Origin of the sequence: Thalassotalea marina, from assembly GCF_014656435.1 — a bacterium.
GTDB classification, from domain to species: domain Bacteria; phylum Pseudomonadota; class Gammaproteobacteria; order Enterobacterales; family Alteromonadaceae; genus Thalassotalea_C; species Thalassotalea_C marina.
In genome coordinates, this window is the sequence record NZ_BNCK01000006.1 from 57,672 (window position 1) to 173,014 (window position 115,343).

Genomic DNA, 115,343 nt, shown 5'->3' on the forward strand with positions numbered 1-115,343 from the left:
GTTAGAACTTAAAGTTCATGCCAACACCATAACGGGGGCCATAATCGGAATATGAACTGAAGTGAGTTTCAAATCGTCCATAGCTATGATTGGTTTCGCCATTTAAATTCACCGCTTCAGCAAATACGCTTAAGTTATCGTTTATCTCATAACTTGCGCGTGCATCAATTTGAGCATACTTTTTAACAAAGCTAGGCTCTGTACCTAAACCACTTAGGTATTTGTCACGCCAGTTATAGGCAATACGCGCTTGCAATGGCCCTTGATCGTAAAAGGCTACCAAGTTAAAGGTATCGCTAAGCCCTGTTAAAGCAAACGATTTTTTCCTAGTAGTTAAATCAGGTTTTGCATCAGAATCAACCCAAGTGTAATTAACCGTAAAGCCAAAACCACTTTCAAAACTGTGGGTTAAATTAGCTTCTATACCTTCAATGCTGGCATCTTCGCCATTACGAGGTCGAGTCACCTCAAATGACTTCCAGCTTTCGTTGGCATCAACACCTGTTACTTTGATATCAAAGATTTCTGTCGCTGTAGTGGTGATAATGAAATCTTCCACATCTTTGCGATATGCCGCTAGAGAAAACATACTAGACGGCGCGTAATACCAAGCTAAAGAGATATCAAAGTTTTCTGAACTATAAGGTGTCAACCTTGGGTTTTTACCTGAGGCAAATCGGTGAGTTTTTGTGGTGTAACCAAAGCTCATTGATGGTGCCAGTGAAGTCAACCCTGGGCGCGTTAGTGTTTTTGAATATGCCGTTCGAAGAATCAAGTCATCTGTTATCTTAAGGGTAAAATTCGCCGATGGTAACCAGTTATCATAGCTATTGTCAGCACCATCAGCACTAGCGCTATCACCATAAATTTTAGTTAAATTATCTTTATCATCTTGCTGTATCAACTCAGCTAGGTCGGTAATTAACCCTTTAGATGTTTGATCTGTATCGGAATACCTAATACCAGTGGTTAAATTCCACTGCATGCCAGAAACCTCTCCCGAGAAAAATAGATCGGCGTATAAAGACAACACCTTTTCTTCTATAGTAAAGGCGTCCAAACGCTTTTGCGCAGTCCAACCGCCATTTTCAGCGACGGCCTTTTTAATGGCTTCACGCATTAAGGTGTTTTCTTCATCACTCTTTTTTGGATCGGTTAATAAGTCAATGGTCGCAGGGTTTTCTAACAATGCCCATAAGGCATTACTGTTAACCACGTAATGGTCGGCACTTAACTGTGTAGTATTAGGGAACAAATTACCTGGCGTTACAATGGAAATCACATCAGAGGTTAACGGCACGTTTTGTCCATAGTGCTGATACACTTTATTTAAATCATAGCCGTTAAGGTTTGACGGTGTGCGATATTGCTCATTGATTTTGTCTTTTTTAACGTAATGTGCGCCAAAATTTGCTCGCACTAAATAATCAGTGTCGAACTCATAGGTAAAGTCCAGCTTCAGTTGTTCATTATTACCTTCATAATAAGAGCCAGACCGTGTTTGACCACGTGGTTGCAACTTTGCAATATTGGCTTCATTAATAGCAACTGCTGCTGGATCACGAGGAATTAATGACGGGTAATCACCAACGGTAAAGTCAACGTCGTAGCCTGACTGATTCACCATCTCTATGATCTGCACACTGTTGAGACCTCGGTTATCGTTTTTTGCTTTGGAAAAAGCGACATCAGCATTTAAACGCAATGCGTCTGAAATTTGCCACTGAGCATTTATCCCCAACATAGCTGTGGTTGATGGCCTAAAACTGTTAGAACTGCGAAAACCGTATCCTGAAAAATCATCAGCATGTGTAAACTTGCCCACCGTTCTAAGATCGTTACCATGATCTATTACTTCAGCACTTTCTAACGCCCAAAACCAATTATCAGAACGTTGCCCTAACGAGTTAACATCAAGCTTTGAGTAAATGCCGTCTAGGGTTAACACTAAATCATCATTAACTTGATATTGCGCAGCAAAATTAGCTCCTAAACGTTCGCGGGAGGTTTGAGTGTAGTTTCGATACAGTTGCTGAGGTCGGTAAACATTGCTTAGTGTTTCATCTTTTTCTACTTTGGGCGCACCATGTTCACGAAGTGGGATACTACTGAAGTAACGCATTAACGCACTGACGCCATAATTTTCTGATTCACGCTTTTGGTAGGTAACCGATCCGAGTAGCCCCAACTTGCCGTCTAAGAAGTTGTCGGTAACAAAAATAGAGCCATTAGGTGTGTATTTTCCGCTATTATCTTCCAATACAGCCTTTACATTTCCAGCGATTGTTGGTTTATCAAAATCAAACGGTTTTGCTGTTTTGATGTCAACTAAACCGCCTATGCCGCCTTCCATCAAGTTAGCATTAGATGTTTTGTACACATTGACCTTGCGCACCAATTCAGACGCTACAGTGTCAAAGCTAAACGAGCGACTGCTATTATCTGTCGCAATTTCCCTGCCGTTAACAATCGTTGTACTAAAAGAAGGGCCTAAACCGCGAATACTCACGTAACGACCTTCACCACCACTACGACTAATCGAAACACCTGTCACCCGCTGCAATGATTCAGCTAAGTTGGTGTCTGGGAACTTACCTATATCTTCAGCTGAAATGCCATCAAGTATTGCATCGGCAAATCGCTTTTCATTCATAGATTTAACTAAGCTTGCTCTAATGCCTTGTACTTCGATTCGTTCCACTTGATCAGCGTCAGCTCCTTTCTGATCGAGTTGCTGCGCTTGCGCAAAACTGGATAATAGCGCCAAATTAATTGCTATAGTCAGTTTTCCGATATTTGTTTTTAACTGTTGCATTCTAGTTCCTCCTGCGAATAAATTGAGAGGCACTTAACTACGTCAAACAACCACACGTAATACATATGCTTATATGATAAGTAGTTTCAAAATTCCTCTTAAGCGTTCAATGACCACTGATAAGTAGCGTCATTTCATTTGATGATTTTTGTTTTTATCAGATACAACCATCAATTAAAGTCATCTAAAGCTATGTTAAACATCAAGTAAACCAACGCAAAACCACCCAACAAACCCTCATTAAAACAGCAAGTTAAACACATAAATCCCAAAAGGCATCATCTGTTTTTAATGCTGACATCTGTAATAAAGTGTTAAATGTGCACGAATCGGCAAATCGGTATTTGTTCACATATCACCCAGACAACTTGTCTGACATCCTACAACCCAAAAACCAGAATTGCTACTTTTTTAAGCACAAAACCCACTCCGAACCAGAAAAAACTGTAATATGTCACCTTATATGATATTAATAAGTTTGCTTTTGCGAAGATTAAGCCGCGTTGAGTATTTATCAGTACTCGTTTCAGAATAAAAGAGGAATACATGAAACCTTTATCAGCACGTCAATTAACCCTGCCCTTTATCATCACTAGCCTTTGTGCTGGTATTACCGGTTGCAATCAAGCTCAACAGGCTAGCTCAAACATTATCGAACTTAATGCAGTTAACCCCCTGAGTACTGACGTTGCAAACGCACCAATTAAAATTTCGTTGCAACAATTAACTGCTAGCAATAGTCAAGTTAACGAACAATGGGTACTCACCCAAGGTAACAACACCATATCGCAACAATGGATTGATACCGATGCTGACGGCAAAGTTGACCATTTACTGGCAATAACTGACTTTAACGCCAATGAAAGTAAAGCGCTGATCCTTAGCAGCAATAAAGTAAAGGCCGCAAAAGATACGGCTCAACGCGTTAATGTAGAGTTGGCGATAAAACAAAATGCCGAGCTTGTTGACGGTATATATCAAGGTGGAGAATTTAATAGTATTGATAAAGTCATTGTACCTAGTGAACATAAGGTGGGTGATCAACTTTATCGCTTTGAAGGGCTAGGTTGGGAATCTGAATTGGTAGGTTACCGCCTATATTTAGATCACCGAAATACTGCTGATATATTTGGTAAAAAGCAAACCGACATGGTATTGGCACACGTGGGTGAACCTGGCAGCAACTACCACAAACCTGCAAATTGGGGCATGGATATATTAAAAGTAGGCCCGTCGTTGGGTATGGGCAGTATTGGTTATATTGAAGAAGGAAAAGCACAAAGAATTAGCAGTGCTCGGGTTATCGACGCCACTATTATTCAAGACGGTCCTATACACGCTATAGCCCAAGTTAGGCATTTAGGCGCAAATTACCAGCAAACACCATATCACTTGACCAGCCAATACAGTATACATGCTGGTAGTCGTTTAACTTGGCATCAAGCAAGCATTGAAGGCGCATCATTACCACTAGTTGCTGGTATTGTTAAACACCAAAACACTGAATTGCTTAGCTCTAACACCAACAAATCTTGGGCTTATATCGCAAGCTTTGGACCACAAAGTGAAGCGAAAGATGCTCTAGGTATGGTGATGTTTTACCAAACGAGTGAAGTACAAAAGGCCGCAGAAGATGATTTTAACTACCTTATTGTATTTAAAAATAAGCTGCAAAAAGTTAACTACGCCTTCGCCGCCGTATGGCAACAAGATAGCAGTGGTTTAACATCAAAAAGCCAGTTTGAACAATGGCTAAACCATGAACTAGACAAATTAAACAACCCTATTGAGATTCGCGTGCGCTAATTAATTTACTTAACCTTAAGCGGCACCAGGACTTATGGCTACTCAAACAATTGTGGTAGCCATACCAGCCTCGCTAAAAAGAGCACAACTCAACGATTAATTTGCAACTGCAAACCAAATTTGACATATCGAATCCTTTCTTTTCTCAACATTTTTAGGCAAACTCCCACGCTAAACCAACGTTGAAGCTACCAATAATTAAAAGCACATTGCATACAGATTTAAAACAGCGAAATAAGCAATTGTTTTTATTCACACCCTATATTCAAAAATAATCAGCTTTTTATTTCCTAGCAATTAGTTAGCGACTTTGTTACAAAAGTAACACTAAATAAATTAACCGTATACGAATTTGAAAACTCGATTCAATACAACAAACAGATGAAAAATACACCTCATTGTTAACTTAAGGAAAGCCGATGAAAAAGTTTGAATATAAAATTGTTGATACTCGAGATGTTGATGCACCAGGATTATTTAAAGGCAAAAAGCGCGAAGACGTCGAAGCCTACTTAAATTCATTTGGCGATGAAGGTTGGGAGTTAGTAAATGTTGATTTTCGTGAACTTGAGGGTGGATTAGAGTTTGCAGGAATAATGAAAAGAGAGAGCTAGATACATTACTTTCTGTTGATTAATTTACCATTAGCTGCCTAGCGGCAGCTAAAAAACTGCTATTGCTTATTGATGGGGATAGGATTCAGTTGTGTTATGTAAGTGGAATATCACCATAACCCCAAATAATTGTTCCTATAATTGCTAGTATAGGGCTCAACATTTTCGCAACACTGTGTGACATTTTCCATGCTACGTTTAAATTTTTCAAATTATCGACACCTTGCAACAATATAGATTCTGCAATAATAGCGAATATAACTAATAAAGAGCCACTGCGTTGAAACCATATGTGTGGCGCTTCTCCTTTAGGCGGTTCAACTATAGAGAACAAAACTAACATAGGGGTTAAAATGCCAAGAAAAACCAGAAAATAACTCATAAAAATTAAATTTTTGCCATTTAAATTAAAAGCTTTGCCCACAATCAGACTCCTTTCTCGACTCACATAACGAATGATTTAAACTCTCCATTCGGCATTAATAATCTTGGGTGTCCAGATAAATTCCCTCACCCTTTGTTAGCTTTTGAATGTATCAAAGTGTTTAGCTTTTTTGTATGCACAAAAATATTCCACCTTAACATCTAGCCGATTTAACCGCTCTTTCATTTCTTTCAAAACGTTAGGAGAATCACACGGGAAATCTATGATTATTAAATCCTTAATCTCCCCTGCTCGCATTGCATAATCATCTCCTAGAGTTGATCGAAACCATTTACATTTGGTTCCTTTTGTCACATGCTTAATAGCGGCATCATAATCACAAGGCTTATTATCCAAATAAACTTGAAAAGACTTTATAAACGCGGGACCTAGCCCATTATTCATTAGCTGCAAATGGAGCTTTCCCACATTTCCATCCACGTGCTCATGCGCGAAGCTTGTCAAATGAGGCTGGACTGACAATACATTATGTCGCCTCTGAACTATTGCTTGGTAAATAGTAAAAAACAATGCACAAAGAGCGATAATCTCTGCACCATGATCACTGAGAAATTGCATCAAATCTCCGACTTCCTTTATAGCTAACGCTGCGTTAAGGGATGAATGCCACATAAACCAGCTTTTCGCAGACCACTCTCACCACTAAAACTCACCGCATACCAAAACTGCCACGCGGCACGAATCCCACTTGAACGCCCTTGTTAGGCATTGCCTTTCAGATAATCTACAAACCTTTCTTTAAATCGATACATGGGGCAATTAGCTGGAGTTATATCTTCAATCAAACCCAAATCTTCGAGATATAACATTGCTGCACTCAAGTCTGAATGAACATCGGTATGGTATTCAAAACTTGGTTCTGAACGATTAACCACTGTGTGCTTAGTTTTAACAAAGAACTTTCTGACTCCATGGTTTTCTGCGCTAGCAAAGTCATCTTTCATTTCTTGAATTAGTAGTGGAAATTTCAACTCAAGCTCTTTCCATAGCTTCATTTCTGCTTTTCTGGCTTCCTTATTACGCCTGATGTCAGTGTACTTATTCCCAAAATACGTACCCGCTGCGCCTGTGAAAATACCGCCTAAAAAGCCAATACCGACTGATACTAAATCCATTATGCCCCTCAAAATGCCTAACAGTTTATTATGTAGACGTCTCAGTAATGCACATCTAAAAACTTATTTTTAAAAGTACCAGAAAAACTCAATAAATCAATCTGTTAAATAACTATCAGACGAAAATAATATCTTTATTGTCAATTTACTGAGAATTCATAGTAACGCTTAAGTGAGGAGTTACGGAAATCTATTCAACATCCGTTCTTCGCTTTTTACTATCTTTTACTCACTTAAATTAAAGCCTATTTAAGTCGCCGATAAAAAGGTGTCGCGGCACTAGTTTTTTCACTCACGACACCTGATAATCTAGTTAAGCAGTTGTGTTACTGTGCTGCCCAACAAGGCTTTTCCACTGGGTGTTTCAACGGTAAATTGACGCTGTTTATCCGCTTGACTAAGGGTAACTTCCACTTGTGTTGCAGTTCCTGGTGTGGCGATATAAAACGTATTTAGTGCTTGCTCTAACAGCAAAACACAAGGTTTATTAACGCTAACTATAGTGCCATCAGACAAGGTTATTTGGCCTGGCTGATAAAATACCGCCTGCAATTGCTGCTTGTTAATGTGCCATGCTGCTTGCACGTTAGTATTGTTTGCCAAAATGGTGATTGGCTTTTCATCGAACCAAGCCTGAGTTTGATTTACCGTTTTACCTGGGTAGATAAAGTATGCGTAGTTATCTTTTTGTTGATGGTTTACGGTAACTTCAAACACCTCTAAGCTAATAAGGTCTCTGCTTTTATTGTTATTAATATCAAACCAGTTTCCTTGTTTTTGCTGTGCTTGCACCTTAATGTCGGCATTGTTTAAAATGATATACCCCGTGTTTCTATGATGTAGCCAGCTTGTGCCATTTAGCTGTTGGCTGCTCGACTCCATAGGTTTACCGTTGATAGTCACATCGCCTTGGCGTAGGTTTTGTTCAACAGTGGTAAGTACTTGAGAATCACCAGCAAAGCTAATGCCCGCTCCCAGTGCCAATACACCTTCATCAAACATAAACCACGATTTATGAGCATTTAAGCCTAGTTGGTCAATGTGCATAACGGCAATACCATTGTTATTACTGCTTAGGCCACCAACAAAGTCAGTTGCCGGGTATTTTTTGCCCCACTGTAAGCCTCTACCTTCTTCATCTGGCGCGGTTACCCCCGGTAATCTAGCCCAATCCCACACAGGAAAAATTCCATGGTACTCATCACCAGTTAAACGCAAGAAAGTATTGCCAAAACCAAGCCATTTACCTTTTAAGTTCTCGCCATTGCCAGTTTCTGTTGGGCGAACACGTGTTGAATGCATATGAACAGTAAACTGATATTCAGGGCGTTGCACTACGCTGTAATCTGAGCGCCAATAGTGTTTAACACCATTTAAGCCTACATCACCACCTTCCAAATAATGAGCAAAGGCTAGTGCTTCTTCTCGGCGCTGCGAATCTAATTCAGCCAAATACCTTGCTGCTTGGCTGATGGCACCAAAACTGGCGTTGGGTCTTGAAATCGCTCGCCCCATGGTGGAGTAATCTATGGTGTTACCACGTGTCATCCAGCGGTCACCATCTAAAATATAAGCGCTTAATATATCAACTTTGTCCTTTTTAAAGGCCCATTTTAAATCTCTTACTAAATAGCCCCAATACAAAGCCGTGTGCATAAACACTTTGCCATACGACCCGTTATGCAATAACGGCCCATGTTGGTGAAAAGAGAAGTCTTGTTGAATGCCTTCACCTTCGGTAATGGCGATGGTTTCTTCGATTGCACCTAAGGCTAATTTAATGTCACTTTCTTGGTTTTTGATTAACCCCGCGTGCAAAATCGCTTTGGCTATATCGGTGCGGTTAGCGCCTGCATGTTTTGGCGTGTTAGCTGGTACTTCTAAAATACTGCGCGGTGGCAAACTTGCCAAAATTCGATCTTTTAAATCTTGTGAAATGTCGTCACCAAGCAATAAACCTACAGGACCAAGTTGCAACGGAATACCAATACTTGCCCACCACCAATTGGTACTGCTTGGTTTACTTTCAAACCAATAGTTCAGTGCCTTTTTACTGGCATCTAAATATTGCTCATTGTTAGTCATGGCATAGGCTTTCACCAGCAAGGTTAACCTGTTTAAGTGTTTGATTGGCGGCCAACCTGCACGTCGGGTATCACCATAGTCTATATCTTGCCAACTGCCGTTATTATCTTGTTTAGCTTGCCAACTCTTGGCTTGTTTAACGATATGGTGGTCAATGTTTTGTTCACTAACCTTAGGTAAAAAATCAGTTAATACTCGTGCCTTTAGCTGGCTCATATCGTCGCTAGCCAGAGTAAAATGTGCCACTGATATAAACATCACTATGGCAGCTGCTGCACACCTTGTGCATTTTAGGAATAAACGCATCATCACATTCCTGTTGTAAATTAAAATAGTTTTTTTTGTGTTTCATACGTCAGTACAAAACATCAACTTATATGACATCATACATATTTGCAACCAAGTTATCCCTTACAAAGGCAACAAAGCTTTTAATAAGCACTGATTTTACCACCTAAAATTATTAAAGTGCTGGCATTAGTAGCCGTTCATTATTTTGCTCGCCAGCCATTTTTAAAGCATAAATAACTGGCTCAATACCTGTTAAAAACAATTTATCATCGATAATGGCACCCAAATGTTGAATAACAATCGCAGCGGTTTCAGCCCCTAAGCGTATGCAATCGGCAACTGGAGCATCACTTAACCAACCAAATAAAAAGCCACTATTAAATGAATCACCTGCTGCTGTAGTGTCAATCACCTTAGGAGCAGGTTTTAATGACACACTCAATTCGCCGTGCCTACCTCGATACAATACGGGCTTATCACCATTTTTAATCACAAGGTTTGGGCAATTAAATTGACTGGCAATAGAAATTAATCCTTGAGCGCTTCCATAGTTAAAATCAAATAACGGCTGACAATCTTCAACACCAACAAAAGCAAGTTCAACTAAATTAAATGCCTTTTCAAATTCGGCCTTGGCCTGCTTGGCATCAGACCACAATGCCGCTCGGTAATTAGTATCAAATACAAGCTTCACGCCTTTGCTTTTAAGCGAATGAAAAAATTGCCACATTTGATCTCTTAAGTGATTTTCAACTACAGCAAGGCTAATGCCTGAGAAATAAAAGTACTCGTACGATTGTGCAATTTCTTCTGCGACAGATTCACTAACTCGACTAAATAAAGTGCGTGCTGCGCTGTCATTGCGCCAGTAACGAAAACTGCGCTCACCTTTATCATCGAGCGATACCGCATAACGGCCAATTGTGCGAGATTTTTCTTGGTACACCCAGCGTTTATCAATGTTATGTTGAGCACAAGCTGTTAATAGTTTCTGACTTAAAGGATCGTCACCAACACAGGTAAAAAGCCCTGCTCGCCCCGTATTTTTACTAAATAACTGTAACCTTTTTAAGTAAACCGCAGTGTTAAATACATCTCCCGCAACCTTTGCACTTAGCATATCAAAAGTATCACAACCTAACTCTAGTAAAGGCTCACCAAAAAAGCAGATTGAGCGTTGTTTATCGTTTACCTGCCCTGCCTCAGAACTCTTTTCTTGCATTTATTTATTCACCTTCGCCCGATAAAAGGGGCTTTTTTTTGTCCAAATCGCTAGTTGTATGATAACTTACAAGATGATATCTTAATATCAATTTTGAAAATAATTATGTTATTTAAGGAAAGTAATGCAAACCCATTTACTTTTTTCACTTGAAGGAAAAACCGCGTTAGTAACTGGCGCTAGCAGAGGACTTGGTCAAGCGATGGCCAAAGGTCTTGCTGCTGCTGGTGCTAAAGTTATATGTCATAGCTCATCGGCTGATGGAGCAAATGAAACTCGCGATCAAATCATCGCAAATGGTGGCCAAGCTGTCTCTGTTTCAGCAGATCTAAGCCATGAACATGGTGTTAACTCTTTGGTTGAACAAGTGCAGCAACATTGTGAAGTACTCGATATTTTATTAAACAATGCCGGAACGATTGAACGTGCGCCTGCGGTCAGTTTTCCAAAAGAATCTTGGGATAAAGTGATTGATGTTAATTTAAATGCCCTATTTGCGCTTTGCCAGCAGCTTGGCCGTACTATGGTACAACGCAAACAAGGCAAAATTATTAATATCGCGTCGATGTTATCTTATACCGGTGGCATTACTGTACCGGCTTATACCGCTAGTAAACACGCAGTAGTTGGTGTAACTAAAGCCTTAGCCAACGAATGGGCCGGCAGCAATGTACAAGTGAACGCCATAGCCCCTGGTTATTTTCGTACTGACAATACTCAGGCATTGCAAGACGATCCAAGCCGAAATTCAGAAATAGAAAAGCGCATTCCAGCCGGCTGCTGGGGACAACCAGAACAATTGGTTGGTGCTGCAGTATTTTTGGCTTCACAAGCAAGTGACTATGTTAACGGCCATGTGCTTGCCGTTGATGGTGGATGGTTAGCTCGCTAATTTATATTTTCTAATCTATTTAACTCAGGTAATGCAGTTATGAGTACCCTTTATACAAGCCGCTACGCTATTGGTCCAAACGAAGCGAAGCAATTTGATACCGAAACACTGAGACAACATTTTCTTATTGATGATTTGTTTCAGGAAAACCGAATCAGTATGGTATACACCCACTACGACCGTATGATTGTCGGTGGCGCCTTGCCAACGGCTGACCACTTAACATTAGAAACCATTGACCCGCTCAAATCGAGCTACTTTTTAGAACGCAGAGAGCTAGGCATTATCAATATTGGTGGATTAGGTGAAGTTGATGTTGACGGCCACACTTATACGCTTGATAACAAAGAGGCATTATACGTAGGTGCTGGAGTTCAATCGGTGGTTTTTAAAGATCACCCTGATGGTGAACAAGCCTGCTTTTATTTCAACAGTGCACCAGCACATAAAAGCTTTCCTACCAAAAAGGTTGGTCGAAGTGAAGCAACTGTATTGGAAATGGGCTCACTTGAAACATCTAACGAGCGCAGCATTTATCAGCTGATCATTAACGGTGTTGTTGAAACTTGCCAGTTACAAATGGGGGTTACTTGCTTAAAGCCCGGCAGTGTTTGGAATACTATGCCGGCACATCAGCATGATAGACGAATGGAAGCTTACTTGTATTTTGATGTACCACAGAGTAATGCAGTAAGCCATTTTATGGGTAAACCAGAGCAAACACGTCATATTTGGATGCACAACCGTCAAGCCGTTATTTCTCCACCTTGGTCAATTCACTCAGGCGCAGGCACTTCAAATTACTCCTTTATTTGGGGGATGGCGGGTGAGAACCTAGACTACGGCGACATGGATAAATATGATCCTACAGAATTAAAATAACTTACTAAAGACAAGAGCTTACAAAAATGTTACCTCAATCTGTCCGTTTATTTTGTTTATTGCCGCTATGTTTGATCATTGCGGCATGCACTGAAACATCTGATACACAAGTGTTACGAGTTGGACATAACTTAGACACTCGCCACTCAGTGCATCAGGCATTACAATTTATGGGCGAACGCCTTGAGCAATATTCCAACGGCACAATGCAGTTAAAAATATATGCAAGTGGACAGTTGGGTAACGAGCGCGAAATGTTAGAGTTGCTGCAAATTGGCTCTTTAGCCATGACCAAAGTATCAGCGGCAACTCTAGAGTCATTTGTTCCTGAAATGCAACTATTTGGTTTACCTTACGTATTTCAAAGCTATCAACACCGGTGGGCAGTGTTAGACAGTGACATTGGCTCTCATGTGTTAAGTACGATGAATAAAGCACATTTACAAGGTTTAGCCTTTATGGATGCAGGCAGTCGCAGCTTTTATAGCTGTCATGGTGCAATTAACAGCCCTGACGATCTTAAAGGGAAAAAAATCCGCGTGATGAACAGCCCCTCAGCCGTTAAACTGGTTAATGCCTTAGGCGGCGCAGCAACGCCGCTTTCCTGGGCAGAGCTTTATGGCGCCTTGCAGCAAGGTGTTGTCGATGGCGCAGAAAACAACCCGCCTAGTTTTTATTCTTCCGGTCACTACGAGCTTTGTAAAGACTTTAATCTTAATGAACACACGGCAATACCCGATGTAATTATTGCTAGCGCTCATATCATCAAGCAATTGAGTAGTGATCAACAAACTTGGCTAGCACAAGCGGCAACTGATGCAGCAAAAGAGCAAAGAAGGCTTTGGCGAGAAGCAGAACTACAGGCGTTAAATAATGTTAAATCACATGGGGTGAGAGTGACACATGTTGACAAAGCGCCATTTATAGACAAAGTTGCCCATTTACATCAGGCCTTTGACGGGTCTGATATTGGTGACTTATTAAAGCAAATAAAAGCCTTGGCTGTCGCTGAATCAGAGGTTCAATAATGCACCAATATCTTTTACTAAAAATTAAACACTACCTCGCGCTCTTTTTAGCGGGTTTGTTATCTGCCATTGTTGTTACCGTTTTGTGGCAGGTGGTGTGCCGTTACTTGTTTAATAGTCCTAGTACAGTATCTGAAGAAATTGCACGCTTTTTATTGATTTGGATTGGGCTATTGGGCGCGACTTACGCTTATATGGATAATGCTCATATCGGTATGGATTTTGTTATTAATAAACTCTCGTTAAAGCAGCAAACGTTGAGCAAAATTTTAGCTCACTGCAGTGCTTTACTGTTTTCGATTGCGGTATTAATTGTAGGTGGTGTTAATTTAGTAGAACTAACTTTGGTTCCGGTGCAACGTTCAGCCGCACTCGGTATAAAAATGGCCTATGTTTATGCCGTTTTGCCAATTTCAGGCCTATTGATGGCTTTTGCCGCGCTGGCTCACCTTCAGCACTGTAACAATACCTCTACCGATAACAAGGAACATTAACATGGATTATACCGCGCTAATTCTCGCCGTCCTCTTTTTTGCCTTGTTATTACTCAATGTGCCTATTGCCATTGCCATTGGGGTTGCCACTATGGCAACCATGGTTTGCACCATTGATTTTATCCCAGCTGTAACTACATTAGCACAGCGTATGGTTGGCGGGCTTGATAGCTTTGCCTTGTTAGCAATTCCTTTTTTTGTTTTATCTGGGCTGATCATGGGCCAAGGTGGTATTGCCAAACGTTTAATTGACTGTGCACTTGCATTAGTTGGCGCCCTACCCGGGGGTCTCGCTATGGTTAACGTGTTATCCAGCACCTTATTTGGAAGTATTTCAGGCTCGGCAGTAGCAGCAACCAGTGCTATTGGCAGTTTTATGGTGCCACAAATGGAACAAAAAGGTTATGACCGCGCTTTTGCAAGCGCAGTCACCGTCACTGGTGCAACAACAGGTATGTTGATCCCACCAAGCAACATTTTAATTTTGTACGCCATTGCCAGTGGCGGTGTTTCTGTCTCCGCTTTATTTCTTGCCGGATATATTCCAGGTTTATTACTGGCTGGTGGATTAATGTTAACAGCAGGTTTTTATGCCATGCGACGCGGTTACCTACGTGGCCAACGCCTACCGATATCACAAACGGTAAAAGCAGTTTGGGCAGCCGTACCAAGTTTGCTGTTAATTGTTATCGTCATTGGTGGCATTATTGCTGGCGTTTTTACTGCTACAGAAGCAGGTGCCATTGCGGTGTTATATTCGCTATTTTTAGCTATGGGGATTTACAAAGAAATAAGCGTTAAACAAATCACTCCCTTGTTAATAAAATCGGTTCAAATTACCGCGATAGTTCTTTTTTTAATTGCTGTGTCTTCGGCCATGTCTTGGTTGTTATCATACGAGCAAATTCCACAAACTATCACTGAAAGTTTATTGACGTTATCCAGCAACCCTCTAGTGTTATTGTTGCTGATTAATTTACTACTGCTAGTGGTTGGCGCATTTATGGACATGACACCAGCAGTGCTAATTTTTACACCAATATTTTTACCCGTAGCTCAATCACTGGGTATATCTGATATTCATTTTGGCATTATTATGGTAATGAACTTATCTATTGGTTTGTGTACACCACCTGTAGGCTCTGTGCTTTTTGTCGGCGCAAGTGTTGCCAAGTGCCGATTAGAGTCCATGATCAAACCTATGTTACCGCTTTATGCCATGATGTTGTTGGTGTTAACACTCGTGACTTTATTTCCAGCATTAAGTGAAACCTTGCCCGCTTGGTTTGCTTCTTAACACATTATACTCAGTAATTAAGGCACCTGATTAATAGCCGCAACCAGCGGCTATACGCACATTAGTCAAACATAGAAACACTAACCGACCGATACATATGTAACAAGGGTTTACAAATTATTGAGTTTATCGTTTTTTTTTTGAATCCTTATCGCTTATGATGTGAGCAAATAATAAAAAACACATTTTAAATAGGGTAAAAATGTCGTTATCAATAACAATAAAAAAATCACTTATTGCGCTAAGTGTTATGGGATTAGTAGCTTGTTCAGGCGAACAAGGACCTAAACAACCGTCAGATCAAGCAAATCAAAAAGAGCAGAAAAAAGACAAGAAAAAAGAGTTTGCCATTCCTGTTGAAGTTACCTTTTCAAAAGTAGGTAACGTTGCCAAGTTTTATCAAACTACCGCTATCTTAGAAGCCGAACAAGAAAGTAAAGTGGTCAACAAAGTGACCGGTATGCTTGAATCTGTTCATGCGCAAGAAGGACAGCGTGTAAAAGCTGGCGATATGCTAGCGCAAATTGACCCACGTAATTATCAACTTGATTATGAACGTGCAAAAATCGATTTTGAATCGGCAAAATCTGAATATCAACGAAGCCAACCTGTAGATGGTAAACAACTAATTTCAGAAAAAGATCTCGATAAATTAAGGTTCAGAGTTCAAACCACAGAAAACCAATTGGAAGTGGCTAGAATTAAACTGCGTGACAGTAAAGTAACATCACCCATTGATGGTGTTATTGCCAAGCGTTCAGTAAAAGCACACAACATGTTAAGTGGCGTGGGCGATGAAATGTTTCATGTTGTATCGTTAGACTCATTAATTGGTATTGTTTATTTACCTGAATCAGAACTTAGCCAAGTAAAACTTGGACAAGTTGCCCAGTTAACCTTTCCAGCAGAGCCAAACTTAACACTCGACGCTAAAGTATTGCGCATAGCACCTATGGTTGATAGTAAATTAGGCACGTTTAAAGTGACTTTAACTATTGATAACCAAGATGGCGTATTAAAACCAGGCATGTTTGCGCGCGTAGCTCTGTTACTTGATAGCAAAGAATCAGTGACATTAATACCTGAAAATGCCGTGATCAAAAAAGACGGTAAAGCTAGCATATTTATCGCTAAAGATAACCGCGCGAAAAAACTAGATGTTGAAACCGGATACGCACAAGACGGTTGGGTAGAAGTAATGACTCCGCTTTCACCTGAAGACGGTGTGATTACCATCGGCCAACACGGTTTAAAAGACGACGCCTTGTTAAATGTGTTGAATCAGGATAAAAGCGCCAACGTTGAGCACGCTAGCGAAGCATCACAGCCGCTGTAATCTCTGCAACAAGTAAGGACTATTTATGAATATAGCTAGGCTTGCTGTAAAGCGCCCAGTGACCATTACTATGTTGGTACTGGCGGTGATGTTGTTTGGTATGGTGGGATTTTCTCGTCTGGTGGTTTCATTACTGCCAGATTTAAGTTACCCCACCCTAACCGTTCGCACCGAAAACCTTGGCGCTGCGCCAGCAGAAATAGAACAATTAATCTCTAAACCCATTGAAGAAGCGGTCGGTGTTGTTAAAGGCATTCGTAAACTGCACTCAATTTCTAAACCGGGGCAATCTGACCTTGTTATTGAATTTCAATGGGGCACTAACATGGATCTGGCCATTATGGAGCTTAGAGAAAAGCTCGATATGGTGCGGTTACCAGTTGAACTGCGAAAACCTGTCATTTTAAGATTTAACCCATCGCTTGACCCAATTATTCGATTAAGCGTTTCTGGTGATATTAGCTCTTATGCCCAACTACGTTCTTTACGAACTTATGCAGAACAGGAGCTAAAACGTGCGTTAGAGCCAATCGATGGCGTTGCGGCTGTTCAGTTAAGTGGTGGTTTAGAACAAGAAGTTCAGGTACTTATTGACCAACAACAGGCGATGCTGCGTGGCGTAACTGCCGAAACAATCACTAACCGTATTAAAAGCGAAAATATCAATGTGTCGGCTGGTCGTGTTTTTGATGGTCAGCAAGAGTTTTTAGTACGCACTTTAAACCAGTTTACTCGCATTGATGAAATTGGTGATGTCATCATCAAACAAGAAGAAGGCCAAACGGTTTATTTAAGGGATATTGCCACTGTGGTAGACGGCGTAAAAGAGCGCCAAGATATTACGCGTGTTAATGGCAATGAAGCCATAGAGCTTGCCCTTTACAAAGAAGGTGATGCTAATACCGTTGCCGTGGCTAAAAAAGTTCAAGCTAAAATGCAGCAAATTCAGCAAGATTTACCAGAAAATGCTGAATTGAAAATCTTATCAAACCAAGCTGAATTTATTGAAAAAGCCATCGATGAAGTTAAACAAACCGCCATTATCGGTGGTATTTTAGCTATCGTGGTTTTATACCTATTTTTAGGCAAATTTAAACCAACGATCATTATCGCACTTGCCATCCCAACGTCTATCATCGCCACGTTTAATTTAATGTTTGCCAACAATATCAGCTTAAACATTATGTCTTTAGGTGGTATTGCTTTAGCTGTTGGTTTATTGGTGGATAACGCCATCGTGGTGTTAGAAAACATTTATCGCAAAAAGGAACAAGGACAAAACGCTGAACAAGCGGCCATTGAAGGAACCAACGAGGTTTCAGGTGCGGTAACGGCATCAACCTTAACCACATTAGCGGTATTTGCACCACTTGCCTTTGTCACAGGTTTTGCTGGCGAAATATTTAGCGATCAAGCATTAACGGTAACCTTTGCCCTACTTGCTTCATTGATTGTGGCACTAAGTTTTATCCCTATGTTGGCATCACGTGACTTTTCAATTCCTGATAACGCCAACAGCGTTGTTCAAATTGACGACAAGCCTGCAAAGTCAGGAGTTAAAAAGTGGCTTGGTTATGCCACATTGCCGTTTAAATTTATTTTGGTCAGCATTCCATGTTTTATTGGCCGTTGGTTTATCCGCATCATTATGATGGTGTCAAAGGTGTTAAGTTGGTGTGCTAGCAAAATTACGTACCCAGCATACCTCGCCTTTAACCGTATATTTAACATCTTCGCCAGTGGCTATGAAAAGCTGTTAAAAATGGCGATGCAACAACGTATGGTTGTAGTCTCTCTGTGTTTGTTGTTTGCTTTAGCTGTCGCTAGTTTACTGCCTAGAATTGGCATGGAATTAATGCCAGAAGTTGCGCAAACTGAATTAACCTTAGAAATTACACTTCGACAAGGTACGCCTATTGAACAAACCGATCAGCAGCTTAACCTGTTGGCACAATCAGTAGTTGATATGCCTGGTGTGGTTCACACATATAGCATGTCGGGTACTGGTAGTTTGATGATGAGCAGCGCAACTCGCGGTGGCTCTCACTGGGGTCAATTAGTCGTAAAAACCCAAACGCCAGAGCAATTAAAAGCCGTGCAAGAAACGCTACGAGCTCAAATTGCTAACATGGCGCAAGTTAATGCGGAATTTACCCAAAGCCGATTGTTTGAACAAGAGCGTCCGTTAGTGGTGGTATTAAGTGGCTATCAATTAGATGAGCTTAAATACTATGCCGATAACCTAGTTGCTAAATTACAACAGCAAGGTCAATTTTCTGATGTCACGACATCACTTCGCTCAGGTCAACCCGAGCTAAAAATTGAATTCGACCATCAACGTTTAAGTAGTTTAGGTATTACTGCATCAAGTGTTACCGATATTCTTGCCACTAAAATTGGTGGTGACGTCGCTAGTAAATATAACTTTGATGATCGCCAAGTAGATATTTTGGTGCAAGTAGATCGCAATGCCAGAAACTCTGTAGCCGCTATTCGTGACATGTTAATTCACGGACAAGACGGTCAAAGTGTTCCACTTTCTGTGGTCGCAAAGGTCACTGAATCCATTGGTCCAAATGAAATAAACCGCTTAGATCAAGCTCGAGTTGCTATTATCACGGCATCGGTAGTTGAAGGCGATTTAGCCACTGCTGCACAAACCGTACGTAATAACGTTGACTCATTAGGTTTGCCAGAACAAATTTATAGCCAAGTGATAGGGCAAAATCAGCAAATGGAAGAAGCCTATTCTTCGCTTATTATGGCCTTATTGTTAGCGGTATTTTTGGTCTATTTAGTAATGGCGTCACAGTTTGAGTCTTTATTAAACCCATTTATTATTTTATTCAGTGTGCCGTTGGCGGTGCTTGGGTCAATATTTGGTTTGTTTATGACAGGCACCAATTTAAGTGTTATCACCTTTATTGGTCTTATCATGTTAAGTGGTATTGTGGTTAATAACGCCATTGTATTAATTGATAGAATTAACCAATTACGTGAACAAGGTATGACAATCGCCGACGCGATTATAGACGCTGCCAATTCGCGTTTACGCCCTATCATCATGACCACCATGACGACTATCTTAGGTTTATTGCCAATGGCAATGGCGACAGGAGAAGGTTCTGAGCTACGTGCACCACTTGCCATTACCGTAATGAGTGGTTTATTGATTGCCACATTCTTAACGCTAGTTCTTATCCCTGTGATGTATAGCTTGTTTAACCGTGACAAAGTGACTGACTCAGCCACATTGCAAAAGGCCGAATATGAAGCTGGTTGATCAAACAAAAAATATCACTGCACTGGCCCTAAAACGGCCAGTGACCTGCTTTATGTTGATGTTATCAATGTTTGCCGCAGGTTTAATCAGCAGTAAGCTGATCCCTCTTGATAGTTGGCCTGCGGTAAATGCGCCGCAGGTTAATATTCGCGCCTCATATCCTGGTTCAACCCCAGAAGAAATTGAACGCTTAATTACTAAGCCGCTCGAAGAAGCATTATCAACCATGAGTGGTATCAATGTTATTCGGTCACAAACCTCTTCTGGTTGGGCAATGCTGACCTTGCAGATGAAGTTTACCGCTGACTTAAATAGCGCCATATTAGAAGCGCGTGAAAAAGTTGACATGGTAAGGCACCTGCTACCTGAAGATTTAGAACGTGTTGATGTTATGAAGTTTTCTACGCAGGATATTCCTGTTGTTGAACTCACTTTGCTCAGTGATAAATCGTTATCTCGCGATTATGAATTTTTAGAAAAGCACCTAAAAATGCCGTTAGAGCGTATTTCAGGTGTTGGTCGTGTTGAACTGTATTTGCAACAACCGCGTGTTTGGATCCAGCTCGACCCAGATAAAATTGCGATGAACCGTATTGATATTCAAACAGTCACCCAAGCACTTAGACAAGCTAACTTTTTAAAGTCTGTGGGTGAAGTTCAAACCAATGACTATCGCTATACGGTAACGCCACAAGGTCAATACCGAAATATTGAAGATATTCGAGCACAGCGCATTAACGAGCGCATTCGTTTATCTGATATTGCTAGCGTCGAGTATGCCCTGACCGAACGCCAGTTCCAGCGCCGTATCAATGGTCAACCTGCCGTAGGATTGGACATTTTTAGAGAATCAGATGCGAACGTTGTTGACGTTTCGACAGCAATTAAAGCGGTCATTGAAGAGGCGAAAAATAAACCTCAACTGCAACATATCAATATTGATTATGACCGCGACGATGGCCACAGTGTTGAAGTGTCAATTGCTTCATTGCTAAAAGCCGGAGCAATTGGTGCGGTTTTATCATTTTTTGTCTTGTGGTTCTTTTTACGCAACTTAAAACTAACCAGCGTTGTGGTATTAGCCGTTCCTGTCTCTTTAAGCATTTCATTGGCCATCATTTATTTTATGGGCTTTAGCTTAAACATGTTAACCCTGCTCGGCCTTATCATTGCCATCGGTTTGCTTATTGATAACTCGGTTGTGGTGTGTGAAAGCATATTGCAGCAACGGGCTAAAGGCCACACAGGTAAACTAGCTGTGGTTGAAGGTGTAGATAATGTCAGTGTTGCTATTTTAAGCGCAACCCTTACCACAGTCGTGATTTTTTTACCGTTACAAATGGGTGAAGGTAACTTTTTTACTGTGATGTTACAGCAAGTGGCGGTGTCTATTTGTGTACCTTTATTGGTTTCCTTGTTAGTTGCCAAAACATTAATTCCGCTATGTATGTACCGCGTTTTACCCGAAAGCGCGACAGACAACGAAGCGGGTTCAGATCGCGCTCAGCAAAAATATCGTAATGTGCTTAATTGGGGTTTATCAAACCCAAAACGTGTTGGTGCCTTTTTCCTTATCATGTTTGTTAGTGTGATGATGGCTAAAAGCATGGTAGATAAAAGCTCAAGTGATGCTCAATCTCAAAAACGATTACGTATATTTTATGAGTTTAACGGTGAACCAGAGTTAGAAAAGAAACTCGATTTTCTTAAGCAAGTTGAGTCTTATTTATTGACCAATAAATCGTCTTTGGGCATTAAAAAGCTTTATTCTGGCGTGTTTTCTCGCGGCGCTTGGTCAAATATTGAATTTGTTGAAGATTTGCCAAGACCAATCGAAGACATTAAAAAAGACATCAAAGAAAACTTCCCGATTTCTGCCTATGCCAAAGCATCTCTTCGTCGTGAAGAAGGCTCTCGCACATCAGTAAGTGTGTTTTTATTTGGTCGTTCTACTTCTAAATTAAATGATTTGGCTGAACAGTTGATTCCTGTGCTGGAAGCCCATCCGCACTTTTCTGAAGTGCGTAATGGCAGTGAAGGCGACATGTACGAAATGCAGCTGATTGTTGACCGTCAGCGTGCCATGCAGCTTGGTGTTTCTACTCAGGAAATTGCCGGAAAAATTGGTAATGCCGTTCGAGGTATCAACCTAAAAACCATGCGCACCATCGACAAAGGTGAAGTACAAATTGTGGCAGGTTACTTCGAAAAAGACGCCATACCAATGAATGAATTTAAGCGTTTGCCTGTGATGGAATCAAACGGCGCAGTACTTACTTTACAACAGTTGGTTACTATCGAAACACGCCCTGCACCAAGTCGAATTTCGCGCATGGATCGTCAAACTCAACTGGCACTTGAAATGAACCTTGTTGATGTTAGTCATAAGGAAGCAGCCAAGTCGATTGAAGAGTTGATGAGCGCCATTACCCTACCTAAGGGTTACTCTTGGGGGCTTGGTCCTAAATTTGCCGAACAAGATGAGTCAATGAAACAAATGGGCTTTAACATGTTAATCGCCTTGTGTTTGATTTTCATGATCATGGCTGCATTGTTTGAATCGTTATTGCTTCCAATCGCTATTTTAAGCTCAATTGGCTTAGGGTTTGTTGGTGTTTATTGGACCTTTGCTGCTTTGGGTATGGGCTTAGGTGAAACTGGCATGATCGGCATGTTAGTTTTAATGGGGATCGTGGTGAATAACGGTATTGTACTGATTGACCAAATCAACCGCTTTAAAGGCTCAGCAGAACATTTAAAACAAGCCATCATTGAAGCCTGTTCAACACGCTTACGGCCAATCTTGATGACAGTTGCCACCACAGTGATTGGTATGATGCCGGTGTTGTTTGACAGTAGCTCTGCCGATTCAGGTGTTTTGGATTACAAACCTATGGCGATTGCCATTATTGGTGGGTTGATCTTCTCTACCATTACCAGTTTAGCGTTTGTGCCATATTGTTATTATATTTTGTATAAATTAGGCCACGGCACCAGCGGAAAAATAGCTAAAGCTAGGGCTTATGCTAATCAAAAGTTGGCAAGGCTTGGTTAAAATCTAAGGTTTAACCTTTATAAATAGAAACGCCTGAGTAGCATCATAACTGCTCAGGCGTTTTTTTATCGTATCAAGCTTAAATAATCATGCTATGCAGCGTCATCTCGGGTTTGTTTTAATCTTGTTAGTACATCAATAGATTTTAAATAAAACTCACTAGACGCTTTATTATGGCCGCCCATCGAAGAGGTCAAATCAAAGGTGTAACGCATATCTCCCAATAAATCATAGGTCTGATAGGGGTTTTCATTCATCGACATAGGAGCACCAATCGCCATCATTTCACCTCGGCCGATAAAGCCCCCTTCAAATAAGTCTTTAGATAATTGACGAGCGTCTGCCCCAGTAATGTTATTCACATTGTAGTTAGCGGCAATATTTTGCCAATTAGATTGTGCATTTTTGCCCTGTTCACTGATGGTAACCGAGTCCGTCGTTAGCTTATTGGGTTGTGATTGCGTTTGCTGAACATTTGAATATTCACGTGAACCTTGCGCAGCGTATATAGGGTTTAACGAATTGACCGTGCTAACATTCATGACAGAGTTCCTTTCATTAGACTGATGTATTTGGTTTGAAATGCCTTATGAATATTGAAACAGCAAGTTAAATGCCATAAAAAAGGTCATGACCAGCATGACCTTGTTAACGATAGCTTTATGATTTTAACAATCGTTATTTCTTTTTCTTTTCACGGTAGGCTTCACCTTCAACCATCCATTTTGCCGCTGGTATACCTTTTAAATAATGGTCAAAGTATTGTTTCATTTTGATGGTGTAATCCACTTTATTTGGGTATTTTTTCAAATGGTGTGGTTCACCCTCATATTGCAACATAATGACGTTTTTATCTAAACGACGCATTGCTAGATACATTTCAATACCCTGCTGCCACGGCACTGCATCATCAATGTCACCAAATTGAATCAATAACGGGGTATTAATACGATCAGCAAAAAATACTGGTGAATTTTCAATGTATAAATCACGACGCTCAAATAGGCTTGGCCCAATACGGCTTTGCCCTGTTTCGTATTGGAATTGACGTGCTAATCCGGTACCTAAGCGAATACCTGAATAAGCACTGGTCATATTAGATACTGGTGCCCCCGAAACAGCTGCCGCAAAAACATCAGTTTGCGTAATCGCGTGAAGTGTTTGGTAACCACTCCAGCTATGGCCATGTAAACCAATAGCGTTTTCATCAGCGATGCCCATATCAATTAACTTTTGTACACCAGGTACAATTGATTTATTGGTTGAGTGTCCAGGCGTACCTATTTCAAAATGAACGTCAGGTAAAAATATCGCGTAGCCATTTGACGTGTAATAAGGGAAGTTTGGTCTATGGTTTACCTTCATGGTATTAAATTCATAAAGACGCTGTGAAAAACGGCGATAGTAATAAACCACCACCGGATATTTCTGCCCTGGTACATAGTTAGCAGGTTTGATCAACACACCTTGGTGTTTAACACCCATGGCTGAACGCCAGTCAACCAACTCTGCATTACCCCATAAAAATTCGTCTTTTTGTGGGTTAACGTTAGTCAATTTTTTACCGTTCGCGGTATTAAGATCAGACACCCATAAGTCAGGAAACTCATTAAAATCTTCACGGGTAAACAGCAGTTTATTGGCCTCTTTTGCTTTAGCAATAAAGTTAAACTTTTTGTTTTCTTCACGCTGTTTTACCAGTTCACCTGTTTTTAAATTCAGTTGATAAAAACCGTAGTTTTTATGTTGATCGTTGTAACTAGTAAGTAATAGCGTTTCGTCGTCTTTAAAGTAAGTTTGCTCTCTGTCTAATCTATTAATACGAAATTGCAGCGTATTAGGGCGGCCAACGGTGCAAGTTAAACACTTAGCGTCTTTTTGTTTTAACGTTAACAGCCAAATGTCGTATTTGTCATAAACTAATACACCTTCATCATCTTCTAACCAACCTGCAATACCATAACCAGGCACTTCACTTGGACGGTCATGATCTTCGTCAGCAAATTTGTTACCTAAAGTATCCGTTAAGTTAATGGTTTTGTTCGACTTACGATCAAATGCCCAAATATTTTCATCTTGGTAAAATGCCGCATAACGACCAGATTCACTTAAGCTAACCGGTGAATAGCTAGATAATTTCTCAGCAATTAGTGACCTTTTACCTGTTTTTAAATCAACCACATAAAAGTCACTGTAAAAGCCCTGCCACGTGCGCAGTTTGCGATACTTCTTATCTGAACTGCCAATGGTTGCTTTGCTATTGTCTGTGGTTCTTACATTATTTAGCTCTTGGTCAGCAAGTTGCACAAACTTTTTGCTTTTTAGATGATAAACCGCGCGATATGTGTGTCGCTTATCTTGTTTATATTGGTGTTTTTCATTGGTTTTGATTAGTGGGTCATCACCATGCCAAATTTGTAAGTTGCGATCTGCTACTAGCTTATCGGTATCATACAAATCTGCTGCCACTTCCGGTTTTGTTGAAAACTCTTCTTCTTTGGCTTGAACAGGTTTTAATCCAACAAACAAACGGTTATTGTCTTGGCTCCAATTAAGCTTGTATTTGTCGCTAACAAACCAATCAGAAGCGTCATGTTTCACTGTTGTTAGCTTGTTATTTTTGCTCGACCAAATTTTAACTTGCTGTGCTCTTTCATCGTTTTCTTCAGTAAAGCTGCCTTGTAAAAAGGCGAGTTGTTCACCTTTTTGACCCCAACTTAATTTACTAAATGCTTGTACATCTTGGTCAACTACTAAGTTCGATTTATTGTTTGTTAAGTTGATAACTTGCAGTTGATTATCAAGGCCATCTTTGGTTGATGTACTGTAGGCGAACAAAGGCTTTTCAGGAGAAAAAGCAAAACTGTCTACATCAACAAGGGTTTGTTCACTTAGATCGGCTAAGTTGATTAAGGTGATATTTTTTTCAATGCGCTTTTCATTGTGTAGCTTAGCAACAGTTTCTTTATTGCTTGCTTCTGTTGCTGCAGTTGCTTCTTCCGTATTGTTTTCTTCTTCAGCGGCAACTTCAGACGTTGATTGTGCTTTATCTATGCTTTGATTATCTGATTTTTTCTTTTTCTCTTGTTTTTTAACCAGCGCAACAAAACCCGCGTTATCGCTTAGTTCAAAACTTTCAAAGCCTTCAAATTCATGGCGTTTACCGCTAGCTAGTTCGATCACCACAAGTTTGTCTTTAAGTTTCTTTTTGGCTTTTTTATCCGCTTGTTCAAGTTTTAGAAACTCAGGTTTAACGGTGACGGCAACAAAGCGCCCATCACTGCTAAATTTCGCTCTAGAGCCAAATTCAACCTCGTAACGCACACCTGATTCTGTTGAAACTATATGATAACTACTATCGCCACGATCTGGCATTGCAGCATAACCAATCCACGTGCCCTGCTCGGTAATTTGCGGAGCGACAATTGATTTAAATTTCATGATATCCGCCAATTCAAGCGGACGCTGTTGGCTAACTTGGCTTGCCAAAGCTTGATTACTCAATAATAAAGTAACTGCGGGTATAGCCAGATATGACAATTTAGATAAATTCATCTTGTTATACTTTTTTATGGGTGAAGTTAATCTGATTATCTTTAATTTATTAAAGGGAGATCAACTCACCTAAGTTAGACAGTCCAAAAAATACGTTTGATGTGGTTTAAGAAATGGTGAAGCATAGAGAATACTCACCACCGTGCTGTCTAAAATAAGAAAGGGCTCAAAAGGCCCTTTCTCTATAACACGAATAACGACTAATTTTTTTAATTAAAAGCTGTAGCTCATACCAAGATTAATAGTACGCCCCTTGCCTTTTACATTGTAGCCATTGCCGGTATACGACTGTGAGCGCGCTGGGAAGTAATCATTGTTGAGTAAATTTTCAATGCCTAAGTAGAAATCTAGCTGTTCCGATACCTGGTACGAAGTATTGTAATTTACCACGTAATACGCACTTACCGGCCCTTCTGTGCCTGTGTATGCGCCGTCAACAGGCTTAAAGCGTTTTCTGTCACCTACATGCATTAAAGAAAGTGACATGTCCCACTGCTCATTCACACGGTAGTCTGCATAAGCCGCTAATTTTGGAGGATTAATGGTGCTACCGTTTAGGTACTCATCATTGTCGGTATCTTTGCCTTCAACCCAACTGTAGTTAATACCTAAAGTTAAATTGTCAGTTGCCTGTGCACCAAGTGCCACTTCCCAACCATAAATTTCTTGAGGTGAGCGAATGCTTTCATATTTCCCTGTCACCGGGTTTTCTTTTAAGCTTGTACCAACGTCTGACTTACTAATAAATGCCGCAAATTGGTAGTTATAAATGCCTTGAGTACCTTCAAAACCTAGTTCGTAGTTTTTGATAATTGACGCTTCGGTATCTATTTCAGATAGGTTTGGCGCATCTGACGTACGTAACGTTCTTCCTAAATCTAATACGTTGAAACCTTCAGAGTAACTAACAAATGGTGTGAATGCGTCAATTGCGTTGTATCGTAAGCCTAAGTTATAGGTTGTTGCGCTATAGCTTAAGTCACCACCTTTAACATCTAATGATTCGCTGCATACTTTACGGCACACCATTAACGTTTTGAAATCAGCAACGGTAACGTCAATTTCTTCATGGCGAACCCCGGCTTTTAACACCCAGTTTTCGTTCATGACAAATTTCGATTGTAAATAAACCGCCATGTTGTCCATGTCCATTTTTGGCGTCCACGCTCTGCCATCTACCATGCTTTGCGCGGTAACATCATTAAGTACATCAATACCGTAAATTAAATTAACTTGTGTGTTTTCCAAATCAAACTCGGTGTTAAAGTTACCTCTAACACCTTTTTTCTCAGACTCAATCATTGACTGACCACCGTCTAAGTTCAGTTCTGGATCTCTAAATTTTGTGCTGTAGAAAAATACGTTTTCTAACTGTTGCCAATAAAAGTCACCGGTAAAATGGGTATTATCAAAAATTGCGGCATGTTCATATTGAACACGTACATTGTGGTTACCACGAGGTCCTTGCGGATCGCCTGGCTCAGTAATGCCCTCTTTATTTTTCTTAGCATAACTTTTCACACCAGTATTGCGGTTACTATCAACACTAATGTAATCGGTTTTTTGTTGCCCTTCAAAATAGTTGTAGCTAAACAATAGGCCGCTGTCTTGGTCTAGATCATAAGCAACTTTGGTAAATAGGTTTTTTGATTCAAAACCTGACAAGCCATAAATTAGACCAAGAGGATCGCCGTCGGCATCTTTGATTATGCCATTATCTTCAAACGCGGCATTCACCACATAACTCAGGTTATTACTTCGACCATCTAAAGTCAGATCAGCACGTTTTCCAACACTGTCGTCAGTATCAACCGCTGAGAAGTTTGTTGATAAATTCACTTTACCGTTAAAGCCGTCTTGGTCAGCCGTTCTTTTGGTAATGTAGTTAATGATACCGCCTGCAGCACCATTACCATAAATGGACGTAGCACCTTTAATCACTTCAACACGAGCAATGGCACTTGGATCAATTGAACGAATCGCTAATCGGCCACTTCTAAGCGGTGTTGATTGCGGTAAACCATCAATCAACACTAAGGCATTACGCCCTCTTAAGTTTTGACCTGAGCTACTATTGGTGCCGGTATTTGGCCCCATACCTGGTACGTGTAAGGCAAGAATTGATTGTAACTCAGCGGTTACTTGTAAGGTTTTTTCCAATTCAGCAAAACTGATCACTTCCACAGACGCTGTAACTTCGTCAATATTTTCAGCAACACGGCTACCAGTGACAATAATATGCTCCATATCTTTATCTTGTTGTGGTGGTAGCTCATTGGCATATATGCCTGCTGATACAAGTATGGAGAGTAAGCTGAGTGCGGGTTTGTGCATGTTTCATCCTTAGTGGAAAAATTTCGGCAGGATATTAACGATAACTATTCGTATTTTCAACCGCTTTTTTTAAATTAGTTGAAATAATTTTAGAGAAAAGGTTTTAAAAGCATTAGGTTGGAAACATTACTTAAGGTTTTTAATCAATATTCAGCACTATTTTTAAGGCGCTGCATAAGCAAAATCACACTCAAAATATAATAACTAAACCATTTACTAACTTAATACTGGCCTATGCTGATATACTTGCGCTTTTGAAGCTTAGTTGTTTTTCGACTAGGCATTTAGTGAATTTAAGAGCTTTTTCATGTCTATACCATTTTCGTCAACCGAACTTTCAAATGATTTACTCACCAACCTAGCCAGCTTAGGCTATAACGAAATGACGGAAATCCAAGCACAGTCATTACCTTTAATGCTGCAAGGTAAAGACGTTATCGCTCAAGCAAAAACCGGCTCAGGAAAAACCGCCGCCTTTGGTTTGGCGTTATTACATAACTTAAAAGTTGAACGCTTTAGAGTGCAAGCATTAGTGTTATGCCCAACGCGTGAACTGGCCGACCAAGTTGCCGTTGAAATAAGAAAGCTTGCCCGTGCTATTCATAACATCAAAGTACTGACTTTATGTGGTGGCGCACCTATGGGCCCACAAATTGGTTCATTAGAACACGGTGCCCATATTATTGTTGGTACACCAGGTCGAGTAGAAGAGCACGTGCGCAAAAACCGTTTATCGCTTGCTGAACTGAATACTTTAGTACTTGATGAAGCCGACCGAATGCTGGAAATGGGTTTTGAAGAGCCACTTGAACGCATTGTTGCCGACTGCCCTAGCGAAAGACAAAACTTACTTTTTAGTGCCACTTACCCGAAAAAAATTGAGCAGTTGGTTAGCCATATCATGACTGAGCCAGTGAAAGTGGAAGTTAAAAGTACACATGATCACAGCTCAATTAATCAATACTTTTATGAAGTAGACAATAATGACCAACGCATTAACGCCGTTGAGCGCTTGCTATATCAATTTGAACCTACCTCTGCCATCGTCTTTTGTAACACCAAAGTAGAGTGTCAGGCACTTGCCGATAACTTAAGCCAACAAGGTTTTGACTGTAGTGCGTTACATGGCGATTTAGAACAACGAGATCGCGACCGCACACTGATACGTTTTGCCAACAAAAGTATCACCATACTGATCGCCACAGACGTTGCAGCACGTGGTATTGACGTTAGCGACGTTGATATGGTGATTAACTATCATATTGCCCATGATCCAGAAGTACATGTACACCGCATTGGCAGAACAGGCCGTGCAGGTAACACGGGAGTTGCATGTTCACTAATTAGCCACAAAGAAGCGCATAAAGTGATCCGCCTTGAGGAATATTTAAATCAAAGCATCGCACCAGAGCCTTTACCAAACGATAGCGTGTTTAGTAATACAAAAGTACAAGCCGCTATGGTGACACTACAAATTGACGGTGGCAAAAAGAACAAACTAAGACCGGGCGATATACTGGGTGGCTTAACCGCAAACCCTGCAATAAAGGGCGATCAAATTGGCAAAATTAAAGTACAAGCTACTTCATCATTTGTAGCGGTAGATAAAACCATTGCTAAGGTGGCACTAAAAACCATTAGCGAAGGCAAAATGAAAGGCCGTAGTTACCGCGTGCGTAAGCTCACCAACTAAAGACCTCTGAAAAAGTAAAAGCTCATATTATTTTATTGGCTATGAGCTTTTACTTTGTACCGTACGGTTATTTTGCAAGTACTAATGAAGCTCCAAATGCAATAAGCCCTACGCCACATACTTGATTCACTCTATGACCCGCACGATGAAAAACACCGAGCACCTTCTTCGACGTAACTAACCAAGCAACTAAACAGAACCAAATCATATGCATCGCAGACATATAGACGCCATAAAAGAATGCAAATTGGTGACTACTGCTATCGTCAACTGGCACTAATTGACTAAATATACTAAGAAAAAACAGCATGGTTTTTGGATTTAGCACATTAAATAAAGGATGATTCAAAAAATGGCAGACTCGTTGCGCCTTTTGGCTTTGTTTTGTCGAGCCATAATTACGTTTCACTGCTTCCTTCTGGCACTGTAGGTATAAAAGAACGACAATTTCAACAATGGCTTAAACAACAGCTCTGTAGCTATGTTCCAAGTTAACGTTTAACTTGATTCGCCCTGCCATATTTTTGCCACAATTGATCTCAAGATTGCCCTTTTATGGTTCGAGGTAAGTGTTATATTTGCCTTGAACATTCTCAGGTTGCCAACAATTTATGAATCACTGAAATGACTGTCGACCTACATCTATATTTTAAATTTCATTACGTTGGAGTTACCTATTCATGTTAGAGGCAAAAAGTCACTGCTCTCGTTATTTGATGTTGTTTTCACTGCTTTTTGTTGGAGGTTGCGGAAATGCTGCTAATCCACAAAAGCAACAAACAATTCCTGTCATTGTTGAACAACTTATCCCTGAATTAATGAAGAAAAATGACATCCCAGGCATGGCTGTAGCTGTGTCATACAATGAAAAAGATTATTTTTTTGAATTTGGTGTGCAGGATAAACAAAGCGGCGCTCCCGTTACACAAAGTACACTATTTGAAGTTGGTTCAATCTCGAAACTCTTTACTGCAACCTTGGCGAGCAAGTCACAATTACAGGGAAAGCTTTCTTTTGAACGCCCTATTGAGCACTACATGAGTAACTTAGAAGGTACTTCGCTTGGCAAAGTACCGGTACTTCATTTGGCAACCCATACTGCTGGCGGTTTTCCACTGCAGCTACCAAATAATGTTAACACTACCAATGAGCTAGAAAATTACTATCAAACTTGGCAACCAAAAGATGCAATCGGTACGCAAAGAGCCTATGCAAACCCAAGTATTGGTTTACTCGGAATGCTTACCGCCCAGGTAAATAACACTGACTTTTCAACGCTGTTAACAAAGGAGCTACTTGCACCTGTTGAGTTAACTAATACTTACTTAGAGGTTCCCCAAAAAGCATTAGCTAATTACGCTTGGGGCAACAATAAAAATGGTCAACGAGTAAGACTCAACTCTTCATTACTTGCCGATGAAGCCTACGGGATTAAAACCTCCAATAAAGACCTGTTACAGTTTCTTAAAGCTAATTTTGCAGACTCGAATAGCACCGCTTTAATCGACAAGGCAATGCTAGATACACATGCTAGTTTGTTTGATACGGGCATGTTTCATCAGGCTTTAATTTGGGATAAATTTCAATACCCAATTAACCCTTGTACATTAAAACAAGGAAACTCACTTGAGGTGATTTTTAACAATGTGCCTGTCAAACAATTAAACCCGACTACACAAGGTTTTAAACACTATGCACTAAGCAAAACCGGTTCGACCAATGGCTTTGGAGCTTATGTCATAGTGATCCCACATAAAAAATTAGCCATTGCTATGTTAGCAAATAAATACTATCCGATTGGCGAACGTGTTAAAACCGCATACAAAATGGTGAACCGAGTATTGGGTCAAAATGACGACTATTGCGAATAACCGTATTTCCAATTGACAGCCAATTAATAACGTCACCATATTTTCTTTTTTAATTCTCTTAAACGCAAAAAGCCTGCTTAATGCAGGCTCTTTAAATTTATGATGGTGGTATGTTAGCGCTAAAGCCAACCGCAACTAACAATGGTTGGCATCAACCAAGTCACCCATTTTAACATTCGACACCAACTGATGTTTGGTCAGCCAATCGTGCGTATTTTGGATGTTTTCCTGCGTTGCCGAGCCATAACGTTCATCTGAGCAAACAAATGCTGAAAACGACTTTTCGTCGCCACCGCCACCTAAACAAAGGTGTTGCGCTTCAATAAAATCGATTAGTTCATCCATAAAGTTGTCAAGCGACTCTTCGTTTTCACATCCAAGATCACAAGAAAATTCAAAGCCATAAACGGCAAATTCATCTAAATATAATTTCTTTCTTAAACGTCGAGAACGTGTGGTTCTAGGTTTAGTTGATGACATGTGTGTTCCTAAATCATTAAATATAATGGTGGTATTTGAACATGATTGATAACTGTTAGCTAGTTTGAGGGCGTTCAGAATTCTGTGTCAGCCTAAATTACTAATTCACATGCATGGCGCTAGATGCTTACATATCTTTTAGTAAGTCTTTTTAACCAATTAAAATTTAAGGATAAGTCAATCAAAACAGTTTTTAATACTTTAGCTTTATCGTTCACAGCAAAACACATTGATTCAATGTTGAACCTGGTGGCAGCTTTAATCTTCTTAAATCTTTACACTCAGATGAAACATCGAAAGGGACAACCCATAATTTTAACAGCCCTGCATCATCAAAATTGAAACTTTGCTTTATTGGCTCTTGGAAATCTTCGTGGCTGGGATAAATCAGTATCAGCTCACCGCTACCATTTAAGTATTTATGACCATAAGCAAACATTTGGTAAAAATCAGCTTGTGATAACCCATATTTGTTACCTTCATCTTTTTGATTAATCAACTTCCATTTAGTGTCAAGTACACAAACGTTTTTGTTTTTATGATTTCCTGCAGTGTGGCGAAGTAACAGATCTGGTTTGAGTTGAAAGAGATTTTTATCCTGCCCTTTTTGCTGATGTTTAACTAAGTACTCAGAGCTGGCTTGTGTTTTCAAGCTATAACTTTCTGGTAGTTCTTTGTGTAAAATACTAGCAACGTAGCTTTCAAATACGGCTTCCATTGGGAACAATAAGGAAAATGCACTGCTTTTTCCCTGCATTGTTAATGGTGAAAACCCTTCCAAAATTAATTTTGCCCATGCTAACGGCGTTTCATAATAACTCATGCCTCTATCGAGTTTTATGCTAGCAAAATCATTTTTGATATTGGCGCTCATAGGTATGTCAGCAAAAGCAAATGACAGCTCTTGAATAAACTTTTGGTTGTTAGCACTACGGCTATAGTTAGCTACTTTTTTTAATGCAGAGTGAATCAAGCGATTAACAGGTCTATCTTGCAAGTATTCTTCATATTCAACATAGAATTTGTGCTTATTCACAAAATTATGCTGAACTTGCTTACCCACTAATAATTTACCTTTTAAAAAAGATACATTGTCTTCACACCTAACATAATCACTACGCAAGCCTCGCTTAATTAGTGTATTTACCGAGGTTAAAAACTGACTGATAAACACCTCTAATAAGGGAATTTTATTTTTAGCTAAATTAGCATTATGGGTTTGTAAATGTCGAAACTGTTTTAATGCTTTTAACATCATCAATAAAGAACCGCGAGACGCATCTTCAGCTTTTTCGCTCGCTAGCTTTTTAGCAATCTTGGGCAATACCTCTATTTGTGTACCATCAGGGGTAAAAATTACGCCTGCATAGTTTTGAACTTGCAGTACCTCACAGCTATCAATTTGTTTTAGTCGCAAAAAACGGCTTTCTGACTCATCACATAAACATAAGCTTTTTAAATATTCATATGCTTTTTCAGATATAGCTTTTATCCTAGGTGAAGCCTGCACTTTGCCACTTTTGTCATAGCCGTTACCTAAATAGCCAAACTCAAAAACCGTAGTTTGTTTTTTTACTGCCAGCATTATAGAACGCTCGTTTCAGGCTCTTTCTCTGTAACTATCTGCTCTGTCAAATCTTGCTCATTATCTGAGTTAGCCGATTTGTTTTGTTTTTTTAATACCAACGAATCATAAATGGCTTGATAAGCCAGTGCTTGGTGCCATGCTCCACTTTCGTCATCAAAGTCTGTGAGTTTGTAGGTTGCTTTTTTATCGTCGTAGGTATCTAAGCCATGGCCTTCACCGAAGATTTCATTGTATGAAACTGTAATTTCTTGGACAAATATCAAACTAGCGTGTGTATCTTTCTTTTTGCGATTATCTCCCAACACTAAACGTATTTTATTCCAATCTTCAAAAAAGTATTCTTCCAATAATGGGATAATTTTGTTTTTAAACACTTGGTGTAATTCAATAAATGCTTCATCTTCACCTTTGGAATCTAATACCTTTGTCACCGACATAAAAAAAGCATGACCTAATGTGTGCTCGCGATCATAAAGAACCTCAATGCGTTTATTCATTGTTTCAAGTAATTGTTCAAGATCAATCCCGTTGATGATTTTTCCACTAAGCAATATTGGCTTTGGCATCATTTCCACAAAATCAAAACGGCGGCGAAGGGCTGTATCCATCATTGCCAGCGACCTGTCAGCGGTATTCATGGTGCCAATCAGATACAAATTATCTGGTACATAAAATGGTTCCTCAGAGTGAGGTAAAGTTACGGTTAATGCTTCTGCGTTATTTTTTCCAAACCGTTTAGAGGGTTCAATAAGCGTTATTAATTCACCAAAAATTTTAGAAATATTGCCTCGATTAATTTCATCAATAATAAGGACAAAGTTCTTTTCTTGTTCGTGATTTGGCTCACTGTAATCGGGAACTTTATAAACTTCTTTTATGTGATTTAATATCGCTTTTGCGTAGGATGAATTGTAAATACCATCAGCGTTTGCATCGCGATAAAGTTTTCTGATGTTTTCTATTGAAACAGGGTAACCACGACCAAGATCTTCATGGATAGTCGCGTTTGGAAAAACTCGGAAAGTTTTATTCCCGTGATACTGAACAGTGAACGCCTTACCTCGCTCTGTTTTAAGGCTTACACCATCTTCCTCAATCTCAATCTTAAATTGTGAAAAAGCCCATTCAAGTTGATCATGCTCTTGATTTTCGCCTTGTTGCGCTTGTTTACATATTTTTTTAAATACGCCATCTTCAACATTATATGAAATGTTTCCATCGTCAGAAGATGCTTTAAGCCCCTCTACAAATTCCTCATAGCCATAACTTTGATGGAAAGTAACAAACCTTATACGACCTGCTTCATAAAGTTCCTTGTAAAGGCGAGTTAGTTCAGCTCTCTGTTCAAGTGTTGTACCTGAGCTTTCATCAATACCAAGAGCACTAAACATTTCAGGTTCTGCCGCTTTAACCGCCGCTTGAATCGTGTGATAGGTTTTTCCTGTGCCCGGAGGACCATACAGAATTTGATTACGCGGCGATTTATCCATAGTTTCCATCAGCATAGTAGTTTTTTTGGGGTTGCTTATTTGGCTTGTATCAAAGCCTAAATCTTTAAGAGTAAGTTTGAAATACGGCTTAAGAATTTCCTGTTCGAACATCCAATATTCTTTTTTCGGCACTTCCCAGCTTGTACCGTTAAAGCTAGGCGACCATCTTTTAGGATTACCTTTATATTGCTCAGGGCTTTCTAATTGCTTTATCACATCATAGGTGCGCATCATCCAAGCATTATCGAGATATGGCCCGTCAAAATATTGGATATCTGAAGTTACTCTAACTACCTGATATACCTTGCCACCGTAACTCAGCGATACAACATCTCCCTCACTAATTTCCTTAAATGCACTAGCGCTGCCATTCCCCGTATTTTCATGTACAGTAATAATCTGATTTTGCTCTAGCCAATCCAGTTCTTCTGTTTTGAATGTTGACGGGCTATGAGAAACTTTCCAAATTCTAGGGTTCTCAACAGAAGATGTGTCAACATAATCACTAGGCCAATACGCACCTCTAGTAATAGGAAGACGTTGGGCAAAGTTTTGTACAACACTACTACCACTTATGTCTGCGAGCGACTCAGAATTTAACGAAACTTTATAGTCTCCACTTTGATAAACTATTGTTTCGGCTTTTGGCTCTAAGGTAGCTAATACTTCTTGAGCGGTGCTGTGATCATGCCCTTTACGACCAATTCTAATCGCACCACCCGTTTTCATTTTTGTTGTGAAAATATCTAAGCTCATTTCATTGGCAAAAAGCATTAAGGTACAAAATGAATTTAGCGTATCGTCAGACCAATTTTGATAGTGCTGCTTAAAAGCATTGTTATGAATAAATTGTTGAATAACATCATCATGGGTCAATTTAATTGAGACGACTTCAATATCAATATCTAAAGATTTCACATGCTCAATGAACTTAGAAATATTGCCATCACCCCATTGGGTAGAAACCAATAGTTTATGCCCATCAACAGTTAACTTTTCATCTTCTTTATTAAAAAAGCGTTTCATAACATCATCAGAAAGCTTTAACTTATCTTTGTAGTCAGCTTCCGTGCAAAAAGCACCTTTTCTTCCTTGAATTTCAGCAGGAAATGCAACTTGTAATTGACTTAATGTTGGCTGTTTACGTTCTACATAGTCCTTAACTACGGCTAAAACCAATCGCCCTTTACCATAAACCTGTCCGTTGAATTGGTATTTTGTAAAATCTCTAGGCACCTACTTCACTCCTTTGATTTAAAATTTTAGAACACGCAGCGTAACGCTGTTCTATAGGAATATTTTTATAGTAATCACTTTCAACACCTGCGGTTAAAATGCGTTTTCTATTTCCTGTGTTGGGGTCTACAACATAAGTACTTATGTATTTAGGGGCGGCTTCATCTTCGTACCACGTAATATTAAACGCGCATAAATTCGGGAAAAAATATAAGCTTTTACAAGCTGGAATATGGGCATGAATCCACCATGCTAATGATGTCCAATCGCCTGTTTTCTCAAAATAATCTAAGTAGGATGGAATAACGATACACGCGGTTGCGCCCATATTGCCATTTTCATCTCGCCTATCCCAAATATGACCTGCATAGTTTTTTTCATTACTCGCGCAATTAGCACCTAGCTCATTCCCCAATTGGTTTACTTCGCAGCTTCGAAAAGCAGAGCGAATATGAAGTCGTCCCCATGCGTCTTGAATAGGCTCAAGCACTTTTTCACAAAGCTGCGTACCTGCTGCAACTGCCAATTCGATATCATCAGGGATATTATTAATACCATGCACGGCAGCCGTTTCTGAAAAAAGAAAATCACGTAGAAAGAAGTGCTTAGACAGCCTAATTCTAGCTAGGTTATCAAGTTTGGTGATTGTTGATTTTGACATGATGAATTCCTTTACTGCTTTGGTGATAGGCGGTTAATTAAGTCAACGAGTTGAGTGGGGCCTTGATCATTTTTAACCATGTCGGTAGTGCTTGGTCTGAATAGGGTTTGGAGTATTAGTTGGCGATCTTCCTCTTTGGGTCCTTGGCCTTTTCGTGTTAGTGCAAGGTAAGTGTGGATCATGGTTCTGCGCTCTTGAGCATCAGTGGCTAAGTGCAGATGTGACATAAATATGTTCGCTGCTACCTTTATTAGCCATATACCAAAAGTGGTAATCGCAGCTACAGTGATAAGCTTATTTAGTGCTACGTCTTTGATGGTTGTATTTAAGTGACTATCAACAAATATCATTAAAGTTGTAACGACTGCAATTATCATCACAATCATAACGACACCAAAACCAATGGCCTTATTACGATTATTATCCTTTTGAATACCCCAGTATTTAACAGCTGCGTGCAATGCTAATTTGTCGTCATAGGTTTTAGTCAGATTTTCTAAGTCCTTTTTTGAACTTAATAATTCATCATCGAATGCTGACTTGAATTGCTCTTTATGCGTTTCTAGATCGACTGATTGCGCTTCAGTTTGATCATCCCATTTCTTAATAAGTTTATCTGCATTAACTTTATGTTCTATCAACTCCACCAGCTCGATATTAAAATCAGAAGTCAGTTTGTTTCTTTGCTCTTCAAACTCTATATCCCAGCGTTCTTTTAGCATTTGCAAGGAATCAGCTTCATCTCTTACACGATCTTCATTACCAGATATATAAGCATCGGCTTCTTGCAAGCCTTGATACATTTTGCGATCAATCTGAGCTACATTTACATCAAACACTACCGCTATTGCGGCTAAGCCAAATTCATTGCTTTTGCTCGCTTGCCTTTGAATAAAGTCATAAAAAGGGGCTTCATCAGTAAACAGTTGTTTGTGTTTGAGTAAGTTAGCAAACTCCTGACTGAATTGTTCAACACGTGTGTTGTAAATATCGGGGTCATTTTTAAAACGCTGTAAGCCTTGCGTTATCTGTTTTTGTAAATTGTTCCAACTACCATCGAAAGTCGAAAATAACTGCTGCATTTGATAACGCTGGCTGACATTACTATGAAAACCGTATGATTGACGTTGTTGTTGAACCCAAGCCAACAACTTTTCAGGATCATCAAACCATTTGCTGCCCGTTTCGGTTTTGATGGTGATGCGCTTTAATTTTGCTTCTTCTTGTTCAATTTCTTCTGACATATCAACGTCCTTGTTATTCTTGTTTTAAAGTAAGAGCTATAATTCGCCAGCACAACTGAGTAGGGAACTCAGTTGAACAGCCTTTGGCTGGCCCGAAGGGTGAGCGCCAAGGATGGTGCGAATAAAGGCTTTTGGGCTCATAACCCACCTGCAAAAGCTTTTTGGCTTAGAGAGCTAAAAGCAATGTTTGATTCAAATAGCGAAGTGGTCTTTAGTGCTTTTGTAGATTCCAATTTTTTAACTACAGTATCAAACTTATTGATCAAAGCTAAATCAGGTACTGGGATTTGAATCTCTAGTAAATCAGCTTTAGTTAGACTTGGAATAGTCACAGTTTTATTTAGCTTTTCGAAATTGAAAAAGACACAAAACCAATATAAGTAATTGTGGGATATTAACTCTTTGTGTGGGACCAAACCAAAAGCCGTATCTACATTCCAAAACTTTTCCTTTACCAATATTGGTTTATTGATATTTCCTTTCCGTCCGATAATAACACTGTTCTCAGGTGTCAAATATTCGGTAGCTCTTCCCATCTCACCACCTGACCCCATAATGGGATATTTGCCGTCATCAGCTATAACAGCTTTTTGGCTTTTTCCATTTACGATTTTTAAAACATTATTCCACTTCTTAACTTCCCACCCTTTCGGGTTAGAAATAGGATCGCCGAACATATCTAGGAAGATGCTGCGGAGGAAGTCGTCGGCGAGTTTGATGGCTTGTTGGCGTTTGCGGCGCACGCTGTCGGCTTTATCTAAAATCGCGGCGATACGTTTTTGTTTTTCAAGTGGTGGAACTTCGACATCTAACTTTGCTAAGTTCCCCCTTGAAATTCGTTGCCTAGTTGTTCCAGTCACAAATTTTAAAATCTGATTATTAAAACGTTCAGAGTTGATCAAATGCATTAACCAACGGCTGTCAATTTCATCCGAAGCTGGTCTAACAATACAAATGTCAACAACTGTTACACACTTGGTATTTAACTCTGGAAAAATACATGCTCTGCCTATAGGGTCAGGCATTCTAGCAATCAATATATCTCCTTCTTCAAGATACGTGCATTTTAATTCTTCAGCTTTCTTACTAGTCATAAATCTGTTAGATTTATCAATAAAAGTGCCCACACCAATATCAGCTAACTGTATTAGCCTAACATCACCATTTGGATCTTGATCTTTACTTTCTACCCAGTCACCATCAGAAAAAACTCCGTTAGCGGTAACTAAATCTTTGAATTTTTTCATCATGATCAAAGCATACCCTCAAGTTCTTTTAAGTCTGCCAAGATTTCATTTTCCAATGACACTAACTTACCCAAGATTTCTTTTGGCGGATCGTATTGCTCTTCTTCATAAACCACTTCCTTATAGCGGTTAATAGAAAGATCATATTTGTTTGCAGCGATGTCTTCTTTACTTACCCAAAACGCTTTTTGGGTTTTATCGTTTTCTTCGCTGGTTGCGATGGCTTTGTCACGGGCTTTAAACTGGGCAACCAAATCTGGCAAATCGTTATCTTTAATCGGTGTGCGTTTATCATCTAGCGAGAAGCCATCGGCTTGCACGTCATAAAACCATACATGGTCGGTAGTACCACCTTTGGTGAAAATTAAAATCGCGGTTGATACACCTGCATACGGTTTAAATACACCGCTAGGTAGTGAAATTACCGCTTCAAGCTGGTTATTATCGACGAGTAATTTACGCAATTGTTGGTGCGCTTTAGATGAGCCAAATAATACGCCGTCAGGTACGATAGTCGCTGAGCGACCGCCTATACGTAACATACGTTCAATTAAGGCAACAAAAAGTAGCTCAGTTTTTTTAGTTTTTACTTTACGTAAAATTTCTGGGCAAACGTCTTCTTCATCCAATGAGCCTTTGAACGGTGGGTTGGCGAGAATAATTTCCATGCCTTCTTTTGCTTCAGCAGGAAATTTTTCCAAGAAAGACTGGCTTAAGGTATCTTGGTAATGGATATCAGGCTGCTTAATACCGTGCATTACCAAGTTCATCGCCGCAACACGTAACATGGTGGCATCAAAATCAAAGCCGTGGAACATATCGGTATCGATGTGTTTACGTGCGTCTTCGTCAATTAAATCACCTGAATACAAGACGTTTTCAACTTGTTTACCGTCACTGCCAAGCAGCGGTTTGCCTTCATCATCACCTTCTTCCACAAACAGGGGCTCGCGTTCAACACCTTCTGGCGAAGTGTATTTTTCAAGTAAATACTCGTAAGACACTGATAAGAAGCCACCTGTGCCCGTTGATGGGTCGCAAATACGGCTGTTTTTATCTGGGTCCATGATTTCCACCATTGCACGAATAATATGGCGTGGCGTTCTAAACTGTCCGTTAATCCCTGCGGTGGTTAACTTACTTAATAAATATTCGTATAAGTCACCTTTGGTATCAGAGTTTTCTAGAGGTAAGTCGTTAACCATCTCTACTGCTTTCACTAATAGCGATTGCTTTTGGATCATCAACTGGGCGTCTTTCATAAACTCGTTGAAAATAGCGCCCTCGGTTGATTCATCATCATTGGTTTTAGAGAAATAAGGGAATAGTTCGTCCTTAACCACTTTATAAAGTTCTTCCGCGCCTAAATGACGCAAGTTTTGCCAACGCAAGTGCTGCTCTTTGTCATTAAAACGGCGGGTAAACGGCTTTTTCGTTCTGGCGAAACGCTTTTCATCCGCTTGCTCATTCATATCAAGCATGCGGGCATACATTAAAAAGGTAATTTGCTCGATTACTGTGAGCGGATTAGTAATACCGCCCGTCCAAAATTCTTCCCAAAGTTTGTCTATTTTGCTTTTAAGCTGACCTGTGATCATTTTGCTTTTTTCCTCTTGTCGAACTGTTTAATTAAAGGCTCGACCTACAACTGAATTTCTTTATCTACTGATGTGGATTTTTGTCCTAGCTCCACATCAAACTGTTTAATAAACTGCTCTATTATATCGGCTTGCGCTTCACTAAACACGCCATCTAAGCCCATGTCATGCACTTGGGTAAATGGTGCGTCGTAGAGCTGATCAATTTTGATAACGCCATAACGCACTAGGTGATTTTTTAATAATCCAATAAAACGCTGTTGTTTAGCATTCATATGGGTATGGGTTTGCTGTACGAATTTAGTAAAGCTTTGCTCGATTGCCTCTTTATCCATGCCCACAATAGTGCGAAGAATTTTATCTAAGCTTGCCGTTGAATCTGGATAAAACTCTTTTAAGGTATTTAAATCAACATTCGGGTTTTGAATGTGAACCAATGAGTTCAATCGAGCAATATCATCTTCTGTAACAGGGCTACCAGCACGAATTTTTTGTAACACGCTATCGGTTTCAAATAGTGGCGCTAAGGTTTTTTCCACCTCTTGGCGGAAGATTTGATAGTCAATCGACACTATTTTGGTAGGGCGTTCAGCAATTTGATAGCCTGCCTCGTCTTCTCTAATGTCTAAGATGACTTCTTGTGAAGGCGGTTGAATGCCTTTTTCTCTTAAGTGAATAACGCTACGCAATGCTTTACGACTAGTTTCCAGTGTTTCGAAACCGTCTATTGATGCTGTTAAGTTTTGCCAGTATTGCTCTTTTTGAATATCTGCAATAAAGCTAGCTTTTGCACGCACTTCATTTAAATGCATTTGCAGCTTTTCAATCTTCACCATTAACGCTTGCCTAGCTAAGTCGATTTGGCTTGGGTCGGTGTATAGCAAGGTTTGGATAATGGCGATTTCATTATCAAATTTATATGCTTCTGACTGACCCATAATGTTGCGCCATTGCATCAGTGGTGCAATATGCTCATAGAGACTTGCTTTGGTTTCTGGGGCAAACTGGTTAAGGTATTTTTCGTCTTTGCACGCTTCCACTACTTGCCAATTGTCACGCACTGCTATGGTATTCAAATCTAGCGAACACACATCTTGATGAATAAGTTTTATCACTTCATCAAACGTTGCAACATCGGCTTTTTTAAGCGAGGTTTCAGCCAATAACAAGCGAGACTCAAATAGCTTTTGAGTTAGCGACTTAGACTGTTTAACGTCCTCTTCTTCTGGATCCATATCGAAATATTCGAAGTTTTCCCAGTGATCGAAAATCAAGAAGTGGGTTTTATCATTACCTTGGCCGTAAAGATCTTTACACAAGCGTGTACCACGACCAATCATTTGCCAAAACTTCACTTTCGATTTAATTGGTTTAGCAAATACAAGGTTTACACACTCAGGCACATCAATACCTGTGTCGAGCATATCAACCGATACGGCTATGCGAATGCTGTTTTCTTCTGTCGATTTAAAATCGTCAATAAGCTCTTCAGCACGTTCATATTTCGAGTGAATAACGCGGCAGAAGTTACTACCGTATTGTGGATACTCTTCGGCAAATATTTTTGCCATTAGCTCAGCATGTTTAATGTTACGGGCAAAAACAATCGTTTTACCCGGTAATTGACCATCTACATCACGTAAACCTTTTTCCATCAGGTTTCGCAATATCACACGGTTGGTATCTTTATTTTTTACCGCTTCGTCGATTTGCTTGGCGTCGAAATCTAACGTATTAGGATCAATACCTTGTTCTTCTAGTTCGGCAATTTGCTCGTCGGTGAGATTATCTTTACTGATCCCTTCGCGCAGGAATTTAGTGGTAAAGCTTACGATTTTGTAGGGTACTAAGTTACCGTCTTCTATCGCTTGCTCTAACGGGTAATTGGCCGTCGGCATTTTAAAATCGCAACCAAATAACTGACAAGTAGAACGAGATACCATTTCCACTGGGGTTGCTGTCAAACCAACCTCCAACGCATCAAAGTATTTAAATATATCGCCGTAAACATTGTAAATAGAACGGTGGGATTCATCGGCAACAATCAGATCAAAATAACCGACATCATATTTTTGGAATATGCGCATCATGCCTGGATAGGTTGCGATAAAAACACGAGCGCTGCTTGCAGCTTCTTTTTTACTTTTGCCAACCACATATAATGGCTCTTTGGTAAATTCGTTAAAGGCATTACCCGCTTGTTTACGTAACTCTTTACGGTCACAAAGGAATAACACTCGTTTTGCCCAACCAGCATCCAAAAGGCGTTTCGCCAGTGCGATTGATACTCGCGTTTTTCCCGTCCCCGTTGCTTGTACGATAAGAGACTTACGGTGTTTGTTGGTGAAACGCTCACAGACACGCGATATGGTTTCCATTTGATACAAACGGCCAGCCACATCGGTATCGATAGGCGTTTGGTTGAGATCTTTTTTCAACGTTCGTTGCTTAATAAGGTATTGCAGCGAGTCTTTTGAGTAATACCCGTAAAGCTTGCGGCTGTTATAGCCCTGTGCATCGTCTAAAATACGAATGTCGTAGCCATTTGAATAAAATATTACTGGGCGCTGACCATATTCCTTTTCTAGCGCATCAGCATAGATTTTTGCTTGCTCGCGGCCTTTTTCTGATGAATGCCTTGTGGCTTTCGCTTCGATTACAGCCAAAGGCTTGCCATCATCATTCCACAGCACATAATCAGCTCTTCCGTTTCCACTATTCGTTGGCTGATGTGGCAAATCTACTTCTTTGCCCACTTCATCGGTGCTAGATTCTTCCAGTGAAACATTCCAGCCCGCTGCACGTAAATCCATATCAATAATACGGGCGCGAGTTTCAGCCTCATCAAACTTAAAGCTTGATGTGATTTTCTTATTCAGTGATTGCACTTGGCTGACTTTTTCAGCGTCAATTGCTTGTTTAAGCTTTGATGCTTCAATTTGTGCCAGTTTTTGCGCTTTTTCAGAAGCTTCCAGCTCTTCTAGTGCTTTCTTTAATCGTGCTTCATTTTCAGCTAGCTGTTTTTCAAGTTGTTTGTTCTTTTTAACAAACTCTGTTCCTGACTGACCGTTTGGCTGGGTTTGCTCAGGGATTGAAAAATTAGGACAATCCTCTTGCTTGCCTCCCGCATAAGCCATAAAGAGGTAACTCGCGACAAAGTAACTTTCTTTTAAAATCCAGATAGCTTGCTGCTGATCGACTTTTCCTTCATGCGCAGCTTGGTTACCGCTTTTACGGATCGCATGAAGTTTGTCAGTTATTAAACCAGGTACGACACTGGTGAAGTCGTCTGAGGTTAATTTGTCATAAATGTTAGAATTGGGGAATACGGGTAGACGAAGCTCCTTGTACAAATAGCCAACCACTTTCTCAGCAAAGCAACGTAACTTTACTAAAGCACTTTGTGGGTCACTGATCACATAGTCTTCTGCAAATGCAGCAAGCTGATGTAATTCAGGCCATTTGGTTTGGATATGTTCAAAATTCATTGACTGCTTCATTCCTGCTTATTCCTTGTGTCGCTTCCTATATGGCAAGCGCAATGCCAAATTCGAAATTATTGTTGATTATCTGCTTTATCATTTTCAATTCCCAACCGCTTCATCCAGTTTGTTAGCGTTTGATGGTCTTTTAAGCCCAACATTTGGGTAGTGTGTTTCTTACCAAATACCCATTACTTAATACTTATTATCCAAACTAACTTTGCTATTTTGACTTTCATAGCCAGGCGCTATTGCAAGGTTTTCTGCGCCGTATAATGTTTTTGTATTGCGCAAATATAACTGGTATTCACCACCTTGCAGCGTGGCGTTTTCAGAGCAATCAACGTTCCAACGGCGCAATAGATAACCAGCAAGTGCAGCTCGAACGCTAAGATTTAGGACGCCATTTTGCATGCCATAATCGAGTTCGATTGCTTTGGGGTGTTTTATATTTTCGGGATGTGGCACCAATTGCAGTGGCATCATTCTGTTCCACTGGTGATCTTCCTGGCGGCTTTCAAACAACTCAATGTTATTTACTAACCCTGTGACTTTGCTGATACGTGTTAGTACAAAGTCGAGAAATCTTTCACTTTTTCGATCGAAAGCCCGAACGTGCCAGCGTAAACCATTATCAACAATAGCATGTGGCACAATTTCTCGGGCGCCCGAGCCACTTGACAGTGAGGTATAAATAATACTGACAGGCTTTTTATTTAAAATAGCTTGAACTAACCGCGCAACAATAAAAATATCGGGCACATTTAGTTGGCTTGGTGCTTCTACAGGGAATTGAATATCGCCGATGGCGTCATATCCATTACTAATATCATTTGCCAATTTCACCAAGGTTTTTCGAGCGTCGTGCTGAAAAAGTGGTTTAAATTTTTTAGTTTGATAGTAGGTTTTGTTTGCGTTATCAAAGCGTAAGTTGTCAATGGCAAACTCTTTATATAATGCGATATCACGGGTGGCATTAGCCATACCCATTTCAAACTTGTCAGTTAAGTCGCTACGAGTGAAATGCCCACGAAACAGCAATACAAAATCTATAAATGCTAACCGCTGTTTTTGCGCAAAAGACAATTGCTCTTTTTGTTTATTATTCTTTGGCATTTAAAATGTTAACTTTTCATTGTCATCATTTTGATGAGCACCATAATGCTTAAACATTAGAGTTTTGGCAAGAGTTATTTGTACTTCATGGCTACTTTGTTTTATTAAACACGGTAGCATTTTAAGTAACAAACAATAGATTAGAAAAAGCGTTTTAAGGACTATCGATTGGTGGTATCTTTTGCTGTGTTCAGCTCTATCGAGGCTACCCCTCTCATCAGTTTATTGATCAATAAATATGATTAAAAAATCATAAGCAGCCAAACTTAAAAAACCTGCACACTATGAGAGCAAGCAGAGCAGTTTAACGTGTACGTGTTTTTTCGTTTATTCACCTTGGTTGTACTACTACTGCACTTAGGACAAGCCATTTTCATTGAGGTATTAGTGTCACATTTACTGCAATGAATAAAATAGCCATAGCGGCCATATTGAGGTGTGATATGTTCAGAGCTTTCGCAGTTTTTACATTTTAGGATACTGCTAGTTTTAAAGCTTTCTGGCTGAGCTTGTTCTACTGTTACCTCTGGTTTTGGTTTATCTTCAGGATAATTGGTTGATGCATAGTTTTGTAATAAAAAGTCAGTGATTGATTGTAACTCTACAGGGCTAAAATCTGGTCTAGTATCTAAAGTCAGTGCACTAACAAGCTTGTGTTTTATGTTCATTATCTCAATTAGCTTGTCTGCGATAAATTCTGATTTCACTATTTGCTCAGAAACTTCTTTAGGCATAGCTTTTCGTTCAATAATGGCATTGCTTGATATTGCGCAAATTGCAGACCAACGTCGCAATCCAAATGACTGTTGCCTGATACCAAAAAGTTTAGGTAAAATTGCCGCCCGATGCTCATGCAAATACTCTTTTAATAACTTTTGCTGTAATTCAACTTGTTTGATAGGTGACGGTATTCCAGACCACTTTTGATTAAAACTGCGCGACCACTCACCATGCTGATTCACTTTAACTTCACCAGTAATGCTTTTAGATTCGATCAATACAAAGCCATAGGGATAAACAATTAGATGATCTATTTGCGCAGTTTCATCGTTATGGGAAAACTGAAAATCATTGATAACAAATACTTGCTCGTGATTTTTAAACGCTCTTCTGAGATAAAAAGCGACATCTTGCTCTTGTTTTTGACCAGCAATTGCCATTGGCGCTTTAGCGTTTATTAGTTTCTTTTCCTTAAGAATCATCTACTAATTCCATTTTCTTAATACTTGAGAAATTTTATCTTATAGCAAATTTTTCAAATCATTAAGCCTTTTACTTTCAAAAATCGAATGTGTAAACACCGACTTTATTAAAACAGAATTCATAAAATAGAAGTTGGCCATTGTTACCTTTTTAAATTTTCATCGCCAATTCGGCCAGAATTTAACCCTCGTGTTTTCATTGATGCAACATTCCCAGCATCATCAAACTGAAACAGTATCTGCATATTGGATTGACCATCGTCACTTTTAACTAGAAATAAGTCGTTTTTATACGGCCACAGTTTTAATGGTTTGTCCCAGTAATTTGAATATAGGAATAACTGGCCATTTTCTCTATATATTTTGCGAAAGCGCTTTTCATCGACAACATATTTGCCAATGTATTTGGCCACTTCAATATCGGGTACAAATTGGTTTTTATAGTCTAAATAGTCTTCACCAAGTGTAGTTAACGCTTTGATAGTTTCCTTATGAATAGGGTTATCTTTCAATGCCTGACGATAGTGTTTGATCGCTTGCTCCTTGATACCAAATTTCAACTGATAATCAGCCAACATTGCATGTGTTTGATACCAATTTGGAAATGCTTCAAGTGATAACTCTAAAGTTAAGATTGCTTCATCAAAACGCTTACGTTGTACCAAGTTTTTGGCTGTGGCATTGAGGCTGCGCCAACTTAAACGGGCAGTATATTCTGGCGAGTAACTTTCAATATCGCTTAATATTGCTCTGACATAGTGAAAGCCTCGTTGCAAAATTAAGTTTGGGATTGTTTCAGGTAATAGTGGTTGTTTCTTCGCTTTACCCCACTCAAAGCTATGCTTTATATCCCGTTGTGGACGCTGTAGCACAGCGCCTTTATCTAACAAACTGAAATTTAAAAAATCCAGCACATTGTAACTCATATCCGCATAAAAATTAGTAATCGCCGTTTTCTCTTTTGGTGAAAACTGTTCAAATTGCATTCGTAGTTGCAACTGCTCCGATGAAAAATAGTAATGCGTATTATGGTCGTATCGTATTAACCATTTATCAGCAAAATTCACTTGTTGATAAAAGTCGGCGGGGTTTAGCGAAGGTTGTTTCATGTTCTTGCTAATCATCAATAATTTTGCGGTAAACTCAGACGGTTGGTAAAAAGGGCTCGCCTGTAAATCCTCCAGCCACCCTTGAGACATAACAGAGCTATCTAGTGAAACAACAGCGTCAATATCCTTGTTCTGTGTTGCAAAAATAAGGTTTGACAGCCCACCTAAACTAAAACCAAGGGCCGCCACCTTAGAATTTTGAGTAAACCGCTGAGCAAACTCCCATAAAAAAGATAAATCTGCGGCTTGAATATTAGCTTCATCAATCGACTGCTTTTGCAATCGGGTAAACTCCCCTTTTGCCGCAACGGAAACAACAATATAACCATGACTCGCCAAAAACTCACACAGCAACGCATTATCATGGATTGATGCATTCATTGGAGGTGCGTACAACAGCACAGGAAAGTTATCTTCGGCCACTTCAATATTTAAATAACTTCTAGTAGGTTGTTGCCAAAACTTTATATATCCAGCTTTTGCATTTTCAGGTAAAGAATTCAAAAGGCTATTAATGTGCTGATCTCGTTCAAACTCAGATTGCCTAGAAAAGTCCACTTCAGAGGAAGTAAAAGCAATGAAATCTCGATATGTTAGCGGTGTTTTCTCTGCTGTATTTTTACCAGGAAACCACATCGCCACTTGCATGGGCCGGCCAATAGGAGAAAGAGTTTCTTTTCCGAAATAGTCATATTTAGGCGCAAAAGAGCGTCGTTTGTCATATTCATGAAACAACTTAAACCCTACTTTATATTGACCCAGCGGCAATGACTGATGAAAAGAGGCAATGGATAATTGGCTATATAATAAAGTTATTGAAGCAATTATGAATGGAAGTAAGCTTTTAATTTTCTGCATAAAAGAGCCATTTATTTTTGTTCTCTTTGTAATAGTCGGAATACATTGAAAAAAAGTTTGGTTACAAGGCCTTTTACTTTTATTTATTTTTTTAGTTGCCCAATGGATGTCCTCATACAATCAAGCTTCGTCTATTTATCTTCTCAAATTCAAAGTCCTACTCATTGTTACGAAATATATTTTTCAATCATTTTTGCCATATGAGCAAAACGTTCGTAAAACGGCTTAAATTTGTTTATTCATTTGTTACTTTCCACCATGAAGTAGAAACTATTTAAGAGCACTCAATACTATATCTAGCACAGCTAAAAAGTATTAAGTAGATTAAATAATCCAGCGCTCTAATCTAACCTGTAGCTATATTGATGTTTTTATTAGGATGAACACTCAACAAAGAGGTGAGAACCAAACACAAGGCGTGACAAAGGTGACTACCATCAACTTAATCAAAGCCTGTAGCGGCTCTATTCACTATATTCTCAATTTAATTGTTCTGCTCTAATTTTTTTAGCTTCTTTTAACTTACCATTTGCGATAAGCGCCTCTGCATAGCTATCCCAGCCGTTTTTATAATCGGGATAAACTTGAGTTAAAAAAGAAAACAACTGCTCAGCCTCTGCTAATCGACCATGCGATAAGTATAAATAACCACTTTGATTTAGCTGCACTGCGCTGGGTAGGTCCCATCTTTGCGCTATTTTTGCTTCGCTAAAAAGGCTTAACGCATTTTTCAAATCTTTAGAAATAACTTTGTTTGTGATTTGCTTAAATAAGTTTTCATGCGGTAAAGGTTCTTCCATGCCTAATACAGCATTTGCAAGCTGGTTATATAAAGCGCTGACATAAGCGGGTTTTTCATTAGCCAGCGTCACCACAATCAGTTGATGATCAAGGTATGTTGAAACATTGGCAACAAACCCTTCATTTGACCCACCATGTGTTATTGCTTTGCCTTTAGCCCCCTCATTACTTGGCCAATTATATGAATATTTGAATAAACCGTGATTATGTTCCATCATCTGCGCAAAACTTTCTTTAGACACTATTTCACCCTTGATCAACGCACGCTGCCAATGATACAAATCAGCAACTGACGAATACATTGCCCCATGCCCAATGGCGTAGTTTTGTTGTAGCGTTTGTAGCGAGATAACTTGTCCATCAAGGCGATTCGTCCCTTGCACTAATGACGATAATGTTTGCATTGAAATAACACCGGTATCTGATAACAAAAACGGCTTGGTGATTTTATTTTCCAGCACTTGTGTAAAAGACTTTTTCGTTACCGCTTCAATAACAAGTGAAAGAAGTGCAAACCCTGCGTTGGAATAGCGTTTTGTTTTATTTTGTGAAACAAATATATTCTTTAGCCGTTGTAATCTTTGTAAACTCGTCATATCACGAGTTTTATCTCGCTCTGCAATAGTGACAAAGTCTCGTGGTAATCCACTTCTATGTTCTAGCAATTCTTGTATTGTTATGCTGCCAACAGGATGGCCTGAAAACTCTTTGATGTAACGACTAATGGGTTGGTTAAAATCCACAAGTCGCTCTTCTTTTAATAGATAGATGAGTACTGCCGTAAATTGTTTTGCAATTGAGCCAATTTCAAACCTCGCCGACTGAGGTAATTTGGCTGAACTGACAAAAGCCACCACTTGCTGATCAATTGCCACCAGAGCATTACCTTGGAACATGTTATGTTCAATGTATGCTTTGGTAATTTTTGTCAGCTTATTGTTTAACTCATTTGAATGACTTGGAGCAACGATGACCATAAGGAAAAAAGTCAAAGAAACTAGTTTAATTAAACGCACAATTAACCCTAATTTTTAGTTTTATAATCTTAAGTGTCGTCTTCGTTTTAAAAGGTTTAAATCTAAGCAGCTCTGTACGCTTTTGAGCTGCCATAAAGTCACTTTTAAGCCAATACTGGACAAGGTAATTCTTTGTATCTTTTGCCGTTTAAATTAAATATTGCATTTAATACGGCGGGAGCTGTATCTGGCACAGCGGATTCTCCAACCCTATTGGGAGCGCGCTCACTTTCCATTAAATGAATCTGTATATTGGGCACATCGTTTGTTCTTAAAACGGGGTAATCGTGAAAGTTTGACTGCACAACCTTACCATCGAGAACTTGAATCGCGGGGTTTTTAAGTGCCGACAAGCTCCAAATAATACTTCCTTCAATCTGCGACTTAACTAGTTGAGGATTAATCACCTTTCCACAATCAAATACACAAACAATTTCATCAATTTGTACTTTATCTTCTCTGCTACTCACAAATGCTATTTGGCAAACAAATGTGCCATAAAAGTAACTAAGAGAAATCCCCTTACCTTGATTTGGGCTAAGTTCCTTTTGCCAATTTGTGATTTTTTCAGCTTGCTCTAAAACAAAACGTAACTGGTCTCGAACTTTAACTCGATTATTAAAAGATGATTCATTTAGCCCTTTCTCCTTTGTAAAAACGGCTTTTTGAGATAACCATTGTTTACGTAAGGCTATAGGGTCAACTTCTAATTTTGCCGCAACCTCATCAATAAAACATTCTCTTGCTAGGCCCTGAGGGTGCGCATCAACACTGCGCCAAGATCCAGGCAATAACACTAAACTGTCTCCTTCTGCATGACGGGAGGAGCGATGAGTAGTATTACCTGCGTAATAATCCAACATATTATTTCTCGCAAGCCAACCGTAATTATTGCCACTGCGCGTTAATGAATCCCATGCAACAGGGTTACTATCTTCATCTAACATTATCGTGTGTTCATCTATTCTCGCTAAGTGATAGCGCCCATGTTTAATACAATCTTGCCTAGACCATGTTACTTTTACTGGCCTTTGTAATTTCACCGCTAAGTATGCCGCTTCAACGACAAAATCGTAGAAATAACGTCTACCAAACCCACCACCGGAGCGCATAGAGTGAATAACGATGTTTTTCTTGGAAATTCCCGTGCACTCAGCCACATAGTCTATTGCTAACGTAGGTGACTGGCTGCCCGCCCACAAGGTTAGCTTTTTTCCATCGTAGTTAGCAACGGCATTAAGAGGCTCAATATGCGCGTTTTCTTGATAAGGATTGTAATATTGACTGGTAAATATTTTGTTTGATGGAGCTTTTGAAATTTCATTTTGTACCTCACCATGGGAGACTATATCGCGAATGTTATCTAACGAAATATCTTGCATGTCCTTTTTGATACGCAAGTCATCATGCCCCTCGTATTTACTTTTTGACCATGAAAGTTTTAAACGTTTCCGACCTTCCATTGCATGCCAGGTTGTTTGCGCAATGACCGCCACACCACTTTTAGTGCCTCGATACTTTTCTTGCCATTTATTTTCAGCACTAGTTTTGAAAGGAAAAGCAGGCATTTTTATTGTCGCTATCACTCCATTTAATTGGCGACATTGGCTGTCGTCCACAGACAATAAATCACTATCAGTTGTTGGACTTCGTTCAATACTGGCGTGAACCATATTGTCTAATTGAATATCGATAGAGAACTTTTGCTTACCAGCTGCGATATCTTTGTTTTCGATAATAGCAAGCGGATTACCGATAAGTTTTAAATCTACATTGTTTTTTAATGGTGCGTTTGCAGGGACATTTCTTTTTATCACAGAGTCATACAATTCAATAAACGGTAAAAACTCATCAGTTCCACGCCGCATAACTTTGCTATTTGATACCTTGCATTCACTTTGGGCGCATTGCCAATATTGACTAGCACTTTCTACAAAAAGCTGCCTAAGATTTGCTGCAGCTTGGCGCAATGGCAAATACGCAGTTAGCATACCGTTACTGCCCGCAGAAGATTCCAATGAGTGTTCAATTGCAGTAAATGCAGTAAGAGGTGGGCGCTCAATAATAAACTGACTCCAGTCGGCTCCAAGTTCATCACAAACTACCATCGCCAACCCGGTCGAAATCCCCTGCCCCATTTCAGGCTTTGTGTCTCGATAAACAATTGTCCCATCAGCGTTAAAACGCAAATAAATATTTGCCTGAAAACTGGTATTGTTGTCTGCCGAACGCACAGGAAAATTCAGACTACACAATAGAGCTCCCCCACTGCCAAGAGAAACTTTTAAAAAACCTCTTCTGCTTAATTCCATATGCACCTCGATTTTTCCAACGTTGATAAAACTCATCAATAAGTCGACAAACTTATGGCAAGAAAACCACTCTAAAACAAAGTTTAAAAAAGATGAGATAAAAAACACATTACCGCTGAGCTGATAATAAAGGTATTTCAGCCTTATTTTAGCTGAGCAAATGTAACGACATGTTTAAACGACTAGATAAAGAGAAAATCTGCAAGAAGATGGATTTTTAAGATAAAAAGAAATGATTCAGTAAATTGTCCTGTTAGGGGGCAAGCATTCAATTTAGTTCCAGCCCGAATTGTCGAACTCTCGCGTTCTCATCTCTTTCGTTAGCAAATAACGTAAAAACCTGCTTAAAGCAGGTTCTTTTATATGGCGAAAATAATGAAGAGCATGGTGAGATTATAAAATACATCCATGTATTTTCCCCTTCGGGTGCTTTGCATTCAATTTGATTCCTGACCAAATTGTCGAACTCTCGCGTTCTCATCTCTTTCGTTAGCTCATAACGTAAAAAACCTGCATAAAGCAGGTTCTTTTATATGGCGGTGACGGAGAGATTCGAACTCTCGAAAGGTTGCCCTTTACACACTTTCCAGGCGTGCTCCTTCAGCCACTCGGACACGTCACCTATATTTGATTCAGATTGTAAGATAAAGTTTTTACAGTGTTTATCGTCACTGGGTGATTGGGCTGAGCACGCCAGGCGTGGTATAAACCTTGGCAGCAACTCGGACACGTCACCTAAATTTGATTCAGTTTGTACGATAAAGTTTTTACAGTGTTTATCGGCACTGGGTGATTTGGCTGAGCACGCCTTGGCGTGTTTAAAGCCTTGGCAGCAACTCGGACACGTCACCTATATTTGATTCAGATTGTAAGATAAAGTTTTTACAGTGTTTATCGTCACTGGGTGATTGGGCTGAGCACGCCTAGGCGTGTTTAAAACCTTGGCAGCAACTCGGACACGTCACCTATATTCTAATTTTTACGACTTGGCATAAACACGTCCATGATGATCGGCACCCAAGCCATTCGTCCATGAATGTCTGCCCTTACCTGAAAAAGCAGTGCTTTTCCCGGGCGGTAACGCCCCACTCGGACACGTCACCTAAATTTGATTTTGAATTGTTTTTTTGAAGCAAGTGAAAACTGATTATTGCTCAAAAAAAGCTGCGCTATGGTAGAAAAAAAGCCCTGCTATAGCAAGGCTTTCTTTCGATTAATTAGCTGTTTGCTCAAAAAAGCGCTTATCGTTTCATTGATGCAGTAAAGTCGAGCATTCTGTTAGTTGATTTAAGCGCGCCTATGCGTACTTCGTCACTAACAAACACTTCTTTGCCTGTTGGATCAATTAATGCTTCTTCAATTGCTTTAAGGCCATTCATTGCCATCCACGGACAATGTGCACAGCTTCTACAAGTTGCGCCTTCACCAGCCGTTGGCGCTTCAAAAAACTCTTTATCTGGGCATAGTTGCTGCATTTTGTAAAATATGCCGCGATCTGTTGCCACGATGAACTTTTTATTTGGCATGTCTTGCGCCGCTTTTATAAGCTGACTTGTTGAACCCACTGCGTCAGCTAACTCTACAATCTCAGCTGGTGATTCAGGGTGTACCAAAATGGCTGCATCTGGATGCAATGCCTTCATATCTTTTAACGCTTTGGTTTTAAATTCGTCATGCACAATACAAGCGCCCTGCCACATGAGCATGTCTGCGCCTGTTTTCTTTTGAATGTAGTTGCCTAAGTGACGATCTGGGCCCCACAGAATTTTTTCATCGTTATCATCTAAGTGCTCAACAATTTCAAGGGCACAAGACGATGTAACGATCCAATCAGCGCGTGCTTTTACCGCTGGCGATGTATTGGCGTATACCACTACCGTTCTATCAGGGTGTTGATCACAAAAAGCGTTAAACTCTTCAATTGGACAGCCTAAGTCCAAAGAACAGGTCGCCTCTAACGTTGGCATCACAACAGTTTTTTCAGGGGTAAGCACTTTCGCTGTTTCACCCATGAATTTAACACCAGCAATAATTAATGTCTCTGCTGGGTGTTGGTTACCAAAACGCGCCATTTCTAGTGAGTCAGCAACACAACCACCGGTTTCTTCCGCTAACGCCTGTATTTCTGGGTCAGTATAGTAATGCGCAATCAGCACGGCATTTTTTTTAACTAAAAGCTGTTTAATACGCGATTTGTACTCAGCTTTTTCTTGATCAGAAAGCTTGGCTGGTTTTGCCGGAAACTTAAACTCAAAATCTACTGCTAAATTGCTTTGCGCCATATTTTACTCTGTTACTGCCCTAATAAAAACGGCGTGAATTATACGAAATCTTAGGGCAAATGTGTACTAACTTACTTCTATATAACAAACAGACTCAATCTAAAGCGAAATTTTGTCGTAAATTCAAAAATTAACTACGGCATTAATCTTTAGTCTCTAGCGCATAGCGCTATTGAAAATTACTGTTAGTTGAAAATTTGATAGCGTTACAGAACTATTTCAGTCGCATACAATGGATATAATGAATGTCTTTAAAGAAGGTTCAAATTCTTGGTATTAAAGAATAACTTCAGCTGTTTGTGACGGATGAATATAAAGAAGGTGGTCGGTCGTGAAGGATTAATTCCGTATATCCCTATACTCCACCCTTCGGGCCGCTTCGCGTTCTAAATTGTTCCAGACAATTTAGTGAACCTTCTTCTCGGTTCAAATTCTTAGTATTAAAGAATAACTTCAGCTGTTTGTGACGGATGAATATAAAGAAGGTGGTCGGTCGTGAAGGATTTGAACCTTCGACAAATTGGTTAAAAGCCAACTGCTCTACCAACTGAGCTAACGACCGATATATGATGTACTGCGGTTTTATATTGAATCACCTCAGAGAGGTGGTCGGTCGTGAAGGATTTGAACCTTCGACAAATTGGTTAAAAGCCAACTGCTCTACCAACTGAGCTAACGACCGAATATAAAGATGTACGTGGGTAGTTGATATTTAGTTCACCAAGAGAGGTGGTCGGTCGTGAAGGATTTGAACCTTCGACAAATTGGTTAAAAGCCAACTGCTCTACCAACTGAGCTAACGACCGATATCTTGTACTACCTGATAAATGCCAACCACTTACTTTGGTGAGAAGTGGTCGGTCGTGAAGGATTTGAACCTTCGACAAATTGGTTAAAAGCCAACTGCTCTACCAACTGAGCTAACGACCGACATTTATCTTGCGTTGAACGTCTCGTCCAACGCGCCGCATATGATACTGATAATTTTCTTGAGTGCAACAACAAAATTAAGTTTTTTTGAAATATGCGTTTGTTTGCCTAAAAAGAAAACATTATGAACAAGTTATCGTCAAATACCTACTGGATCGACGATAAACGAGTTTGCGCAAGTTTTGCAGCGCTTGATCCTGGGTATTCAGAAATCACTTGCTGATAAAGGTTTAGCGCTCTTGCATTGTTGTTTTGTTTTTGCTCAACCATGCCAAGCTTGAGTATAGCGTCACTTCGTTTTGTTGATTGTGTGAATTCTGACACAACTACATTGAATGCATTTTTTGCTTGGGCTAATTCGCCTTTGTTAAACAACAATTGCCCTAACCAGTAATAAGCATTAGCCGCATAACTTGAACTTGGATATTGCTCAATAAACTGTTGAAAGGCAGGAATAGCATCGTCGTACTTTTTCTCTTTTAACACTAGGTTAACGGCGTAATCGTACGCGTCGTTTTCTGACACGTTAGCACTAGTGCTTGCTGTAGGTTGTTCAACAACAGGTTGTTGTACAGGTACGTTTGCTGGTTTTAAGGCCTGAGTAACTCGACGATCAAGTTCTTGATATAGCTCGCGTTGACGCTCCAAAATTTGAGACAACTGATGGCTATGCAGTTCAGTAACACCGCGTAACTCATTGACTTCGTTTTGTAGGTCATCAAGCTGCGTTTGCATTTTAACTTGATTACGCTTGTAAATATCAATTTGACGTTCAACGTTAACTAAACGTTCTTCGTGACCAGGTTGGACTGAGGTGCTTCTGGCATTACTGGAAGCATCAATGACTGGGGCTGGTTCAGCAGCCTGTACGTGAGTACAAGCTGCAGCTATAACCATGCCAAATAAAACTTGGTTTAGTTTCATTTGTATGTCACCTGAATTAGTAAACTAATACAGCGCGACGGTTTTTAGCAAAAGCACTTTCTGAACGGTCTCTTACCATTGGCTTTTCTTCACCGTAACTTACGATTGAAATTTGTGAAGAAGAAACACCCATGTTTTCTAAGTAAGTTGCTACAGACTTAGCACGACGCTCACCTAGTGCAATGTTGTAATCAGGCGTACCACGCTCATCAGCATGACCTTCGATTAAAACGCTAACATTTGTGTTTTCAGATAAGAATTTTGCATGTGCATCTAATACGTTTGCAAAGTCAGCATCAACTGTAGATTTGTCAAAGCCGAAGTAAACAATGTGCTCAGAACGTAAACGCTCTAATTCTTGACGCTTTTGCTCTTCGATTTCAGCGGCACGTTGTGCAGCAGTCACTTGAACGTTATCTTGCGCAGTTGTTGATGTTTCTGTTTGTGCATTTGTATCTACTTGGCTATCTGCATCTGTTTCTGTATTTGAACTACAAGCAGCAAGTGCCATCATAGGTAAAGCCACAGCAAGAGCTTTAACAGTTTTATTCAAGCGCATTTTAGGGTTTCCTTATTGTTTCAATAATTTTTTAATTCTAAACACTTTATTACAAGAATGGTGACCAAGCTGGCGATTTCACCTCACCGTTAAGTGCAGGCAATCGTGCTTTAAATCGACCATCCAATGAGACTAAGCTCAAAACTTGTCGGTTATTGTGCAAAGTACTGTAAATAATCATGCCGCCATTCGGTGCGATACTTGGCGACTCATCTAATCGAGTACGCGTTAACACTTGGAAGGTTCCAGTGGCTAAATCTTGCTTAGCAAGGTGATACTTTCCACGCGTTCTGTTGACCATTACCAGTTGACGACCGTCTGGTGATAATGAACCACCTAAGTTCATTTCGCCATCAAAAGTGAGTCGTCTTACTCTACCGTCCACTAAATTTACGCGATATAGCTGCGCTTTTCCACCCCGTTCTGAACTAAATATCAATGATTTGCCATCAGGAGCCCAACTTGGCTCTGTATCTATTGCACGATTTCGGGTAATTCTGCGCAATTTTTTAGTAGCAATGTTCATGATGTATAGTTCTGGGTTGCCATCTTTAGACAACACCATGGCCAAACTCTTGCCATCAGGTGACCAACGTGGTGCGCTGTTTATACCGTCGAATGAACTAATTAATTTACGCTTTCCTGTGTAAATATCAATCACATAAATTTGTGCTTGATGATTTTCAAACGTTACATAAGCAAGTTTGTTGCCTGTAGGGTCCCATGAAGGAGACATTAACGGCTCTTTTGAGCTTAGCAACACATGTTCGTTGTAACCGTCATAATCTGCGATAACTAACTGGTAAGGGAAGCTACCAGAGTCTCTGACGATCACATAAGCAATTTTAGTTAAAAACGCACCACGTGTGCCGGTTAACGTTTCATATATTTTGTCACTGATACGGTGTGCGTAGCGTCTAAATTGGCTACTGCTAATTTCTACCGTACTTTGCTCTAACACATGATCTGAAGCCATGATCAACTGACCATTGCTCATCATTTGTGTTTGGCCACCAGTGATTTTGCCTCGTACCACGTCAATAAGCTGATAGGTCACTTTATAACGACCGGCACCTGCTTGTTCAATTGAACCAATGACAACGTTTTCAACACCTGCGGTTGACCAAGCAGCATAATCCACTTCTTTATCTGTAGTTGGATATTGAGGGAATTTTATTTGGCTTATCGGGCTGAATTTACCACTGCGCAATAAATCATCGCTGATCACTTTGGCAATATTTTCAGGTAGCTGGCCAGGGCCTTTGTAAGAGAAAGGTACAATAGCAATTGGGCGAGCACCATCAATACCTTCTGTTATGACAATTTCCAGCGAGGCAAACGCTTTCGCTGTCATTAAGAGAAAAAATAGGGAGAAAAATAGTTTGAATCGTTTCATATTTCTTTTTCAGTTAGGGTTTTAATTAAACTCTGGTGCAACAGTTAAACTGATCTCGCGCATTAATTCAAACACTTCTGGATCTTTTGATACCGGTAAGTTGCCTGATTGTTTAATGGCATTTAACGTTGCTCTACAAATAACTTGGTCTCCACCCAGCGTTGTTACGTTAATAACGTAACCAGATGGTGACAAGTTTATCTTCACTCGACACGACTTACCTTGCATGGTTGCTTTATCGGTTAACAAGTTACTGGTAATAACGTGTTTGATCAAACTGGCAAATTTATCACGTTCGCTGACCACTTGCCTTTGTCTAGCTTGTTGGCGCGCCGCTTGTTCTTTCGCAGCTTTTTCTGCCTTTTCTTTAGCTAAACGTTCTTTTCTGGCTTTATCTTCGCGTTCTTTACGAGCCTTTTCTTCTGCTGCTTTTTTACGTTTATCATCTTCAAGCTTTTTGCGACGTTTTGCTTCAGCTTCGCGGCGTGCCTTTTCTTCTGCTGCTTTTTTCTTTTTCGCTTCTAAGGCTAAACGCTCTTGTTCTTTTTTGCGTTGACGAGCTTTTTCTTCTTTACGTTTTTTAGCCAGCTCTGCCTTTCTAGCTTTATCGCGCCTTGCTTTTTCAGCAGCGGCGACACGACGTTGTTCAGCGGCTTTATCTTCGCGGATCTTATTTAGTTGCTGCTCAATTTCTTTTCGTTCTACAACAACCGCTTTGATTGGTTCAACTGGTGCGACATTGACATTTGGCGTTGGCTTAGGAGTGAATGAGAAGTTAGCAAAAAGCAAAAAAGCTGCCAGCACAAGGTGGCAGCCAAAGCTAATTGATAGTGCTTTAGCAAACGGAGTCATCGTCAATTATTTCTCCGGTGAATCCGTCATTAAACCAACAGAAGGCACTCCAGCCTGCTTCTGTAATAACACCATTAATTGAATCACAGCATCGTACGATACGGCACCATCGCCATTAACAACCACTGGCGTATCAGGCGCTTTCGCCAAATGTGCCTTCACTAGCGAAGCAACTTCTTCCCCTGAAAGCTTTTGGTTTTTGCTTGTACCCACGGCCAAATAATAATTTCCTTCGGCATCAACAGAAGCAACAAGCGGTGGCTTTTGATCTTTACTTAATGGCTCAGCATCTGCTTTGGGTAAATCAACCTTAACCCCTTGCGTGATCAAAGGTGCCGTAACCATGAAAATGATCAGTAACACCAGCATTACGTCGATATAAGGTACAACGTTAATTTCGGCTACTTTTTTTCGTCTTACTCGGTTATACATAGGTTAAACCTCGCCTTTATTGTGCATTGCTGTGGGCGGCACTAGTTTGGCGTTGCAAAATACTAGAAAACTCTTCCATAAAGTTTCCATAACTATTTTCAAGTTTTTCTACATTATGAGTAAATCGGTTATATGCCATTACCGCAGGAATCGCCGCAAATAAACCCATTGCAGTGGCAACAAGCGCTTCTGCAATACCTGGAGCAACCATTGCTAACGTTGCTTGTTCTACTGCACCAAGGGCAATAAATGAATTCATGATCCCCCATACCGTACCAAACAACCCAATGTAAGGGCTAATTGAACCAACGGTGGCCATAAAAGGTAAATGGGTTTCTAAGTTGTCTACTTCACGAGAAAGTGCAACACGCATAGCACGATGAGTTCCATCTACAACGGCTTGTGGTGTATTCAAATTGCTTTTTCTAAGACGAGCAAATTCTTTAAAGCCAGCTACAAATAAGCTTTCGATACCTTCAATATGTTCTCTTGCGGTGACTTCAGCGTATAACTTACTTAAGTCAGCCCCACTCCAAAACTTATCTTCAAATTGTTGTAGTTGATTTCGCGCTGCTATTAATATTTTGCGACGTTGAATAATCATCGCCCAAGATGCGATAGAAAACCCTAATAAAATTAACATCACGGTTTTTACCAACGGGCTGGCAAGTAAAAATAAATCTAAAATTGATAATTCAGCTGACACCTTTAAAAGCTCCTAATATTTCGGCTGGGATAGCACACGGCTTGGCACGGTTGAGATCAACATACGCTACAACTACGTTGATTTCACACAGACACTCTTGCTGTTGGTTATACACTTTTTGGACAAAAGTGACACTCGCACGCTTTAATGTTTGAATGGTGGTAGAAATCGTAAGTAAATCATCTAACTTGGCTGAGGCCATGTTATCCATTTCAAGCTTTCTGACCACAAAGCCGCCATTTTGTTCTAAAAAAAATGACTGGTTTATACCTAAATCTCGTAACCATTGTGTGCGAGCACGCTCACAAAATTTAAGATAGTTAGCGTGATAGACGTTGCCTCCTGCATCTGTATCTTCATAAAACACTCTAACTTGGTATTCGGCTGTGGTTTGTTGCATAAAATAAAGTATGGCTGAACCTAGTTGTTATTGTGGCGTTATCTTAATAGATTTCAGCGGTGACAAACAAGCCCTGAAGGCCGCGAATTGTAAGAATTAATAAATAATTTTCATATTTATGCAAACAGATGAATAAATTTGCAAAACCTCTGTTTTAACTGCATCGAGTAACATTAGTTTTTCTAATGTGAAAGATAAAAATAACTCGTTTGTTCTAGATCAATGTTTTGGCTAGAATACACATGTTTTCTGAGCTAGCGCACCGATAAACTTCTTTTATCCCTAAAGTTTATCATTAGCCAGTTAATTTTGTAGATTAGATAGTTTGCTATCTATTCTCTCTGACATGTTTCCTGGAATGAACTAATTCCTTCTAGCAACTTGAGATTTAAGTTGGCTCGCTATCCCATTAGCGAGCTTTTTTTTTGCCTAAAATTTATCTAACCGATATAAAAAAAGCAGCTGTTAAGCTGCTCTTTCATTATTTAACAATCATGTTATTAGCCTGGATAGGAATAAGATGATTGAACACCTAGAGGTATATCAAAAGAAATACCTATGCCCCAATAGGCTAATAAAAATAAAGTCCAACCAATTAAAAAGGCTATTGAATATGGGATCATCATTGCGATTAACGTACCAATTCCTGTGTCTTTAACGTATTTTTGACAATACACCACCACTAATGGGAAGTAAGGCATTAACGGCGTAATGATGTTTGAACTTGAATCACCTACACGGTAAGCCGCTTGTGTAAGATCTGGTGAAATACCAAGCTGCATTAACATAGGAACAAAAATTGGTGCTAACAATGCCCATTTTGCTGAGCTTGAGCCAACAAATAAGTTAACAAAAGCCGTTAGGAAAACAATACCTACAATAGTAACCGCACTTGGTAGCGATAGTGCTTTCAGTACTTGTGCACCTTCAATGGCTAACAAAGCACCTAAGTTTGATTGGTTAAATGCAGCAATAAATAATGCACAGAAAAATGCCATTACAACATAGTAAGACATACCATTCATGGCTTTGGTCATTGACGCTATCATATCGCCAGAAGACTTAAATGTACCCACTTTAAAACCATATACGATGCCAGGCACCCAAAATAGCAAGAAAATAAGCGGTACTATAGATTGCATCAATGGTGCACTGAATTCGGTGAGTGAGCCTGTTGCACCGCGAAGTGGTGAGTCAGCGCCCCAAGCGGCGTAGGTTAACAAACCAATACCGGCAAGCATTACAGCAGTCGCAAGATAAAAACCATGTCTTTCTTTATCAGTAATTTCATCAAAGCTTGGTAAATCATCAGTATTACCATCTACTTTTACGTTAGCTAAGCGTGGTTCAATAATTTTGTCAGTGATATACCAACCAAGTAAAACAATAAATAAACTTGATGCAGAGGTAAACGCCCAGTTATTTAATGCGTTTACTTGAATTGTTGGATCAATCGTTTCCGCACCTATTTGTGTGAAACTTTGTAAAAGAGGGTCAATACCTGAAGGAATAAAGTTAGCACTAAAACCACCACTTACACCGGCAAATGCTGCAGCAATCCCCACTAAAGGATGACGTCCCATAGCAAAAAAGATAACACCAGCTAGTGGGATAACAAGTACATAACCGGCATCAGTTGCAGTATGGCTGACAATTGCGATCAAAATAACAGACGGTGTTAACAACATTTTTGGCGTGCGTTTAAGCATCAATTTTAACGCAGTATTGATATAACCTGAATGTTCAGCAACACCAACACCTAACATAGCAACAAGTACCACGCCAAGTGGAGCAAATCCCGTAAATGTTTTAACCATTGATGCTAGAAACCCAGCTAGTGCATCACCGGTTAGCAGGTTATTAACAACAATTGGTGCGTCAGTACGAGGGTCAATTGCTGAAAATGTTAATTGTGAGAAGATGGCAGATAGTACCCAAATCAATAACATCGCAAAAAGGAATATCATCGCAGGATCAGGTAATTTATTACCTACCTTCTCTATTCCATTAAGAAATTTATCAATGCCCTTTGTAGAATTTTGTTGTTCGGCATTCATTTAGTCGTGCTCCTTTCTAACACATAAACAAACGTGCAAAGGATACGGGTTTAACAGGCAAAGTGCAAAGTTGCGAGGCTAATCTTTGATAAAAATCAGAAAAAGTACAGGATAATTAGGGCGGCTAGCCTAAATGTTAACCGCCAGGTTTTCGAATTACAGATCTAACTTATCTATCGCAAAGTGTTGGTAAGCTTTATCAGTTACAATACGTCCACGTGGTGTACGCTGTAAAAATCCTTGTTGAATTAAAAATGGCTCTAATACGTCTTCTATCGTTTCACGTTCTTCACCAATTGCCGCAGCGACATTATCTAACCCTACAGGGCCACCATTAAACTTTTCGATAATCGCCTGTAATAGCTTTCGGTCCATGATATCAAAACCTTCGTTATCTACTTCTAACATGGTTAATGCATCATGTGCGGTTTGTTGATTAACATGGCCTTGAGTTTTTACATCAGCATAGTCGCGTACTCGGCGTAACAATCGATTGGCAATTCTAGGCGTGCCACGAGAGCGCCTTGCCACTTCAAATGCCCCTTCGTTTTCGATATCTAGATTTAAAAAGTGTGCCGAGCGGTTAACGATATCCGTTAAATCTTGTGTGTTATAAAACTCTAATCGTTGCACTATGCCAAATCTATCGCGAAGTGGTGAGGTAAGCGCCCCTGCGCGCGTTGTTGCACCAATGAGAGTAAACGGTGGTAAATCTAATTTTATCGAGCGTGCTGCTGGGCCTTCACCGATCATAATATCGAGTTGGTAATCTTCCATTGCTGGATAAAGCACTTCCTCAACCACAGGACTTAAACGATGGATTTCATCAATAAACAACACATCGTTTTCTTCTAAGTTAGTTAGTAGTGCCGCTAAGTCACCCGCCTTTTCCAGTACAGGGCCAGAGGTAGTGCGAATGTTTACTCCCATTTCATTAGCAACAATATTCGCCAATGTTGTTTTACCAAGGCCTGGAGGTCCAAAAATCAGTAGATGGTCTAAGGCTTCGCTGCGATTTTTTGCCGCCTGAATAAAGATTTCCATTTGAGCTTTCACATGAGATTGCCCAGTGTAATCTTGCAGCAATTTAGGGCGAATAGCACGGTCAATGCCTTCGTCTTCTTTTGTCGCGATTGGTTGGATCAGTCTGTCGGCTTCGATCATTTATCAGTCTCTTACAGCATGGATTTAAGTGCGTCACGGATCAGCGCTTCACTGTCCATGCCGTCTTGGTATATTGATTTAATCGCTTTAGTGGCTTGTGTTGAAGTATAACCTAACGACACAAGTGCATTAATAGCATCACCTTTGGCGTCATTTAATTCTGGTGCTGATATTCCTGTGTTTATAGCAGTGAGTTCAAAACTTGCTGCGTCTGGATCAGCATGCCAGTCTTTGAGTTTATCACGCATTTCAATGAGTAAACGCTCTGCCGTTTTTTTACCAACACCAGGAATTTTAACAATAGTCGACAAGTCGTCATGTGCCACGCAACTAACAAACTGCTCTGCTGACATACCAGATAAAATAGCCAGCGCTAATTTAGGCCCAACACCATTAATTTTAATCAACAAGCGAAACAACTTACGTTCCGTTTTATTGGCAAACCCATATAACAATTGTGCATCTTCGCGCACAACAAAATGGGTATAAATAGTAGATTCTTGATTGAGTTCAGGTAAAGCGTAGATACTGGTCATCGGCATTGTTACCTCATAACCTATGCCCGCGCACTCTATCAGTATTTCAGGGGGTAACTTTTCAACCAGCGTACCGCGTAATCGTCCTATCAAAGGGAAACCTTTTTACTTTGATGTTTGATAGCGCAACCTTATCACTAGATATTTATACAGTAAAGTATTATCTGAGTCGACGACGCACCGTTTTAGTTACTTGACCTGAGAGTTTACTGATTGAGTCGTAACTGTGAGCGTGACATAAGGCTACCGCTAAGGCATCTGCGGCATCAGCTTGAGGTGTTGCTGGCAGCTTTAATATAGACTTCACCATATGTTGCACTTGTGTTTTATCGGCACTACCTGTTCCAACAACAGATTGTTTGATTTGTCTGGCTGAGTATTCAGCAATTGGTAAATTGGCATTAGCGGCAGCAACAATTGCCACTCCCCTAGCCTGACCAAGTTTTAACGCGGAATCAGGGTTTTTTGCCATAAAAACCTGCTCTATGGCAAACATAGTAGGTTTAAATTGCACAATGATTTCACTGACGCCAGCATAGATAGTTTGTAAACGATCACCTAAGGCATCACCAGCGGCAATTGCTTTAATACAACCACTACCTAAATAGGTAAATTTATGGCCTTCTTGGTGAATAACACCATAGCCAGTTAACCTTGAACCAGGATCTATACCTAAAATGATGGACAAACGACATCCTTAAATTAATTTCATTCAAATAAAAATGCAGTTAAAGCATTACTCTAACTGCATTTCGTTTTTACGTCGACGACAGGTTTAGCAAATTAGCTTATTCGCTGTCAGTAGCCTTTTCAGTAACAATAGTTTGAATACCTAGTTCAGCCAATTGCTCTGGATTTGCTTGACCAGGCGCATTAGTTAATGGACATGCTGCTGTGGTTGTTTTCGGGAACGCCATCACGTCACGAATTGAGCTAGCACCTGTCATTAACATCACTAAGCGGTCTAAACCAAACGCAAGACCAGCATGTGGTGGCGCACCATATTGAAGTGCTTCTAACAAGAAGCCAAATTTCTCTTTTGCTTCTTCATCACTAATACCTAGAATGCGGAATACTGCAGCTTGCATTGCTTGGTCGTGAATACGAACAGAACCACCACCTAATTCAACACCGTTTAACACCATGTCGTAAGCGTTAGATAAAGCAACTGCTGGGTTAGCTTCTAATTCTTCCGCGCTTGCACGTGTTGGCGCAGTAAATGGGTGATGAAGTGCATGGAATTGGCCATCAACTTCTTCAAACATAGGGAAATCAACAACCCATAGAGGTTTCCATTCGTTTGACGTTAAGCCTAACTCTTCACCAATTTTTAATCGCAATGCACCTAAAGATTCACTTACCGTCGTGTACGAGTCTGCACCGAAGAAAATAATGTCTCCAGTTTCAGCCTGTGTACGCTCAAGTAGCGCAGTTACCGCGTCTTCAGATAAGAATTTTAAGATAGGAGATTGTAAACCTTCTAAGCCTGCAGCCTTGTCATTTACTTTCAACCAAGGCATGCCTTTAGCACCGTAAATGCCAACAAACTTAGTTAATTCATCAATATTTTTACGTGAAAACTCGCTTGCACCACCTGGTACACGAATAACAGCAACACGGCCTTTTTCATCGTTAGCTGGACCTGAGAATACTTTAAACTCAACATCTTTAACGATATCAGCGATATCAACAATTTCTAATGGGTTACGTAAGTCTGGCTTATCAGAGCCAAAGCGTGCCATCGCTTCACTGTATGGCATACGTGGGAAGTTACCTAAATCAACATTTAACAATTTTAGGAACAATTCACGGATCATTTTTTCCGTCACTTCCATCACTTGATCTGCCGTCATAAATGACGTTTCGATATCGATTTGAGTGAATTCTGGCTGACGGTCAGCACGTAAATCTTCGTCTCGGAAACATTTAACGATTTGGTAATAACGCTCCATGCCTGACATCATCAACAACTGCTTAAATAGTTGTGGCGATTGTGGAAGCGCGAAGAATTTGCCTTTATGAGTACGGCTAGGTACTAAATAGTCGCGCGCACCTTCAGGTGTTGCAGCCGTTAAAATTGGCGTTTCAATGTCCATGAAGCCTTGTGATTCAAGCGATTCACGTACCGCTGATGTTACTTTAGCTCGAAAACGTAAACGCTCTGTCATTTCAGGGCGACGTAGGTCTAAGTAACGGTATTTAAGACGATTCTCTTCTGAGTTTTCTTGGTTGAAGTCTAACGGCAATGGCGCTGCACGATTTAAAATAGTGACATCTAAACCTAATACTTCAATGGCACCTGTGGCCATGTCTTTATTTACTTGACCTTCAGGACGAGCGCGAACTTTACCTTTTACTTGAATACAGAATTCATTACGTAAGCTGTTAGCTTTTTCTAGTACTTCTGGTAGGTCTGGATCATAAACCACTTGCACTATGCCTTCACGATCACGCAGATCTAAAAAGATTACCGCGCCTAGGTCACGACGACGATTTACCCAACCACAAAGTGTAACTTCTTGACCAACGTGAGATTCATTGACCTCACCACAATAATGCGTTCGCATATGATTAAACCCTGAATTTTTGAATTGTCATACGCAGTTCAAACACTGCATACTTTTTATAGAAAAAATTGCCGACAATTATATAGAAGTTAATTGGAATGTCACTTGTTATACCAAGAGAAATATTTATTTGCGTTTAGCTAAACCCTGATCACCGTAAATTTCAATTATGAGTTAAACACATAGTGATTTTTACCTGCTGCTTTTACTTTATACATCAGGGTATCAGCGACTTTTAATAAGTCAGATTCTGTTTTTCCATCAAACGGATACATGGCAATACCGATACTACAACCTATGTTGGCCTGACCAACTGATAAATGAAATGTTTGTTGCACTATTTTTAATACTTTTTCCGCTATAAACGACGCTTCATTTTTATTGTGTAAGCCGGTAAGTAACAATACAAATTCGTCACCACCAAAACGCACGACCGTGTCAGATTTACGAATACAACCACTCAACCTTTGTGCCACTTGTTGTAACAGTTCATCACCTACGTCGTGTCCATGTGTATCATTAACCGTTTTAAAACCGTCTAAATCAATAAACAGAACGGCTAATAATCTTTCGTTACGTTGGTGAAAATTAATGGCCAAATTAAGCCTATCTTTAAGTAACACTCTGTTAGCAAGCCCAGTTAACTCATCGTGGGTAGCCATATGTTTCATTTTTTCTTCAAGTGTTTTACGCATCTGAATTTCAACATACAAACGACGGTTCCACACCACAATAACAACAATAACAATTAATATAATGGCGCCAATTTGTAATCCCACCCGTAATACAACGTTGCGATCTAGCCCGGTTTCTAAGTTAATTTCAAACCACTTTTCGTATATAAACTTACGTTCAGCAGCACTGATTGTTGCCAGCGCTTTGTTAATAATACTTTTTAATTCCGGCCAATCTTTGCGAATGGCATAATGGTGTGTATCAACACTTAAGGTGTCGGCAACCGAAAGGCCTAAGGTGACTAAGCTTTCACGCTTTATTAGTTCTGATGCTGAAGCAATATTTTCAATAAAGCCCGCAACGACTCCCCTTTGAACCGCTAATACGCCTTCTTCATGTGAGTCAACTAAACGTAAGGTGATACTTGGGTGCTCCTTACGAATTTTGTCAATAAGCTGATAACCTTTAACCACAGCAAGCTCACTGCCATAAAAGCTTTTTATGGTTAGCTGTTCACCGCGTTCTCGACGATGAATAACTACCCAAGGCATGCCCCAATATGAATCGGAAAACAGCAAACGTTTTTTTCTATCTTCAGTTTCTGATGCACTGGCTACTATGTCGATATCGTGTTTTACCAAGGCCTGAAGCATGTCATTCCAGTTATCATAAGCTACATAACTAAAATGAATACCTGTACGGCGCTGCACTAATTTGTTGATATCGGCATTGATACCAACCACTTCCCCGTTTTCATCTTCAAATTCAACTGGTGCCCAATTTTTAATAAAACCGATCTTTATATCTCGATGTTGTTCGACCCAAGCTTGTTCATGTTCAGATAAAGAGGCATGTAGCTGCTTGAGTTTAAAATAGCCATCACTCGCATTGGATAACCATTTACGTTCAAGTTGCATTAGCTGCTCTTGCGGAATTAACGCAAACCCTTCTCGAATGATTTCAGCTAAGCGTTGGTTTTTATCATCAGTCATACTAAACATATCAAGTTCAATATAGACTTCTGAAAGTGCTGAAAGGTTTGTTTGTAGATTAGCTTTTACGATGCGATCTTCCATGATTTCACCGGCACCAAAAATAAACTGCACCATGCCTAACTCTAAATCATGAGACATTGCGGCAAAGGTTTCATAAAGCTCTAACTCTAACTTAGGAAATCGCTCTTGCAATTGCTTAATATATGGTGCGTCTTTAAAAATGGCAGCTCGGCCAACAGTAGACGCATTTAATATTGGCAGCTGCTGATTGGCGTCTCGTTGTGCATAAGCTTTGATGTCAACGCGGTAAGTGCGATCCGCCACCCTCAAACCAGAGCTTTCAACTAAATGCTCTGGATAGGCGATTAAAATATCTGCACCACCACTTTTTACCAGCTCTACGGCATTTTCAAATGACTGCGGTACAAACTCTACTGGTTGGCCAGTATGCTCTGACCAAGCACGCCAAATGTCGATAAATAACCCTGTTGGTCTTCCTGTACTTGAAATCGCCATATAAGGCAAAAGATCTGGTGAGTAAACTAACGCTAATGCGTTGGTGTTTTTATCTAAACCAAGCCAGTGTTTTTCTATCGCTGAACGCTCTTGAGGCGTAATTTTGGCTAAACCCTGTTCGATAAATTTTAATAATTCAGGATTATTTGCACTTACTGCAGAGCCATAGTCATTGCGAAAAAACAACATGCGCTTGTATGCGGGAAACAAAAGTTGTAGCTCTTTCACCCGCGGGTAATTACTTGATAATCGCTCTAGGTTGGTAAAAGCTGCGATTTCACCTTTTAACGCACCATCAAATAAATCAAAACGACTAGCATAGTACTTTAAATTGAAATTGGGATAATTGCGTTTGATCACATCAACATGGCTAGAGCCAGCAACAATTCCAACGGTAAGGGGCTGTACTTTATCTAAGCTTTTTATGTGCGAATATTCTCGATGCACATAAATATAATTGTCTTGAATGAAAAACGGGTTGGTAAAAAGAAACTTTTCTAAACGCTCTTGGGTACTTGCTAATCCAGCATGAATATCAATTTGACCACTGGCTACTTGCTCGATGGTTTCATTCCAAGTTAATACTTTAAACTTAACATCGACACCTTGTTTTTCGGCCCATAGTTTCCATAAGTCAACATTAATGCCAGTTGCTTCACCATTTTTTGCTTGGTAATGGTATGGGTATGAGGTTTTATTTACTGCAATAGTAATTGGCCGGTCCTTAAAAGACTGGCCAAAAGCTACGTTTTCATAGCTTAAAGAAATTAATGTAAGAGTTAATATCAGGTATAAAATACGCTGCAACACTAAATTACCCCAAGAAAGCTAAATACATTTTTGTCACTGCTTGCAATGTTCTGCAGCTATTCAATTTCAATCGACACACTTTTTCAGTTAAAATAACAACAGTTCAACAGATTTTACACTAAATCCTATATGCCACAGTCCAAAACTGACTTGATCTTTTCTAACAAGCAAAGCCAAGTAAAAGATTTCACCTTCGACGCTCAAGTTGTCGAAGTTTTTCCTGATATGATTTCTCGTTCAGTTCCAGGTTACAACACCATTATAGACACTATTGGGCGACTTAGTCAGCACTATGTCACTGAAAATAGCAATGTTTATGATCTTGGGTGTTCACTAGGAGCCGCCACTTTAGCTATGCGAAAAGCTATCACGGCTAATGAATGCCAAATTATAGGTGTAGACAATTCTCCAGCGATGGTTGAACGCTGCCGAATGCATGTTAACGCTTTTAAAGGCCAAACACCGGTGATCATCAATGAAGCCGATATTATGGACGTTGAAATCGAAAATGCTTCAATGGTGGTATTAAACTTTACCATGCAATTTATCGAAGCTGATAAACGCACTACCCTGATCAACAAAATTTACCAAGGCTTAAATCCTGGTGGCATTTTACTGCTCTCTGAAAAACTGATCCATGAAGATAATGTGTGTAACTCATTACTAATTGATCTTCATCATGATTTTAAACGTGCAAATGGCTACAGCGAATTAGAGATAGCGCAAAAACGTACCGCATTAGAAAACGTGATGAAACCTGATAGCATTCAATGTCATCAAAACAGATTACAACAAGCCGGCTTTACTCATAATACGGTTTGGTTTCAGTGTTATAACTTCTTTTCATTAGTCGCCATTAAATAAAACGCTCTATGTATTTTTCAAAATTTTATCAACAAATTGCCGCAAACCGACTTGCACCATGGCTAAATACTTTACCTGCACAACTCGACCAGTGGTACAAACAACAATTACACGGTGACTTCGCGCATTGGCAAAAAACACTGCAGGCTTTACCTTCAACTGAGATAACAGAGAAAGATACACGTTCACAAGTGTTAGCTGGTAAACGAGAAGACATTAACGAAGGTGAGTTTAAGCGTTTAGAAAATCTGTTAAAAAAATTCAAACCATGGCGTAAAGGCCCTTATCACATTCACGGTTTACACATTGATACTGAATGGCGTAGTGATTTTAAGTGGGACAGACTTGAACCACATATCAGCGACTTGTCAAACCGTTATGTATTAGATATCGGTTGTGGCAGTGGTTACCATTTGTGGCGTATGCATGGAGCTGGTGCAAAGTTTGTTGTAGGAATTGACCCTACACAACTGTTTTTCATGCAGTTTCAAGCAATTCAGCACTTTATGCAGGAAAGTAGTGTTAATTTATTGCCATTAGGGGTGGAAGACTTACCTGAGCTAGGGGCCTTTGATACCGTATTTGCTATGGGCGTGTTGTACCATAGACGTTCACCTATCGACTTTTTATATCAATTAAAAGCGCAGCTCGTTAAAGGTGGGGAATTAGTATTAGAAACCTTGATAGTTGAAGGTGATGAAAATACGGTATTGGTACCAGGTGAGCGCTATGCCAAAATGCGTAATGTTTGGTTTTTACCTAGCGCTGATGCTATGTGTGCTTGGCTTGAACGTTGTGGGTTTACCAATGTTAGAGTCGCTAATATTGATACCACAACATTAGAAGAACAACGTAAAACTGACTGGATAGATACAGAATCATTACAAGATTTTCTCGATCCTAACGATCCGTCTAAAACAATCGAAGGCTACCCTGCACCAAAGCGTGCAATATTTATTGCCAATAAATAACAGCAAATCGAGGAAAAGAATAGCTCTTGCTCCTCGTTTGGCACATTACATCGACTGATAAAGGTAGTTATCAAGTACCATTTGGTAACTGCCATTATCTTTGGTTATTTGTAGACCATAGTTAAACTTATCTCTAAGCTCAGCCGATTTAAAGCCCACAGCGTAATCGCGCTTGTTAAAGATGTAATGAATTTTAAATGGCTTCATAACATATTGTTCGCTATGGTGTTTTAGCATATATCTAAAAATATTAATATCCAAAACGATCACTTCAGCGCGACGCAAAAACAGTAAATCAATTTGCTTTTTTTGATCGTGAATTTCGCGGTAATCCACTAAATAGGAAACAGTTTTTCCAAACTCATCCCCTAAAAACTTCTTTGCATTTTGAAATGAAACGACGCTTTTTCCTGATAAATCTGCAATCTTTTCAATGGTGAAATTATGTTCTAACAAACTAATAGCGACGTTTTGATAGGTAATATAAGGCTCAGACAAATAAATAGTTGGGTGGTCATATTCGGGCGGTAAAATAGCTATACCATCTACATTTTCGTGACGATAACCCATAATGTTTCGACCAAGAGGCATATGAATAAATGATACGTCTATATCGCTGACATCAAATGCTTGGCGAATAAGTTCAAGCTGCATGCCATTACCATTTTCATCAATGATAAATGGAGGTTTAGGCAAACCTGCAACCAATTCGACCATCTCTTTAGGTGAACTATTCATTACTTCATTTGCATAAGCTAGCTGTATTGCTAGCCCTAGCCAAAGTGATAATACATGTTTTAAATTTTTCATCAAAACTCCACTAAGCCTATTAGTTATTTGTTGCGCTAAAACCTTTGATTTTGTATCAGCTCAACAATTATCCGAAGTTTAGCCTTATTCTAAATTAAATGACAACCAGCAAATAGAAAGAAGATATCGACTTACCTATTCTAGAGCATCACCTGCTGTTTAAATTTAACACTTTGACGTCTTGATATTTCTAACGTTTGACCACTTTCCAAAGTCACTTGGTACCCCCCTGTAACCCAAGGCTCGATATGCACTATTTTTCTTAGATTAACGATGTGACTACGACTAATTCTAAAAAAAAGCGTTTCATCTAGCCGCTCTTCAACTGCAGTCAAAGACATATTGTGCATAGCGACATTACCATCAAAATAGAGCCGACTGTAATTGCCCACAGATTCAATATATTCGAGCTGCTCAACTTTTATAAGCCAGCATTTATCACCATCTTTAACAAAAAATGAATGCTCTTTATTTAGTCGTTCAATTGTTACTGGTAATTCTGATACAACTGCAGTGGTTAACTTGTCTAGTGCTTTATTCAGTCTTTGAGGTTTGATGGGTTTTAAAAGGTAATCCACCGTATTGAAATCAAATGATTGAATGGCAAATTGGTCAAATGCTGTAGTGAATATAATTTTGGAAGCATCAAAGTTAAGCTTGCTGAGAATATCGAACGCATTTCCCCCAGGTAAATCAATATCTAAAAACAACAAACTCGGCTGCAGTTCGTTAATAAGTGTTATTGCACTCTTTATATCGACAGCTTCACCGACAACTTTAATAAAAGGATAAGGCGCTAACAGATCTTTAAGTTCTATCCGAGCAAGCTCAGAATCTTCCACGATAACGGTAGTGAACATATGCATAAAAGTTACTTTGATTGAATATCTATTTGAGCGATAACTTGCTCATTTTGTGTAGTAAGTGATAATTGAGCATTGTCAAAAAACATAGCTAAACGATTGCGCAAATTTGACAAGCCAATACCCGTTTTTTTATTTTCAATTATTCTGCCTGGATGAGTCAAAGTAATACGCCAGTTATCCGGTTTTTGTTGTTCAATCGGTCCTATTGTCAGCGTTAAATCTCCTGTTACTCCCTGTGAACCGAAAGCATGTTTAATGGCGTTCTCAACCAAAAGCTGAATGGCCATTTTAGGAATTGCAGCGTTAAGATACTCTTGTGCTATATCCATGTTAAAATTTAGTCGTTTTCCAAGTTGCAACTGATGCAATGCTACATAAGCTTCAACAAATTCAAGCTCCTTTTCTACACTTGTTGCTGCATTGCTCTGAGTCGCAAACTGATAGCGCATGATATCGGCAAAAGCACTTAACATATCACGAGCTTTTTCCCCATCAATTCGAACAAGTGAACGAATATTATTGATGGTATTAAACATAAAATGTGGGTTTAACTGGCTGAGTAACATCGCCAGTTGCTTTTCTTTGATTCGCAACGAGAGCAGTTCATTATGCTGATGAGCTTGAGTAAGCGCAATTTGCCTAGTGATCAACCAATACAAACAGCTCCACGCCAAATACGTAGGGATCAGAAAAAGGGAAATACTTGCAATAGGCTGACTAGTGACTAGTGGGGAGAACTTTGGCCATATATTTACAATAACAGTCCACAAAGCATAATGTATTTGACCAACAGCAAGTGCGGCCAGCACACTCAAAATTATAATACTTAATGCCCAAAGAATTACTGGCACCTTACGTTGCATTATTGTTTTGTACATGTAACGCATGATCAAACTGATAACAATGCTAGTAGCAACCACAGTAATGGCAAACAAAATAGAAAAATGACTTGTCCAATATTCATCACCAAAAAGTAACAACATTAAGACAAATACCGGACACCATCCCGTGGTTTGTAGCAACCAAAATGTGATTTGAGACGATGTGGTAGGTTTCATATTAAGTGGTGACTTTCCAATTTTTATCACTTTGCCCAATCTAACTGTAAAAACAAAACACACATGATAATCATAGCCAAGAGTATTGGATGGTTTTTGTTAATTTCGAGCAATAACAGCGATTAACGGGCGATATTAATGATGAACGGCATTAAACGCTTTGCTGTTATTTCTGTCAATCATATTCACCGAAAATACGCGATATCGACCTTTTGTCATTTTCTTCAACATCATAAAACTTTCGCTTGTTATTTTGTAGGAAAACAAGGCAAGAGGTAAAAAAATGAACAAATTTAAACGCCAATCAAATCGTCTTTTATATGTAATATCGTTTTCAGTATTAACAGCAATAAGTCACAGCACTTACGCTCAAACCAATACTAATTTCGAGCCAGTAAGTCAACAATTAGCTAGAGAAATTGAAGACATGCGCATCAAGTATCAATTACCATCGCTTGTTGTTGCCGTTAATTACCAAGGAAAAACGCTATTAAATCAAGCAAATGGTTTCGCGAATATTGAAGAGAATAAAGCTGCTACTATAGCTACTCGCTACTCAGTTGGTAGTATTGCTAAGCCTATGACAACCTTAGCAATGGCTCGCCTAGTACAACAAGGTAAACTAGCAATTGATGCCCCTATTTCGACTTACGGGAAATACCAAGATAATTGGCAGCATTTGACTAGTAAGCAGTTGGCATCTCATACCGCAGGCATTGTGCATTTTACAGATGCCCGTCACGACCGCGAATTTGTGTCCGTTAAAGATCATTGGCGGCCTGAAGAAGCATTTGATGTATTTAGCCATGAAAAGCTGTTATTTACGCCAGGCAATAAATTTCAATATAGCTCAAGCGGTTACATCCTACTGTCTGATGTTTTAGCTAAAGCTAGCCACACTTCTTATTTAAAATTGATGGAGCAGGAGGTTTTTAAACCGTTGGGGATGATTTCAACTGTATTCGACTCATCTCAAGCTGATAGTAGTGTGGAAGCAACTTATTATTTACCGAAAAAAGCTGATAAAGACCATCAACCCGCACCAACTAAACGTGATAGGACTTTTTTATTTGGCGGTGGCGCTTATCAATCAACAGCATTAGATTTAGCTAACATGGCTTGGCAAATGCAAAATGAAAACTACTTAAATAAAACGTTACAGCAGCAATTGTTTACCCCGATAAAATTAGCAGACGATAAAATAAATCCACAAAATTATGGACTTGGCTTTCGCATTCATGAAATGGATGTAAGCCAATTTGTACCGGGTAAAACTAAACGAATCATTAAAGGTATACATCATGGCGGAACCACTGCCGATGCTGCAAATGCATATATGTTGACGTTTCCGAAATTTGGTTTAAGTATTGCTTATACTACAAACTCAATTCCTACGAGTAAAAATGAACAAGATAATATTCAAATTGAAATGTGGTTGTGGCTATATAAATATGCCGAAGCGCTTGGTATTTAATATTAAATAACACAAAATTTATTGCAGCTGTTGATAAATCATTGCTTAAAAAGCTATAAATTGGTTAAGGTTATTGGGTACTAAGTAATTACTAGCAAGGAAATTTATGACTGATATATGGTCTAGCCGTTTTTTTACTAAAATAGCCAAACGGCGCCATGATCATCGCAGCCCTTATCAACGTGATAGAGCAAGAATATTGCACTCAGCTGCGTTCAGACGATTGCAAAATAAAACCCAAGTCATGGGCAGCGGGCAGAACGATTTTTATCGCACCCGCTTAACCCATAGCCTAGAGGCGTCACAAATTGGCTCAGGTATTAGTGCTCAACTACGCGCTAAATACCCTGAATTATCTGCTGAGCTTTTTCCTCAAGACGACAGCTTAATTGAAGCGTTGTGTTTAGCGCATGATATTGGCCACCCACCTTTCGGCCACGGTGGTGAAATAGCACTACATTACATGATGAGAAATCATGGTGGCTTTGAGGGTAACGGGCAAACCTTTCGTATAGTCTCTCGTTTAGAGCCTTTCAGCGAAGGTTATGGCATGAACTTGTCCAGACGCACTTTGTTAGGATTACTGAAATACCCACAAACTTTGGATAATTTAAAATCAGCAATTACTCCTGCTGCGCCAAGTAATCTTAGGCAATTAAAAGCCAGTGAATGGCACCCGCCCAAAGGCGTTTACAGTGACGATAGTGAAACCTTAAACTGGTTACTCGAACCTCTCAACCAGAGTGATAGAGAACTATTCCAATCAAGTATGGCAAAAGATCAGTATCATCATGCAAAAACTTGTTTTAAGTCTCTAGATTGTTCAATGATGGAACTTGCCGATGATATTGCCTACGGCATACACGATTTAGAAGACGCTATTGTTACTGGAGTAGTCAATGCGTCAGATTTTATTCAGCATGTTGTTACACCACTGCAAGCGATTGATGAACCTTGGCTTCAAGAAATTTGCCAGACATTAACTGACAAGTTATTTAGCCAAAAGCCCTATAAACAAAAAGAGGCTATTGGTTCTTTAGTTAACTATTTAATTACTGCAATTGAGTTAGTTGATTTAAACGAACGCCAAGCATTGCATTTTGAGCAACCTTTACTGCGTTACAACGCGATGTTGCCAGAGGTTGCCAATGCTGTACTCGATATTTTTAAAGGTTTTGTTTATCGTTTTGTTATTAGGCAACCTGCCATTCAACAAATTGAATATCGTGGCCAACAGGTCGTCATGGAATTATTTGAAGCCTTATCATCTGATCCAGAAAGGCTTTTACCAAATTTTGCCAAACAGCAATGGTTAAGTGCGATGGATAAAGAGCAGAACGCCCAGCGAGCTATTGCCGATTATGTAGCAAGTATGACCGATGATTTTGCGGCATCGCTTTATCAAACGCTTTTTATGCCAGACAGTAAACAGTCAATGTCTTGGTTAAACATCTAATGGTCAAAAGAGAAGTTGTTACTTAAAACAACTTCTCTTTCTCTTTTGTTAATGCGACTTAATAACTTCAATCGCTTTTTCTAACACTTCATCTCGACCTGCTTTAATGCCAGAAATTGTAGGCAAAACTTCAATGTCTGGCACTATGCCGACACGCTGAGTTTCTGTGCCATCGGGGTAATATACACCGATACCAGAAATATAAGTAACCAACCCACCAGGTAGCTCAATTGGTGATACATTTCCGTCTGCTGCGGCAGTTGTACTACCAACTATTGTAGTTTTTTTACTTGCTCTAAAGGCCATTGCAGTATATTCGGATTGGCTTTGGGATATTTCATTGACTAAAACAACCACCTTTCCCTTATAGTGTGAATCAGCTGGTGGAATATTACTGCCACTACGAAAATTAAATTCGCCAGGGTTATTCAGATTTGCCACAGTAAACTTAGCAAATGCTGTTGGGCTATCAACTAAAAAACCACCGAGTGAAAATGGCACAAAGGTACTTGGGTAATTACGAATATCAATAATAATGCCCTTGGTATCAGCAAATTCTTTTTTTATCGCTTCCACCTCTTCAGGCGTGATGTTTTTCAACGTGACATAACCAATATTATTGTCTAACATCTTGTAGCTTTTACCCTTAGGTTCCCTACGATACTTGCTGTACACAAAGAGCTCTTCTTGGGGATACAATGCTAAGGTTTGCTTTTCTAAGGTCTTATCTCGAATAAATTCGATGTCGACAGTTTTATTGTTAGAACGTAATAGATCTGGAGCAATATCTCGAAGCTTAGTTGGGTAATTTGACGCTGGATAATCCACTAGACGCTGTTCGATCAGTTTATCAACTGAAGTGTCATTAATTGTAGTGATCACATCACCAATATTAAGCCCTACTTTTTTGGCCATTGCATCATTTTCAGTTTTACTCTCGGTGTAGTAATCAGCAACGACTAGTTTTCCTTCTATCATTCGCGTGTATACAGGTGGGAAATATTTCCCTTTTTCAGCTTCAAATTTTTCATCACCTTTGTAAACATTTGCATGAGTATCTTGTACTTCCCCTACTAACCGTACTGCCAATCTTTCATAGGCAAGTTCACTATTTGCATTAACAAACAGCGGAACATATTCAGTTAATACTTCATGCCAATTTTTATCAATAAGATGTTTATATGGGAAGTAATATTGAATCATATTCCAATACCTGAACAAAGATAACAATCTAAAGCCATCATCAGGGAAAGGCATTTTGCTATATTCATTTTCTCGAATGAAATCCGGGTTACCAACACCACCGTCGGCAATGTAAAAATGTCGGCCTTGATGTCGATTTTGGTATACAAAGTTGAGTTTGTCTTGGAGTTCTCTCGAAAGATTCGATCCAATCCAACTGTGATCGGGTTTTAAAACTGCGTCTTCGCTTGTCGCTTGACACTGAGTGCACAGCTCAACATCACCTAAATTTTTAATCCAATTTAACAAGAACTGATCGCGCTCATGGTTTGTTGTCGCCTTCATATAATCAGGCAAAACCCGAAATAACTGATAGTCCCAGTTGTACCCCCCTGTCGCGACAGCTGGGTGATGATATTTTAAGAAACCCCAAACTTTACCCAATAAGGCTAAATTTGCAATTTTCTCTTGATTGAGTGCTGACAACTCAATGCCAGAGCCTTGATCAAACGCCGTATCTTTTTCAGCGGCTAACGCTTGTTTTTCATCAGCTATCGGTTTTCCATCAACTAGCAGCTCCATATTATCAAACCATACTTTACCTTCGCCAGCCAACATACCACCAATTATTACTCTCTTTGCCTCTGCCGACTTGTAAGGTACGGTTATCTCATATCGTTGCCAGTCAGTAGTTCCAATAACAGGTGTTCTTTCCATGGTATCAAAGGCAATACTTGGCTCTATTCTGACCATCAAGGCTGCTCTACCATTTGTCACCCCTTCGGTTTTAATGTAACCGCGCAAGGTAATAGTTTCCCCATCGAAGGTGACAGGAATTGCCTGAGCCCAAGCAGCAAAACCAGACTGCTCACCTGTATGTTCAATTGATACCGAATGCTCTCCTGACTGCACGGTGGTTTCATCTATAGAAAGCTTGAATTCAGATACTTTGCCAGCCTTTAGCCATCCGACCGGCGTACCATTATATAACTGTTCAAAATCCAAGTTTCCTGCTGACGACTGTGCCAATAATGGAAAAGAAACTAAACAGCTGAGCGCTAAACTTATCCCCTTCATTTTTTACATCCATTTTTTGTTATTTATTGATTTGATTATTTATTCCTCTTTACTTAACCATAATTTACGAAAAATGTCGTAATGAAAATAAAATTTAATCTAGTGATAAATGTAACAAGATACTTCATAAAACAACTCATCACAGGAAAGTTACTAAGCACTTAGTGCCTCCTAAGCTTTCACTGGTCATAAGTTCTATTTTGGCGCCATAGTGAGACAATATTTCTTTAGTGATGGCCAAACCTAAACCACTGCCGTTTAAATTTGATGCGTCAGCTCGATAAAAACGTTCAAATACTTTTTCTCTTAACGCGGGTTCTATTCCCATTCCAGAGTCTTCGATACTGATTTGCCTCTCTTCTAACGTCACTACAATAGTTGTTTCATTTGGGCAATGTTTTATAGCGTTTTCTATTAAGTTTTTAATCACCACTGATATTTCACCTTCATCGACATTAACTACACAGGAAGGTACTTTATTTACAAATTCCAATTGATGATCTAATTCCATTGCAAGTGGTACTAACATGCCCATAACATCCTTTATCACTGGCAAGAGATCGACATTTTGACTTTTGCGTTCAGCAATATTTTGTGCGCGCGATAAATCTAGAAGTTGCTCAACTATGCGCGCCATATACTTAGTATCTGTCATTAATTCTTGTTTGAGCTTAGATTCTTCAAGAGACAACTGAAGGCGGCTCAGCAATACTGTTAACGGCGTTCTTAATTCATGAGCAGCATCGGCTATAAATCGCTTTTGCTCATTAAAAACACCTTCTACTTTTTCTAGGGCTTGATTAAAAGCCTTTGCTATGGGTAAAAACTCTGTCGGTAAGTTTTCCGTGGTTACACGTTGAGTTAAATTTTCTGGTTGAATGCGTGACACTTGACTCGACAAGCTTTTTACAGGCTTAACGATCAATTTTATAGCAACAATATTCACCGTTAAAAACAAGATAAAAGCAATAGCTATCGCAAATGTTGAAGAGTCCATAACAGCAGGTAGAATGGCTTCATTAGCAAGTTGACCAATCAATTTAGTCTGCGCCAGATCTAGCCAATATGCTTTTTCTTGTATATGAATTTCTGTTCGGTAACCATTTAGGTCAGGATCTGACAAATTGTAAAAACCGGCTGCAACTTCCAGCGGTATTTTATCGATTAGCGCACTTTTTACGCCTTCAGGGGCTGATCTAAAGACTTCTTTGCCACTTTCTTTTTCAATTAGTCGATAGCCCATATTGGAATAAAGTGCATCAAAGCCCCACTTTAGTACCACTTCTGAATCATCAATATTTACTTTACCGGTATCATCAATATAAAAAGATTGTTCAATATCTGACGATAGCCCCTGTAAACTTCCCTGTGAAGCTAATTCAGCAAAGTCTTCTGAAATCAAATAAAATACCGTGAATAAAGTGCCAAATAACAAGGTGCCGGTAACAATAAAATAAACCAGTAGTTTATAGGCGATAGACTGGCGAATACCTTTACTTAAAAATATAACCTATCCCTCGTATTGTTTTAATTTCAGCAAGAGCACCACTGTCTTTGATCTTTTTTCGAACTCTATGCATTGCAACTTGTAGCGCATTTTCAGTTAATTCATAACCATTTTGATAGATATTATTTTCGAGCGCTTCTCGAGACACCGTCATACCTATATTACGTAACAAATATTCCAAGATAGCTAACTCGGTTTTGCCGAGCATAATATTTTTGCCATCAACCGTTACCGTTTTGCTGATCAAATCTAAAGCAATATTGCTATGTTCTAACTTACTGCTCGACAAAACGTTTGGGCGTCGCAACAATGCTTTTACTCTGGCAATAAGTTCATCAATGGCAAAGGGCTTCACTAAATAATCATCTGCGCCGCCGTCCAATCCTTTGATCCTATCTTGTACACCACCACGAGCAGTGAGCACTAAAACAGGTACCATGTTGTTGTCACGCCTGAACATTTTTAACACATCCATGCCATCGCCATCAGGTAGACCTAAATCAAGAATGACCGCAGAATATTGGTTTTCACTGATAAGTAATTTCAACTCACCAACTGAACGGGCAATATCAGATAAAAAACCTTCTCTTCGCAGTGCCTCATGAATAAAAGCCGCGAGTTCACCATTGTCTTCCGTAATTAGAACTCTCATCTTAACTACCTGTTTTTATTTTACTTTCGTTCAATGTTACCAAAAGGATTGCAGGAAAAACAATCAAAGTTAACACCGTAGATGTTACCATCCCACCTATCATGGTCCACGCCATTGGTGGCCATAATGGACTCTCTGGCGACGTTAGCGGGATCATACCCACAGTCGTAGTAACTGCCGTCAACATTACAGGCCTAAACCTATCTTTTACTGCATGTTCAATGGCTTCTGCCAGCGTCATGTAACGTGTTCTAATATTGGTAATAACACAATCCACTAAAATGATAGCAGTGTTAACAACAATCCCCGTTAACGCCAAAACTCCTAACAACGCCATAAAGCCAAAATTTAACCCAACCATAGACAATGCGGGTGCCACACCGATCAAAGCCATAGGAATAGTGATCAACACTAATGCTGCAATACGATATGAGTTAAACTGAATCATTAACGCACTAAACAATAAAATAATGCCGGCAGGTAAAGCTTTTATTAAAGCATCATTAGACTCTCCTTCCTCTTCGGCTTCACCACCAAGGCTTATCATCACATCATATTTTTGCTCAATATCGTTGATCCCGGTCATTAGAGTCTCTAGGACTTGTTCTTCATCTGCACTATCAACAACATCAGCTTTAACAGCAAAAGACTTAAAGCCATCTTTGCGACTTAAAATTGGCGCTTGCGCAGTCAATTTAGGTTCTATAAATAATGAAACAGGCAGCAACGTATGGTCTTGACTTATAAGCACGGTAGACATCAATTCGTCTATATTTCGAGAGCCTACTGTTACTTTATCTACCACAACGACAGGTAATAATTCTTGCTGCGTTGAAATTTTAGTGCTTTCAATGCCGGTGCTACGCCAGCGTATATAGTTTGATAGTTCAGTTCGAGAGATTCCTGATTTCATTAAATCTTCATCGATTACATCAAACTCTACACTTGGTTTGCCTATTATATAGTTTCGACGACTGTCCACCGTATCTGGGTGAGTGTCTATCAGGGTAAAAATATCTTCTGCCGCCGCCAGTAATGATGTTCTGTCATCTCCTAATACCCTTACTTCTATCGGAGCTTCGATAGGTGGCCCTTGTCCGATTTGCCTTGCTCTAATTCTGGTACTAGCAAACTTATCAGATAAGGATTGGTTAAATTTTTTAACTAAATCAGCGACTTCTTGACTTGAATTAGTTTCAACAACAACTCGAGCTATATACGGCGCATTGGGCGATTCAGACAAGTTGTAGTAAAACCTTGGGCCTGAATTACCTACAAATGACGTTAAACTTTTGATGCTGTATTCGTCTCGAATGTATCGTTCAACTTGCTGAACAATAGAGTCAGTTGCTTTAAAGCTTGAGCCAAAACTTCCCTCTATATCGATGATGACTTGATTACGACTCGATTTAGGAAAAAATTCACCTTTACCACCTCCCGCTAGGCTCGACAACATAACGGCAAGTACAACAAAGGTGACAATAGTGACTTTAGGAAATTGAATGCTTAATCGCGCAACTTTCTCCCCACCAAAATGAAACCAGCGAGAGCTTTGGTCAATATGAAAGTTTTTCACCTTGTTTGTCATTGTTGGCAATAAAACCAAGGCATAAAAATAGCTAGTTAATATTGCTAAGATCACCATAACAGGGATCATACGGACAAAATCTGCCACGCTACCTTTAGATAGTAACAAAGGAACAAAAGCGGCGATTGTGGTAATCGTTGACGTTGCCAATGGTTTAGCCAATTCGCTGATCGCCCGACGAGATGAAGCAAAACTCGACATGCCATAAGAACGGTATTTGGCGATTAACTCAGACATGACAATGCTATTATCGACCATTAACCCTAAACTGATAACTAAACCAGCTATCGACATTTGTTCTAATACACCACCAAGCATGCCAAACAGGGCGATAGAAGTAAGCGCTATTGCCGGTATTGTTACACTGACAACAGCAGCCAACGTAGGCGACATCAGAAGAAACAATACGATACCGCCCCCCATACTCGCTATAAGTAAAGATTGACTTAGGCCATCACGTCGCTCTTTGGTCCACTGTGGTTGGAAAAATATTGGACGTAAAGTAAATGCTTGTTGTTGCGCGTTTAACTGCTCAACGATTGCTAACAACTCTTCACCAAATTCCACTGAACGTATTTGGTTTGGCGGAACAACAATGGATAATCCGATCGCTGGCTTGCTATTAACACGAAAGCTTTCAGTTTCAACAACCGCAGGCGTTTGCACCACTGTTGCAATTTGAGCTAAACGTGAAACATTTCCATCGGCTAGTTTAATGTTGATATCATTTAATGCATCAATACTATCAATGCGTGTAACTGGTGAAATGCTCGTTAGATAGTTCTCTTGTAGCAAAGTACCAGTTGATTTAAGACTATTGGCATCAGCAATTTGCTCAGCGATCTCAATTGGTGATAAACCAAGCTCTATCATTGACGACTGTGGGAACAGCACTTGTATTTGTTGATCGCTAGCACCTATGATTTCTATCTTTCGAATTTGCTCGAGCTTATATAGATGATCTCGCACTGATAAAGCATATTCTCGAGCTTTCAATAGAGGTAGCTTTGTGTCAATTGCTAACAATATACCTGCTGTGTCCTGTGCTCGATCGTGAAGTTTAAATTCAGTAACAATTGACGAAAACTCGCTTTCAACGCCTTGCATTTGTTCCCTAACTCTCTGCCAAGCGGACCTCGTATCATAAATCGCTTCTTTTAGCTCTAAATTAATCATTGCAACGCCTTCGGCGATTTGCACGTCAACGCCACCAAGTTCGTCGACACCTGACAATGCCCGCTCAACAGGTAATACCACAGAACTTTCAATAGCACTGGGCGACAAACCTGGCGCAACGATGGTGATAAAGCCATTTCGATATGGAAAAAATGGGTCTTCTTGTTCGTTAATAGAAAACCAGGCAAATATTCCTGTCACACTCAGTATGAAAACTAAGCCAAATACCAAACGCTCATGACAAAACCACAAGTTTGTTTTGTGTTCCATGGTTTCCTCCCTTACAAAGAACTCAAATTCATCGGAATATTGATTTCACTATTGAGTAGCAACTTATCAGAGGCCAAAATATTGGCCTTGATCACAGCATTGGTATCGGTTAAATCAATAAGCGTTACAGGAACTTTGGTTAACTCGTTGTCGAGCTTAACAACATATGACTGGCCTGATGGTGTATAGCGAATAGTTCGATAATCCACCTGAAAAGCAGTTGATTTATCAACAGTTAGCGAAAGCACACTTTTTAAACCGACATATTGTTCTTGGGGATTAACCAACTCAAACGTCAGTTTGTGTAAAGCAACACCAACTTGTGTTGGTAGTGCTCTCTCAATGGCAACGACCTCAACACTTTTATCTAATGCAGTGAAATACATTGTCGCTTTTGTACCCAGCGGTACTTTAGTTGCCACTTTTTCAGGCACAAGATAGCTTGCTTTAAGGCGATTAGTCGACTCAAAACGCAGCATGGGCTGACCAGCATCTATAAAGTCACCATCTCGTTTAAAAAGCCTAGCTACAACGCCAGATTCTTTTGCGACAATTTGCAAATTATTTAACTGTGTCTCCAGTTGTTCAACGCGTGCTTGTGCTTGCTTCACTTCTTGTTTGTCTACAGCAAATGTGCGGGTAATTTGTTCAAAAGCTTGTTGAGAAATAACTCCTCTCTTTACAAGTTCTTTGCCCCGCAGTTTATCTTCCTGACTAAAATTAAACTTAGCTTTCGCTTTTTCTCGATTTGCGTATGCCTTAGTTAACTCTTTTGACAAATTCGGTGAATAGAGAGTCGCTAGCACTTGACCAACGTCAACAAATTGCCCTTCAACAACCTTAACCGACTCAATACGACCTGCTTCAAAAAATGACGGTAACGTAGAGCTAAAACCAGTAACCACACTATAAAACTGATAATTATTTGTATGCTCTACAGGTAAAGGCAAACTAGAAGCTAAATTCTCCTTCTCACTATGCTGTTTCTGAGCGTCGATGACAGTAGTGCTTTCATTGTCACAACCACTGCCAGTTATGGCTATCAGACTAACAAAAATGAGCCTGATAAAATTTAGTAAATGACTAAAATGCATAAACATACCCTAGAATCACTTGAAAACTGCCAGATTCATCAATCAGTGGACTGTCTTTAATAGCCGAGCCAAACTGAGTATAGGATGCGTTTGCAACAATCATATGTTTACCGGAATACATCCATTGCGAATTTACGCCAATTTCGACGTTTGTTGCAGAGTCCCCCTGATAAAACGCACGGGTTGAGGAAACTTCGTTTCGCCTTACGCCATAATAATAATCAACTAAATCTTCGCTTAAGTTACTAACAGAAATGTAAGGAGCAATTACCCCATTTTCCATGCGATATGGTTTAGAATAAGATGCAGATAATTCGTAACCTTCATGCTCACTTGTTGCATCAGTTAACAGACTAAATGAAAAGTCGCCTAATCCAGTTTCGTAGCCAAATTCAAAACCGACATCAAAAGCGCCTTTACGTTCTTCCATGCCTTTAAAAATATCACCATCGTCTTCTTCATAACCATCAAATCTGTACTGACCTTTAAATGCCATTTTAAAGTCGCCTGATTCAAACAATTTGTAAGAAATCATTGGCCCCAATAACTGAAAATTTTCCGTTTGAATAAAAAGAGCAGGTACCACATTAGTTTCTGCGCTTACATCAACATAACCTTCATTACTACTAATCGCAGCTAAACCTACGCCCCATTGAGTATCGGCGGCAGCACTTGCTGCAAGTAGGGCACAAACAATTGGTAAATACTTAATTGATTTCATTTTAAATTCCATTAATTCTAAATAATTGAAAAAAGTCACTGTCATTATCTAAAATGCTAGGCTGCTACAATTGATGGATACTACATCACGTAGCAAAAGCTTACTTATGCTCTAATCAAGATTTGATAGCAGCCTTGCTTTAGATAACTGCATCTTAATTGGTGGTTTTTTCCTGAACCTTACATGCGGTAAGGTAAATGAAGAAATTCTGTAAGGTTTGAGAAAGGTTTAGAGTTTCTCATGCCTCTAAAAGACTTTTTTTGCGCTTTAACACTCTAAAATCAACGGTTAAAATATAAAAAACAAACATTTGTTTACTTTGATTTAAGGTAAAAAAATTTTCATTAAGGTTAATCATGCTAGACGTATATGCAGGAAATAAAGCTCGCGCCACCATAGAAGAACAAGGCTTGCAAGCAGATCTATTCACCACCATGTTTGGCGCAAGCGGTGGCCCCAAATGGTTTACCCTTTTTGGTTTAGATAAATACCTTTTTGGCGAGTTTTTTAAAGATAGAACACTACCATTAGATTTAATTGGTTCTTCCGCTGGTGCTTTTCGCTTTGGCGCTTTAAGCCAAGGTGATCCGATTAAGGCGATTACCAACTTAGCCAGCATTTATAGTAATACCGTTTATTCTGATAATGCTGATGCGACAGAAATCACTGAAAAAGCTATAGACCTGATTAATGCCGTATACCCAAAGGCTGGTATTGCTGAATCGGTTAACAATCGTGTTTTTCGACCACATTTTATTGTGGCAAAATGCTCAGGACTTACAGCAAGTCAACATAAACTACCTCAGTTAGCAGGACTCATTGCCAGCTTGGTATTAAATCGAATTAATCGAAGTTTATTAGCCAATCAATATCAACGTTTTATGTTTAAATCGGCACAAAGTGATTTAACTATTGATGCAGCAGATCCTTTTACCACACACTATCACGCGCTAACGAACGAAAACTTTACTCAAGCGCTATTAGCTTCTGGCTCAATTCCTATGGTAATGAATAGTGTTAATCATATTGCAGGTGCACCAACAGGGATTTACCGCGATGGCGGTATTATCGATTACCATTTTGACATCAGTATTGAGCAGCAACAGGGCTTAATTTTATACCCACATTTTAACAATGCACCAAAACCGGGATGGTTTGATAAAAATTTGTCGCGACACTGTTCACATAAAAATTATGACAAGGTGGTAATGCTTGCACCCTCAAGAGAATTTATTGAGCGTTTGCCGTTTAAAAAAATTCCAGATAGAAAAGACTTTACTGATATGGATGCCAGTACTCGCATTAAATACTGGACACAAGTGCTAGCGCAAACAGAGCAACTAGCAGAGTCCTTTGACGATATAGTACAAAGCCAAGCAATTGATAAAATTAAGCCACTACCGTTTTAGTGGCTTACAACAGAGCTCAAAAAATAAAAAACCTAAGCTTTTTGATAAATGGCACAAACCGCACCGGCAGGATCTTTAATCACCGCATACTTGTCATCACCCATTGACTTAATTTCGGTAACCATACTGCCGCCTTTGTCTTGCACGGCTTGTGCTGCTTGTTCAATGTTTTCAACTAAAAAATATGGTAACCAAGCGGGGGGAATATCTATATTACACCCTTTGGCATGACAAATACCGGCAACCGCCTCCCCTTCATCAGTCAACATCGCATAGTCATTGTAATCCCCCATCGAAACTTCAGAGGATTGCCATCCAATCACCTCTTGATAAAACGACTTCACTTGATCTGCATTGCCAACTGATAAATCTAACCACGCCATATGCCCTATTTTGTTTTCCATCATGTTGTCCTTTGTTATCTGACCGCTTTGGGGTTAATCGGATAATACTTTTCTGGCAAACAATTAATATGCTCAAAAAAGCGTGTATCTTTATAGGGGAGTTTCATAAATCCTGAAATTCCAAGCCCTTTGATTGTAGGCAACAACGCCAACAATTGCGCGAGCAATTGTGCAAAAGCATCTTTTTCTTGGTGATTTAACAACATCAAATAGCTGTGAATTTTTAAATGGGTCGGCAGCACCTCAAAAATAATACAGCCAGTGTGGTGAATTTGGTTAAGTTGCGCTAACACTTCCATCATTTCATCTGGCAAATGTAAATATTCATCGGGGTCTTTACCGTCTTCAAAATAAGAATGCAGTTTAGTTTGATCGTCCAACTCAGGCACTGCACTAACGTCAAATGGAATAACTTGCTCAGGCTTAGCTCTGAACTTATGCCTAGCCGATTCTCGCTCAACATGTAGAGTATTTCTGGCGTTAAATAAACAACTTTTAAATACACCAATTCGGTATATGCCTTGAGCTAAACTCACCATGTTATTAACCGCACTTTGAAATGAGGCTTTCAGTGAAGGATCAAACAAGGTGAGGTTGGAGTCGATATACACACCTTCTTTTTGCCAGCGTACTGCAAGGCCACCAACCACAGGGAAATTACCTAAACGACTTACCGCAGCGACAAACGCTTTTTCAGTATCCCCCATGCCCATTAAATAGTTTTTATAATACTTTTCAAGTTGTGCATCGTTAATATCTGACAAGCTCCCTTCAACTACTTCTTCCCTTAAAAAGGATTTTCGAGAGCCATACACTACGGTATCAATTTCTTGGCCTTTGGCTTTACACCAAACAGGAATCAGCGGTGATACTTGGGGCCAAGTTAATTCGCGAGCTAGCACGGTATTTTTTAACTGATACAAGTGCTTAAAAAAATAATCACCCGCTTTATCTCTAGTAGCCTTATCATCGCTCAACATACCTTCAATCACCTTTGCCAATAATTTAGGCAAGCCTAATGACAAAGGTGAGATCACTTTATGGCCATATCGACATGACTGCCCTGACGCTAGCGCATATAAGGTAGCTGCCATGCCTTGTTCATCAAAGCGCGGAGATGACATCTCACCACTAATTTGCTCTGGGCCAATAAAATAAACGTCACCTAACCTAGCATTTGAATTTTGTAAGTCACTGCTCATCAAATCCATAATGTTATTGGCTGTTGTTTGGCCATGAATATCTAATTGAGCATAAACTGCTGAGCCCCAATCAATGAGATAGAGTTTGTTTTCCGCTTCATCATAAACAAGGTTAGAGGGCTTAATATCACCGTGAACATACGGCTTACCTTTGTTGTGTTTGGCAACATTTCGCAAATACAGCAATATATCAGCCAGTTGCAAAGCAATATTAACGATAAGTTCTGGCGCTAGCGGTCCTTTTTGATGTGATAGTTTTTCTAAATCAATACCCGGTGCACGTTGCATTCGAACAATAGATTGACGTTTTATTTTGTAATATTCATAAATTTTAGGAATACGCTGGTGAGCTAATTCTCGCTGGATTTCAGCTTCATCAGCCAAGCGATCTTGCACGTGCTGGGGCAGATTAATGCGAGAAAACTTAAAAACATGAGACTCATTATTTTCATCTTCACCAGCAAAAACGAAGCCGTAAGCTCCTTTCCCCAACAGCGATATATTTTTATAACCTAATAAAGCGAGTTGTTGTTTACACAGTTCAACCCAAGTTTTTAATTTCGTTGCGTCTTTGTGGCTCAACAAATAAATAGACTGTTCTTCAGCAATGTAAAAGTGTTGTAGTTTTTTATTTGCCATTACAGATACGCCAAATCGTTATTCATATCAGATATATTAAAATTTACATTTATTACTTAAAACTTTCATTTTGTCATTAAAGCGTCACAAAGCATATTTACTATTAGCTTACTTAATGACGACGGCTCGCTGTTAATTGAGTACTCTCTAGATGACATTTTGCGAAGTTCCCTGCCTCAACACTGTTGAGGCTTTTTTTTATTTCAATAACAGTAAATAACACAATAAACCAACGATACAAGAAACCACAAAGCTCAATACCGCCCCTTCCTTGACCATACGCTGAATGGTTACCTTTCCTGTTGCATAAGCAATGGCATTAGGCGCAGTTGCCACCGGCAACATAAAGGCACAGCTTGCTACCATAGCCGCAGGTATCATAAAGACACTTGGCTCTAAACCAGCCGAAATGGCGGCAGCAGCCAATATTGGCATTAACAGTGTTGCTGTTGCTGTATTACTGGTGATCTCGGTAAGGTAGGTTACTGTTAAACAAATCGTTAGAATCATCAAAAGTGCAGGTAAATTAGCTAACGAAGTTAACCACTGACCCAATAATTCACTTAACCCTGATGCACCAAATGCTTTAGCAATCGCAATACCACCAGCAAACAACAGTAGCATGCCCCACGGAATGTCAACCGCACTTTGCCAGTCAAGTAACTTGTCACCTTTACCATTTGGAATAAGGAACATCAACACTACAGCAAAAAGTGCCACTGTACTGTCCCCTGCCATTGGTACATTAAACCAGTCACTCCAGCCACCAAAAGGTTGAGTTCGAGTGATCCATGCAACAGCTGCAAAACCAAACACATATAAGGTACGTTTTTCTTCTTCGCGCCATTGGCCTAATTGTGGAAGAACAATTTCATTTTCAAGTTTCACGTTACGCGTCAACCAAAGTGCTACTATCGGTATTACCACTAATACCACTGGCACGCCCAGCTTCATCCACTCATAAAAACCAAACTCGCTGCCGGTATACTCTTCGTAAATAGCCATAAAAATAGCATTTGGTGGTGTTCCAATGGGAGTGCCTATACCACCTACACTTGCCGCATAAGCAATACCTAAAATCAGCGCCGTCGTTAACCTAGGGTTATCTGTATGACTTAATATCGCAATCGCAATTGGCAACATAATGAGAGTCGTTGCGGTATTAGAAATCCACATACTTAAGACTGCTGACGCAAGCATAAAGCCCATCACTAAACGCTTGGCGCTAGAAGTGCCCGCTAGCCGCACCATATATAGAGCTAAGCGCTGATGGGTGTTACTTTTTTCTATTGCTTTAGACAACATGAATGCGCCCATCAGCAACAAGATCACATGACTGCCAAGCGCAGACGCTACCGCTTTATCGTCTAAAATGCCAAACAGCGGGAACAGAGCAAAAGGCACTATTGATGTGGCAGGTATAGGTAAGGCTTCTGTCACCCACCAAATGATGGTTAATAAGGTAATTGCTGCGGTTATAGCAGGTTTATCTTCTAAGCCTATAAATGACAATAAAAAGTAAGATAAAACTGCTATACAAGGTGCCAATATTATTATTTTTGTTTTGGATACCATGGGGGTCCTTAGACTATTTTTGAATTTTAATATTTTTGTCCGATAATTCTTGCCACAATGTAAGGCCTTTCATTTGAGACCAAGTCAACGGCTTTTTCATCAACATATTGGCAATACGATGGCTACTGTCACCTGTTAGCTCAATATTGGCATTATCAATCACATTTATTAACGCATCTCGATTATTGCACACCAACAACATGTCACAACCAGCTTCTTGAGCAGCTTCTGCGCGCTCAATATAACCACCAATAGACGAGGCAGCTTCCATAGATAAGTCATCACTAAAAATTGTGCCATTAAAGCCCAATTGTTTGCGCAGTATGTCTTGTAACCAAATTCGTGAAAAGCCAACAGATTTATTGTCTACTGCTGGATAGATAACATGAGCAGGCATAATAGCGTCGAGTTTATTGGCACTGATTAGTTGTTTAAACGGAATAATATCTTTGTTGGTAATTTCTTCAAATGAACGACCATCCACAGGTAAGTCAACATGCGAATCTGCTTGAACACTTCCATGGCCAGGAAAATGTTTACCCGTCGCTTTCATATCAACATGTGCCATCCCCTCAATAAAGGCTGTGGCTAAGGTGATAATGATTTCAGGCTCATCACCAAATGCACGTAATCCGATAACTTCGCTAATATCGTTGATATCTAACACAGGAGCAAAACTAATATCTATACCAATGGCTCTTACTTCTAACGCCATCAAAGCGCCAGCATTCCATGCATATTGCTTTGCGAGTTTAACATCATTATTTGCCAACGATGTAAGCGCTCCCATCGCTGGGATTTGTGAAAAGCCTTCGCGAAAACGTTGAACGCGACCACCTTCATGATCGACAGCAATCAATAGCGGCTGTTTAGCATTTGCTCTGATATCACTAATGAGTTGTTGAATTTGAGGAATAGAGTCGAAATTTCTGGAGAATAAAATCAACCCACCAACAAGTGGGTGTTGAACAAGCTCTTTATCTTGTTCAGTTAATGACGTGCCTAGCACGTCCATCATAATTGGGCCCATAAACACTTATATTTGGCAAACTTTTCGCTACTCTACCGAATAATGTGCTATTAAAAAAGTGCTAACTTGCGGCTAATCGGCCAAAGGCGCACCAACACCAGCTGAAACAAAAGGGATAAGTTTGCGGATCACATCACCAATATCGAGCTGCTGAGAAAAGTCATTTTGCGCGATATCCATCAAAGCGTCGCTTGAAGACATAGTGAAAACCACAGTCCCCATGGTGAAGTGTAATCGCCAGAAAATATCTTCAGGCGTTAATTCAGGGTAAGCACGTTGCACCGCACCAACAAAGTTAGTAATAACTCCTGGATATTGTGTGGTTAAAAACCAACGCAAAAAACCTTGGCTATCAGTATAACCTCGACCTAACAGTTGCAAAAAGTTACTAGTGCCGTTTTCTCGAAAAACGTTTAAAGATAATAATGGGTCAATAAAAGCAGAAAACACTTCAACTAACGTTGGGCTTTTTTCCTGTTGGCACACCACAGACAAGGAAGCTTCTAATTTTGGTGCTAGCTCGTTCATATAACGAGACATAACGGCCTTAATTAGTTCTTTTTTTGAACCATAATGATAGTTTACTGCAGCTAAATTAACATCTGCCAGACTGGTGATTTCTCTTAGCGATGTCCCATTAAAGCCCTTGTCAGCAAATAAGGTTTCTGCGGCATCGAGAATTTTAGTTTTTGTGCTCATGATACAACCTGTCAGGCTCAAATTTATTATCTGATGAACAGTTTAAACAAGCGTTTAAAATAACGCAACAAGCTGAAAGATATCGCTGATTACATTTGATTACCAAATAACAAACAAAAGCAATGTAATATCTAAAACGTAATAAACGCTTTTAAAGTAATGCTTTAGAGTGACTTTGTTGTTACGCCTTTGAGATTAGTTAATACCATTTAATTAATTAGGGGTCGTTATGCTTACACGTTTGTTGATGGTAATTTTTGACAAATCTCACTAAGTGTTCTGGTTTATGAATCACTTCATCCCCCTTAACACTCTGTTTTATTTAATAAAGTTATCGCCACATGGCTTCAGTTAAACGGCAAATCAACAGCCCCCATCAAACTAATGATTATGTCGATTGGTATTAACCCAGCTCAGCCCCCCTTTGGCTGAGCTTTTTTTCTTTAATTTTTAACAAGTTAAATTTTTTTGCAGATAATTGCAGATCAAGGGAAAAATTTAGGTTATTATTTGACCACTCTTAAGGATGAATTTTCAATAGTGGGAATGTATTGAAAAAGAGAGTGTTCTATGTTTCATGAATTTTTTCGCCCGGCTAAATGCCGGGCTTTTTTATTGCCGCTATAAATATTTCAATTCATCTTTTATACTAAGGCCTGTTTAACAACACATTTACATAGGCCTGCTATGAAACTGACAATAAAAAAAACAGCTATTGCTTTGTGCGTAATGGCTTCACTATCTGCCTGCCAAAACACTGAAAAATCAGAAAAAAAGCTAACGGCAAATGACGCTCAAGTATTCCTAAATCAAGTTGAAAAAGAAATGGTTCAACTGGGCATTGAAGGGGCTCGTGCCGCATGGATTAATTCAAACTTCATTACTGAAGATACCAATGCCCTAGCAGCTGCTGCTGATCAAAAATCAACAGAAGCTGGTGTAAGATTCGCTATGGAAGCAGCAAAGTTTGACGATGTAGATGTTACAGCTGATCAACGCAGAAAACTTAACATCTTAAAACAAAGTTTAGTGATGCCAGCACCGCAAGATTCAGAAAAGTCAGCTAAACTAGCGCAAATAGGCTCTGAGCTTAACAGCATGTATGGTCGAGGCACATACACTACAAAAGATGGTGAGAAATTAAGCTTAGGTCAAATGTCTGCCACGATGGCGACGTCTCGTGACTATGATGAGCTATTAGAAATGTGGCAAGGATGGCGCACGGTTAGCCCAGACATGAAACCATTATTCATCGAACAATCGAGTTTAGCCAACGAAGGGGCTCGTGGTTTAGGTTACAAAGACCTAGGCGCTATGTGGCGTTCAAACTATGATATGCCAGCTGATGATTTTGCTAAAGAGCTTGATCGATTATGGGGCCAAGTTAAGCCACTTTATGAAGACTTACACTGTTATGTTAAAGACAAGCTTGCAGATAAATATGGTGAAGATAAAGTACCCGCTGATCAACCAATTCCTGCACATTTACTTGGTAATATGTGGGCACAAACTTGGGGCAACATATACGATTTAGTTGCACCTGAAGATGCTGATCCTGGTTACAATGTGACAGAGCAACTAGCAAAACATAACTACGACGAAATCAAAATGGTAAGAGGTGCGGAGCACTTCTTTACATCACTTGGTTTTGAACCATTACCTCAAACATTTTGGGAAAGATCATTATTTGTTAAACCACAAGACCGTGATGTTGTATGCCACGCATCCGCTTGGAATTTAGACGCAAAAGATGATATTCGCATCAAAATGTGTATCCAAAAAACAGGCGAAGAGTTTAACGTTATTCATCATGAGTTAGGTCATAACTTCTACCAGCGTGCTTATAAAAACCAACCAGTGTTTTATCAAGGAAGTGCTAACGATGGATTCCATGAAGCCATTGGTGACACGATTGCCTTATCAGTAACACCTAAATACCTTAAAGAAATTGGTTTGATTGATAGTATTCCAGATGAATCGAAAGATATCGGCTTACTGATGAAAATGGCATTGGATAAAATTGCCTTCATTCCATTTGGCTTGTTAGTTGATCAATGGCGCTGGAAAGTTTATTCAGGTGAAATTACACCTGAAAACTATAACACGGCATGGTGGGAACTTCGTGAGAAATACCAAGGTGTAGCTGCGCCGGTTGAACGCCCTGCAGACGCTTTTGATCCAGGTGCAAAATATCACGTGCCTGGTGGTGTTCCTTACTCTCGCTATTTCTTAGCTCATATTCAACAATTTGAATTCCACAGAGCATTGTGTGAAATTTCAGGTAATAAGGAAGCGATTCACCGCTGTTCAATCTACAACAGCAAAGAAGCAGGTCAAGCGCTAAATACTGTGTTAGAAATGGGTCAAAGCAAACCATGGCAAGAAGCGTATAAAGTATTAACGGGTAGCGAGCAAATGGATGCGACAGCTATTTTAGATTACTTTGCACCACTTCATAAATGGTTAAAAGAGAAAAACCAAGGTAAACAATGTGGCTTTTAGTCTTTATTGAATGAACTTGTTAAAAAGGCGCCTTTTTTGGCGCCTTTTTATCGAGTTGACGTTACAGACAAAAACACTAAAACGGTTAAAAGCCACCGATAACTAAGTTGGCCTTTTTCAGTAGGTGGTCAATTGTATAAGGTTTTTTTACGATAAAATTTTGTAGCCCTTTCATTTTGTCGTTTTCCGCATACCCAGTAATTAACACCGTGGGAATTTCTCCTTTAAAACGCTCCAAAATATTGTGGCCTTGTATTTCTCCCGGCATTATTTCATCAGTGATGATCAGGTCAATTTTATCTTTATTCCGTTCTATAAAGCTCACAGCTTCTGCTGCTACTGAAAACTTAGTTACACGATGATGCTTTAGTTCAAGTAAAGCAGCTGTGGTTTCTAACAACTCGGTTTCATCATCAATTAACACAATATGTAAAACACTGGCAGTTTCATTAGTAGGTGTTTCTATCGTCTCGGCTTGCTGCTTTGATGTCTCATTGTTATAGGGGATCCAAAGACTAAATACCGTTCCTTTTCCCTGTGTTGACCTAACTGAAAGGCCAAACTGCTGACTGGCTAGATAACCGTAGACTATCGCTAATCCTAAGCCACTGCCTTGTTCTTTTTTGTTAAACGACTTAAACGGCAAAAATATGTCATCGATCAACTCAGGTGCTATCCCAATACCATCATCAACAACTTCTATCAGCAAGTAACGACTTGCACCAGAGGGCTGTAAAACAAAATATTCATCTTTGTTTAATGCAGAAACTTCACTTACATTAATGTTAACCGTTCCATGTTTATCAATTGCATGTGTTGCATTGAGCAACAGGTTTAACAAGGTATCTTCAAAGTCATGTTTACTTAAAGTTAATGAGGGGCAGTCTTGTACGTTCCAATTTACTTCGATATTACTCGGAATAACTTCTTCTGTGAGCTGTTGCATATCAGCAATAATTTCACTAAATGGTGCCAGTGTATTTGCACCTTGGTATCCTTTCGAAAACTTAAGTAACTTATTGGTGAGGTTTCTAGCACGCTCGATTGACTTGGCAATACTTAACACAGGTTTTTCAATATCAGGATTGACGTTCCTCAATGAGATCAGCTCATTATTTCCAGCAATAACACCTAAAATATTATTAAAGTCATGTGCTACTCCCGCAGACAAAGAGTTGATTAACTCATTTCTTTTTAATTGAGCTAGCGTTGTTTCTTGCTTCTTCTTTACCGTTACGTCTCTTGTAACCGCTACCATCTCTATTACTTCGTCTGGTTTTTCGGGATTGTAATACGGTACTGCCGTTTGATGCATTGAACGTCTAGTGCCATCAAAAGACACTATTTCAAATTCTTGATCGATAGTCTCGCCATTAAATACCTTATCAACACCGCGCTTAAATGATTCCCTGTGCTCAGGCACAATGAGATCAAGCAGAGACTTACCTTTTACATCTAACAAGCAATTGGCACCAATAAGCGACAACCCTGTGGCATTCATGTCAACTAGACAGTAATTTTTATCGACACTTTTTATACATTCCGAAATAGAGCTTACTATCGCTTTGAATTTGGCATTTTCCTCTTCTATGCGATTTACCATACTACCCCATGAAATTGACAGATAAGATTTCTAACCCTAAGTGTAGTCACCTAGACCAGTCAGGCAAATCATTCTCTAAGTTTACAATTCAGCAAAATAAAAAAATATGGTCAGTAAACTAACTTCAAGTTTAGCCAAAGTTAATGTTTAAATTACAAAAATAAACAACTATATACTGCTACTGCACATATAAATTTAGATTTGATTTAAAAATTTCTCATTTAAATCATGGTTAATAAACAGTCAGTTTTTTTTACAGTTAACTTACTCATTCAAAAAATATAAAAATAAAAGCACATAAGTTCAAACACATAGAAACATAGGCATGTAGTTTGCTGAGAAACTTTATTAATACAACAAAAAAGGATTTAGCAATGAAAAAGTTATTTGTTTTGGGGGCAGCTTTATTGTTTGCCAGTTCAGCTAATGCAGGGCTTATTGAGCATATTAGTAATGGCGATTTTGAAACTGGCGACTTCTCTGGCTGGAATGTTGTAGATACTGGTAGTGGGGCTTGGACTATTAACGATGGTTCGTTTGTCCCTAACGGTTTTACTTCATTATCACCGATAGATGGAAGCTTTGACGCAGCTACAACCCAATCAGGCCCGGGCTTTCACAACCTTTATCAAGATATTTTTCTCGGGTCATTTCTTACAGCTACATTGAGTTGGCAAGATAGAGTTAGAAGCGACGTGCCATTGTCTGACCCAAACCAAGAGTGGCGAGTGCTGATTGAGGATGTCAACGGTAGCCTTATATCAGAAGTTTTTTCAACGGCCCCTGGCGATAGCTCTTCTCAAGTGGGCCCTAATTCGCGCTCTTTTGATCTAACCACCATTCTATCACCATACGCTAATCAAACTGTTAGGATCAGCTTTGAACAAGAAGATGATTCAGGCTTTTTTAGTGCAGTATTAGACAACGTAAGTTTTACAACTGAAGTTGTTTCTGTTCCTGAACCTACAGGCATTGCTTTGCTTGGTTTAGGTTTAGCAGGTTTAGGTTTTAGTCGCAGAGCAAACAAAAAGTAGATTAATATTAAATTAGTCAAAAAAGGGCATTAAATGCCCTTTTTTAGTGAATACGTTAGACCAATAACTATCCTTGCTTAGGATGACAAGAAATTTTGTTACGTCCTGTTTGTTTTGAACGGTACAACGCAGCATCAGCACATTCAATCCAAGCTTCATAATTTTTAATGCTTGGATCTACTTCCGCAATCCCCATACTCACTTGATACTTAATTTCAATGTCATTGTGCGTGACTACTGATTTTTCAACTTCTTGGCGTAACCTTTCAGCAAATATTTGTGCGTTGTCTAGATCAGTATCAGCCAACAATATAGCAAACTCCTCACCGCCATAGCGGCCAGAAACATCCGTTTCACGCACATGCTGGCGAATCAAGCGAGAAATGTCTCGAATAACGTCGTCGCCAGCCATGTGGCCGTAGCTATCATTGACCTTTTTAAAATGATCTATATCGATCATGACCAAGCTGCTGGCATGATTACTGCGCGACCATCGTTTGTATTCTGCCTGCATGCAGCGTTCCCAATGTTCTCGGTTAAATAAACGAGTTAAACCATCGGTTTGACTTAATAGAGCTAATTCTTGATTGGCTCTTTCTAAATCCAACTTGTGCACTGCATTATCCGTGACATCATAAACAATCAAACAAAGATGAGTGACCTCTCCTGTAGACGACATCAAAGGAATAAAAGTGGTATTTTGGTACATGTAATCTGCTGTACCTGTGATCGGACGATAGTTTTGAAAACGAAACAAATAGGGTCGTTGTTCCCAAATGGTAAACGCCTTGTTTTTCAGAGCAAAAACCGATTCTGACTTTCGAATAAACCACTCTTTCGGAATTTCCTCAAACAAATCAAAAATCAGCTCATTTTTCACTTCTCGTGGTAACAAACCGCTATGATTTTCCATAAAGCCATTCCAAATCTGGATTTTGTACTGACGGTCTAATACCACTAAACCTACATCTATGGTGTGGAGCATTTCCATCAACCAGTGTAATTCATTTAGTTGTTCTCTTTCTAACGACATAATTTAATCCAGAAGATAAGCTATTTTGTTGTTTAAGGTTTGCATTGAAGCTTCGGTAAATAGCAATAACAAATCACATTTAATAGGATAATTTTCAATGTTATAGCTAATTTCGATAGCTAATGTACGACGCCACTTTGTCGAATTGGTCGCAATTAACTCTGATATTTTTCGATGCTGACCCAACACTACAGGATGCCCCTGACTAAACGGCATATCTAGTTGTTCAGACACCCCTTTTAAACAGGCCCCAATCAAAACATTAGCTAGATCCATTAACAGTTCTAATTCAGTAGACTCATCAACTTCATATTGATAGTTCATTAATGAAGCGACATCTTTAAAGCTTGAATCATTTAATATCAATAATGCTTCGCCGGAAATACCTGCGCCAATAAAGCCCTGACAAACTCCAGAAGTACTTTCATGAGCTTCAACCGCAGACAACGCCATGGAAAGCTCGCTCACCTCAATCAGGTTAACATTAGGAATAGGTAGCAAGACAAAAACGTCTAACAATCTCGCCAGTAAGTCCCCTGCTTGCCCCATTGCAACGTTGGCGATTTCTTGATAACAGTCGCGTAAATCGGGATCGAGTGCTTCAAGCTGTGGCGCTTGGTCTTCTTGTTCAATGACTGGCTCAGCCTTAGTAACGGGTGCCATACTAACAGGGGTTTCAACAACCGGCATGGGCTGAACACTAGGTTTAACCTCTTCAGTTGCCGCTTTAGCAATTTGTTCTATTACCGAGGATTGCTCGCCCGAAAAAATGCCATAAGCTTTTAAAATATCTGACAATTTACTTTTGTTGATTGGCTTTTTGATGAAATCAAGCGCTCCCATACTGGTAACACGTTGATGAGCTTCAGGTTGCACATCACCTGAAATAACAATCACCATAGTAGGTAAATCTTGCTTAACTATTGCGTCGAGTACTTCATAGCCATCCATTTCTGGCATGTTTAAATCGAGAAGCAGGACATCCCCTTTTCCTTGTTTTATTAACTCGATTGCTTCAAGCCCATTGGTCGCGAAACTAATATCAACATCCCAACCATCTGGTAGCGACTTAGCCACCTGCTTACGTGCCATATTAGAATCATCACAAATTAATAGGGGTGTGGACATAGATTAACTCGTCTTATTTGTGGTGGAAAAACTGTGCGCTATTTGCTCAGTAAAATTGAGCATTATCATTTAAGCATAATACAAGTTAACAATAGATAAAATATAAAAAAAACACTATTTATTGGCTATTTTTCTTTGCCAAAGGTAATCTTGGGCTTTCATTTACGATGGATCTGAATACCATGAAAAAACTACTATGTGCAGCTTTAATGCTTTCATCTGTTAGCGCGATAGCGAACACGCTTTTAGATAATTCTTTACCTGAAAACAACTCTCTTGTTAAAGCAGGTGAAAAGTATGTCACTTTGCTTGGCACGCAAGTTGAAGTTGGACAAAATGCTCCTAACTTTAAAGTCGTTGACGAAAACTTTGCCCCGATTGAATTGAGCGAATTTAATGGCAAAAATATTTTAATTTCTGTTGTTCCTAGTTTAGATACTGGCGTTTGCTCATTACAAACTAAACGATTTAACGATGAAATAGCTAACACTGGTGATAATACTGTTATGTTAACTATCAGTAACGATTTACCTTTTGCGCAAAAGCGTTTTTGTAAATCAGAAAATGTCACACAAATTCAGGTTCTTTCTGACGCTGTATGGCGTGATTTTGGTACAAAGTATGGTTTACTGATCAAAGATATGGGATTACTAACCCGTGCTATTTTTATCATTAATCCAGAAGGTAAAGTTGTTTATAAAGAACTGGTAGAAAAAATTTCAAATCATCCTGATTATCAACAAGCATTAGCGGCTTTAAATGAATTAAATCAGCAGCCAGCGCCAGTCTCACAATAATTCCACAAAAAAGAAAGGAAATATTTTTCCTTTCTTTTCAACCAATTAAAAATATTTCAAAATTTTTTTTAAATTTATTCTTGAAAAAAATTTCACTGTCCTCATCTTTTATATTGTAGTCGCCTGATGGGACTACAATATAACCGCCTGTTCTTGATGAAAGGCATACTAAACACGGTTTTTGATACGCAAATAGACGCGGCGAATATAATCGAGCAACTATTTCATCAACCGTATTCACCATATTGCTTAAAAGAGGATATGAATTATGCGTACTACTACAGATTTTAGCCCACTATACCGTTCATTTATTGGCTTTGACCACTTAGCAGGTCTTTTAGACAAAGCGTCTAGAGCGGACAAACAATCATCTTTTCCTCCATATAACATTGAGTTGTTGGCGGAAGATCAATACCGAATTACTATGGCAGTTGCTGGCTTTGCTGAACAAGAGTTAGCCATCAACTCAGAGCTGAATAACCTAGTTATTACAGGTACTAAAGCAGCTGACAAAGATAAAACTGAAAGAAAGTTTTTACACCAAGGCATAGCAGAACGCAGTTTTGAACGTAAGTTCCAACTGGGTGACCATGTTAAAGTTGTTGGTGCATTTATGGAAAATGGTCTATTACACATTGACTTACAAAGAGAAATTCCAGAAGCACTAAAACCTCGTCAAATTGCGATAAACGGCAAAAGCTTGTTAGAGGGTAACAAAACAAACTAAACACAACTTTAATTGGTTTTCTCTAGATTTTCCTTTTTGCCCGGTCAACCACCGGGCTTTTTTATGCCTTTAAAAAAGCGACAAGTTGTTTACTTACTTGCTCTTCATGGCTAATGGGCGCCATATGACCACCTGACAATTCAACCATCTGAGCATTTGGCAAATGCTGACATATTTCATTGCTTAGTACTTTGCTGACAGGCTGAGTATGTTTTCCCACCATCACTAGAGCTGGGCATGTTATGCTAGCCAAATCATGAAGCTGATAAGTTTCAGCTAAAATACCTTGAAAGTCTAAATGCACTTTGTCCATGTAATTGGCCATTTGCCGTTGAACTTTATCAGGGAGCGCTTGGAAAAAACCTTCTGGATTCCAAAAATTAACAAAAGCCTGCGCCGCCTGATCATTCGGTATATTTTTCAAGTGCATTGCGAAGTCATGAATTTGTTGATAGTGCGAGGTACATCCCTCTTTAAGTAAATGAAAAGCTACAGGCTCAAACAAAGCGATACCCGCTATTTGTTCAGGTAATTTCACTGCCATAGCAAGAGCTATAGCACCACCACAGGAATGGCCGACCAATCGGATAGGTTGTTGAGCAAGACCAATAGCTTCAATAGTGTCTTTAATACGGTCAATTTCATCAGTAAAGCTGTAGTGCTTTTTGTCAAAGACTTCTGGTGCTCGACCATAACCACAAATATCAACATTGATACAAGTAAAGTGCTCCGATAGTACTTTGATTGCCATTAACCACTGTTTATTTGTACTTAACGAACTATGTAAAAAAACGAGCGGCGTTCCTTTACCAATTATGTCTATGCCAGCTGGGCAATTTTTTATCATCAAATTTTAAACATGAGCTAAAGATAAAACAGATGATAACAATTAATTCATTCAGCCCGATAGCATAAAAAGATAAGAACAATTAATTTTGCAGCCTGTTTTTAATATGATTAAATGACAAAAAACAATTAACAAAGTAAGTGTCATCATGAATTTAGATTTAACAGGTAAAAGCGCATTAGTCTGTGGAAGCAGCCAAGGTATTGGTAAGGCTTGTGCTATTGAATTAGCCTCTTTAGGTGCCAGCGTCACCCTGTTTTCTCGCAACCAACAAGCACTAGAGCTAGTAAAACAAGAACTTGATACCACTAAAGGGCAAAAACACGAAGTATTAGTTGCTGACTTTAGCCAACCAGAGCAAGTCAATCAAGTCATCTGCGGTGCCATTGCTAATGGGGCAACTTACGATATCTTAATTAATAACACCGGTGGTCCAGCTCCAGGGCCAGCCAATGAAGCGTCAGTACATGCCTTTACCGATGCATTTCAACTGCATTTGATTTCTAACCATTACTTAGTGCAAGCGTTAATACCACACATGAAATCTACTGGCTTTGGCCGTATTATTAATGTGATTTCAACCTCAGTTAAACAACCTCTGCCAAATTTAGGGGTTTCCAATACCATTCGTGGCGCAGTGGCAAGTTGGGCAAAAACCTTGGCCAACGAATTAGGCCCTTTTGGTATTACCGTCAATAATGTACTGCCCGGTGCTACTGCTACAGCACGATTAGATGCAATTATTGCTGGTAAGGCCAAAAAGCAAAATATCACTATTGAGCAAGCAACAGAGTTAGAAAAGTCACATATTCCAATGAGAAGATTTGCGCTGCCTGAGGAATTTGCTGCCGCAGCGGCCTTCCTAGCATCTCCTTCTGCAGGGTATATAACAGGTATAAACCTACCTGTTGATGGTGGAAGAACTTCTAGCTTGTAGTTTTCGCCATAAATTTATGGCAATAAGACTGTCAACATTACAAACAAATTAGGTTGTGACTAAGCACCGCATCACCTAATTTGTTTCTATGAGTGATTAGCGATTTACTCGTAAACTTTCCCGATTAAACACAAAAACCTTCAACTTTATGCGACTTATCAATAGGGATATTCATTCCTTTAGTGAATGAATTAAAAGCTAGCGCAAGAGCACATAAACTAAAGATCTCTTGAATTTCTTCATGTTCAAAGCCTTGTTCCAACAGAGCGTTGTAACCTTCATCAGTTAAATTACACTTACTTTGTGAATGTGCAACAGCAAATGTAATTGCCGTTATATATCTGTCAGGTATATATCCATTACTCTGGCCATCAACAATGTCTTTCAATTGGTTAAAGTCCAAATTTGAACTCAACTTTATCGCTTCACTGGCATGAAATTCAGCACAATAGCTACTGCCTGATTTATAAGATACAGCAAAAACAATCAACTCTTTGAGTAAACCACTTAATGCTTTTGACGTAGTCACTTCTTTAAAAAAAACCCAGATAGACTTCAAATTAATATAGTTATTGCCTAAGTAAGTCACCCAGTTCGGTAAAGTTTTACACCCTAACCCGGCACGAATCTCGTGATACAAAATATTTAGCTGTGGATCACAATCCCCCTCTAACACTGGTGAAAAATTACTCACACAACAACTCCAATCTACTCAAAACTGTATTAAGCATAGTTGAGATAGAAGAAATTTCATACATCCTTATCTTGAGATTGATCAAGTTAACTTGTGATCGAATAGCAATTTTTATAGTGAGGTTTACCAATGAGAAGGCTCTTATTTTTGTCAGAGCTGTTGGAATTTAACAATACTAATAAGATAATTTAAATAACAATTCAGTGATATCAGGCTGCCATTGGAAATCTTGCAACCTAATTTTTGCGCCAATCACAACTATGCCTTCATCTTGAAGCATTGTACGTTGACGATTAAAAGCATCACTTGCCAGCGGTAGTGAGATTTTACCTTGTGAATTAATCACTCGAAACCATGGCACTGGCTTTCCTTGCCATCCTCCATCAGGAACTTGGCCAAGGGCCTTGCCAACAAGCCGAGCTCGACCGGGCAAACCGGCCAAATCAGCGATTTGGCCATAAGTTGCAACTTTACCCATTGGTATTTGCTGAACGGTTTGCCAGATGCGAATATGTTTGTCAGACAATGACTTGGCTACCAAGGTAAGGTTTCGCCATTTGAGTGTTTAAATACTCCAGTGGTATCCATAGATAAACTATCGATTAACCCTGTAATTCTCTCTGCCGCCATGGTAGAACTGATATCTCCGCCCATGTTTACCATATCTGTTTGAACATAACCTGGATGATAAATACCAACAGCAATATTTCTTGGTGCAAGATCTTGCGCTAGTGAAACCGAGGCTATGTTTAATGCCGCTTTAGACATTCTATAGCCGTAACGGCCACCCGAGGTGTTATCTGTGATAGATCCCATGCGTGACGTTATCATCGCCACTTTACCGCCATCAACTAACTGATGCTGCAAACGCTCCACCACTAATAATGGTGCTAGTGCATTAACTTCAAATTGTTCACGAATGGTATCGACATTTAAACGACCGAGTTGTTCGTCACGTAAAATACCAGCATTACACACTAAAATGTCAATTTTCACACCAGCAAGGGCTTCAACCATAGTGTTTAAACCCTGCTCACTAGCCACATCAACGCCTGTAACTACCTTAACATTCAATTGTTCTAGTGCAGGGGAAGCATTTCGACATAATGCAAATACCGTATAACCTTTTTGTACAAATTCTTTAGTTAACGCTAAGCCGATACCTCTATTAGCACCTGTAACTGCAACAGTTAAACTCATCATTAAATCTCCGTATCCTTGAGTAAGTAATTACTATATGCTTGTAATAAACGCATTATTCAAGGTAAAAAATGAAAATTGATCTGATAAATCAAAAGAGAACGATACACACAGAGCGTTTTACTATCACATCGCTTGACGCTGACGATTGGCCATTATTTTTCGATTTGCAGAATAACAGTGAATTAATGCACTTTATTCGTCCGGTTCAGCCTGAACATGAACTTAGGGCCAAGTTTCTAGTAAATATCGGGCCATGGACGGGAAACCCTGACCACTGGCATACACATAAAATCGTGTGTAAAGAAACCGGTAATGCATTAGGCACTATCGGATTTAAAGTGCAATGTGCAAATTCGATGCGATTTGAATTGGGCTATATTTTATATGCTGACTTTCAAGGCCAAGGTGTTATTACTGAAGCAGGCCAAGCTTTAGTTGAATTTCTTTTTAATACCTTGAATGTCCATAAAGTTGTTGCAATTTGTATGGCTGAGAACATCGGCAGTTGGAAAGTGATGGAAAAGTTGGGCATGGAACGTGAAGCTCACCTGAAACAACATACTTTGCACAATGATAAATGGAGTGATGATTTAATTTACGGGTTAATCAATCCAGCATAAAAAAACCGCCTTAATTGGCGGTTTTTTATAAGCTTAGTGATTACTCACCGCACTTGCCTTCACCACACTTGTCTTTTTTACCTTTTTTACCTTCGCCGCACTTACCTTTTTTGTCTTCGCCGCACTTGCCTTTTTTGCCTTCGCCGCATTTACCTTTTTTGCCTTCGCCGCATTTACCTTTTTTGTCTTCGCCGCATTTGCCTTTTTTGCCTTCGCCGCATTTACCTTTTTTACCTTCGCCGCACTTGCCTTTTTTGCCTTCGCCGCATTTGCCTTCACCACATTTGTCTTTCTTTTCTTTACCTTCACCACACGAGTGACTTGCATCATGGTTATGGCCAGCTGAATATTGCACATCAGCAACTTCAAATGGATTTACATTACTTGAAGCACTCGCTGGCATTGAAAACGCAGCAACCAAAGCAAACGCTGAAATTAACGCCGCAAATGTAGATTTTTTTGACATACTCATCATGTTTTCCTTTTATTTTAAAAAATAGATACCATATCCGGTGATTGGTTCTAAATATCTAGACCTGAAGTTTTCAGATAAATTTCACCATTCCAGAAATTTAATATAGATAAGAAGTTTACAAACGTCTATGTGCTTAACAAACAACATTGAATTTTCTAAAGTAAATCGTATCACTCTCGCTCCGATGGAGGGTGTAGCAGACGTATTGATGCGCGAATTACTCACCTCAATTAATCAATATGATTTGTGTATAACAGAATTTGTCAGGGTAGTAAAAGGTGTTGTGCCTAAATCTATCTTCAAAAAGATCTCTCCAGAACTTAATAACCAAGGAAAAACCACAAACGGTACGCCAGTTCGAGTTCAATTATTAGGCCAGTACCCGCAATGGATGGCAGAAAATGCCATGCGAGCTATTGAACTTGGCTCTCATGGTGTTGACCTAAATTTTGGTTGTCCCGCTAAAACGGTCAATAAAAGTAAAGGTGGTGCGGTGTTATTAAAAACACCAGAAACCATTTATCAAATTGTAAGTGCCGTGCGTCAAGCCGTACCTAGTCAACAAGTTGTATCAGCAAAGATACGGTTAGGTTTTGACGACACATCTTTGTTTGAAGAAATAGTCGATGCAATTGAACAAGCAAAAGCATCAGAACTGACCATACATGCACGTACAAAACGTGACGGTTATAACCCACCTGCTTACTGGCAACATATCGGTAATATCAAGCATAAAACCCAAATGCCTTTATGCGCCAATGGTGAGATATGGGACTTGGCCTCAGCTCAGCAATGTATGTTAGAGGCAAAAACCAGCAACTTAATGCTAGGTCGAGGAGCCTTGGCAACACCAAATTTAGCCAATGTACTAAAAGGCACTGAAGAAAAAATGTCTTGGCCTGCACTTTGTGAGCTATTACAACACTATGCAGAGTTAGAGTTACAAGGGGACAAAAGCTTTTATTTTTCTAGTCGCCTAAAACAATGGCTGCGTTATTTAAAGCTACAATACCCTGAAGCCGAGCAATTATTTCAGCAGATCAAAACGTTAAAAAATAAACAAGATATCTTAGCTGTCATCTCCACTCTTAAAATCGCTTAACAGAGAAATTGCCAATGTTTTAGCATTGGCGATAGACATAAAAAGGATTTACTTGTCCTCTTCGTTTTCCACAGATTTTTGTAGTTTCTTTTCTGAAACAATCATCTTAATGGTTTTCTCCACTTGTGGATCAGGTAAAAACATTTGCACCGCGACACCAAACACAAAAGCCAAGGCCTTTCTTTTTTTTGCCACGCGATAAAGTAATCTACCTACAATAGCGCACAGTACAAATACTACAAATGGTGCAAACACCAAAAGTATTTCTAGCAACATTTTCTCAATTCTCTCTTACAAAAAACCAAAGGGTTAAAAGGTTAAGTAAGAGTTAATCAGCAAGTGATAAAGCCTTTTGCTAAAGCTGTAGCTTATTTAGCAGAAATGTAAAAACATCAGAGAGTGGAAAATTCGTATCGGTTTTAAGTAGTTGCTGGTGCAACCTTATTGATACATCGAGCTGTTGTAAATGCAGTAAATACAACAAATGCTCAGCGGCATTTTTAAGAAGAGTATCTGATGAAAAATGCGGATCATCAGCCATCAATGTACTTGGCGAATCTTGCAGTACGACGCCAGCTTTCTCAATGGTAATAGGCTTATCAATTGATACGTTTTGCCCAGTGATGCTGGCTGCGACAACAACGCAACAAAGCAATAACATGACGCAAAAACTACGTAGTTGACTCACCACAAAAATATACTCTTCTTAATCAATTAACTATTGATATATGAATGAATAAAATTCAATTCAATATAAATGTGATAATTTATTATTTTTCTTCATAGCGTTAACAAAGATTTTTCATCAAAATCAGGTTATCATTAGCCGCAAGTTAATATAGAAAGAAGCAGTGTTAAACGTGCAGCAAGGTTCAGAGCTTAGAGCAAGATATAATGATGTAAATCGTGGTGTTTATTTTATTGGTACAACACCCCCTAAAAGTGATACACCACAAGAGCAAGTGGACGCCATCGCCAGCAAACTTTTAGAACGCGTCAGTGATATCGACTTTGACGGTTTAATTGTGTATGACATTCAAAATGAAGATTCTCGTACCAAAAAACCACGCCCGTTCCCTTTTAAGTCAACACATGATCCAAGACTTTATTCAGCGTTATTAAATCAAAAGTCTTCAAGACCTGTTATTACTTATAAAAGTGTAGTGCAATCAGACAGCGAAGCCTTTGATCAGTGGGCAAACGAAGCTTGGCAAGATTACGGCGTGCGCGATATTGTATTAGTTGGTAGTCCATCTAGTCGCAATCAAGTCACTTTGCCGCTAAAAGACGCCTATAGCAGACTTGTAGAAAATGAACACGATTTTTTTATCGGCGGCGTAACCATTGCAGAACGACATGCCAACAAAGGTAACGAACACGAACGCTTGATCGATAAACATAAACAAGGCTGTAACTTTTTTATTTCGCAAGCCATTTACGATCCACAAGCCACCATTGATATGTTGACGCGTTATGCCATTGAATGTAAGAAACAAGGCTTAAAACCGCAACGCATTATCTTAACTTTTTCGCCCTGTGGCAGTGAAAAAACCTTGGACTTTATCGATTGGTTAGGGGTTAGTGTGCCAGAGGCAACTTGCCTTCGTATTTTAAATGCAGAAAAGCCTTTATATGAATCAATTCGTATTTGCACCAACAGTTTACGACAAATTTTAGATGCTGTTTTGCCATACAAATTACCTTTGGGTTTAAACATTGAAAGTTTAACTAATCGTAAAGAAGAAATTGATGGTTCTATTTTGCTTTATAAATTACTTCGCTCTACTATGGATAATTACTTAGCAAAACAAGAACTACAACATTTAATGTCTTAGGAGAGAACCATGACAGGCACAACCATGGTAGTACTGATAGTACTGATTTCTGTAGGTTTTGGTGTTTTGTATGACATGTACAAAAAACACTTAGAGTTTAAAGAAAGAACGCAGCAATATAATGCCAAAAACAGTGAGCAGAATATCCAACTCAAAAAACAAGTCTCTGTGTTAGAAGAGCGTGTTGCTGTACTTGAAAAAATAGTAACCGACCAAGGTTATCAAGTGAGCCAGGAAATTAATCGACTGTAAATGAAATTAATCATGCGCTCAGAGTTTGATAACCTAAGGTTAAATCAAGCTCATTTGTTTGAAACCGACCAAAATGGCGATAAGCAAATAGTTAAAATCTATTGTGGTGATATGCTTATTGCCAAAAAAGTGAAGGTTAAAAAATCTATCCGCTATTTTGGCGTTAAAAACTATAAAGACTTTTTAACCTAAGCTCTTCTGTAACCATCTAAAATCGTTCTAATTATTCTCTTAACATCACTTGCTTGTTCAAATTTATGAACATTAGCGAGTTATTTCAAATTATTTAACTTTAGACACATAATTTACACATCGTACCTGTTCATTTTATAATCAACTCTATCAGCAACAAGAATCGCAGTGAGAAGTACCATGAAAAAATTCTTAGCCGTTTGTTTTTCTTTGGTGTTCGTTGCGTCATGTGCATCAAATGGAAGTGTGTCACATTGGCACGGTGAACCATTAGGCGCCATTATTGAAAAATACGGCACCCCAGATAGCTTTCTAAAAATGGATGATGGCAATAAAGTGTTAGAGTACAACAAGGCCTATTCTTCACATTTAGCGGGCAACTTCTGTTCGTTAATCTTTATGGTTGACCGATCCAATAAGATTTCAGCGGCCACTAAACAAGGTGATGGTCATAATTGCCATTAATAGCCTGCGCTCGACACTCTAAATCGATGTCATAGTTTGAAAAAACTATGACATCACTGCAACATAAAGACACACTTTTCATCGCGATACCAAAGTTAAAGATATCTCCCCGCAAAAAAATTTAAGTTTTTTCAAACTATTTTTTTATTTGATACGACTTAATAAAGGAATGACATAAGTTCAGTGAGGGGAACATGACAAATTTAATAGTAAACAAAATGATTTTAGCTGCTGGTAGTGCCTTAACAATTTTAGGACTGTTGGCTGTAACAACAAATCCAGTTCAAGCTGATATTGCCTATACTGACAAACATAACCCAAATCATATACAAATTCATCGCGCGTTAAACGACAACGACAAACGTTATGTTGTCAATGGCAAAGTTATTTTGTGGCAAGATTTAACACCTGAACAACAAGCTAAAATTTCCGCCATAGAAAAGAAACTTCATGCCACGGAAAGAGCCTTTGATAAGCAAGAAAAGGAATTAACCCTACTAGCCGAGCAAGTATCTCGCAAAGCACAATTTGTCGATAGCGGTTTAGAAAGCGTCGAACAGGCTCGAGAAGCTTTAAACGAAAATAACATCGACATGAACTCGCTACAGCGCATGGCAGATAAGCTAGCAAATTTATCAAAAGTTAATCAAGACCTAATGAAGCAACACGAAGTGGCTGCTCAAGCATTACAACAAAAAATCGATGCTATGGATATGTCATTTATTGATGATGTTCAAGTGCACGCCAAAGCACTAGAAGAAGTGCTTATTGAAATTGCCAGCCAAATGTAAAAGCAAAGCTAAAATCTAATAAATATTTAATGGCGTTAGTATTAACCGTTCTTAATTTCACTTTCTTGTAAGACAGTGAAATTACAAATCAAAGGCTGGTGATTTTTCCATAACCAGCCTTCCCCATAGCAACTCTACCTATGTTTATATTGCGTTTTACAATAGGCCCTTATCACATTTGGGTCTCTCAATTTTGTATGTTTGGTTGTGCGACCAGCAACACGCTTTCGCCACAATTTAAAACTGTTTGTTTTTAATTTAGTACGCATAAAAGCTATAACTTGCGGCTCAGATAAACCATATTGTAATTTAATGGCTTCAAATGGAGTTCTATCTTCCCAGGCCATTTCAATAATTCTAGATTCACATTCGTGCGATAACATCATAATTAGCCGTTAATCATTGTTATACCAAAAATATTAAGACTTTATTTTACGTTGCAGGGCGCGTTAAAGTTCATCTCGAACAAGGTCATTACCCAAGTGACGAAAGTTTTGTTTAGATAGAAAAAACCAGACTCAATCAGTCTGGCTTAATATTTATCGAATTTACCTTCGAATATTTATCTCGGTGGCCACTCAATGTTACAAGCTGGTAACATAACATTTTGGGGTTCGCTACAATAGTCTTGGTCCCCTGGAACAGAGTCGCAGTCTTCTGATACTATTTTATAATAAGGAGTTGTTTGACCTTCTACTCTATCATTAATCGTTCCGCATGACGTTATTCTTTGACCGACTTCAACCGACATTGAGGCATCTGCATAATAAGTATAAATATGCCATTGATGTACTGCCGCGAAAGCAGATAGCGCTACAATCCCACATGTTCCTAACAATATTTTAAATTTCAACATATTCCATATTCCTTGTTGCCAATAACTAATTAGTTCAATAATTAAACTACAGAGTTCGTCGAATTAATACAACCCTTGGAGATAAAGTTTTTCTTCAATATTAATTGTTTCTTAATTAGCCAAGAAAAAAGCCAGACTGATTGAGCCTGGCTTTTTAGAATGGTGGATACTTTCTATTTAGTGACTGCGATTAACTCTTAGCCAGTGGGCCGCGAACATAAAGCCTGCACCTAGTAACACACCCAATGCACTTATTTTATCTAAGTTTAAATTAATAATAGCCTTACTATAATTTGCCGTGCCCGAATGAAACGCCGCGATATTTGCTGAAGTATCAAAGTAGTTAAACAGCATTTTACTAAAGAAAGGGTCCATGACTTTAAAGTGATAAACCATGATACTTTCAACTACCAACACAAGCACTACCGGAAGAACCGCCCATAAAAATGGCGCCTTTTTCGCGTACATTGAGGCTAACATAAACCAAGCGTAAACAGGGAATAACCAGACAGCAAATAACACTAACGATACCCAAAATGACAGTATATTGCTGATCCAACCTCCTGAGAAAAAGGCGCTCCACAAATTTATTTCTTGCCCTGTAGTTAATGTTACTCCGCCCATGGCAGCAAACAACATATAGATAATGGCAATTATGGTTGCAGCCAACAAAAAAGCCCCTGGTAAAATGATGGCACCAACAAGCATTTTCACGCCAATACTTTGTGCATCTGAAACAGGCAACGAGCGCCAAAACAATACCGAGTTATCTCTGCGCTCATCAAATAAACACGCGGTGAAGTAATAAAGCTGAACAGCAAAAGCAACAACTAAAAATGGCGCAAATAAAATGGCGATAAAGCCAAATGATAACTTTGTAAACAGCTCATTAATTTGCTCTTCGGGTATATTGTCAAAGGAGCCTGTATGTTGAAAAACCATAGGTTCGCTCAAGGCATAACTAATGATAGGTGCCAATATCAAAATGGCAGCTATAACAACAGGTACATATAAAAATATCTTTTTATATTCCCATATTTCCTTTTGAATATTGGCTTTGATCATTGAAATATTCATTAATAAACCTCCTTGGCCATCACACCAACAAAGATGTCAGCCAAACTTGGCGTTGACACTTTACCGACCCCGGATAATGCTGAAGAATCGGCATT

The 115,343-nt window shown here is 39.4% G+C and carries 93 protein-coding genes and 5 tRNA genes (1 of these 98 only partly in view); 29 read left to right on the top strand and 69 right to left on the bottom strand.

What is annotated here, in order from left to right; translation table 11 throughout:
* Position 1: 1 nt before the first annotated feature.
* Positions 2–2,815: a TonB-dependent receptor gene (locus IE199_RS13605; protein WP_189771510.1), complete on the bottom strand. Its 2,814-nt coding sequence runs from the start codon at positions 2,813–2,815 to the stop codon at positions 2–4.
* Between the two features lie 546 nt (positions 2,816–3,361).
* Here IE199_RS13605 and IE199_RS13610 point away from each other — a divergent pair.
* Positions 3,362–4,621, top strand: coding sequence for a DUF4861 family protein (locus tag IE199_RS13610; RefSeq protein WP_189771512.1), 1,260 nt, complete (start codon positions 3,362–3,364; stop codon positions 4,619–4,621).
* 419 nt (positions 4,622–5,040) lie between these two features.
* Positions 5,041–5,235, top strand: coding sequence for a DUF4177 domain-containing protein (locus IE199_RS13615; RefSeq protein ID WP_189771522.1), 195 nt, complete (start codon positions 5,041–5,043; stop codon positions 5,233–5,235).
* 94 nt (positions 5,236–5,329) lie between these two features.
* On the opposite strand, the gene IE199_RS13620 is transcribed toward IE199_RS13615, so the two are convergent.
* The 5 genes from IE199_RS13620 to IE199_RS13645 all read right to left on the bottom strand — a co-directional run bounded on the left by IE199_RS13620 (position 5,330) and on the right by IE199_RS13645 (position 10,393).
* A complete protein-coding gene (locus tag IE199_RS13620; protein ID WP_189771524.1) occupies positions 5,330–5,659 on the bottom strand; it encodes a hypothetical protein in 330 nt (109 codons plus the stop codon).
* 96 nt (positions 5,660–5,755) lie between these two features.
* On the bottom strand, positions 5,756–6,292 hold the full coding sequence (locus IE199_RS13625) for a hypothetical protein (RefSeq protein WP_189771526.1): 537 nt from the start codon (positions 6,290–6,292) through the stop codon (positions 5,756–5,758).
* A gap of 89 nt (positions 6,293–6,381) precedes the next feature.
* On the bottom strand, positions 6,382–6,795 hold the full coding sequence (locus IE199_RS13635) for a hypothetical protein (RefSeq protein WP_189771528.1): 414 nt from the start codon (positions 6,793–6,795) through the stop codon (positions 6,382–6,384).
* Positions 6,796–7,104: 309 nt separating this feature from the next.
* Complete coding sequence (locus IE199_RS13640; RefSeq protein WP_189771530.1) at positions 7,105–9,189, bottom strand: polysaccharide lyase family 8 super-sandwich domain-containing protein; 2,085 nt, start codon at positions 9,187–9,189, stop codon at positions 7,105–7,107.
* Between the two features lie 154 nt (positions 9,190–9,343).
* Entirely contained in the window at positions 9,344–10,393 is a 1,050-nt protein-coding gene (locus IE199_RS13645) for a sugar kinase (protein WP_189771532.1), read from the bottom strand.
* A 124-nt stretch (positions 10,394–10,517) separates the two neighbouring features.
* On the opposite strand from IE199_RS13645, the gene kduD reads away from it, so the two are divergent.
* The 8 genes from kduD to IE199_RS13685 all read left to right on the top strand — a co-directional run bounded on the left by kduD (position 10,518) and on the right by IE199_RS13685 (position 22,660).
* Positions 10,518–11,285, top strand: a complete 768-nt coding sequence (gene kduD / locus IE199_RS13650) for a 2-dehydro-3-deoxy-D-gluconate 5-dehydrogenase KduD (RefSeq protein WP_189771534.1) — start codon at positions 10,518–10,520, stop codon at positions 11,283–11,285.
* A gap of 39 nt (positions 11,286–11,324) precedes the next feature.
* Entirely contained in the window at positions 11,325–12,167 is an 843-nt protein-coding gene (gene kduI / locus IE199_RS13655; protein ID WP_189771536.1) for a 5-dehydro-4-deoxy-D-glucuronate isomerase, read from the top strand.
* 26 nt (positions 12,168–12,193) lie between these two features.
* The gene (locus tag IE199_RS13660; protein ID WP_189771538.1) at positions 12,194–13,195 is read left to right on the top strand and encodes a TRAP transporter substrate-binding protein; all 1,002 of its coding nucleotides are present in this window, start codon (positions 12,194–12,196) and stop codon (positions 13,193–13,195) included.
* Complete coding sequence (locus IE199_RS13665) at positions 13,195–13,689, top strand: TRAP transporter small permease (protein ID WP_189771540.1); 495 nt, start codon at positions 13,195–13,197, stop codon at positions 13,687–13,689. The genes IE199_RS13660 and IE199_RS13665 overlap by 1 nt, the downstream gene beginning before the upstream one ends.
* Position 13,690: 1 nt before the next feature.
* Positions 13,691–14,986, top strand: coding sequence for a TRAP transporter large permease (locus IE199_RS13670; RefSeq protein ID WP_189771543.1), 1,296 nt, complete (start codon positions 13,691–13,693; stop codon positions 14,984–14,986).
* Positions 14,987–15,188: 202 nt separating this feature from the next.
* On the top strand, positions 15,189–16,322 hold the full coding sequence (locus IE199_RS13675) for an efflux RND transporter periplasmic adaptor subunit (protein ID WP_189771545.1): 1,134 nt from the start codon (positions 15,189–15,191) through the stop codon (positions 16,320–16,322).
* A 25-nt stretch (positions 16,323–16,347) separates the two neighbouring features.
* Positions 16,348–19,605, top strand: a complete 3,258-nt coding sequence (locus tag IE199_RS13680) for an efflux RND transporter permease subunit (RefSeq protein ID WP_189771547.1) — start codon at positions 16,348–16,350, stop codon at positions 19,603–19,605.
* Positions 19,592–22,660: an efflux RND transporter permease subunit gene (locus IE199_RS13685; RefSeq protein WP_189771549.1), complete on the top strand. Its 3,069-nt coding sequence runs from the start codon at positions 19,592–19,594 to the stop codon at positions 22,658–22,660. Before IE199_RS13680 ends, IE199_RS13685 begins: the two co-directional genes overlap by 14 nt.
* A 92-nt stretch (positions 22,661–22,752) precedes the next feature.
* Here IE199_RS13685 and IE199_RS13690 read toward each other — a convergent pair whose 3' ends face one another.
* The 3 genes from IE199_RS13690 to IE199_RS13700 form a co-directional block, all read right to left on the bottom strand.
* Positions 22,753–23,202, bottom strand: coding sequence for a hypothetical protein (locus IE199_RS13690; protein WP_189771551.1), 450 nt, complete (start codon positions 23,200–23,202; stop codon positions 22,753–22,755).
* 136 nt (positions 23,203–23,338) lie between these two features.
* Positions 23,339–26,215: an alpha/beta hydrolase family protein gene (locus tag IE199_RS13695; RefSeq protein WP_189771553.1), complete on the bottom strand. Its 2,877-nt coding sequence runs from the start codon at positions 26,213–26,215 to the stop codon at positions 23,339–23,341.
* Positions 26,216–26,428: 213 nt separating this feature from the next.
* Positions 26,429–28,549: a TonB-dependent receptor gene (locus tag IE199_RS13700; protein WP_189771555.1), complete on the bottom strand. Its 2,121-nt coding sequence runs from the start codon at positions 28,547–28,549 to the stop codon at positions 26,429–26,431.
* Between the two features lie 307 nt (positions 28,550–28,856).
* On the opposite strand from IE199_RS13700, the gene dbpA reads away from it, so the two are divergent.
* On the top strand, positions 28,857–30,242 hold the full coding sequence (dbpA, locus tag IE199_RS13705; protein ID WP_189771557.1) for an ATP-dependent RNA helicase DbpA: 1,386 nt from the start codon (positions 28,857–28,859) through the stop codon (positions 30,240–30,242).
* 67 nt (positions 30,243–30,309) lie between these two features.
* Here dbpA and IE199_RS13710 read toward each other — a convergent pair whose 3' ends face one another.
* Positions 30,310–30,699: a LysE family translocator gene (locus tag IE199_RS13710; RefSeq protein ID WP_189772026.1), complete on the bottom strand. Its 390-nt coding sequence runs from the start codon at positions 30,697–30,699 to the stop codon at positions 30,310–30,312.
* A 223-nt stretch (positions 30,700–30,922) separates the two neighbouring features.
* Here IE199_RS13710 and ampC point away from each other — a divergent pair, with 223 nt between their 5' ends.
* Positions 30,923–32,113 carry a class C beta-lactamase gene (gene ampC, locus IE199_RS13715; RefSeq protein WP_189771558.1) on the top strand — a complete coding sequence of 397 codons (1,191 nt, stop codon included), beginning with the start codon at positions 30,923–30,925 and terminating at the stop codon, positions 32,111–32,113.
* A gap of 135 nt (positions 32,114–32,248) precedes the next feature.
* Here the strand turns inward: ampC and IE199_RS13720 are convergent, their stop codons facing one another.
* The 32 genes from IE199_RS13720 to IE199_RS13875 form a co-directional block, all read right to left on the bottom strand.
* The gene (locus tag IE199_RS13720) at positions 32,249–32,593 is read right to left on the bottom strand and encodes a YggL 50S ribosome-binding family protein (protein ID WP_189771559.1); all 345 of its coding nucleotides are present in this window, start codon (positions 32,591–32,593) and stop codon (positions 32,249–32,251) included.
* A gap of 214 nt (positions 32,594–32,807) precedes the next feature.
* Positions 32,808–34,178 carry an McrC family protein gene (locus tag IE199_RS13725; protein ID WP_189771560.1) on the bottom strand — a complete coding sequence of 457 codons (1,371 nt, stop codon included), beginning with the start codon at positions 34,176–34,178 and terminating at the stop codon, positions 32,808–32,810.
* Positions 34,178–36,907: an McrB family protein gene (locus tag IE199_RS21955; protein ID WP_229854720.1), complete on the bottom strand. Its 2,730-nt coding sequence runs from the start codon at positions 36,905–36,907 to the stop codon at positions 34,178–34,180. The genes IE199_RS13725 and IE199_RS21955 overlap by 1 nt, the downstream gene beginning before the upstream one ends.
* Positions 36,900–37,568: a hypothetical protein gene (locus IE199_RS13735; protein ID WP_189771561.1), complete on the bottom strand. Its 669-nt coding sequence runs from the start codon at positions 37,566–37,568 to the stop codon at positions 36,900–36,902. The genes IE199_RS21955 and IE199_RS13735 overlap by 8 nt, the downstream gene beginning before the upstream one ends.
* 11 nt (positions 37,569–37,579) lie before the next feature.
* A complete protein-coding gene (locus tag IE199_RS13740) occupies positions 37,580–38,812 on the bottom strand; it encodes a DUF6161 domain-containing protein (protein ID WP_189771562.1) in 1,233 nt (410 codons plus the stop codon).
* 137 nt (positions 38,813–38,949) lie between these two features.
* Complete coding sequence (locus IE199_RS13745) at positions 38,950–40,062, bottom strand: restriction endonuclease subunit S (protein ID WP_189771564.1); 1,113 nt, start codon at positions 40,060–40,062, stop codon at positions 38,950–38,952.
* 2 nt (positions 40,063–40,064) lie between these two features.
* Positions 40,065–41,657, bottom strand: coding sequence for a type I restriction-modification system subunit M (locus IE199_RS13750; protein ID WP_189771570.1), 1,593 nt, complete (start codon positions 41,655–41,657; stop codon positions 40,065–40,067).
* 44 nt (positions 41,658–41,701) lie between these two features.
* The gene (locus tag IE199_RS13755) at positions 41,702–45,157 is read right to left on the bottom strand and encodes a DEAD/DEAH box helicase family protein (RefSeq protein WP_189771572.1); all 3,456 of its coding nucleotides are present in this window, start codon (positions 45,155–45,157) and stop codon (positions 41,702–41,704) included.
* A gap of 177 nt (positions 45,158–45,334) precedes the next feature.
* Positions 45,335–46,255, bottom strand: a complete 921-nt coding sequence (locus IE199_RS13760; protein WP_189771582.1) for a WYL domain-containing protein — start codon at positions 46,253–46,255, stop codon at positions 45,335–45,337.
* Positions 46,256–46,521: 266 nt separating this feature from the next.
* A complete protein-coding gene (locus IE199_RS13765) occupies positions 46,522–47,457 on the bottom strand; it encodes a nuclease-related domain-containing protein (protein ID WP_189771585.1) in 936 nt (311 codons plus the stop codon).
* Between the two features lie 143 nt (positions 47,458–47,600).
* Positions 47,601–49,424 (bottom strand): CocE/NonD family hydrolase, encoded by a 1,824-nt coding sequence (locus tag IE199_RS13770; RefSeq protein ID WP_189771586.1) that lies wholly within the window; start codon positions 49,422–49,424, stop codon positions 47,601–47,603.
* Positions 49,425–49,903: 479 nt separating this feature from the next.
* On the bottom strand, positions 49,904–51,241 hold the full coding sequence (locus IE199_RS13775) for a serine hydrolase domain-containing protein (RefSeq protein ID WP_189771588.1): 1,338 nt from the start codon (positions 51,239–51,241) through the stop codon (positions 49,904–49,906).
* A 104-nt stretch (positions 51,242–51,345) separates the two neighbouring features.
* Complete coding sequence (locus IE199_RS13780; RefSeq protein WP_189771590.1) at positions 51,346–53,553, bottom strand: xanthine dehydrogenase family protein molybdopterin-binding subunit; 2,208 nt, start codon at positions 53,551–53,553, stop codon at positions 51,346–51,348.
* A 534-nt stretch (positions 53,554–54,087) separates the two neighbouring features.
* Positions 54,088–54,175 (bottom strand) — tRNA-Ser (locus tag IE199_RS13785).
* Positions 54,176–54,794: 619 nt separating this feature from the next.
* Positions 54,795–55,835 carry a quinolinate synthase NadA gene (nadA, locus tag IE199_RS13790; RefSeq protein WP_189771592.1) on the bottom strand — a complete coding sequence of 347 codons (1,041 nt, stop codon included), beginning with the start codon at positions 55,833–55,835 and terminating at the stop codon, positions 54,795–54,797.
* Between the two features lie 486 nt (positions 55,836–56,321).
* Positions 56,322–56,397, bottom strand: a tRNA-Lys gene (locus IE199_RS13795).
* Positions 56,398–56,441: 44 nt separating this feature from the next.
* A tRNA-Lys gene (locus IE199_RS13800) sits at positions 56,442–56,517 on the bottom strand.
* A 48-nt stretch (positions 56,518–56,565) separates the two neighbouring features.
* A tRNA-Lys gene (locus tag IE199_RS13805) sits at positions 56,566–56,641 on the bottom strand.
* 48 nt (positions 56,642–56,689) lie between these two features.
* Positions 56,690–56,765: transfer RNA gene (locus IE199_RS13810), tRNA-Lys, on the bottom strand.
* Positions 56,766–56,912: 147 nt separating this feature from the next.
* Positions 56,913–57,689 carry a tol-pal system protein YbgF gene (gene ybgF / locus IE199_RS13815; RefSeq protein ID WP_189771594.1) on the bottom strand — a complete coding sequence of 259 codons (777 nt, stop codon included), beginning with the start codon at positions 57,687–57,689 and terminating at the stop codon, positions 56,913–56,915.
* Positions 57,690–57,705: 16 nt separating this feature from the next.
* Entirely contained in the window at positions 57,706–58,248 is a 543-nt protein-coding gene (pal, locus tag IE199_RS13820; protein ID WP_189771596.1) for a peptidoglycan-associated lipoprotein Pal, read from the bottom strand.
* Positions 58,249–58,297: 49 nt separating this feature from the next.
* Entirely contained in the window at positions 58,298–59,644 is a 1,347-nt protein-coding gene (gene tolB / locus IE199_RS13825) for a Tol-Pal system beta propeller repeat protein TolB (protein WP_189771598.1), read from the bottom strand.
* A 21-nt stretch (positions 59,645–59,665) separates the two neighbouring features.
* Positions 59,666–60,496 (bottom strand): cell envelope integrity protein TolA, encoded by an 831-nt coding sequence (gene tolA, locus IE199_RS13830; RefSeq protein WP_229854747.1) that lies wholly within the window; start codon positions 60,494–60,496, stop codon positions 59,666–59,668.
* A gap of 6 nt (positions 60,497–60,502) precedes the next feature.
* Complete coding sequence (gene tolR, locus IE199_RS13835) at positions 60,503–60,928, bottom strand: protein TolR (RefSeq protein ID WP_189771602.1); 426 nt, start codon at positions 60,926–60,928, stop codon at positions 60,503–60,505.
* Positions 60,929–60,944: 16 nt separating this feature from the next.
* Entirely contained in the window at positions 60,945–61,634 is a 690-nt protein-coding gene (gene tolQ / locus IE199_RS13840) for a protein TolQ (protein ID WP_189771604.1), read from the bottom strand.
* Positions 61,624–62,034, bottom strand: a complete 411-nt coding sequence (gene ybgC / locus IE199_RS13845) for a tol-pal system-associated acyl-CoA thioesterase (protein ID WP_189771606.1) — start codon at positions 62,032–62,034, stop codon at positions 61,624–61,626. Before ybgC ends, tolQ begins: the two co-directional genes overlap by 11 nt.
* A 500-nt stretch (positions 62,035–62,534) precedes the next feature.
* Positions 62,535–64,091, bottom strand: coding sequence for an AbgT family transporter (locus IE199_RS13850; RefSeq protein ID WP_189771608.1), 1,557 nt, complete (start codon positions 64,089–64,091; stop codon positions 62,535–62,537).
* A gap of 156 nt (positions 64,092–64,247) precedes the next feature.
* Complete coding sequence (gene ruvB, locus IE199_RS13855; RefSeq protein ID WP_189771610.1) at positions 64,248–65,255, bottom strand: Holliday junction branch migration DNA helicase RuvB; 1,008 nt, start codon at positions 65,253–65,255, stop codon at positions 64,248–64,250.
* An 11-nt stretch (positions 65,256–65,266) separates the two neighbouring features.
* Positions 65,267–65,884 (bottom strand): Holliday junction branch migration protein RuvA, encoded by a 618-nt coding sequence (gene ruvA / locus IE199_RS13860; protein WP_189771612.1) that lies wholly within the window; start codon positions 65,882–65,884, stop codon positions 65,267–65,269.
* A 67-nt stretch (positions 65,885–65,951) separates the two neighbouring features.
* Positions 65,952–66,479, bottom strand: coding sequence for a crossover junction endodeoxyribonuclease RuvC (gene ruvC / locus IE199_RS13865; RefSeq protein WP_189771614.1), 528 nt, complete (start codon positions 66,477–66,479; stop codon positions 65,952–65,954).
* 100 nt (positions 66,480–66,579) lie between these two features.
* Positions 66,580–68,358, bottom strand: a complete 1,779-nt coding sequence (gene aspS / locus IE199_RS13870; protein ID WP_189771616.1) for an aspartate--tRNA ligase — start codon at positions 68,356–68,358, stop codon at positions 66,580–66,582.
* 167 nt (positions 68,359–68,525) lie between these two features.
* Entirely contained in the window at positions 68,526–71,351 is a 2,826-nt protein-coding gene (locus tag IE199_RS13875) for a transporter substrate-binding domain-containing protein (RefSeq protein WP_189771618.1), read from the bottom strand.
* 132 nt (positions 71,352–71,483) lie between these two features.
* On the opposite strand from IE199_RS13875, the gene cmoA reads away from it, so the two are divergent.
* Positions 71,484–72,218 carry a carboxy-S-adenosyl-L-methionine synthase CmoA gene (gene cmoA, locus IE199_RS13880; RefSeq protein WP_189771620.1) on the top strand — a complete coding sequence of 245 codons (735 nt, stop codon included), beginning with the start codon at positions 71,484–71,486 and terminating at the stop codon, positions 72,216–72,218.
* Positions 72,219–72,226: 8 nt separating this feature from the next.
* Positions 72,227–73,189, top strand: coding sequence for a tRNA 5-methoxyuridine(34)/uridine 5-oxyacetic acid(34) synthase CmoB (gene cmoB, locus IE199_RS13885; protein WP_189771622.1), 963 nt, complete (start codon positions 72,227–72,229; stop codon positions 73,187–73,189).
* A gap of 45 nt (positions 73,190–73,234) precedes the next feature.
* Here the strand turns inward: cmoB and IE199_RS13890 are convergent, their stop codons facing one another.
* From IE199_RS13890 to IE199_RS13900, 3 genes are all read right to left on the bottom strand, one after another.
* The gene (locus IE199_RS13890) at positions 73,235–73,999 is read right to left on the bottom strand and encodes a substrate-binding periplasmic protein (protein ID WP_189771624.1); all 765 of its coding nucleotides are present in this window, start codon (positions 73,997–73,999) and stop codon (positions 73,235–73,237) included.
* Positions 74,000–74,139: 140 nt separating this feature from the next.
* Positions 74,140–74,865, bottom strand: a complete 726-nt coding sequence (locus tag IE199_RS13895; protein WP_229854721.1) for a LytR/AlgR family response regulator transcription factor — start codon at positions 74,863–74,865, stop codon at positions 74,140–74,142.
* Between the two features lie 5 nt (positions 74,866–74,870).
* Positions 74,871–75,923, bottom strand: a complete 1,053-nt coding sequence (locus IE199_RS13900) for a sensor histidine kinase (protein ID WP_189771626.1) — start codon at positions 75,921–75,923, stop codon at positions 74,871–74,873.
* 283 nt (positions 75,924–76,206) lie between these two features.
* On the opposite strand from IE199_RS13900, the gene IE199_RS13905 reads away from it, so the two are divergent.
* Positions 76,207–77,397: a serine hydrolase domain-containing protein gene (locus IE199_RS13905; protein WP_189771629.1), complete on the top strand. Its 1,191-nt coding sequence runs from the start codon at positions 76,207–76,209 to the stop codon at positions 77,395–77,397.
* A gap of 106 nt (positions 77,398–77,503) precedes the next feature.
* Positions 77,504–78,853, top strand: a complete 1,350-nt coding sequence (locus tag IE199_RS13910) for an anti-phage deoxyguanosine triphosphatase (RefSeq protein WP_189771631.1) — start codon at positions 77,504–77,506, stop codon at positions 78,851–78,853.
* Positions 78,854–78,901: 48 nt separating this feature from the next.
* Here IE199_RS13910 and IE199_RS13915 read toward each other — a convergent pair whose 3' ends face one another.
* From IE199_RS13915 to IE199_RS13940, 6 genes are all read right to left on the bottom strand, one after another.
* Positions 78,902–81,112 (bottom strand): S41 family peptidase, encoded by a 2,211-nt coding sequence (locus tag IE199_RS13915; protein WP_229854722.1) that lies wholly within the window; start codon positions 81,110–81,112, stop codon positions 78,902–78,904.
* Between the two features lie 139 nt (positions 81,113–81,251).
* Positions 81,252–82,514: a sensor histidine kinase gene (locus IE199_RS13920; RefSeq protein WP_189771633.1), complete on the bottom strand. Its 1,263-nt coding sequence runs from the start codon at positions 82,512–82,514 to the stop codon at positions 81,252–81,254.
* Positions 82,515–82,605: 91 nt separating this feature from the next.
* Positions 82,606–83,271: a response regulator gene (locus tag IE199_RS13925; protein ID WP_189771635.1), complete on the bottom strand. Its 666-nt coding sequence runs from the start codon at positions 83,269–83,271 to the stop codon at positions 82,606–82,608.
* 1 nt (position 83,272) lies between these two features.
* The gene (locus IE199_RS13930) at positions 83,273–86,305 is read right to left on the bottom strand and encodes an efflux RND transporter permease subunit (protein ID WP_189771637.1); all 3,033 of its coding nucleotides are present in this window, start codon (positions 86,303–86,305) and stop codon (positions 83,273–83,275) included.
* 11 nt (positions 86,306–86,316) lie between these two features.
* The gene (locus tag IE199_RS13935; protein ID WP_189771639.1) at positions 86,317–87,399 is read right to left on the bottom strand and encodes an efflux RND transporter periplasmic adaptor subunit; all 1,083 of its coding nucleotides are present in this window, start codon (positions 87,397–87,399) and stop codon (positions 86,317–86,319) included.
* Positions 87,389–88,120 carry a MipA/OmpV family protein gene (locus IE199_RS13940; RefSeq protein WP_229854724.1) on the bottom strand — a complete coding sequence of 244 codons (732 nt, stop codon included), beginning with the start codon at positions 88,118–88,120 and terminating at the stop codon, positions 87,389–87,391. The genes IE199_RS13935 and IE199_RS13940 overlap by 11 nt, the downstream gene beginning before the upstream one ends.
* A 356-nt stretch (positions 88,121–88,476) precedes the next feature.
* Here IE199_RS13940 and IE199_RS13945 point away from each other — a divergent pair, with 356 nt between their 5' ends.
* On the top strand, positions 88,477–89,529 hold the full coding sequence (locus IE199_RS13945) for a patatin-like phospholipase family protein (RefSeq protein ID WP_189771640.1): 1,053 nt from the start codon (positions 88,477–88,479) through the stop codon (positions 89,527–89,529).
* A 32-nt stretch (positions 89,530–89,561) separates the two neighbouring features.
* On the opposite strand, the gene IE199_RS13950 is transcribed toward IE199_RS13945, so the two are convergent.
* From IE199_RS13950 to psrA, 5 genes are all read right to left on the bottom strand, one after another.
* Positions 89,562–89,933 carry a VOC family protein gene (locus tag IE199_RS13950; protein ID WP_229854725.1) on the bottom strand — a complete coding sequence of 124 codons (372 nt, stop codon included), beginning with the start codon at positions 89,931–89,933 and terminating at the stop codon, positions 89,562–89,564.
* 14 nt (positions 89,934–89,947) lie between these two features.
* Complete coding sequence (locus tag IE199_RS13955; RefSeq protein WP_189771650.1) at positions 89,948–91,774, bottom strand: protein kinase domain-containing protein; 1,827 nt, start codon at positions 91,772–91,774, stop codon at positions 89,948–89,950.
* Between the two features lie 198 nt (positions 91,775–91,972).
* Positions 91,973–93,349: an SLC13 family permease gene (locus IE199_RS13960; RefSeq protein ID WP_189771652.1), complete on the bottom strand. Its 1,377-nt coding sequence runs from the start codon at positions 93,347–93,349 to the stop codon at positions 91,973–91,975.
* A gap of 13 nt (positions 93,350–93,362) precedes the next feature.
* The gene (gene nagZ, locus IE199_RS13965) at positions 93,363–94,379 is read right to left on the bottom strand and encodes a beta-N-acetylhexosaminidase (protein ID WP_189771654.1); all 1,017 of its coding nucleotides are present in this window, start codon (positions 94,377–94,379) and stop codon (positions 93,363–93,365) included.
* Positions 94,380–94,451: 72 nt separating this feature from the next.
* On the bottom strand, positions 94,452–95,078 hold the full coding sequence (psrA, locus tag IE199_RS13970) for a TetR family transcriptional repressor PsrA (RefSeq protein WP_189771656.1): 627 nt from the start codon (positions 95,076–95,078) through the stop codon (positions 94,452–94,454).
* A 687-nt stretch (positions 95,079–95,765) separates the two neighbouring features.
* Between psrA and IE199_RS13975 the strand changes: the two genes are divergently transcribed.
* The gene (locus IE199_RS13975) at positions 95,766–97,580 is read left to right on the top strand and encodes a M2 family metallopeptidase (RefSeq protein ID WP_189771658.1); all 1,815 of its coding nucleotides are present in this window, start codon (positions 95,766–95,768) and stop codon (positions 97,578–97,580) included.
* A gap of 85 nt (positions 97,581–97,665) precedes the next feature.
* Here IE199_RS13975 and IE199_RS13980 read toward each other — a convergent pair whose 3' ends face one another.
* On the bottom strand, positions 97,666–99,183 hold the full coding sequence (locus IE199_RS13980) for an ATP-binding response regulator (protein WP_189771660.1): 1,518 nt from the start codon (positions 99,181–99,183) through the stop codon (positions 97,666–97,668).
* Positions 99,184–99,557: 374 nt separating this feature from the next.
* Here IE199_RS13980 and IE199_RS13985 point away from each other — a divergent pair, with 374 nt between their 5' ends.
* On the top strand, positions 99,558–100,217 hold the full coding sequence (locus IE199_RS13985) for a PEP-CTERM sorting domain-containing protein (RefSeq protein WP_189771662.1): 660 nt from the start codon (positions 99,558–99,560) through the stop codon (positions 100,215–100,217).
* 67 nt (positions 100,218–100,284) lie between these two features.
* On the opposite strand, the gene IE199_RS13990 is transcribed toward IE199_RS13985, so the two are convergent.
* Together IE199_RS13990 and IE199_RS13995 are read right to left on the bottom strand one after the other, a co-directional pair.
* Positions 100,285–101,250 carry a sensor domain-containing diguanylate cyclase gene (locus IE199_RS13990; protein ID WP_189771670.1) on the bottom strand — a complete coding sequence of 322 codons (966 nt, stop codon included), beginning with the start codon at positions 101,248–101,250 and terminating at the stop codon, positions 100,285–100,287.
* A 3-nt stretch (positions 101,251–101,253) separates the two neighbouring features.
* The gene (locus IE199_RS13995; RefSeq protein WP_189771672.1) at positions 101,254–102,378 is read right to left on the bottom strand and encodes a response regulator; all 1,125 of its coding nucleotides are present in this window, start codon (positions 102,376–102,378) and stop codon (positions 101,254–101,256) included.
* Positions 102,379–102,560: 182 nt separating this feature from the next.
* On the opposite strand from IE199_RS13995, the gene tpx reads away from it, so the two are divergent.
* Both tpx and IE199_RS14005 read left to right on the top strand, forming a co-directional pair.
* Complete coding sequence (gene tpx, locus IE199_RS14000) at positions 102,561–103,175, top strand: thiol peroxidase (RefSeq protein ID WP_229854730.1); 615 nt, start codon at positions 102,561–102,563, stop codon at positions 103,173–103,175.
* Positions 103,176–103,443: 268 nt separating this feature from the next.
* A complete protein-coding gene (locus IE199_RS14005) occupies positions 103,444–103,902 on the top strand; it encodes an Hsp20 family protein (RefSeq protein WP_189771676.1) in 459 nt (152 codons plus the stop codon).
* A 61-nt stretch (positions 103,903–103,963) separates the two neighbouring features.
* Here IE199_RS14005 and IE199_RS14010 read toward each other — a convergent pair whose 3' ends face one another.
* Entirely contained in the window at positions 103,964–104,749 is a 786-nt protein-coding gene (locus tag IE199_RS14010) for an alpha/beta fold hydrolase (protein ID WP_268245323.1), read from the bottom strand.
* Between the two features lie 148 nt (positions 104,750–104,897).
* Here IE199_RS14010 and IE199_RS14015 point away from each other — a divergent pair, with 148 nt between their 5' ends.
* The gene (locus IE199_RS14015) at positions 104,898–105,686 is read left to right on the top strand and encodes an SDR family oxidoreductase (RefSeq protein ID WP_189771680.1); all 789 of its coding nucleotides are present in this window, start codon (positions 104,898–104,900) and stop codon (positions 105,684–105,686) included.
* 124 nt (positions 105,687–105,810) lie between these two features.
* Here the strand turns inward: IE199_RS14015 and IE199_RS14020 are convergent, their stop codons facing one another.
* The 3 genes from IE199_RS14020 to IE199_RS14030 all read right to left on the bottom strand — a co-directional run bounded on the left by IE199_RS14020 (position 105,811) and on the right by IE199_RS14030 (position 107,583).
* On the bottom strand, positions 105,811–106,380 hold the full coding sequence (locus tag IE199_RS14020; protein WP_189771682.1) for a carboxymuconolactone decarboxylase family protein: 570 nt from the start codon (positions 106,378–106,380) through the stop codon (positions 105,811–105,813).
* A gap of 175 nt (positions 106,381–106,555) precedes the next feature.
* Complete coding sequence (locus IE199_RS14025; RefSeq protein WP_308436243.1) at positions 106,556–106,921, bottom strand: MGMT family protein; 366 nt, start codon at positions 106,919–106,921, stop codon at positions 106,556–106,558.
* Positions 106,915–107,583 (bottom strand): SDR family oxidoreductase, encoded by a 669-nt coding sequence (locus IE199_RS14030; protein ID WP_229854734.1) that lies wholly within the window; start codon positions 107,581–107,583, stop codon positions 106,915–106,917. The genes IE199_RS14025 and IE199_RS14030 overlap by 7 nt, the downstream gene beginning before the upstream one ends.
* A gap of 68 nt (positions 107,584–107,651) precedes the next feature.
* On the opposite strand from IE199_RS14030, the gene IE199_RS14035 reads away from it, so the two are divergent.
* Positions 107,652–108,203 carry a GNAT family N-acetyltransferase gene (locus IE199_RS14035; protein ID WP_189771685.1) on the top strand — a complete coding sequence of 184 codons (552 nt, stop codon included), beginning with the start codon at positions 107,652–107,654 and terminating at the stop codon, positions 108,201–108,203.
* A gap of 40 nt (positions 108,204–108,243) precedes the next feature.
* Here IE199_RS14035 and IE199_RS14040 read toward each other — a convergent pair whose 3' ends face one another.
* The gene (locus tag IE199_RS14040) at positions 108,244–108,669 is read right to left on the bottom strand and encodes a hypothetical protein (protein ID WP_189771687.1); all 426 of its coding nucleotides are present in this window, start codon (positions 108,667–108,669) and stop codon (positions 108,244–108,246) included.
* A 136-nt stretch (positions 108,670–108,805) separates the two neighbouring features.
* Between IE199_RS14040 and dusC the strand changes: the two genes are divergently transcribed.
* The gene (gene dusC / locus IE199_RS14045; RefSeq protein WP_189771689.1) at positions 108,806–109,780 is read left to right on the top strand and encodes a tRNA dihydrouridine(16) synthase DusC; all 975 of its coding nucleotides are present in this window, start codon (positions 108,806–108,808) and stop codon (positions 109,778–109,780) included.
* Positions 109,781–109,828: 48 nt separating this feature from the next.
* Here dusC and IE199_RS14050 read toward each other — a convergent pair whose 3' ends face one another.
* Both IE199_RS14050 and IE199_RS14055 read right to left on the bottom strand, forming a co-directional pair.
* The gene (locus IE199_RS14050) at positions 109,829–110,056 is read right to left on the bottom strand and encodes a hypothetical protein (RefSeq protein ID WP_189771692.1); all 228 of its coding nucleotides are present in this window, start codon (positions 110,054–110,056) and stop codon (positions 109,829–109,831) included.
* 79 nt (positions 110,057–110,135) lie between these two features.
* Positions 110,136–110,468, bottom strand: a complete 333-nt coding sequence (locus IE199_RS14055) for a hypothetical protein (RefSeq protein WP_189771694.1) — start codon at positions 110,466–110,468, stop codon at positions 110,136–110,138.
* Between the two features lie 172 nt (positions 110,469–110,640).
* Between IE199_RS14055 and IE199_RS14060 the strand changes: the two genes are divergently transcribed.
* From IE199_RS14060 to IE199_RS14080, 5 genes are all read left to right on the top strand, one after another.
* Entirely contained in the window at positions 110,641–111,615 is a 975-nt protein-coding gene (locus tag IE199_RS14060; protein ID WP_189771696.1) for a hypothetical protein, read from the top strand.
* 9 nt (positions 111,616–111,624) lie between these two features.
* Entirely contained in the window at positions 111,625–111,867 is a 243-nt protein-coding gene (locus IE199_RS14065) for a hypothetical protein (protein ID WP_189771698.1), read from the top strand.
* Positions 111,868–112,059 carry a hypothetical protein gene (locus IE199_RS14070; RefSeq protein WP_189771700.1) on the top strand — a complete coding sequence of 64 codons (192 nt, stop codon included), beginning with the start codon at positions 111,868–111,870 and terminating at the stop codon, positions 112,057–112,059.
* 180 nt (positions 112,060–112,239) lie between these two features.
* Positions 112,240–112,524 (top strand): hypothetical protein, encoded by a 285-nt coding sequence (locus tag IE199_RS14075; protein ID WP_189771702.1) that lies wholly within the window; start codon positions 112,240–112,242, stop codon positions 112,522–112,524.
* 194 nt (positions 112,525–112,718) lie between these two features.
* Entirely contained in the window at positions 112,719–113,315 is a 597-nt protein-coding gene (locus IE199_RS14080) for a hypothetical protein (RefSeq protein WP_189771704.1), read from the top strand.
* A 134-nt stretch (positions 113,316–113,449) separates the two neighbouring features.
* Here the strand turns inward: IE199_RS14080 and IE199_RS14085 are convergent, their stop codons facing one another.
* The 3 genes from IE199_RS14085 to IE199_RS14095 form a co-directional block, all read right to left on the bottom strand.
* Positions 113,450–113,698, bottom strand: coding sequence for a TIGR03643 family protein (locus tag IE199_RS14085; RefSeq protein ID WP_229854749.1), 249 nt, complete (start codon positions 113,696–113,698; stop codon positions 113,450–113,452).
* A 650-nt stretch (positions 113,699–114,348) separates the two neighbouring features.
* The gene (locus IE199_RS14090; protein WP_189771707.1) at positions 114,349–115,248 is read right to left on the bottom strand and encodes a hypothetical protein; all 900 of its coding nucleotides are present in this window, start codon (positions 115,246–115,248) and stop codon (positions 114,349–114,351) included.
* On the bottom strand, positions 115,248–115,343 hold the 3' portion of the coding sequence (locus IE199_RS14095) for an ABC transporter ATP-binding protein (protein ID WP_189771709.1). 762 nt of this gene lie beyond the right edge of the window; 96 of the gene's 858 nt are visible here — the last part of the coding sequence; the start codon falls outside the window, past its right edge — the gene reads right to left on this strand; it ends in the stop codon at positions 115,248–115,250. The genes IE199_RS14090 and IE199_RS14095 overlap by 1 nt, the downstream gene beginning before the upstream one ends.

Bases quoted from the DNA above. Each gene is read 5' to 3' on its own strand.
- IE199_RS13610 (WP_189771512.1), top strand. From the start codon at position 3,362: ATGAAACCTTTATCAGCACGTCAATTAACCCTGCCCTTTATCATCACT.
- tpx (WP_229854730.1), top strand. From the start codon at position 102,561: ATGAAAAAACTACTATGTGCAGCTTTAATGCTTTCATCTGTTAGCGCG.
- IE199_RS13780 (WP_189771590.1), bottom strand. From the start codon at position 53,553: ATGGAATTAAGCAGAAGAGGTTTTTTAAAAGTTTCTCTTGGCAGTGGG.
- IE199_RS13980 (WP_189771660.1), bottom strand. From the start codon at position 99,183: ATGGTAAATCGCATAGAAGAGGAAAATGCCAAATTCAAAGCGATAGTA.
- tolR (WP_189771602.1), bottom strand. From the start codon at position 60,928: ATGTATAACCGAGTAAGACGAAAAAAAGTAGCCGAAATTAACGTTGTA.
- cmoB (WP_189771622.1), top strand. From the start codon at position 72,227: ATGTATTTTTCAAAATTTTATCAACAAATTGCCGCAAACCGACTTGCA.
- IE199_RS13940 (WP_229854724.1), bottom strand. From the start codon at position 88,120: ATGAAATCAATTAAGTATTTACCAATTGTTTGTGCCCTACTTGCAGCA.
- IE199_RS13720 (WP_189771559.1), bottom strand. From the start codon at position 32,593: ATGTCATCAACTAAACCTAGAACCACACGTTCTCGACGTTTAAGAAAG.
- IE199_RS13925 (WP_189771635.1), bottom strand. From the start codon at position 83,271: ATGAGAGTTCTAATTACGGAAGACAATGGTGAACTCGCGGCTTTTATT.
- IE199_RS13640 (WP_189771530.1), bottom strand. From the start codon at position 9,189: ATGATGCGTTTATTCCTAAAATGCACAAGGTGTGCAGCAGCTGCCATA.
- IE199_RS13995 (WP_189771672.1), bottom strand. From the start codon at position 102,378: ATGTCCACACCCCTATTAATTTGTGATGATTCTAATATGGCACGTAAG.
- IE199_RS13660 (WP_189771538.1), top strand. From the start codon at position 12,194: ATGTTACCTCAATCTGTCCGTTTATTTTGTTTATTGCCGCTATGTTTG.
- IE199_RS13975 (WP_189771658.1), top strand. From the start codon at position 95,766: ATGAAACTGACAATAAAAAAAACAGCTATTGCTTTGTGCGTAATGGCT.
- IE199_RS13605 (WP_189771510.1), bottom strand. From the start codon at position 2,815: ATGCAACAGTTAAAAACAAATATCGGAAAACTGACTATAGCAATTAAT.
- IE199_RS13680 (WP_189771547.1), top strand. From the start codon at position 16,348: ATGAATATAGCTAGGCTTGCTGTAAAGCGCCCAGTGACCATTACTATG.
- IE199_RS14015 (WP_189771680.1), top strand. From the start codon at position 104,898: ATGAATTTAGATTTAACAGGTAAAAGCGCATTAGTCTGTGGAAGCAGC.
- IE199_RS14070 (WP_189771700.1), top strand. From the start codon at position 111,868: ATGAAATTAATCATGCGCTCAGAGTTTGATAACCTAAGGTTAAATCAA.
- IE199_RS13910 (WP_189771631.1), top strand. From the start codon at position 77,504: ATGACTGATATATGGTCTAGCCGTTTTTTTACTAAAATAGCCAAACGG.
- IE199_RS14075 (WP_189771702.1), top strand. From the start codon at position 112,240: ATGAAAAAATTCTTAGCCGTTTGTTTTTCTTTGGTGTTCGTTGCGTCA.
- IE199_RS13745 (WP_189771564.1), bottom strand. From the start codon at position 40,062: ATGATGAAAAAATTCAAAGATTTAGTTACCGCTAACGGAGTTTTTTCT.
- IE199_RS13890 (WP_189771624.1), bottom strand. From the start codon at position 73,999: ATGAAAAATTTAAAACATGTATTATCACTTTGGCTAGGGCTAGCAATA.
- IE199_RS14090 (WP_189771707.1), bottom strand. From the start codon at position 115,248: ATGAATATTTCAATGATCAAAGCCAATATTCAAAAGGAAATATGGGAA.
- dbpA (WP_189771557.1), top strand. From the start codon at position 28,857: ATGTCTATACCATTTTCGTCAACCGAACTTTCAAATGATTTACTCACC.
- aspS (WP_189771616.1), bottom strand. From the start codon at position 68,358: ATGCGAACGCATTATTGTGGTGAGGTCAATGAATCTCACGTTGGTCAA.
- IE199_RS13945 (WP_189771640.1), top strand. From the start codon at position 88,477: ATGCTAGACGTATATGCAGGAAATAAAGCTCGCGCCACCATAGAAGAA.
- IE199_RS13915 (WP_229854722.1), bottom strand. From the start codon at position 81,112: ATGAAGGGGATAAGTTTAGCGCTCAGCTGTTTAGTTTCTTTTCCATTA.
- ybgF (WP_189771594.1), bottom strand. From the start codon at position 57,689: ATGAAACTAAACCAAGTTTTATTTGGCATGGTTATAGCTGCAGCTTGT.
- kduI (WP_189771536.1), top strand. From the start codon at position 11,325: ATGAGTACCCTTTATACAAGCCGCTACGCTATTGGTCCAAACGAAGCG.
- pal (WP_189771596.1), bottom strand. From the start codon at position 58,248: ATGCGCTTGAATAAAACTGTTAAAGCTCTTGCTGTGGCTTTACCTATG.
- IE199_RS13675 (WP_189771545.1), top strand. From the start codon at position 15,189: ATGTCGTTATCAATAACAATAAAAAAATCACTTATTGCGCTAAGTGTT.
- IE199_RS13685 (WP_189771549.1), top strand. From the start codon at position 19,592: ATGAAGCTGGTTGATCAAACAAAAAATATCACTGCACTGGCCCTAAAA.
- IE199_RS13765 (WP_189771585.1), bottom strand. From the start codon at position 47,457: ATGATTCTTAAGGAAAAGAAACTAATAAACGCTAAAGCGCCAATGGCA.
- IE199_RS14040 (WP_189771687.1), bottom strand. From the start codon at position 108,669: ATGTCAAAAAAATCTACATTTGCGGCGTTAATTTCAGCGTTTGCTTTG.
- IE199_RS13740 (WP_189771562.1), bottom strand. From the start codon at position 38,812: ATGTCAGAAGAAATTGAACAAGAAGAAGCAAAATTAAAGCGCATCACC.
- IE199_RS14030 (WP_229854734.1), bottom strand. From the start codon at position 107,583: ATGATGAGTTTAACTGTTGCAGTTACAGGTGCTAATAGAGGTATCGGC.
- IE199_RS13635 (WP_189771528.1), bottom strand. From the start codon at position 6,795: ATGGATTTAGTATCAGTCGGTATTGGCTTTTTAGGCGGTATTTTCACA.
- IE199_RS13725 (WP_189771560.1), bottom strand. From the start codon at position 34,178: ATGCTGGCAGTAAAAAAACAAACTACGGTTTTTGAGTTTGGCTATTTA.
- tolB (WP_189771598.1), bottom strand. From the start codon at position 59,644: ATGAAACGATTCAAACTATTTTTCTCCCTATTTTTTCTCTTAATGACA.
- IE199_RS13985 (WP_189771662.1), top strand. From the start codon at position 99,558: ATGAAAAAGTTATTTGTTTTGGGGGCAGCTTTATTGTTTGCCAGTTCA.
- IE199_RS13935 (WP_189771639.1), bottom strand. From the start codon at position 87,399: ATGCATTTTAGTCATTTACTAAATTTTATCAGGCTCATTTTTGTTAGT.
- IE199_RS13615 (WP_189771522.1), top strand. From the start codon at position 5,041: ATGAAAAAGTTTGAATATAAAATTGTTGATACTCGAGATGTTGATGCA.
- IE199_RS13895 (WP_229854721.1), bottom strand. From the start codon at position 74,865: ATGCATATGTTCACTACCGTTATCGTGGAAGATTCTGAGCTTGCTCGG.
- IE199_RS14050 (WP_189771692.1), bottom strand. From the start codon at position 110,056: ATGTTGCTAGAAATACTTTTGGTGTTTGCACCATTTGTAGTATTTGTA.
- IE199_RS13950 (WP_229854725.1), bottom strand. From the start codon at position 89,933: ATGGAAAACAAAATAGGGCATATGGCGTGGTTAGATTTATCAGTTGGC.
- IE199_RS13690 (WP_189771551.1), bottom strand. From the start codon at position 23,202: ATGAATGTTAGCACGGTCAATTCGTTAAACCCTATATACGCTGCGCAA.
- IE199_RS14065 (WP_189771698.1), top strand. From the start codon at position 111,625: ATGACAGGCACAACCATGGTAGTACTGATAGTACTGATTTCTGTAGGT.
- IE199_RS13735 (WP_189771561.1), bottom strand. From the start codon at position 37,568: ATGTCAAAATCAACAATCACCAAACTTGATAACCTAGCTAGAATTAGG.
- IE199_RS13625 (WP_189771526.1), bottom strand. From the start codon at position 6,292: ATGTGGCATTCATCCCTTAACGCAGCGTTAGCTATAAAGGAAGTCGGA.
- IE199_RS13770 (WP_189771586.1), bottom strand. From the start codon at position 49,424: ATGCAGAAAATTAAAAGCTTACTTCCATTCATAATTGCTTCAATAACT.
- IE199_RS14010 (WP_268245323.1), bottom strand. From the start codon at position 104,749: ATGATAAAAAATTGCCCAGCTGGCATAGACATAATTGGTAAAGGAACG.
- IE199_RS14035 (WP_189771685.1), top strand. From the start codon at position 107,652: ATGAAAATTGATCTGATAAATCAAAAGAGAACGATACACACAGAGCGT.
- IE199_RS13755 (WP_189771572.1), bottom strand. From the start codon at position 45,157: ATGAAGCAGTCAATGAATTTTGAACATATCCAAACCAAATGGCCTGAA.
- nadA (WP_189771592.1), bottom strand. From the start codon at position 55,835: ATGGCGCAAAGCAATTTAGCAGTAGATTTTGAGTTTAAGTTTCCGGCA.
- IE199_RS13850 (WP_189771608.1), bottom strand. From the start codon at position 64,091: ATGAATGCCGAACAACAAAATTCTACAAAGGGCATTGATAAATTTCTT.
- psrA (WP_189771656.1), bottom strand. From the start codon at position 95,078: ATGAGCACAAAAACTAAAATTCTCGATGCCGCAGAAACCTTATTTGCT.
- kduD (WP_189771534.1), top strand. From the start codon at position 10,518: ATGCAAACCCATTTACTTTTTTCACTTGAAGGAAAAACCGCGTTAGTA.
- IE199_RS13955 (WP_189771650.1), bottom strand. From the start codon at position 91,774: ATGGCAAATAAAAAACTACAACACTTTTACATTGCTGAAGAACAGTCT.
- IE199_RS13670 (WP_189771543.1), top strand. From the start codon at position 13,691: ATGGATTATACCGCGCTAATTCTCGCCGTCCTCTTTTTTGCCTTGTTA.
- IE199_RS14005 (WP_189771676.1), top strand. From the start codon at position 103,444: ATGCGTACTACTACAGATTTTAGCCCACTATACCGTTCATTTATTGGC.
- IE199_RS14085 (WP_229854749.1), bottom strand. From the start codon at position 113,698: ATGTTATCGCACGAATGTGAATCTAGAATTATTGAAATGGCCTGGGAA.
- IE199_RS13695 (WP_189771553.1), bottom strand. From the start codon at position 26,215: ATGAATTTATCTAAATTGTCATATCTGGCTATACCCGCAGTTACTTTA.
- IE199_RS13930 (WP_189771637.1), bottom strand. From the start codon at position 86,305: ATGGAACACAAAACAAACTTGTGGTTTTGTCATGAGCGTTTGGTATTT.
- IE199_RS13905 (WP_189771629.1), top strand. From the start codon at position 76,207: ATGAACAAATTTAAACGCCAATCAAATCGTCTTTTATATGTAATATCG.
- IE199_RS13900 (WP_189771626.1), bottom strand. From the start codon at position 75,923: ATGAAACCTACCACATCGTCTCAAATCACATTTTGGTTGCTACAAACC.
- ruvB (WP_189771610.1), bottom strand. From the start codon at position 65,255: ATGATCGAAGCCGACAGACTGATCCAACCAATCGCGACAAAAGAAGAC.
- IE199_RS13760 (WP_189771582.1), bottom strand. From the start codon at position 46,255: ATGCCAAAGAATAATAAACAAAAAGAGCAATTGTCTTTTGCGCAAAAA.
- cmoA (WP_189771620.1), top strand. From the start codon at position 71,484: ATGCCACAGTCCAAAACTGACTTGATCTTTTCTAACAAGCAAAGCCAA.
- IE199_RS13645 (WP_189771532.1), bottom strand. From the start codon at position 10,393: ATGCAAGAAAAGAGTTCTGAGGCAGGGCAGGTAAACGATAAACAACGC.
- IE199_RS13960 (WP_189771652.1), bottom strand. From the start codon at position 93,349: ATGGTATCCAAAACAAAAATAATAATATTGGCACCTTGTATAGCAGTT.
- IE199_RS13665 (WP_189771540.1), top strand. From the start codon at position 13,195: ATGCACCAATATCTTTTACTAAAAATTAAACACTACCTCGCGCTCTTT.
- dusC (WP_189771689.1), top strand. From the start codon at position 108,806: ATGTGCTTAACAAACAACATTGAATTTTCTAAAGTAAATCGTATCACT.
- tolA (WP_229854747.1), bottom strand. From the start codon at position 60,496: ATGACTCCGTTTGCTAAAGCACTATCAATTAGCTTTGGCTGCCACCTT.
- IE199_RS13990 (WP_189771670.1), bottom strand. From the start codon at position 101,250: ATGTCGTTAGAAAGAGAACAACTAAATGAATTACACTGGTTGATGGAA.
- ampC (WP_189771558.1), top strand. From the start codon at position 30,923: ATGTTAGAGGCAAAAAGTCACTGCTCTCGTTATTTGATGTTGTTTTCA.
- IE199_RS14080 (WP_189771704.1), top strand. From the start codon at position 112,719: ATGACAAATTTAATAGTAAACAAAATGATTTTAGCTGCTGGTAGTGCC.
- ybgC (WP_189771606.1), bottom strand. From the start codon at position 62,034: ATGCAACAAACCACAGCCGAATACCAAGTTAGAGTGTTTTATGAAGAT.
- nagZ (WP_189771654.1), bottom strand. From the start codon at position 94,379: ATGGGCCCAATTATGATGGACGTGCTAGGCACGTCATTAACTGAACAA.
- IE199_RS13700 (WP_189771555.1), bottom strand. From the start codon at position 28,549: ATGCACAAACCCGCACTCAGCTTACTCTCCATACTTGTATCAGCAGGC.
- IE199_RS13750 (WP_189771570.1), bottom strand. From the start codon at position 41,657: ATGATCACAGGTCAGCTTAAAAGCAAAATAGACAAACTTTGGGAAGAA.